The organism is Actinoallomurus sp. NPDC052308 (assembly GCF_040679195.1).
GTDB lineage: Bacteria > Actinomycetota > Actinomycetes > Streptosporangiales > Streptosporangiaceae > Actinoallomurus > Actinoallomurus liliacearum.
In genome coordinates, this window is the sequence record NZ_JBFAUM010000029.1 from 1 (window position 1) to 99,604 (window position 99,604).

The following is a 99,604-nucleotide window of genomic DNA, read 5'->3' on the forward strand; positions in this document are numbered from 1 at the left end:
AGTCCGGCCGCCCCGTTCGAGCCGGTGAGGCTCTTGACCCAGATGGCGTACACCAGCACCATCAGCGCGTCGCCGACCATGCTCGCGGTGCCGGTCGGCGCCGTCCTGCTCGCGTTCGCCGTCGGGTCCCCGTCGTCACCCTGGTGCTCATCTTCTTCACCGAACCGGCCGACCCGCTGATCGCGCCGTCCGCGCACGCCCTGCGATGAAGCGGTCCGCCCAGGCCACAAGGAACCTTCGTTGCCCATGACCGAGCGAAGCGAGGGAATCGGCAGGCACAGCACCTTGGTCATGGGCCCGACGAAGGAGGGTCCATGACCAAGCCGCCCCGCACGGCCGGGCGGCGCCCTCTCGTCGTCGCCGCGCTGGCGTGGCAGGCGCACCGCGGCGCGACGGCCGCGTCGACGCTACTCGCCGTGCTCACCGGGCTCGCGCCGGTCGCGACGGCCTGGCTCACGAAACTCGTCCTGGACGCGCTCGCCGGCGGCGGGAACCGGCACCTCCTGCCGGCGCTCGCCACCGGGCTCGCCGCGAGCGGGCTGTGCGTCATCGTGCTGCCGCACGCCGCCACCTACGCGCAGGCCCAGCTGCGCCGGGCGGTGCGCGCCCGGGTCGTCGACCGCCTGTTCGCCGCCCTCGACTCGCACGCGGGGCTGCGCCGGCTGGAGGATCCCGCCTTCCAGGACACGCTGCGGTTGGCGCACGAGTCCAGCCAGCACGCGCCGGACCGGCTGATCCTCGGCAGCCTGTCCATCGCACAGGCGATCATCACGATGTCGGGTTTCGTCGCCACCCTGCTGGTGATCAACCCGGCGCTGGTCCTGGTGATCTTCCTGGCGGCGCTGCCCGCGCTCTGGATCCAGCTCGGGCTGAGCCGGGAACGGGCCCGCACGATGTGGAAGGTCAGCCCCGCCCTGCGGCGCGAGATCTTCTACGGAGAGCTGCTGACCAGGCCGGAGGCGGCCAAGGAGGCGCGGCTGTTCGGGCTGGGCGGCTTCTTTCGCGCCCGGATGCTCGACGAGATCCGCTCGGCCAACGAGACCGAACGGCGGCTCGACCTCAAGACCCTGCGCAGCCAGGGACTACTGGCCCTGATCGGCAGCGCCGTCGCGGGCGGAGGTCTGGTGTGGGCGGTGCTGGCCGCCGCGTCGGGGGACATCACCGCCGGCGACGTGACGGTGTTCATCGCCGCGGTCGCCGGTGTCCAGGCATCGCTGACGTCCGTCATCGACCGGTGGGCGGACGCGCACAACGCCCTGCTGCTCTTCGGCCACTTCGTCGCGATCGTGGAAGCCGAACCGGACATGCCCCCGCGTCCCGGCCTGCGTCCCGTCCCGCCGCTGCGGCACGGCATCGAGCTGCGCGACGTGTGGTTCCGCTACAGCGAGGAACACCCGTGGATCCTGCGCGGCGTCGACCTGCACATCCCGCACGGTCAGAGCGTCGCCCTGGTGGGAGTGAACGGCGCGGGCAAGAGCACGCTGGTCAAACTCCTGTGCCGCCTGTACGACCCGGACAAGGGCTCGATCCACTGGGACGGCGTGGACCTCCGCGACATGGCCCCCGCCGAACTCCGCGAGCACATCGGCGCCGTCTTCCAGGACTTCATGGAGTACGACCTGACGGCGTCCGAGAACATCATGCTGGGCGACCTGAACAGCGAGGGCGACACGCAGCGGATCCGGGAGGCGGCGGAGCGGGCCGGTGTCCACGAGGCGGTGGAGGCACTGCCGTGCGGCTACGACACGATGCTCAGCAAGATCTTCGCCGGCCATGACGAGGGCGCCGGCGTCGCCCTGTCGGGCGGCCAGTGGCAGCGCCTGGCGCTGGCCCGCGCGTTCCTGCGCCAGAGCCGCGACCTGCTCCTGCTGGACGAGCCGAGTTCGGGCCTGGACGCGGACGCCGAACACGCCGTCCACACGTCCCTCCGCCGCCACCGCCAAGGCCGGACCAGCGTCCTCATCTCCCACCGCCTCGGCTCCGTCCGCGACGCCGACCTCATCGTCGTCCTGACCGAAGGCAAGATCACCGAACGCGGCTCCCACGACGCCCTGATGGCCCTGAACGGCGAATACGCCCGCCTCTTCACCCTCCAAGCCACCGGCTACGCGCCCAGCCCCTGATCACCCGGCGCCGGCCACGCTCGTACGAGCCGCGTCCGTGTCGCTCAGCGGAGCCGCGCCATCAGGGCGGAGGCCTCCCGCAGGGTCAGCGGCGCCACCTCGACACACGCCTCATCGTTGACCGCGCCGCTGACTGAGCTCTTGCGCCACTGCACCGTCACTCGAGGGCCTCCAATCGCCGTTCGATCAGGACGCGCGAGGCGTCGTCGGACGCCGCCTTCTGCCCTAGCAGGTCGAAGTCCATCCGGAACTCCTCGACCTCGTCGCACATCTCGATCAGCCGACCGCCTCGTCCTGCTCCAGCGTAGGCAATATCGCGCGAATCGATAGTGACGATCCGGAAAGGCCAGTCTTTACCGACATGAGCACCGACGGACCGTGGAAGCGCGGTACGCTCACTTTCCGAAAACTCCCCCAGATCGGCACGGTGCTCTCAAGCGGCCATCGATCCTGACCGCTCCAGCCCGATCCACACCGATCGTGATGCCGCCGAGCCGGGATCTCCTCAGCGCGTGATCGTCAGGAGCGGCAGTTCCGGCCCACCCACTGCAGGATCGTCACATAACTGGTGCCGTAGCCGGTGATATTGAAGGGGCTGTGCTCCCGGTAGCTCTTCTCCAGGCCGGTGGCCACGGTGGCGACGTCCGAGCTGATCTCGGCCGGGGCCTCGCGGCTCATCCTCTTCCAAATCGCCAACTGCTGGGAAGGCGACAAGGGGTTGTTGTCGTTGGAATCCACGGCCATGGACTTCGCGGCGTCGGCACAGAACGCCGCTACGGACGAACCGCCGGCGCCTGGGGTCGCGGAGGAGGTGGACGCCGTCGGGCTTGCCGTCGAGGCGGCGGCCGCCGTTGGGGTGCTGGTCGACGCGTCGGCGTGGGTCGGCGAGGTGGTTTTTCCCGCTGATCCCCCGCACCCGGATAGTGCCGCCATAACGCTCATGATAAGAACCGCCACTGCCGACGGCCGAATGCCCACGTTACCCCCTCCGCTTGAAGGGATCATGAAGTGTTCTGCCACACTGTTACGTGAAGCTTGACCCAGAACGGTTGCGTTGAACTCGCTTCCAGAACTCTGAGGCCGATCATTCTCCCTGTCGCGCTGATACAGAAGGCGGTTCCGGGCGTACTTTTCACTTGACCGGCGAGCCTGTTCGTAGCCCTACATGCCTGGTACGTAGGAGTGCTGCCATCAGCGAGCTGGAAGAGCCTGTTACCGCTACTGGCTCCGAACCCCTGACCCTCGCCACCTTCGTAGAAGTCCCCGGTCCCGCCTTGTACGAGCTGATCCTGACCCGGCGCCTTGGGGCCCAAAGGGGCGCCGACCCCTGCCGGCATGGTGAAATCGTACGTACCCAGCTGAGCACCGTTCGCCATCGAGGGGGCGTCGCTGCCATCGGGGTGCTGAGGCGCCCCCACTCGGCCGGCCGCTTCCGTCTCGGTCACCGTGACGGTCGGCTGCGGCTTGGATTTGTCCGCCGTGGCATGACCGGCGAAGAAGCCCGCGCCGGTCAGCGCCACCAAAGCGGCACCGATAGCGGATATCCATGCCGGACCCAGCTCGAAGAAGCGTTCTAAGGCGCTCTTCTCCGGCCTTTTGTCACTCGTGCTCATGGCTGTCCATGCCCCGTTACTCGCCCTACGCGACAGCATTCCCTGTTCGAACAGTCATGCTCCCAGCCTCACTCTGTGACCGGTAGCCCTACGGCGTATCTATTTGATTACCGGTCGAACAACTGAACCCGATTGTTATTCCGGGCCTACCCGAAATGCCGTTTAGTATGGTTACGCTGAGCTTGTATCCGGCGTCCCGAGCAGGTCGAGGCGGAATGTCGGTGGCGGTCGGTACGTTCGCGGCATGTTCCGACAGGGAGACCTTCTCATCGTGCCCGTCCCCGACGAGGCCGTTCCCGCCGAGGCGCACGCGCTGCCGCACGCGGCGCGCGACGGCCGCGGGCGTCTGGTGCTCGCGCTCGGCGAGGTGACGGGGCACGCGCACGCGATCGTCGCGCCCGGCGCGCTGCTGCGCGACCCCGACCCGATGCGCCCCGACTATCTGCACCTGCCGTCCGGAGGAAGGCTCGTGCACGAGGAGCATGCGGCGATCTCGCTGCCCAAGGGCTGGTTCCGTGTCGTCCGCCAGCGCGAGTACGTACCCGGTGCGGTGCGTCCCGTCTCCGACTGAGCACATCCGGAAGGTCTCATGAACACACTGGTGACACAGGACTGGCGGTCGGTGGCCTTCGCCACCGGTCCGGCCGATCGGGAACGCGCCGAGGCGGGGATCCGCGCGGCGTACGCCGAAGCCGGGCTGACCGGCCCGCGGCGCTTCGTGTGGGCGCCGTCGCCCGCGTTCGGCGCGGTCGCGGCCGTCCTGCTGGATGATCCGCGGCACGCGGAGACGTTGCGGCAGGGCGGGCTGGGTGACCTGGTGGATCGGGTCGGTGCCGCGCTGGACCCGGCCGATGCCGGGCGTTCGGTGCGCGACGCCGTGCGCACCCGGCCGTGGGAGGCGGCGCGGACCACGGCCCGGGCCGGGCTCAGCGCGCCGGAGTGGTCGGCGGCGTGGACGCGCACCGGTGGCGACCTCTGGCGGCAGGTCGACGGGCTGGTCGTCCGGATCCGCCGGGGACTCGGTGAGCTGGCGACCGGCGAGGCCGAGGCGCTGCTGCGGCAGGCGACCCTCGACGCCGTGCTCGGGCAGCATGACGCGCCGTGGCTGGCGCTGTTCGACGCGGTCGGCGGGCTGGAGGGTCTGGCGGGCCTGGCCGAGACGGCGCGCGCGGCCGGCTGGTGGTGGCCGTACGAAGGGCTCGTGATCGTCTGCGACCGTCCGTCGGAGCTCCATCGCGACGAGCCGGGCCGGCTGCATCGCGGCGACGGCCCCGCGCTGAGCTATCCGGACGGGTTCGCGCTGCACGCCTGGCGCGGCATGCCGATGCCCGCGGACTTCACCGGCACCCTGAACGGGCTCACGACCGAGCGGATCGCCGCGGAGGACAACGCCGAGCTGCGCCGAGTGATGCTGGAGAACTTCGGGTACGACCGCTACCTCGCGGAGACCGGCGCACGGCCGCTCCACCGCGATGAGACGGGCGTGCTCTGGCGGATCGACCTGCCCGGCGACGAGCCGGTCGTCATGGTGGAGGTCGTCAACTCGACCCCGGAGCCGGACGGCACACGCCGTACGTACCACCTGCGGGTCCCGCCGGGCACGCGCACCGCGCGGGAGGGCGTGGCCTGGACGTTCGGCCTCGCCGAGGACGACTACCAGCCGGTCAGGCAGACGTGAGCGGTGCCGCACCCGCGCGGTGCGGCGCCCACCACGGGCCGGCCGGTACCCGCTCGAGGACACCGCCGGCGAAGACGTCGTACAGGCCGAGCGGCTCGAGGTGAACGTAGCCGATGTGGCAGTCGCAGACCGCGAGCGGGCAGGGCCGGGGACGCAACGCGCCGCGGAACGAGCCGTCGTAGAGGTTGCCGAGGACCTCCGGCACGAAGTGGCAGCGTCGTACGGTCCCGTCACCGTCGACGGAGATCACGCTGTCTCCCGTCCGGCAGGGCAGCCCCCGGCTGGCGTGCGGGTGCCGGCTGTAGCCGAACAGCGGGTCGATGCCGGTCCACTCGGCGGCCTCGGCATCGGAGTAGGCGTGCCCTTCGGCGGCGTTGACCCACAGGTAGGTCTCCGGTGGCAGGTCGGCCCGCAGCCGGCGGGCGTCCGGCAGGTGTTCGGGGAGCCCGACGATGCCGACGCTGTGCCGCACCTTTCGTTCGGCGAGCTCCCGGCATCGACCGAGGAAGCGCTCGTACCGCACCTGACCGGGATGGTACGTCGCCCACAGCGCGAGCTTGGACGGGTCCGCGTCGACGGTCCAGTCCAGGCGGGCGCTGAGATTGGTCTGGATCGCGACGCGCTCCACCTGCGGCAGGTGGCTGAGCTCGGTCAGGGCCCGGCGGTACCAGGACCGGACGAGTCCCTCGCCCCAGGGCGTGAACAGGACCGAGACACCGTGGGACTGCGCCGCCACCCAGGCGGTGAAGCGTTCGAGGGCGGCACGGTCCGCGCGCAGTTGTTCCGTGGTGTCGCGCCGCTTGGCGAACGGGCAGTACGGGCAGTCGTAGTCGCAGCTCGCGAGGGGGCCGCGATACAGGATCGTCAGGTGCTCCATCAGCGCGCCTCGTAGGTGTCCATGAGCGTCCGCGCTCGCGGCGAGAACAGCGCCGGGCCGATCGCGTCGGAGTAGGCCAGGCCGTCCGGGGTGAGCCGGATGACGTCGGTCCGATCGTCGAGCCGGCCCCGGTCCGCCAGGGCCGCCAGTTCGGTGGCGAAGTCGGCGGCCGGGTCCGTGCCGAACCGGCGGCGGTAGTCCGCCCGCCGCAGACCGGACGCCTGCAACAGCGACTGGAGGAGATGACGGCGACGCCGCTCGTCGTCGTCCAGCGCGAAGCCGACGCGCGCGTCCGCGAAGTCGCGGGTCCGCACGTACTCGTCGATGATGCCGCGTACGGCGCTCGCCCCGACGGCGTACTCGAAGGAGTAGTGCAGTCCCCCGGTGTAGGACCGGGCGCCGCACCCCAGACCGACCATGCCGTCGGTCTGGCAGCAGTACGTGGTGCCGCCGTCGCTCGTTCCCGCGACCGGCCGCCGGAACATGCGCATCGACACCTGTTCGTAGCCGAGCCCGAGCAGGTGGCCGCGGCCGATCCGGTACAGCTCCAGCCGCTGGTCGTCCCAGCTCCGGCCCTGGCGGCCGAGCCCGGTGAGCGGCCGGACGTACAGCGGGTAGAGGTAGAGCTCCTCCGGTTCCCAGGACATCGCCGCGTCGAGCGAGTGGCGCCAGGATTCGGGGGTCTGGCCGTCGATGCCGTAGATCAGGTCGATGTTGAGCGTGTCGAAGCCGACGGCGCGGATGCGGTCCAGCGCCGACTCGACCTCGGCGCGCTTCTGCGGGCGTACCGCAGCGCGCGCCTCGGCGTCGACGAAGCTCTGCACCCCGATCGAGACGCGGGTGGCCCCGCGTTCGGCGAGCACCGTCAGCCGGTCGGTGGTGGCGGTCGCCGGTGACGTCTCGACGCTCAGCGGGATCTGCCCGAGATCCGCGAAACGCCCGGCGAGATCGCAGAGGCGTTCCAGCTCCGCCGCCGTCAGATAGGTGGGCGTGCCGCCGCCGAACGCGGCGGTGGCGAAGGACGCCTCCCCCAGCGCGTCGCGTACGGCGTCCGCCTGCCGTTCCAGCGCGTCCAGGTAGGCGGTCGTCAGCTCTTCCGGCGCGCCCGTACGCGTGAACAGGTTGCAGAAGCCGCAGCGCATCTCGCAGAACGGCACGTGCAGGTAGAGGAACAGCGCGTCGCGCCGCTCGGCCGCCCAGACGTCGGACAGCCGCGGGCGCGGCGTGAGCGGCCGGTAGCTCGTCTTGTGCGGGTACGCGTAGACGTATCCCTGGTACGGGCGGGTCAGGTCCGGGTCCGCGGACGTGCTCGGCGAGGTCATGACAGCAGGAACTCCGCGTATGGCACGGTCCACACGATCTCATGACCGAACCGGTGACCCGTATGGCCGTCCTCGCCGTACGCGGTCCCGTGGTCGGAGCAGATGATGACGAAGCAGGGCCGGCGCATCAGGTCGAACAGGCCCCCGATGTGCCGGTCGACGTACTCGAGCGCCGCGGCGTGGCTGGCACGCGAATCCTCCCCGCGTGCCGCGCCGGCCCGATGGAACCAGTTCGGCTGATGCAGCGCGGACACGTTGACCAGCATGAACAGCCTCCGGTCGGCCGGGAGGCCCGCGAGCACGCGTTCGGCGCAGTCGATCTGATGCTCCAGCGATCTCGGGTCGGTCACGCCGAACTCCGGCTCCCAGTGGCTCTCGGCGAACAACCCGGGCAGGGCCGAGCCGAGCGGACCCCGCTTGTTGAAGAAGCCCACGCCGCCGATGCACACCGTGTGGTAGCCGGCCTGGGCCAGCCCGGCCGGCAGATCCGCGGCGTCGAACACCCACGTACCGGACGCCGTCGTCTCGCTGCCGGCGAACCGAGCCGCGAAGGGCCGTGGGTGCGGGCCGGGCCGGGCGGGTGTCGGCAGGAACCCCGCGAGGAAGGCCGCGTGCGCCGCGTAGGTGAAGCTGCCCGGCGTGTGCCGCCGCTCCCACCCGCCGTCCGGCAGCACCGCCGCCAAGGTGGGCGTGCGTCCGGTCGCCAGCGACTCCGCCGCGACGTCGTACCGCAACGTATCGAGGGTGACCAGCAGCAGATCGTGGCTGCCCACGATGGCGTTCATGTCGCGCATGCCGGAACCCTCATGGTCAGGGCGGCGGCGACCTGAGCGGCGTAGGTGTCCAGGCCCTCGGCGGCGCCGCCCGGCAGGCCGGTCAGCCCCGGCAGCAGATCGCCGAAGGCGTTCACCTCCACCACCGCCGGACGCCACCGGCGGGCACCGATGAGCAGGTCCACACCGACCATGAGGCTGCCGGGGAAGCACGCCGCCGCCTGCGCGCAGATCTCCATCGCCCGCCGCCAGCCGGACTCGCCGAGCCGCTCCCGTACCGCGCCCAGATCCCCGCGCGCCCCGCCGAGGTGCAGGTTCGTCATCGGGTGGCGGCTGGTGCGCACGACCGCGTGCGTCGGGCGCCCCGCGACCACCACCACGCGCAGGTCGAACACGCGGCCGCCGATCGACGCCTTCGGCAGCCAGGCCTCGACGTGCAGCCCGTCCGGCGCCAGCGCGTCGACGAGCGCCGCGACCTCGCGCTCGCTCTCGTAGGAGCGGACGCTCAGCGAGTTGTACAGCACGCCGCGGGCATCGCGGGCCGCGGAGGTGACCGCCTTGATCCGCCCGGGGGCCACCTGCAGGGCGACGATCCCGGAAGCGGACGACCCGTGCGCCGGCTTGACGAACACCCGGCCCCGGCCGGCCTCCGCCATGCGAACGCGCAGCTCGTCGTAGCCGCGTACGGCCGGCAGCGCCGGCGGCACCGGCACGCCCGCCGCGGCGAGCCGCGCGTGGCAGCGGCGCTTGTCGAACATCACCGCGATCTCGCCGGCGTCGCTGAGCATTCGCGCCTGGCCGGCGGCGGCCGTGATCCGCCGGAGTCCGGCGGTGAAGGCGGTGTACCACCGCGCGTACCCGGTGACACGCTCCGGATCTCCCGGCCCGCGCAGCAGCGCGGCCGTCTCCGGGTCCTCCCCGGGGGAGTCGACGCGCAGGAACGTCCCGGGCTCGACGTGGATCCGGTTCCCGCGCAGCACGTCGCGCCAGTCGATGACGCGCGGCTCGCACAGGCCCTGGCCACGGCAGGCGGCGGCGAACAGCGCCGCCCGCCTGCCGCCCGGAACGGCGACCACGGTGAAGGCCGCCTCCCGTGTCACTCGTCGACCGCCACGTAGCGCCAGTCGTCCTGGGGCTTCTCCTGCTCGCTCAGGTCGACCTTGACGCCGGGCAGCGCCGCCCGGATTCGCTCGACCATCCGGTCGCTGAGGAAATGGTGGTGCAGGTCGAGCCGCTTCAGGTGGGTGAGCGGCTGACCGGACAGCAACGCCTCCGCGCCCTCGTCCGTCAACATGCCCATCGCCAGGCTCAGCGACTCCAGCCGGGCCACGACCGGCGCGCCCGCGACCGCCGCCGCGATCTCGTCCTGGAGCTCGCTGTCCTCCAGCCCGAGATGCCGCAGCGCCGGCAGCCGCTCTCCACTCAGGATGGGAGCGAGGTCGGCCACGGTGGCGTCGCCGCCGTAGTTCTCGACACCGAGCCAGAGATCGAGGTGTTCGAGGTTCGGCAGGTCGCTGGCGGTCACCGCCCGCACCACGGCCGCGGGCAGGCCGCCCGACTCCATCCGCAGCACGGTCAGCGCCTCGCTCCGGATCGGGTCCAGGGTGAGCCCGGTGGAGCCGCGTACCTCAAAACGCTTCAGGCCGGGGAACGCCGTGAACAGCGGCGTGATGTCGGAGTGCTCGATCCAGGAGATCTCCGCCTCCTCCATCACGATGTCCCCGAGGAACAGCGCGCGCAGCTTCGGCAGCCGGCCGGCCGCCTTGACCAGCAGGTCCACCGGGTCGACCTCGCCCGAGTCGTACGAGGCGCCCCAGTAGCCGATCACCAGGGCGGTCACCTGGGAGGCGTCGACCTCCTGCAGGAAGCGCTCGAACACCCCGTCGAAGGCGTCTCCCTCGAACCCGGTGGAGACCCGCCAGGCAGCGGAGGCCGCCGACGGGAGCGGCTCGCCCTCTTCGTCGATCGGCGGGAAATCGACGACCGGAAGGCCGTCGAATTCCGAGACATGCTCGTGTACGGACACAGCCGGAGACCCTTCTTCGTGGACGACGAGACACGTCTACCAGAACGGGAGGACAGTCCGCCCGGCCGATACGCGCGGACACCGGCGTCCCGCCGCCTCGACGGCGCTCTCCGGCCGAGCCGCGAACCAGAGGTCGGGTCTCCTCCACTGTGGAATCCGCGCCGTCGACGACGACCGAACCGTGATCTGAGATGTATTGCAACGATGCAGGGCGCCAGGCTACTGTCTTGCAACGTTGCAGTAACGCGGTCGACCAGGCGTTGAAACCAAGGTCTGCTACGCCGGAGCGGCGGACGTCCCCTCCCGGCCCGGCAGCACGGGTCGGCGAAAGGCCGCTGCGTTCTCAGGCAGCCGTATCACAAGCCCCCACACACTCCACCAAGCTCGACGAAGTCCTGAGGTGACATGGGAATGACGCAGGGTTACACGGGCGGCGGGTTCCGTAGCGGCGGTAGGCGTCCACGACGGCTGATCGGCCTGGCGGCCACCGCCGTGGCGGCGGTTCTGCTGACCGCGTGCGGCAGCGGGTCGAACACCCCGATACCGGGATCGTCCGCCGGTCAGGCATCAGGCGCCGGCTGCGCCGCGGGTGCCGTGCCGCTGACCTTCTGGGGGTGGCCGGCCGGCTACGACCTCGCGGTCAAAGAATTCAACGCGACGCATCCGGGCATCTGCGTGAAGCTGGAGAACGCCGGCGCCACGACCGCCGAGTACGTCAAGCTCAGCGATGCCCTGAAGGCGAAGAGCGGCACACCCGACGTGGCCACGATCGAGTACTTCGAGGTCCCGTCCTTCGAGATCACGAACAGTCTCGTCGATCTGTCGAAGTACGGCGTCAGCGCGACCAAGAGCGACGTGGCACCGGTGGCCTGGTCACAGGTCACCCGAGGCTCGGCGCAGTACGCGATGCCGGTCGACCTGGGCCCGATGGCCCTCTACTACAACTCCAAGGTGTTCAGCCGCCACGGCGTCTCGGTGCCGACGACATGGGCCGACTTCGCCGTCGCGGCCGACAAGCTGCACGCCGCGGACCCGAAGGCGGCGATCACCAACTTCGATCCGGAGAGCACCCAGGACGTGCTCGCGCTGATGCAGCAGTACAACGCCTTCCCGTTCACCTACGGCGGTGGGCAGAAGCTGGGCATCAACTTCACCGGACCGGCGCAGACGGCCTTCGCCGAGTACTGGCAGAAACTGATCGACAAGAAGGAGGTCACCACTGCCGCCGACTTCTCGCCGACGCAGTGGTCCAACCTCGACGGCGGCGTGAACGCGGCCCGTCTCAGCCCGGCCTGGGGGCCGGTGGGAATGCAGCTGAACGTCAAGAAGACCATCGGGGATTGGCGCGCGGCTCCGCTGCCACAGGTCACGGCCGGCCAGACCATGTCCGGGAACTGGGGAGGCTCGGCGCTGGCCGTGATCGCCGGGACCAAGCACGCCAGGGAGGCGGCGCAGTTCGTGCAGTGGTTCGGCGCCTCGCAGGACTCGTGGAAGATCCTCAGCGGCAAGGTCGCCGGCGCGTTCCCCGGTTACCTTCCGCTGCTGAACTCCACGACGTTCCAGAGCTCCACGCTGGAGATCTCCGGCGATTCCAAGCCGAACGCGGTCTTCGCCAAGGCCGCGCAGAACATGGTGAACCCGCAGTGGCCCCCGATCATGACGGCGGCGCTGACCCAGTGGACCTCCACCTTCGCCGGCGTCAGCAAGGGCACCGAGACCCTGCCGCAGGCTTTCAAGACCTATCAGCAGCAGCTGGTCAAGTACGCGAAGGACCAGGGATTCACGGTCACCGAAGGCTGAGGAATCGCCAGGTGAGGAGAAGCGGCCGAGTCCTGCGGGTGCCGTCCACGACGGCACCCGCGGGATCCCGTGGCCGGGTCGGCTCCGGACGGACAGGACGAGGATGTGAACCAGAAGACCGCCTATCGCGCACCCGCTCCGCATGAACCGGCGAATCCGGTGGTTTCCCCGCGCAGGACTCAGCCGGTCCGCAGATCACGACGGAGCCGGTGGCCCGGTGCCGTGTTCATCACACCGCACATGCTGGCGCTCGCCCTGTTCATGGTCGTTCCGACGGTCTACGCCGTCTACGACAGTCTCTACCGAACCCGGCTGATCGGCGGCACCAAATACTCCGGGCTCGCCAACTACCGCACCGTGCTCAGCTCCTCGCAGTTCTGGGACGGCGTGCAGCGAGTACTGCTGTTCGGAGTGATCCAGGTTCCGGTGACGATCGCCATCGCGTTCTTCTTCGCCGCGATCTTCGAGGCCGGCATCGTCAAGTTCGACAGATTCTTCCGCACCGTGTTCTTCATGCCGTTCGCGGTGCCAGGGGTCGTCGCGGCGATGATGTGGTCCTTCCTGCTGCTGCCCCATTTCGGCCCGTATCCTCAAATCTTGAAGGCCGTCGGGCTGGGGGACGTCGACTTCTTCTCGTCCAAACTGATCACGCCGACGATCATTCTCATCGTGATCTGGGAGTGGACGGGCTACAACATGACCATCCTCTACACGGCGTTCAAGGCGATCCCCCGGGAGATCACAGAAGCGGCCATCACGGACGGAGCGCGGCTTTCGACCATCATCCTGCGCCTGAAATTGCCGATGGTGCGCCCTGCGATCATCATGCTGCTGTTCCTGAACACGGTCGGGGCGCTTCAGCTGTTCACTGAGCCGTCCATCCTGGCCGCATTCCAGCCGCAGGCGGTCTCCTTCGGCTTCACCCCGACCCTCTTCGTGTACAACACGGCGGTGGGCAGTGGGGACTACAACCTCGGCGCGGCGGCGGCGGTCATCCTCGCGCTGATCATCGGGGCCCTCTCACTCGCCGCCTTCGCGGTGCGCCGCCGCAATGGGGAGTTCCGGTGAGTTCGCGACGGATCACGGAGACTGAAGTGGCCACCTCCAAGCGCAAAGCGCGTCGGCGCCCCGACGGAATCGCACCCCGCCTGTACGGCCTGCCGCGAGGGACCACCACACTTCTGACGCTCGTCAGCGCGGCGTTCGCGCTGTTCATCCTGGCGCCACTGGTCTGGTTGTTGATCAACTCCACCAAGACGCAGGCGAACGTGTACGTGACGCCGGGATTCTGGTTCGCCCGGCCGTTCCGGCTGTTCCAGAACCTGGCCGACCTGGGCAGGAACGTCAGCGGAGCCGGGGTCTACCTGCGATGGCTGGGTAACACCCTGCTTTACGCCGGAGTCGCCGGTCTCGGCTCGACGATTATGTCGGCGATGGCCGGCTACGGTTTCTCGCGTTTCCGGTTCCGCGGCGCCAACAGTATCTTCTACTTGGTGATGTCGACCCTTCTGGTGCCGGTCAGCGCGATCTCCCTGCCATTGTTCCTGGTGTACGCCAAGGTCGGCCTGGTGAATTCGATCTGGGGCATGATCCTGCCCAGCATGGTCTCACCGGTGGGCATCTATTTGATGCGGACCTACATCGACGCGTCGGTGCCGCGCGACCTGCTCGAGGCCGCTCGCCTCGACGGCGCCGGTGAAATACGCGTCTTCGTGCGCATCGCCCTTCCGCTGACGGTTCCCGGTCTGGTGACCGTCCTGTTGCTGACGGTCGTGACCGTTTGGAACAACTACTTCCTGCCACTGGTCATATTCAGCCGGAACAGCCTATATCCGCTGACCGTCGGCCTGTCGGCCCTGTCCCAGGGGGCCGAAACAGGAACGAAGGCCAACATGGTTCCGGTGCTCATCACCGGCGGACTGGTCACGATCCTGCCGCTCATCGTGCTGTTCCTGCTGCTGGAGAGGTATTTCCGCGGTGGCGCGCTGCAGGGGAGCATGACCGGCTGAGTCCCGCCACGCCCCGGCGGCGAATATCCGATTGAACGCCTCCACACGACGTAGATCTTGGAGAAGAAATGTCGTTGGTCCGCCCAGAATATCCCCGTCCGCATTTCGACCGCTCCCATACATGGCTGAGTCTGAACGGATCGTGGCACTTCACCACCGACCCGGCGGGGACGGCCACTCCCGAGGAGTTGTCGCATGAGGACCGCGCGTGGTCCGCGCGGATCACCGTGCCGTTCGCCTGGGAGACCGAGGCGTCGGGCCTCGGCGTCCACTGGCTGGAGTACGGGTGGTACCGGAGGACGATCACGGTCCCGGAGGAGTGGAGCGGCCGGCGGGTCGTCCTGCATTTCGGCGCCGTCCACCACTCGGCCGTCGTCTGGGTGAACGGCACGCTGGTCGGCGAGCACGAGGGCGGCTACACGCCTTTCGAGTTCGATGTCACCGACACCCTGGACGGTCTGTCCGCCACCGTTCTGGTGCGGGTGTGGGCGCCGGTGGACAAGCGAGAGATCGTCCACGGAAAACAGCGCAGTATCCCGCGTGACGACTACGACAGCTGCGCCTTCACGCCGAGCAGCGGAATCTGGCAGTCGGTGTGGCTGGAGGCGCGCCCGGCGACGTACGTCTCGGCGCTCGCGCTCACCCCGTCGGACACCCTCGATGGGATCGTGGCGGGCGTCACGGCCGCAGGCCCGTCGCTGAGCGGCGCTCGGCTCACCGTGTCCGTCGACGGGGGACGGCCGGTGACGACCGAACTCGACGACGGGTCGCCGACGGCGCGGGTGCACCTGCCGATCCAGAATCCGCGCCTGTGGAGGCCGGCCGATCCCCATCTCTACACGGTCACCGTGACACTCGAATCGGCGGACGGCACCGATCGCGTCGAGTCGCAGACCGGCCTTCGGCGGGTGACGGTCGACGGCGAGCACATCCTGCTCAACGGCGAGCGCCTGTACGTGCGAGGCGTCCTCGACCAGGGCTACTGGCCTCGTACCGGTCTGACGGCCCCGGACGACCAGGCGTTCGTCACCGACCTCGCGCTCGCCCGAGAGGCCGGGTTCAACCTGGTCCGCAAGCACCTGAAGCTGGAGGACCCGCGCTTCCTGTATCACGCCGACCGCCTCGGCATGCTGGTGTGGGCCGAGCCGGCGAGCACCGGTGTCTTCACCCCCGCGTCCGTCGCCAGGTTCGAGGCCCAGATCGAGCCGATGGTCCACCGTGATGGGAACCACCCCAGCGTCATCATCTGGGGCCTGTACAACGAGGAATGGGGCCTGGACTGGGACGTTCCCGGCGACCCGGAGAAGCAGGTGGCGGTCCGCCGCGCGTACGAGTCGCTGAAGAACCTGGACGCCTCCCGCCCCGTGGTGGACAACTCCGGCTGGTCGCATGTGGCCACCGACATCGTGGACTGGCACATCTACGACGAGACGCCGGCCGGTTGGGCGGCCAAGGTCCACGCGCTGCTGACGGACCGCAAGCCCGGCTTCCCGGTCGGCCTCGGTCCGGAGATGATCGTGGAGAAACTGCTGATGGCCGATGGCGGCCCGTCCTCCGGGCGGCCCAATCTCAACAGTGAGTTCGGCGGTGGGTGGACCAGCGTCGATCGCGGCTGGAACCTGCGCTGGCAGACCCTGGAACTGCGCCGGCACGACGACCTGTCCGGCTACGTGTGGACCGAACTGTACGACGTCGAGCACGAGATGGCGGGCGTCTACGCCTTCGACCGAAGCCGGAAGGACGGCGGCGGGAACGCCCCGGACCTCGTCAACGCCGACACCGTACTCCTGGTCGACGTCGACCCGCGCGCTCCGGGGCGGGACCTCGTGGTCGGCGGCGACCGGACGGTCGATGTCAACGTCCGGATCTCCCACCACGGGATTTCGGCGATCGAGGCGGTGGTCGTACCCGTTTGGGGCTCGGTGCTCGGCGACTGCGACGCCGCGGCCGTGTCGCGCGCCACCGACGCGATTTCCGTCGCCGATCCGGTCAAAGTGCAGCCTTTCCTGCTCAGCGCGCCTTTCCGGGTCATCGACCGATTGCCCGACGACGTACCGGCGGCTCGACTGCACCTCCTGATCGTGTCAGCGGGCGAGGTCATCGGGCGCTCCTACGTCGATGTCGGTATCGACGCTTATCTGGACTCCTCGGCCCGGGTCGCCACCTGATCCGAGAACCGTTGTCCGGCCGGGTTCCGCCTTAACGGAGATCAGGGCCGTCCGCCGGCCGTCGGGCCCCGGCGGACGGCCCACATGTGGCCACGAACCGCAGAATCCGGGTCGATGGACAGCGGTCTATGCATCGTTGCAATACGCTGGTATCCGATGTTCTCAGGTGCACAATTCTCGAAGAGAGTGCCATGACCAAAGCTCGCCTTCGAGACGTAGCCGCCCGCGCGGGAGTCTCGATTCGTACGGTATCCAACGTCGTCAACGGATATGCGCCGGTCTCGGATGAGACGCGGCTACGGGTCGAGGCGGCGGTGGCCGAACTGGGATACCGGCCGAATCTCCTCGCGCGCAATCTCAAGCGGGGCCGTACCGGGATGCTGGCGCTGGTCGTTCCCGAACTGGACGTGCCCTATTTCGCGGAACTGGCCAGAGCGGTCGTCACCGAGGCACGCCGGCATGGGTACACGGTGGTGATCGATCAGACCGATGGCGAGCCGGACCGCGAACGCGAACTCATCATGGGGGCGAGCGCCGCGCTGTTCGACGGTGTCATCCTCAGCCCGCTCGCGCTGTCCCAGGCGGATCTCGCCATGCGTGACACCACGAGTCCGCTGGTGCTGCTCGGCGAACGGATCGTGGAGAGCCCGTACGACCATGTCGCCATCGACAACGTCGCCGCCGCGCGTACGGCCACCGAGCACCTGATCGATATCGGCCGCACCCGGATCGCCGCGATGGGCGACCAGCCCTATGAGACCGGCGAGACGGCCCAACTGCGCACGCGCGGCTATCGCGAGGCTCATGCGGCCCGAGGCCGTGCTCTGGACGAATCGCTGGTCATCAGTACGCGCCGGTTCCACCGATCCGAGGGGGCGCGGGCCATGGCGACCCTGCTCGATCGCGCCGACGGACCTCCCGACGCCGTCTTCTGCTACAACGACCTGCTGGCCATCGGCGCCATACGGACTCTCCTCGCCCGCGGGTTGCGCGTCCCGGAGGACGTGGCCGTCGTCGGCTTCGACGACATCGAGGAAGGCCGCTACAGCACGCCCTCGCTCACCACCGTCTCACCGGACAAGGACCTGATCGCCCGGCTCGCCGTGGACCGGCTGATCGCACGGCTCGGCGACCGGTCGGAGGAGAAGCCCGCGGAGCTGTGGGCGCCGCACCGACTGGTCACCCGCGAGAGCACCGTGACCTGAACCGGGCGCCGCCGCGTTCGCGGCCGGAGTCCGGGGCGGTCGGATACGCTCGCGACCGGCATGAACCGACGCGAGGTGCCCCTGCTCAGGGGAGAATCGGGAAGCCGGTGAGATTCCGGCACGGGCCCGCCGCGGTGACCGGGGAGCCGCCGTCCACGCGCGTACGCGCAGCCACTGGCCGCCAGGCCGGGAAGGCGGATGGTCAGGCATCGATCCGGGAGTCCGAAGACCGGCCTCGCTCCACCGGCCACCGCCGAGGTGGCCCGACGCAGCGGGAGCCTGCCCATGAACGCCGGCATCTACGACCTGATCCACCGCCGCCGCGACGTGCGCGCCCAGTTCACGGGCACGCCGATACCAGATGAGGTCCTCCACCGGGTCCTGACCGCCGCGCACGCGGCGCCCAGCGTCGGCCTGTCCCAGCCCTGGGACTTCGTCCTCGTCAGGGATCCGGCCGTCCGGCGCGCCTTCCACGACCACGTCCAGCACGAACGCGCCGAGTTCGCGGCCACCCTCAGCGGGGCCGACGCCGACCGGTTCGCGCGGATAAAGATCGACGGTGTACTGGAGAGCAGCCTGTCGATCGTGGTCACCTACTGTCCCGAACGAGGCGGTCCGGCGGTGCTGGGCCGGCACGCCATCGCCGACGCGGGGCTGTACTCGGTCTGCCTGGCCATCCAGAACCTGTGGCTGGCCGCCACCGCCGAGGACCTCGGCGTCGGCTGGGTGTCCTTCTACCGGGAGCCGTACGTGCGTCGGCTGCTCGGCATCCCGGCCGGGATCCGGCCGGTCGCCTGGCTGTGCCTGGGACCGGTCACTCATCTGGAGACCGTGCCGGACCTCGAACGGCACGGCTGGCGCCGCCGACGCCCCCTGGAGACCGTGATCCACCACGACCGATGGTGAGCACTTCGCGCGACACCGGAGAGGACCGGGACCTCGCCGCTCAACCGTGCGAGCGGCGGCCGCTGCGGCGGGGAGGGGGCGGGGCGCCGTCCAGCAGTGAGAGGCGACGCTCCTCCCCCTCCTCCTCCACCTGGAGTACGACCCGGCGCAGCCCCTCGGCGAGGGCCCGGCACTCGGCGGCGCTCAGCCGCGAGGTGACGAACGCCTCCTCCTCGTTGAACCGGGGGAACACGCGCTCCATCAGCTCCTCGCCCTGTGGCGTGAGCATGAGCAGGACGAGGCGTCCGTCGGTCGGGTGATCGGCGCGCCGGAGCAGGCCGCGCGACTCCAGGGTCCGTGCCACGCCGGTCAGCGTCCCCTTGGAGATGCCCGCCTCCTCCGCCACGTGCCGGGTCTCCGGCTCCCCCCAGATCCAGACCACCCACAGCACGACGAACGCCGTCCAGGTCAGGCCGGACTCGCGGAGGACGGAGTTCTCCAGGTGCTGCCGGACGGCGGCCGCGGCCCGGTAGATGTTGGCCACCGCCGCCATCTGCTCGCGGTGGATACGGACGTCACCGAGCCTGGCCTCGGCCAGCTTCTCCGCTTCGGTGATGGATCGGTGGCCGGGCACGTCGCGCTCCTTCGACTGCGGCCCGCGACCGATCGGGGTCGGCGCCGCCTCGGTTGTTCGAAACCGGATTCTACGATCGTCGGCCGCGGGCCGCGCGGACGAAGGCGTCGAACAGCGCCTGCTGTACGGAGTCCTCCGCGGCGGTGTCCTCCGGGTGCCACTGCACGGCCGTGAACCAGGAACGGGAGCCGGGCCGTTCGACGGCCTCGACGGTCCCGTCCCCGGCCCGCGCGGTGACGACCAGGCCCCGGCCGAGGCGGTCGACGCGCTGGTGGTGGAAGCACGACGCCTCGACCTTCTCCGCGCCCGTCGCCCGCGCGACGAGCGACGCCGGCTCCAGCGCGACGGGATGGATGACGGAGCGGTGCTCGCGCTCGGGCCCGCCCATGTCCTGCTCGAGGGTGCCGCCGAGCGCGGTGTTGACGACCTGCAGCCCGCGGCAGATCGCCAGCAGGGGCAGCCCGGCCTCCAGGGCCTGGCGGGCGACCTCCAGGTCGAAGCCGTCCTGCTCGTCGTCCACGTCGTAGACGCTGACGTGCGTCTCCCGGTCGCCGTAGCGGTGGGGGGCCAGGTCGCCGCCGCCGGGGAGCAGGACGGCGTCGAAGCGCGTCAGGCGGTCGGCGACCTCGGCCGGGTCGGCGACACCACCGGGGGCGTGCGGGTGGACGGACGCGGGTTCTCCCCCGGCCCGCCACACCGCCTCGATCAGTTTGCGGGCGTTGACCTCGGCGGCGAAGCGCAGGGCGGAGGTCGTGGCGGAGAAACGGGCGGGGATGGCGATCAGCGGACGGGTCACAGCTGGATCCAGGTCGTCTTGAGTTCGGTGTACTTCTCCAGGGCGTGCACGGACTTGTCCCGGCCGTTGCCGGACTGCTTCACGCCGCCGAACGGGACGGTGAGGTCGCCCTCCTCGTAGCAGTTCACCCAGACCGTCCCGGCACGCAGGGCGCGGGCGACCTTGTGGGCGGTGGACAGGTCGGACGTCCACAGGCCGGCGGCCAGGCCGTACTCGGTGTCGTTGGCCAGCGCGACGGCCTCGTCGAGGTCGTCGAAGGTCAGCACGGACAGCACGGGCCCGAAGATCTCCTCGCGGGCCAGCCGTGAGCCCGGGGCGACCTGGTCGAAGACCGTGGGGCGCAGGTAGCTGCCGCCGCTCTCGGCCAGGATGGGCTCGCCGCCGGCGCGCAGTCGCGCGCCCTCGTCGAGTCCGGTACGGACGTGACCCATGACCCGCTCCAGGTGGCTCTGCCGGGCCAGGGCGCCCATCTCGGTGCCGGGATCCAGCGGATCGCCCACGCGCAGCGCGCGGGCGCGCTCCACCACGGCCTCCACGACCCGTTCGGCGACGGAGCAGTGGACCAGCAGGCGGGAGGGGGCGGTGCACATCTCGCCCTGGTTGAAGAAGATGCCCCACGCGGCGGTGGCGGCGGCCTGCTCCAGGTCCGGGGCGTCCGGCAGGATGATGTTGGGCGACTTGCCGCCCAGTTCCAGCCAGACGCGCTTGAGGTTGGAGTCGGCCGCGTACCGCAGGAAGTGACGGCCCACGGCGGTGGAGCCGGTGAAGGCGAGGACGTCCACGCCGGGGTGGAGGCCGAGCGCCCGCCCGGCGGTCGGGCCGTCGCCGGCGACGACGTTGAGCACGCCGGGCGGCAGGCCTGCCTCGGTGGCCAGGCGGCCGACCATGAGCGCGGACAGCGGGGACCATTCGGAGGGCTTGAGCACGACGGTGCAGCCGGCGGCGAGCGCCGGGGCGACCTTCCAGGAGGCCAGCGTCAGCGGGAAGTTCCACGGGACGACGGCGCCGACCACTCCGGTCGGCTCGCGGGTGACGAGGGCCAGCGCGTCCGCGGCGGTCTGCGGGACCTCGTCGGCGAGCTTGTCGGCCAGCTGCCCGTACCAGCGGAAGGTGCCGATCGCCGCGCGGAGCTCGATGGCGTGGGACTCGCCGATGGGCTTGCCCATCTCCAGGCTGATGGTGAGGGCGAGGTCGGCGCGGTGCTCTTCCAGCAGGTCGGCGAGGCGCAGCAGGGCGCGGCCGCGCTCGACGGGCGCCAGGCGGGGCCAGGGCCCGGAGTCGAAGGCACGCCGGGCCGCGGCCACCGCCGCGTCGACCTCGGCGACGCCGGCGTCGGCGACCTCGGCGAGCACCTGGCCGTCGCGGGGCGAGACCACCGCGAAAGAGGCACCTCCGCCCGCCTCGTCCCTGCCGTCGATGTGGTGCTGAGCCGGAAGGTCGAGTTCCTTGGCGCGGCGCAGTAGTTCCTCGTGCGTGGCGTGCAACGCCTGCCTCTCCTTCGTACGGTGCGGAAACGGTGGTGGGTTCGGTGCGCCGGCCGGGTGGCCGGACCGCCTGACGCGGACCCGCCACCCGGCCGGCGCGTGAGGTCAGCCGCTCGGCGCGGCGCGGCGAGCGCGGGTGAGCCGGGCGGCGACCGCGCTCAGGCCCAGGACGACGGGAACGGTGAGCTCCAGCCAGGTCGCCGTCGTGGCGCTGCCGCCGATGAGCGTGGTGAAGTTGGCGACGATGACCGCGATGGACCCGCCGATCCCCAGCGCGCCCAGGGCGGGGGCGACCAGGGTGTTCCAGAGGCGCCGGTCGAGCCGCTCGCGCCGGAAGAAGACGATCACGGAGATGGACGTCAGGAAGTAGAGCAGCATCATCGCGAGCACGGCCACGCCGCTGAACCAGGAGAAGAGGCTCAGTACCGGGTCCTTGCCGAACACCGCGAACGGCAGCACCAGGACCAGCGCGATCGCCGTCTGGACGCACCCCGCGACCCACGGGGAGTGCCGCTTGTTGATCGCGGCGAGCCCGCGGGGCAGCAGGCCGTCACGGCCGAGCGAGAACAGGTAGCGGTTGGCGGAGTTGTGGAAGGCGAGGATGCCGGCGAAGAGGGAGGTGGCGAGCAGGATCGGCAGGACGTGGTCGGCCCAGCTCCCGAGCGCCTGGGAGACGGGGTTGAAGACGAAGACGGTCGAGTCCCCGCCGGAGAGGGCCTTGCCGGCCGCGCCGGTCGCCTTGGAAGCCCCGTAGGAGGAGATGAGCATCCAGCTGACGAAGGCGAAGAAGCCGGTGATGACGGTGACGGAGAGATAGGTGGCGCGCGGGACGGTCCGGCGCGGCTCCTTGGCCTCCTCTCCGTAGATCGCGGTGGCCTCGAAGCCGAACATCGAGGCGATGGCGAACATCAGCGCCACGCCGGGCGCCCCGTGCAGGGCCGCGCCGGGCGAGAAGCTGTGCGTGACGCCGAGGCCCTCGGGTCCGCCGCCCTTGACGAGGGTGACGAGCGCGAAGACGAACAGGATGCTGGACTCCGCCAGGACGAACACCGCCAGGACCTTGGCTCCCATCTCGATGCCGGCGGTGCCGAGGGCCTGGACGACGGCCATCGTCACGACGGTCCACACCCACCAGGCGACGTGCGCGCCGGTGTACTGCTCGACCAGGCCGCTCACGGTCGCCCCGTACAGCCCGTACATGGCCGCCTGGAGGGTGCAGTAGGCGAAGAGCGCGACGCCGGCGCTCCCGGTGCCGGTGGTCCGGCCGAGTCCCTTGCCGATGTACGTGTAGAAGGCGCCGGCGTCCACCACGTGGCGGCCCATGGCAACGAAGCCCACCGAGAAGAGCAGGATGACCGCGCCGGCCACGATGTAGGCCGCCGGGGCGCCCGCGCCGTCGCCCGTCCCGACCGCGATCGGCAGGGCGCCGGCGATCCCGGTGAGCGGTGCCTGGGCGGAGAGTACGAAGAAGAGGATGCCGATGACGCCGAGGGCGTTGGGCTTGAGCGTCCCGGTGGGACGGGCTTCTCGGGCGGGGGCTGGTTCTTCGACCGTTCGACTGTCCACTGGATCACCTACTGGGCGATAGGGGGTCATTTAAGGCCAAACGAGTTGCCTGATCCTGAACCAGAACTATCCGTTTGGCAAGGGGGGTGTCGCACAGAGTTGTCCATGTGGACAGTTTCGTCAACGCCTCTGGCCTGCGTAATTGAATCTTTACCCTCGTACGGGCCCGAACGACCTCAGCGCGTCACGCGTCGAGATCGGCGGGACCGCCACCGTCGGCGCCGACGGCCTTGAGCAGCGCGTGCAGCTCCGCCAGGGCGGCGTCGGTCACCTCGGGCTCGCCGAAGACGAGCTGGTGCAGCACGAGGCCCTCCAGCGCGGCGAAGACCAGCCGGGCGAGCGGGCGGTCGGCGCCGCCGGGCAGCATGCGCGCCAGCTCCCGCTGGGTGGCGTCGAAGTACTCGTCGTACAGGGCACGGAGCTGCGGCAGCAGGTCGGGGCGCCGCCGGGATTCCAGCAACAGCTCGTACTGGAACGCCTGGGTGTCCGGGTCGGACTCCACCATCTCCGACACCCCCGCCGAGAAGTCCGTCACCTGGCCGGTGCCCGGCTCCAGCACGCTGGACGCCAGGCTGGCACGCACGGTGTGGGCCAGGGCCTCGGCGATCAGCGCCTCGCGGGAACCGAAGTGGTGCACGACCAGGCCGTGGGTGACCCCCGCCTCCTCCGCGACCGCGCGGTACGTCAGGTTGCGCAGGCCGCCGCGGGCCACCACGCGGACGGCGGCCTTGAGCAGGGCCTCGCGTCCTTCTCCGTACTGAACCCGCTTGCGCGGCCGTCGCTTCTTCGGGGCCTCGGCGGATTCGGTCATGTCCGTGACCCTACTCGCCCGCTCACCCCCGTTTGGGCGGGCGGATGCCGCGGAACTCCCAGTCGCCGCCCAGGGCGGTGGACAGGACCTCCTCGGACTCGGTGGGCTGGGCGCCCACGTCGGTACGGATCGGGGTCGGGCCGGCGACGATGTGGTTCGAGAGCCGTCCCAGGCCCTCCACCTCGACCTCCACCACGTCACCGGGCCGGACCGGGCGGGAGTTGGCCGGGGTGCCGGAGAGCAGGACGTCGCCGGGGTAGAGCGTGATGGTGCGGGCGATGTCCGCGACGAGGTAGTGCATGTCCCACTCCATCTCGTCCGTCGAACCGTCCTGCGCCAGTTCCCCGTTGACGTAGGTGCGCAGGTACTTGCCGTGGAAGTCCCAGTCGGTGACCAGGCCCGGGCCGAGCGGGCACAGCGTGTCGGAGCCCTTCACGCGCAGCATCGAACCCGCGTCGGTGTCGCGGAAGTCGTGCAGGCCGTAGTCGTTGGCCACGGTGTACCCGGCGATGTACTCCCCCGCCTCGGCCGGGGAGACGTTGCGACAGGTACGGCCGATGACGATGGCCACCTCACCCTCGTAGTTGAGCCACTTGCAACCCTCGGGGCGGACGACCGCGCCCTTGTGGGAGTTGAGCGCCGAGGTGGGCTTGTGGAAGTACGTCGGCGCCGGGCTCAGCCTCGTCTGGAACTCCTCGACGCGGCTGCGGTGGTTGAGGTGGACGGCGATGACCTTGGACGGCACCACGGGAGGCAGGTGCCGCGCCTCCTCGGTCTTGACGCGGCGGCCGTCCCCGGCGACGAGTTCGTCGCCCTCCCGGACGACCTGGACGGCGGCGCCGTCCAGGAGGATACGGCGGTACTCAGGCATCTGCGGGCTCCCGGTGCGGGTCGGTGTGGTGGTGTGGCGTGTGGCCGCCGCGCGGCGCGGTCCAGCCGCCCTCGGGGCGGTCGAACCAGAGGTGGACCTGGCCGGTGCCGATCGAGTTCTCGTACTCGCCGTACTGGCGGGCGGTCGCGGCGCAGGCGTGCTCGCCGAGCGCGCCGATCATCATCAGGTAGTGGAAGAACTTCGCCTCCGGCTTGTACCGCCAGAACTCGTCCATGGTGTCCAGGACGCGGTCGTGGCGGCCGTCCTTGAACCAGGCGATGCGCTCGTAGTCGGCCGCGCGGGCCTCGGGGGTGAAGATGTGGCGGGGGTCGCCGGCCTCGTGGTCGCGCAGCTCGCGCAGCGGCCAGAAGGTGTGCGAGAGGGCCCCGGAGGCGATGAGCAGCACCCGGCGTCCGGGCGTGGCGGCGATGCCGTCGGCCAGGGCCCGGCCCAGACGAAGGTGGTCCTCCATGTCGCCGGTCTGGCACACGCCGATGGTCACCCACCGCTTGTCCGGCAGTCCCTCGCCGAGGTACTTCCAGAGGTTGATGGTGGCGTAGTAGATCGGCAGGTACTCGTCGTCGATCGGCGTGATCCAGGTGCCGTGCTTCTCGGCGAACGAGGCCACGTTGCGGGCGAGTTCGGGGTCGCCGGGGAAGTCGTACGGCACCCGGCACATGCCACGCGGCAGTTCCTCGGAGGTGAACAGGCCGGCCCGGCGCTGCTGCGCGGTGACGACGAACTCCACGGTGGTGGCCCAGTGCGAGTCCAGGACGACGACGGTGTCGTAGTCGTCGCGCTCGAAGACCTCGCGGCGCAGTTGCCGCAGGCCGGTGACGAGCGTGATCTCCTTGCCCTCGTTCAGCTCGAGCCGGTCCGCCTCGGGGAGCACGATGGTCGGGACATGCGCGAGCAGGCCCGCCCCGACGATCTCACCCATGGTTCCTCCAGCCGTTGGGCGCGGTGACGGTGTTCTTGACGTCGCAGTAGAAGTCGAAGCTCCAATCGCCGCCCTCGCGGCCGACGCCCGACTCGCGGGAGCCGCCGAACGGCGCCTGCAGGTCGCGGACGAAGAAGCAGTTGACCCAGACCGTGCCCGCGACCAGCTGCGCGCCGACCCGCTCGGCCCGCTCCCGGTCCCCGGTGGCGACGGTCGCGGCGAGCCCGAAACGGGTGTCGTTGGCCAGCCGGACGGCCTCGTCCTCGGTGTCGAAGGTCTGCAGCACCAGGACCGGGCCGAAGACCTCCTCCTGCACGATCTCGCTGTCCTGCGCGACGTCCGTCAGCAGCGTCGGCCGGTAGTAGAGGCCGCCGAGCTCCTCGTTGGGCGTCCCGCCGATGACGGCGCGGGCGCCCGCGGTCAGCGCTCGCTGGACGAAGCCGTCGATCTTCTCGAGCTGCCGCTGGTGGATGTTGGGGCCGATGTCGGTGGCCTCGTCGCGCGGGTCGCCCTGCTGGAGCGCCGACGCCTTCGCGACGAAGCGCCGGGTGAACTCCTCCGCGACCGAGGACTCCACGAGCAGCCGGGTGCCGGAGAGGCAGACCTGCCCGGCGTTGTCGTACTGCTCGACCGCCAGGTCCACCGCCAGGTCGAGGTCGGCGTCCGCGAAGACCAGCAGCGGGGACTTGCCGCCGAGTTCGAGGCTGAGCGGGGTGAGGTTGGCGGCGGCCGCGGCGGCGATGGCCTTCGCGGTGGGGACGGAGCCGGTGAAGCTGATCCGGCGTGCGTCCGGGTGCGAGACCAGAGCGCTGCCGACCTCGCCGCCGTAGCCCTGGACGACGTTGAGGACGCCCGCGGGCAGCCCGGCCTCGGCGGCGATGTCCGCCAGCAGCGAGGCCGTGAGCGGGGACCACTCGGCCGGTTTGAGGACCACGGTGTTGCCGGCGGCGAGCGCCGGGGCGACCTTCCAGGTGGACAGCATCAGCGGCGCGTTCCACGGCGTGATGAGCACGCAGGGACCGGCCGGGTCCCACGACACGTGGTTGGTGTGGCCCCGCGTCTCGAAGTCCTCGTGCTCCAGTTGCAGCAGCCAGTCCGCGAAGAAGCGGAAGTTGTGGGCGACGCGTGGCATGACGCCACGCCGGTGCGAGCGCAGCAGCGCGCCGTTGTCGCTGGTCTCCACGATCGCCAGCTCTTCCAGCCGCTTCTCGACCCCGTCGGCGATCGCGTGGAGGAGGCGGGCCCGCTCGGCCCGCGGGGTGGCCGCCCACGCCGGGAACGCCGCCTTGGCCGCGGCCATGGCCGCGTCGGCCTCGGCCGCGCCGCCCCGGGCGATCTCGCCGAGAACAGCGCCGTCGATCGGCGAGTGGTCGGTGAAGGTCTCGGCGGAGCCGACGCGGCGGCCGCCGATCCAGTGCCGGGTGTCGATGGCGACCCCGGCGACGATGGTCCTGTCCGTCATGTTCGTCTCTCCTGTCGGGTCGTCACTCGGCGCCGGAGGTTCCGGACTCCAGCAGGCGTCCGCCGTCCCACACCACGCCGACCTGGCGGTAGTAGGCGGCGATCGGCTCGCGGATCTCCAGCCGGGCCAGTTCCTCGGTGGGCGCCTCGAACAGCTCAAGGTCCGCGTCGCCGACCCATGGCCGCCCGCCCTCGAAGGACGCGGCGCCGGACTCGATCAGCTCGTCCAGGGCCAGGCCCTTGCCCTTCTCGATCGAGGGCAGCCAGCGGTGGTGCGCCATCGGGTGGCCGTTGACGAAGCCGTTGGTCTCCGAGGGCTCCCGCAGCGTGACCACGGCCTGGGCCAGGCGCCGGTCCGCGGCGGCGAGCGTGGCGCCGAAGGTGGCGCCCTCCTCGATCCGCGGCGCCGGCCCGTACGGGTGCGGACGCGTCATGTGGATGGAGCCGAACTTCTTCGGGTAGCCCTGGTGCAGCCCGCGGGCGATCGCGAAGTCCTTGTCGACCCAGATGTAGACGCAGCGGGTGTAGGTGCGCCCCTGGTACTTGCACCGGACGACGGCGAACGCCTCCTTGTACTGCGAGCGCACCGGGTCGAGCAGTTCCTCGCCCGAGGCGGAGCAGGACTGCCAGTCGGCCCAGATGAGCGCGACCGCGCCGGGGTCCTCGTCGGCCGGCTCCAGCGGCTCGGGCAGGAGTTCGCGCACCCGCGCCGGATCGGTGCGGTACTCCACGGTGAGCAGGTCCCCGGAGTAGCGCCATGGAGGCGAGGGGATCAGTGATGACGACCCCGTCGCCGTCTTGGGGTGGAAGTAGCCGTGCACGCCGGCCATGGGAGTCTCCTTACGCGGTGAGGGCGGGCTGCTTGAGCAACCGGGCGCGGTGGCGGGCGGCGCTCATGGCGGCGGCATGGCCGCCGAGGGCGACGACGCCGACGAGCAGGCCGTCGCGGTGGTAGCCGACGAGGACGTCGCCGTCGAGGTCGCCGTCCAGCACGCGCACGTCGCCCTTGCCCAGCGCGGGTACGCCGAAGGACTGCAGGCGGAAGTCGTGCTGGTCGCTCCAGAACGTCGGCAGCGGCGCGAACGGCGCCGGGACCGGCTCGGCGCCGGTGAGGTGGGCGACGAGGGTCTTCGCCGCGTGCTTGGCCGTGTCGGTGGGGATCGACCAGTGCTCGACCCGGCGCGGCGTGCCGTCGTACCGCGCGTTGGGGAAGCGGGCCACGTCGCCGACCGCGACCACGTACGGCAGGCCGCCGACCCGCAGATGGTCATCGGTGAGCACGCCGTCGGACAGGTCCAGCCCGTTGCCGTCCAGCCATTCCGTGTTGGCGACCGAGCCGACCGACTCCACCACCACGTCGGCGGGAAGCACGGAGCCGTCACCGAGGAGGACGCCGGTGACGCGGTCCTCGCCCATGAAGCCCGCGACGGCGGTCCCCAGCGCGAACCGCACCCCGCGCGCTCGGTGGCGGTCGAGCAGCGCGCGGGCCAGGGTCTCCCCCAGCGGCCCGACCATGGGCAGCGGCAGCGGATCGACGACGGTGACCTCGGCGACGCCGAGCCCGACGGCCGTCGCGGCCACCTCGCAGCCGATGAAGCCCGCGCCGACGACCACCAGCCGCGCCCCGGGCCGGGTCAGCTCCGCGCGGAGGGCCTGCGCGTCGGCGAGGGTCCGCACGGTGTGACGTCCCGCGAGCGGGCCCGGGCAGGGCAGCCGCCTCGGACGCATCCCGGTGGCGACGACCAGCCCGTCGAACGGCAGTTCCCCGCCGTCGTCCAGGGCGACGACCCGCTCCGCCAGCCGGGCGGAGGCGACGCGCGTGCCGAGCCGCCACTCCACGTCGGCGGCGGAGGCCTTCGGGGTGAAGGCGAGGGACTCGAACGGCGCCTTCCCCGCCAGCACCTCCTTGGACAGCGGCGGGCGGTTGTACGGCATGTGCGGCTCGTCACCGACCACGGTGATCGCCCCGGTCCACCCGGCGGCGCGCAGTTGCTCGGCGGCGCGCAGACCGCCCAGCGAGGCGCCGGCGACGACGACACGTCCAGCGGCCATGTCAGTCTTCGATCCGGATCGCCTGCAGCGGACACACGTCGGCGGCCTCTTCGACCTCCTCGCGCAGGGCGTCGTCCGGCTCGCTGACGTAGGCCAGGCGCCCGTCGTCGTCGAACCGGAAGACCTCCGGGGCCGCGAAGACGCACTGGCCGTGGTCCTGGCACTTGTTCATGTCGACGACGACCTTCATGGCCGGTCCTCCTCCGAGACGAGGGCGTGGAGCGCGGAGCGGCAGGCGGCGCTCCCGCCATACCGTTTGGCTTCAAACAAAATAGGAGGGCACCTCGACCCGGTCAATACCTATCCACATGGATAATTTTGTGCGGCGAACCTCTTGCGCCGCGATGGCCGCCTCCTTACCGTTTGAGGCCAAACATCAAGCTCCCGGCGACGGGCCCGTCATGGCACGCCGTCCCACCGACTCGCCCAAGGAGACCTCGGTGAGCGCACCTGACACCTCAGACGTCCGCCCCCACCTGAACCGGCTCGCCGAAGAGGGCATCGACGTCGTCCGGGTCACCTATCCGGACCTGATCGGCACCGACCGCGCCCGCGACGTCCTCCTGCACAGCCTGCCGGCGGCCCAGGAGCACGGCCTGGCCTTCTGCCGAGCCGTCTATCACACCAGCCCGCAGGGCGATGTCGTCCCGGTCGCCGGAGGGCTGGACGCGGGCCTGCCCGACATCTGCGTACGCCCGGACCTGTCCACCCTGGCGCCTCTGCCCTGGGAACCCGGCGTCGCCTGGTGTCTCGGCGAGGCCACCGACCCCGTGACCGGAGACCCCGCCGCAGAGTCCCCCCGCGACCTGCTGCGCACGGTCCTCGCGCGCGCCGCCGAGGCCGGAGTACGCCCCGTCGTCGGCCCCGAGCTGGAGTACTTCCTCCTCGAACCGGCCCCCGACCGCCCGACCGGCTGGCGCCGCGCCCCGGAGACCGCGGGCGCCGTCTACACCGCCGGGCTGCGCGCCGACCCGAACAACCACCTGCTGCGCACCCTCCGGCGGCTGCACGACCTGGGCATCGGCGTCATCACCGGCAACCACGAGTTCGACGGCGGCCAGTACGAGATCAACCTCACCCACTCCGACGCCCTGGACGCCGCCGACCGCGCCTTCCGTTTCAAGGCGGCGGTCAAGGAACTCGCCCGGCAGGAGGGCAGGCTGGCCACCTTCATGGCCAAGCCCTTCAACGACGCGGGCGGCTCCGGCTTCCATCTTCACCTCTCCTTCGAGGACGCCGAGGGCCGCAACGCCTTCGACGACCCCTCGGGCACGCACGGGCTCTCCCCCACCGCGCGGCACGCCCTGGCCGGCGTCCTCACCCACGCCCCCGCGCTGACGGCGCTGGCCAACCCCACCGTCAACTCCTACAAGCGCTTCGGACCCGACACCCTGGCCCCCTGGCTCATCGACTGGGGCCTGGACAAGCGCAGCGCCATGGTCCGGGTGCCGCCCGAGCGCGGCTCCGGCGCCCGGCTCGAACTACGCCTCGGCGACGCCAGCGCCAACCCCTACCTGCTCATCGCCGGCGCCATCGCGGCCGCGCTCCTCGGTGTCCAGGACGGCAAGGAACCGCCGGCCCCGATCGAGGGCTACGGGTACGACACCACCAAGGCGGCCGTCCTGCCCATGGACCTCTCCACCGCGCTGGACGCCCTGGAGGCGGACACCGCCCTCACCGAGGCCCTCGGCAAGGACTTCACCACGGCCTTCCTCACGTACAAGCGCAACGAGGTCGAGCGCTTCCACCGGCACGTCACCGACTGGGAGTTCACCGAGTACGCCTACCACCTGTGATCCACCACCCGTGACGTCAAGGAGACCGAGCACCGTGACCACCTCCCCCATCCTGTCCTCCGTCGGCGAAGCCGTGCGGGAACCGATGCCGCTCGCCGATGTGGACCTTGCCGATCCGGACAACTTCCTCGACGGCGTCACCCCCTGGCGGATGTTCCACACGCTGCGCCATCAGGACCCGGTGCACTGGCAGCCCGAGCCGGAACCCAACCACGGTTTCTGGGCCGTCACCCGCCACGCCGACATCGCCCGCGTCGACCGGGACGCGGAGACCTTCACCTCCACGAAGTTCGTCAACCTCGAAGAGGTCGACGACGACCAGATCAAGAAGCGCGCCTCCATCCTGGAGCTGGACGGCGTCCGCCACCGCGCCCTGCGCAGTCTGCTCCAGCGGCAGTTCGGGGCGCGCACCATCAACGGCTACGGCGACTTCCTGCGCGGCCTGACCGCCAGGACCCTGGACGCCGCGCTGGCCAAGGGGACCTTCGACTTCGTCAAGGACGTGTCCGCGGACTTCCCCATCAACGTCCTCGCCCGGCTGCTCGACGTCCCGGAGGAGGACAACAAGCAGCTCATCGAGTGGGGCAACCGCATCATCGGCAACACCGACCCCGACTACGCCGACGTGCTCCTGGGCAGCGAGGAGAGCGAGAAGTACCGCGACCTGCCCTTCCGCTCCCCCGCGTCGCTGGAGGTCTTCGCCTACGGCCGTGAGCTGGCCCGGCAGCGCCACGGCAAGGACGGCACGGACCTGATCTCCCGGCTCGTCAACGAGACCCCGCGCGACGGCGTGCCGCTGTCCCCGCAGGACTTCGACAACTACTTCCTGCTGCTCGTCGTCGCCGGCAACGAGACGACCCGGCACACCATCAGCCACTCCATGCTGGCCCTCATCCAGCACCCCGAGCAGCTCGCCCGTCTGCAGGAGGACCCCTCGCTCATCCCCACCGCCGTCGAGGAGTTCCTGCGCTGGGCCTCCCCCGTCTACCACTTCCGCCGCACCGCCACCCGCGACGTCGAGCTCGGCGGCAAGCAGGTCAAGGAGGGCGACAAGGTCGTCATGTGGTTCGCCTCCGGCAACCGCGACGAGGAGGTCTTCGGCGACCCGTACGACTTCGACGTCGCCCGCCACCCCAACGACCACGTGACCTTCGGCAAGGGCAGCCCGCACCTCTGCCTGGGCAACCTGCTGGCCCGCACCGAGATCCGCATCATGTTCGAGGAGCTCATCCCTCGCATCGCGGGCGTCCGCCTGGCCGGCGAGGTGCCCCGGGTCCGTTCCAACTTCGTCAACGGCATCAAGCGGCTCCCCGTCGAGGTCACCCTCGCCTGACGTCGTCCCGACGGCGCCGGGCGGGTGGCTACTCAGGGGGCAGCACGTCCGCTCCGTAGCGCCGCCCGCAGAAGGCCCGGAGCCGGTCCGCGATCCGCGCGAGCACGTCGCTCGCGTGATGGTCCGGATCCCAGGCGGCGTGCAGGGTGATCCGCAACGGTCCGTGCGCGCTCTCGACGCGCAGGCCGTGCAGCCCGAACCGCGGGTCGTCGGAGACCACGGCGACCCCGCGGCCCGCCGCCGCCAGCGCCTGCGCGACCTGGGCGTTGCCGCACTCGACGACGTCGGGCGCGGGCAGGCCGTCGGCCGCCAGCGCCTCCTCCAGGATCTGACGCGGCCGCAGGGACCGGTCGAGGACCACCAGCGGCTCGCCGAGCAGTTGGTCGAGCCCCACCGACGCGCGTCCCGCCCACCGGTGGTCCGTCGGCACATAGGCCCAGACCGGCAGGACCGCCAGCGCCCGCCGTCGCCACGAGGGGTGCGGCGCCTTCGTCACGATGGCGAGGTCGGCGCCGTGGTGCAGCGCCGTCGTCCCGGTCGTCTCGATGACCGTGGGAAGCGGATCCCGCGGGCCGAACGTCGCCAGGAACGGGGCGATCACGTCGGTCAGCGTCGTCGTCGGGGTCGCGATCGTCAGGCGCACGAGCCGCCCGGCGGCGAACGCCTCCGCCGCCGACAGCGCGTCGTCCGCGCGGCGCAGCACGTCGCGCGCGACCGGCAGGAACTGGCGGCCGGCGGCGGTCAGCCCCAGCGGGCCGCCCCGGCGGTCGAACAACGTGAGCTTCAGCTCGCGCTCGAGCTGCCGGATCTGCCGCGACAGCGCGGGCTGGGTCACCCGTACGACGTCCGCGGCCGCGCTCACCGACCCCCGCTCGGCCACCGCCACGAAGTAGCGCAGCGTCCGCAGCTCCATGCCCGTGAGTATGCCTCATCGGCATGGGTTCATGAGAGAACAAGCACTGGACGGCATACGGTGCGCGCTCCGACCATGGACGCATGACGCTTTCGACCGCATTGACCCAGGTCCGTCACCTGGAGACCGAGATTCCGGGACCGCGCTCCCGTGACCTCATGGCGCGCAAGCAGGAGGCCGTCGCGCGCGGAGTCGGCACGACCATGCCGGTGTTCGCCGTACGCGCCGGCGGCGGTGTGGTCGAGGACGTCGACGGTAACGTGCTGATCGACCTCGGCTCCGGCATCGCGGTGACGACGGTCGGCGCGAGCGCCCCCCGCGTCGTCGACGCGGTGCGCGAGCAGGCCGAGGCGTTCACCCACACCTGTTTCATGGTGACCCCGTACGAGGGCTATGTCGCGGTCGCCGAGCGGCTCAACCGGCTCACCCCGGGCACCCATGAGAAACGCTCGGTGCTGTTCAACTCGGGCGCGGAGGCCGTCGAGAACGCGATCAAGATCGCCCGCGTCGCGACGGGACGCCAGGCCGTCGTGGCCTTCGACCACGCCTATCACGGCCGTACGAACCTCACGATGGCGCTCACGGCCAAGTCCATGCCGTACAAGCAGGGCTTCGGCCCCTTCGCGCCGGAGGTCTACCGCGCGCCGTTGTCCTACCCCTACCGCGACGGCCTGGACGGACCCGCCGCGGCCCGCCGCGCCATCGACGTGATCGAGAAGCAGGTCGGCACGCCCGCCGCCCTCGTGATCGAGCCGATCCAGGGCGAGGGCGGGTTCATCGTCCCAGCCCCGGGGTTCCTGCCCGCGCTGGCCGAGTGGTGCCGCGCGAACGGCGTCGTGTTCATCGCCGACGAGGTGCAGAGCGGGTTCGCCCGCACCGGCGCCTTCTTCGCGAGCGAACATGAAGGCCTCGTCCCCGACCTCGTCGTCAGCGCGAAGGGCATCGCCGGCGGCCTGCCCCTGTCTGCCGTCACCGGCCGCGCCGAGATCATGGACGCCGTGCACGCGGGCGGCCTGGGCGGCACCTACGGCGGCAACCCGCTCGCCTGCGCCGCCGCGCTCGCGGCCATCGAGACGATCGAATCCGAAGGGCTCGTCGACCGCGCGCGCAAGATCGAGATGCTGATGAAGGACCGGCTGCTCCGGCTGCGGAAGGACGATCCCCGCATCGGGGACGTACGCGGCCGGGGCGCGATGCTCGCGTTCGAGCTCGTGCGCCCCGGTGGGGACGAACCCGACCCCGAGCTCGCCCGTGCGGTCTCGGCCGCCGCCCACCGGCAGGGCGTGATCGTGCTGACCTGCGGCACCTACGGCAACGTGCTGCGCTTCCTGCCGCCCCTGTCCATCAGCGATGAGCTGCTCGAAGACGCGATCGAGGTGCTGACCCGCGCCTTCGCCGAGAGCTGAGGGAGTCCACCATGAAGGAGTTCGACGTCGAGGATCCGGCGACCGGCCGGGTCGTCGCCACGGTCGCCGACGGCGGCCCGGCCGAGGCCACCGCCGCCGTCGACGCCGCCGCCGCGGCGGCCCGGGAGTGGGCGCGCACCCCGGCACGCCGCCGCTCGGAGATCCTGCACCGCGTGTTCGACCTGATGATGCGCGACCAGGAGGAACTGGCCGGGCTCATCGTCTCGGAGAACGGCAAGTCGGCGGCCGACGCCAGAGGTGAGGTCGCCTACGCGGCCGAGTTCTTCCGGTGGTACGCCGAAGAGGCCGTGCGTCCCGCCGGCGGCTACGGTCCGTCCCCGGCGGGCGGCACCCGTACGGTGGTGACGCAGCGCCCGGTCGGCGTCGCCGCGCTCGTGACCCCCTGGAACTTCCCCGCGGCCATGGCCACCCGCAAGATCGGGCCGGCGCTGGCGGCGGGCTGCACGGTCGTCCTCAAGCCCGCCGCCGAGACGCCGCTGACCGCCCTCGCGATCGGGCGCCTGCTGTCCGAGGCCGGTGTCCCCGACGGCGTGGTCAACATCGTGACCACCACCGACGCGGCCGCGGTCGTGACGACCTGGCTTGAGGACGCCCGCGTGCGCAAGCTCTCCTTCACGGGCTCGACGCAGGTCGGGCGCGTGCTGCTGCGCCAGGCGGCCGACCGGGTGGTGAACGCCTCGATGGAGCTGGGCGGCAACGCGCCCTTCGTGGTGACCGCGAACGCAGATCTCGACGCCGCCGTCTCCGGCGCGATGATCGCGAAATTCCGCAACGGCGGGCAGGCCTGCACCGCGGCCAACCGGTTCTACGTCCATGCCGACGTGGCCGAGGAGTTCCTCGCCCGGCTCGGCGAACGGGTCGCGGCGCTGAAGGTGGGACCGTCCTCGGACCCGCGGACGGAGATCGGCCCGCTGATCAGCGCCAAAGCCGTCGACGGCGTCACGGCGCTCGTCGAGTCGGCCCTCGCCGCCGGCGCACGGATCGTGGCGCGCGCCGAGCCTCCCGCCGACGGCAAGGGCCATTTCTTCCCGCCGATGGTGCTCGCCGACGTTCCCGCCGACGCCGAGATCGTCCAGCAGGAGATCTTCGGCCCGGTCGCACCCGTGGTGACCTGGGAGGATGAGGAGGAACTGCTGCGGATGGTCAACGATTCCGAGATGGGCCTGGCCGCCTATGTCTACGCCGGCGACCTGCAGCACGCCATACGGCTCGGCGAGGCGTTCGACGCGGGCATGGTCGGCGTCAACCGCGGCCTCGTCTCCGACCCGTCCGCGCCGTTCGGCGGCGTCAAACAGAGCGGCCTCGGCCGCGAGGGCGCCCGCGACGGCCTGCAGGAGTTCACCGAGACGCAGTACCTCTCCGTCGACTGGCCCGACGCCTGACACCGGACCGCGCCGGCCACGGCCGGCGCGGTCGATCCTGCCCACGGTACGGACACCTCGACATCATCTAACAGACATCTTCGTCTGTTAGATTGACGATCGTGACACCTGACGAGATGGTGCGCTCCGGGGTCGAGCGCGCCGAGCAGGGCGATGTCGCCGAGGCGGAGAGGCTTTTCCGCGCCGCCGCCGAGGCGGGGAACGTGACCGCGATGAACCGCTACGGCGTCCTGCTGGGCAAGCGGGGAGACGACTTCGGTCTCGCGAAGGCTTTCGACCAGGCGGGGTTGAGCGGCCTCACCCGCACCGGCACGGTCGCGGGCAAGCCGTGGTACGTCCCGCGTCAGCAGGTGATCAACTTCCGCGCGGCCTCTCCCGCAGTGGACACCTGGGCGCTCGCCGCGTGCCTGTACCAGGTCACAACCGGGCACTGGCCTCGGGAGTTCCCGCGCGGCGAGGATCCCTGGCGGGTCGTCCTGGAAACGCCGGCGACCCCGATCCGCCGCCACGATCCCGGCATTCCCCGGGCGATCGCCGAGGTCATCGACCACGCGCTCCAGGAACGCCCGCTATCGGCTTCCAAACCGCCGCCGAACTGCGCGACGCCCTGAGTCGCTGTTGGGTCCGGGCGGATACATCACAGCACGCCGCGTCCCGAGGGTACGGCGTCCACCAGGTGGTTCACGACCGCGTGAGCACGTGCGGGGGCGTGCGTCCGGGGTCGGCTGCCTGCATCACTCGCGGGTGCCGACCAGCTCCACGGCACGGGCTCGCAGGGCCGCGCCGATCGGAAGCACCGTGCCGATGAGCGCGAGCAGGGTGGAGACCCATCCAACGGCCCAAGCCGCTCCTTGACCCTGCCACAGCGTGAGGGCCGACACTCGAGAGCGTCATGTTCACCATCGGAGACTTCGCCAGGCACGGACGTGTCGAGGCGAGGCTCCGATCGATCGAGAACGAGAGTTCCATGCCGCAGGAAGACGTCGTCATCAGGCAACTGCCCGCCATCCGCCTGGCCGAGCTGAGCGGAACGGCTGCAAGCTTCAGCCCCGACGACACCGGCCCGCTCATCGGCGGGCTGTTCGACGAGCTGTGCCGACGGCTCGACTCTGCCGGAATCGCTCCGACCGGCCCCCGCACCGCCTACTTCGAGACCCCTGGCGAAGGCGACTACGGGATCGTCGTGCACGCCGGCCTCCCCGTTCCCCCAGGAGTCACCGGGGGCCCGGACTTCCAGGTCGTCTCGCTGCCCCCCGTCGAGCGCGCCGCCACGATCGTGCACCGCGGCATGATCCATGGCTTCTTGAGCACCAGCCAGCAACTGGTCCGCTGGATCGACGCGCACGGCTACCGATTCGACGGGCACGCGCGGGAGGTCACACTCAACTCCTCGAAGAATCCGGACGAGTGGGTCGCCGAGCTGCAGGCGCCGGTCGTCTGCCAGGACTCCACCCTACGCAGGTGCTCCGACCTGCATCGATGACCGGCTCACAAGATCGACTCGGCCAACCAGGGATCCGCCTATTGACCGAAGCCGGTGTTTTCGCCGGTCAGGGCCGCGCGGCCGGGGATCGGGGGGAGACTCCTGCTTTAGGCCCTTAGCCAGGCATAACGCTCAGCTGACAACACGCGCGTACATCACTTTGTACGCCTAAGGCTGGGCGAACCTGGACGAGGAGGACCGCCATGCGCCACAAGGGTATTCCCAGGATCGAGACGCTGAAAGCGACCAAGCGGCTGCCCCAGCGGTACAAGGTGCGCTGGGACCGCGGCACCAAGAGCTTCACCGACACTGACAGGGCCGAGGTGTTGCGGTTCGCGACGGACCTGGTCGCCGGCGACTACAACGACCCCCCCGACCAGAGCAAGCTGTACGGCAAGAAGGCTCGCGAGGCCAAGCGCAAGGCCGCTGCCACTTCGGAGGAAGATCGCAGCTTCCGCACGGTCGCCGAACGCTACCTCGACGCACTGGATGCAACGCCCGGCTACGTGCAGCGCTTTCGCGGCCAGCTGAAGAACCACGTCTATCCCGTCATCGGCGCCATGGACATCGGGGAGATACTGGTCGAGCACGTCGAGAGTGTGGCGATCAGGTCCAAGCTCGCGCCCAGCACCCGCGCTCGTCTAGTCAGCGGGCTGATGTCACCGATCTTCGACTACGCCATCGACCGTGAATGGCGGGTGCGTGCCAACCCATGCCGGGCCGTGGCCAAACTGATCAATGCAAAGCCCGTCATGCAGCCCACGCTCGAGCTCGCCGACGCCCCGATGTACCTCGAGCACTGCTACGGCGTCTCCGAACTTGTCGGTGACTTCGCCGTCCTGCTCTACGGCACGGGGCACCGCTGGCAAGAGGGCTCCTGTCTGAAGGTCTCCTCCGTTCGCCTGCTCCTGCGGAAACTGACCATCAGGGCGGTCGAGCGGGAAGCCACATCAGGCGTTGAGGTCGCCGTCGACCGCGGCAAGTCCGACGCCAGCTTCCGCGACTCTCCCCTGCCCGCCTCCGAAGAAGATCCGCTGATCGCCATGCTGACCCGCCGTACCGAGGGCCGCAAGCCGGACGAGTGGCTGTTCCTCAGCGAGAAAGGCATCGGATCTACTACGACATTATCCACGACGGCCTCAAAGACGCGCGAGCTCTTGCTCTGGCCGAAGATGGCTATAACGTCCACATCACCCCGCACGCGCTCCGCCGCGGGTTCTCCCAAGCCGTCCAGGACCGCGGCGCGACCGCCGATCAGATGAAGCTACTCCTCGGCCACGCACGTCTGACCGGAGCCACCGCACGCTATGCGGAGGAACGTCTCACACCAGCACACATCAGAGACCTGCAACCCCTTATCGCTGACCTCACCTGGCGGCGCAGCGACGGAGAGAAAGCCGAGCGACGGTTCAAGAACCCTGACTGAGAAACGAACACCGACGCCCCGTCGCCTGCTTGACGTCTCAGCTCGACTCCGCAAGCGCTGACGCGCCGCTGACCCCGCATCCGTATAGTCCCCGATTTACATCGAATGTCGGTTTCTTTATCGGCCGGGGGTCAGGCGCGCATACGCGAAAACAACCTCTCCCTTAGCCACCCCAAGGGCATGGTCACAGTAGAAGGACCTGGAGAATAATGACAAACCCGAACCCCGATAGGGAACGCCGCACTCCACGGCGAACTGTCCGCGCCACCGAAACCAGCGAGTACGCCGCGTTCGTGCTGCGCGTTCTGAAAAGCCTCGGCGACCGGATCGCCGACGACCCGGCCATGCTCGCCCACATACCGGCCATCCAGCAGGCCGTCACAGACAACATCAACCGCGGCATCTACACAGCCAAGAACAAGGACTGGCAGCCCTACTCCCTCGCCGAGATGGGCCGGATCATGGGCTGCAGCTACCAGGCCATCCAACAACGCGTTGAACGCGGTCAGGCCGCCCACGTCAAACTCCAGGTCACGACCACCAGCGGGGCCGTAATTCGGATCGCGGACGTACGAGCCCAGCGAGCCGCCGCACTCGCTGCAGCCAACGTCAACGACGTCACCGGATCAGCGCGTGAACGCAACGTGTTGAAAGCTACCGGGACGGAGGACTCCCGCGAGCGCAGATGACCGGCGTCCTGCGTCGGCCCTATGCAGAGCCCGGATGTTGCGGTTGGGGCGGCAGGCTGAAATCGCCGCCCCAACCGACCTGCCGGAGAATCACACGCCCGCGCAGCCAAGGAGCAATCAGGCCTTCGGTACCTGACGCGCGCCTGTCAGCCGGGGACAGCACGCCCATCGGCGAGCCGTGTTTCGGCGGGTTCGCTGGCATGCTCCCGGCCGGGCCGGCTCGCTGGGTTCAGGCTTCGATGAAGACCAAGTCCTCCGGCGGGTGGGTGAGCCGTACGGTCCGCCCGCCGGTTACCTCCACCACGGTGTCGAACCCGGTGACATGGGTATCCGGGATGATGATGAGGCGGTCGCCGCGGTTGGCCAGGAAGTCGCGGAACCCATCGAGGGAGGCGTTCCCGGCGCCGAGGGTGAAGTAGTCGACGAGGCGGCGGAACAGCTTCAGCAGGATCGGCACTTGCTCGTCGAGGTCGGTGTGCGCGCGGATATACGCCGCTCAAAGCAGACGCCGGATGGCCGTAGCAAGTATCTGGCGATCGTAAAGTCCGGGCAGGGGTGGACGGGCGCGGTGGCCTACATCCATCGAGCGCGCGTCGATTTCCGCCTCCAGCATGAGGACGTCGCGGACCAGGGGCCGCGTGTCGAGCGTAAGCGGGTGGATGATCCGGCCGGAGAGTTCCATGTCGCTCTGCGCCGTCAGACGTTGCAGGACGTGGACACGGCGGTCGAACTCACTCGTCGCGCGACAGCGAAGGTGGGTTGATCCAGCCACACCGACGTAACCGACTCGGAGATCCGCTGCGAGGCGTCACCTTGCAGCGGATCGAACTTTTGTTCGATGATGCATGGTTATGGAGCTGCCGGACGTCACCAAGGGCATGTCTCCCCTGGCGGATCTTGCGCTCGTGCCCGTGCTGCCGGTGTTGCACGATTTGATTCCCGCGAGGGGGCTGCGTCCTGGCTCGGTCACGTGCGTGGAGGAGTCGGTGACGTTGGCACTCACGCTGACCGCCGGTCTTGGCGAGCAGTGGTGCGGACTCGTCGGTGTGCCGGAGGCGAACGTGAACGCCGCCGCGGCGATGGGCGGCCAAGACGGCGGTCTGGATCCGGAGCGGGTACTGCTCGTCGATAACCCCGGCCGGCGGTGGGCCGACGTGGTCGCCGCGCTGACGGACGCGTGCGCGCTGGTGCTGGTGCGGCCGCCGGAGCCGCCGCCCCCGAGAACGGCCCGACGGTTGACGACGCTGGCGCGACGGAATGGATGCGCACTCGTCGTGGACGGGCCTTGGGACGGCGCACAGCTGCGACTCCGTGTCGAGCGGTCCGGGTGGCTCGGGCTCGGGAGCGGGCATGGGCATCTGCGAGGCCGGCGCGCGTTGGTCGCCGCGTCCGGGCGCGGCGCGGCCGGGCCGGCGCCTGTGGATGTGGCTGCCAGGCCCGGATGGGATGGTTGCCGTCGCAGGCGGGGAGGCCACGCGGGTCGCAGCCGCCGCCGAGGTCGGTTGAGGCGGCGCGTTCCGGGTCGGTCAGGTCACGCTGAGCTTGGGTTGGTCTCCGTCCACGGAGTTCCGTTGGGTCTCGCTTGCGGCCTCGATCAACGCCATGAAGACGGTCTGCGTCTGCTGGGTGCGCTGCCACGCTTCTTTGACGGCGGGCGTGCCCTCGTTCGCGAGTCGATCAGCAGCGGATCCGGGAGCCAGCTTGCCGGTGAGACTACACAGAGCGTCGAGAAGGCGTCGGGCGTGCTCGAAGATCTCCCAGTAGCCGCTGTCGCTGCCGAACCCTCCGGGGTCGTGCTTCGGGTCGAGGTATCCGTTCTGGGGCAGGAAGATCGAGCGTGGGCGGACATGAAGCGACTGGCTGTGGCCTCGATAGTCCATCGACTCGGCGCTCGTCTTGAACGAGGGGTCTTGAGCAGCATGAAGGCGTTCGCGGACCCTCACTGCGCTGAACTCCCGGCGAAGGGTCCGATCGTCAGCGGTCAGCCAGGCGTCGATGTTGTCCGGGTGATGAACGAAGTCACGGATCAGATATTCGATTTCCATGACATCGCGCATCGCGTCGTGGGCGAGCGCGATGTACCCCGACAGGGTCGTTTCGGCGGCGCTCTCGAAGTCAGCGATGCATCGCCGGATAAGGAAGGTGAGCTTCGCCAGGTTCGGGTCTGAGCGGAAGGTTTCGGCCAGACCGTCGAGCCGTGTCAGCAGTTCGTCGACGCCGTGGAGGCGTTTGCCGCGGCGAAGCGCCGCTGCCTGTCGGGCGCGTCGGTTCTCGGCCGTCTGCAGGATGGCGGCCAGACGCGGTCGCTCGTCGGCCAACTGCTGGAGGGTCTCGTCGTAGGGAGGGGTGTCCGGCGTCAAAGAGCTTCCTTTCGTCTCTAATATGCTCCCGCCGTCGATGTCGCGAAGCCACCCAATTTGGATGTGGTCCGGTTGCAGTCAGGATGGTGTGGTGCTGCGGCGGGGCCGGGATGGGCTCGTAGTCCCCATGCTCTGGGGGCGGGAGCGTCCGGGTCGATCACCACCGCGTGGTGGTGGGTCTTGCCGATGTCCACACCGGCCCACACCTGCTGCAATGTCGTCTCCCTGGCTCGACCATTGGCCTGTTCCCGCAGACGACCTCGCCGGCGCATCCCTACACAGCGACGGTTCGCAATTCTCAATCAGCGGCCGGGTCGTCGCGGGGCACCGGGCGGCCAATCGTCCCGAGCCATCAGCGGCAGACGGCAGAAAGCCACACCCGGCACCCCCGGGAGCCTGAACCCTACGACGGCCCGAGCAACCCATGATCAAGGTAGGGACGGCAGAGGGGATGACCCGGCAGGCGGTGGGTGTGGCATGGCACGCCGACTCTCATGGGCAGGGCGACAACGGTCCGCCCGTGAGAGTTGGCGTGCCCGTTCTGCTGCGTTACGAGCAGCAGAGTACCTTGTATCCCGTCAAGCAGCAGGCGCCGTCGCCGCACTGGTCCCGGCGGACCTCGCGCGTTCCGGTCGGGCAGGACCCGGCACAGAACGGCGCCGTTCCGTACCAGGCGCAGCCATCCACGTTCTCCCGCGTGTTCTGGTACGGGGTGATGGTGAAGGTCGCACGAGTACCGGCCATGTTCTGAAGATCATTCATGATCACGGGCCCCCTTCCGGGGCGTCTCGGGGAGTATCCGACCCCTCATGAATATCACTCTTAGAAGTGAGATGACTACTAACGGTTGCGATTGGTCTGCGTCACCTCGACCGGGCGTCACCGGCCCAGTGCTGCGCCGGCCGAGGAGCACCGGCCGCGGGGGGGGCGGATCCAGTCTGGGCTCAGCGTTCGCGACGCGACGAGAGATCCGGCGGCGCACCGACGTGGTCGGGATCTTCCCCGACCGGGCCGCGATCATCCGGCTGGTCGGCGCGGTGCTGATGGAACAGACCGACGAATGGACCGAAGCCCGCCGCTACATGGGCCTGGAATTCCTCGCCAAAACCCGCCTGCGACTCCTGCCCGGCGGAACGCCGGACGAGAACCCGGCCACCCAAGCGATCACCGCTTAACCTGCAGAAACAGGATCACGCGAAGCCTGGCTCATACACCACCCGCGTGGACGTGACCGCACCCTAAGGCGTGGCAGGGGCTGGGGTGCGGTAACCGGGTGCGCAAGGTTGGTGCGTCAGCGTGTCGGAGTCGACGGGTCGTTGGGCTGCTTCTCGCGGGGAACCGCCGCGCCGGGCCCGAGAGCCAGGTCGCTCCGTGCGTGGTGGTGTTGGACTCGACGCAGGTCCGTGATCGTCAATGGGGTCGGGAGTCACCTCTGCCGGGTGACGTCTCCTTTGCTGCTGTGGGTGTCCGTGGGGATTCCGCGATGGAGGCCACCAGGGCGATCGCTGCAGGCGCCGTGGTCTGCGGCCTGACCTTGCGATTCGGCGAACCCGACCCCAGCGGGTAGTCCGTCTCCGGGGTCGATGGAGCCGCCGGCGGCCCCGGAGCGCTTCAACGGGAGACCTGCTGTTCCCGGCTCCCGCGGTATTGCCGCGGGAGCCGGCAGACCTCAGTTGATCGTGAGGCTGTCCGCGTTGACGCTGCCCGAGTCATTCGGCCCGACGTACAAGGTGACGGGATCATCGCCGGCCGGCAGATCCACCTGCACGGACACCGCCGCCCAAATGTCCCAGCTTCCGGTAACCGGCAGCGACACCTGGTGGTTCACGCCGCCCGCCACGAGACTGATCGTGCGGGTGACGTTCTCCAGCGGTGGCCGCCGGCCGCCCAGCGAGTTGGCATACCGGAGGGTGACGGAGTGGCTGCCGCCGGTCGGCACGTGGACGAGGACGGTGTCGGCGGCCCCGGGGTAGAGCCCTGCGACGAATCCCCGGCCGGTGTAACCGCCGTGGTCGGCGGCGAGTTGAGCGCCGCCGCTCAAGGCGCCGTCTTCGGCCTCCACCGTGCCCAGGCCGACCGGCTTCATCACCGGCAGCAGGGTGGCCGTGGTGCTGGAGTCCCGCGCCGCGACGCCGTCCCAGCTGGTGGTGGCGGTGAGTGCGCCTGCCGTGGTGGCTTGGTCCGCGGGCGGGGTCACCGTCCACTGCACCACGGTCTGGCCGCCCTTCGGGATGGAGACGGCCTTTGGATCGGGCGTGACCTGCCAGTCCGCCGGCACCTGGAGGTGACTCGTCACGTTGTGGGCGTCACTGCCGCCGTCCGAGGTCAGGGCGAGCCGCACCGTGCTCGCTGTGCCAGGGGCGACGGCCGGGGGGGCGGTGAGCACGCCGGTGACGTCTGCGGCCTCGGCGCGGGGCACGTTCAGTGACGCGATCGCCGCCGGGTCTCCGCCGCTGAACCCAAGGCGCAGGCCGGTGGTCTCGGCGGGGTCCCAGTGGACGTTGAGGTCGCCCTGCGGTGGGACTGCGCCCTGGGCGACCTGTCGCCAGCCGCCGGAGCCGTCCTGGATAGCGACGGTGTAGTCGGCCGGGCGCGTGGTGCCCCACCGTACGTGGGCGCGGCTCGTCTGGCTGCGGCCGGCCAGAGCGAGGTCGAAGGTGGAGGTAGTGCCCGTGGCGGTCCAGGTGGTGGTGTCGTTGCCGTCCACGGCTCCGGCGGGGAGCATCGCGGGCTGGGCGGAGTCGGCCGAGGCGGACTGGCAGCGGGCTAGATCATCGGTCGGGTCCTGGTCGGGGCGTGCGGTCTTCAAGGTCAGGGGTCGGCCTCGGGTGAGAGAGTGCTTGCCGTCGGGCGTGCTGATCGACACCTGGGGCCCGGAGTCGAGTGTCACCATGGTGCGCTGCGCCCCGATCGCGACGGTGAGCGTACTGGCCCGGTACCGGATGCCGTCGAGCGTGATGCCCTTCGCGAGCTGCGGGGGCAGGGTGGGAGCGAGTGCCAGAGCGTCAGGGGCCAACCGTAGACCGCCGAAGCCGTGAAAGAAGATCTGCAGGAACCCGCCCGCGCCGGTCGCGAAGGTGAAGGCCGGGCCTCCGCCGCCGCCCTGGAGTGGCATCTGTCCCTGAGTCTCTGCGAACTGGTGGTAGGGGCCCTGCAGATAGGGCTGGTAGGCGTCCTGGAAGAGGGTGTAGTCGAGGCAGCCGGGCTGCCGGACCTGAGCGGCGACGATGGATTCGACGGAGTTGGTCATCGCCGGGCCGTTCACATCCGTGACGGGCATGTAGCGGTCGAGGTCGGCGGCGGCCGATGCGGAGTCGGTGACGTAGCCGAGCGGGTAGGTGAGCATCACCGTGTCGGCCTGTTTCGTGGTCTGGTCCGTGTAGCCGGCGTACTCCGGGTGGCTGCCGTCGGGGTCGGTCGGCACGTAGATCCGGTCCGCGGTGTCGGCCCAGGTCTTGCCGGGTGTCGCGCCGACAATCCGCGCGGCCGCGATGGCGTTCTTGAGCGAGACGATCGCGCCCGCGTTGGTGGTGGCGTTGTCGTTGACGTGTTCGTGGTACTCGTCGGGGCCGGTGACGCCGTTGATGTGGTACTCGCCGTCGGCGCCCTTCTTGGCGCGGGAGGCCCAGAACTCGGCCACGTCCTTCAGGACCGGGTAGCCGTACTTCTTCAGCCAGGCCTTGTCGCCGGTGGCCTCGTAGTACTGCCACTGCGCGAGCGCGAGGTCGCTTTCCAGATGGTCCTCGAAGCCCACGCACATCGGATGGCCGAGGTCGCCGCAGTCGCCGCCTGGGCCGTTGTCCCACGCCCAGATGCCGCCGTCGTAGCCGTTGGCTGCGGCGTTCTTCTCGGCCTGGGCGCGGGTCCGGGAGCGGAACATGACGATGGACTTGGCCAGTTCCGGGTGGAGGGCGAGCAGCGAGGGGAACATCCAGGTGTCGGCGTCCCAGAAGATGTCACCGTTGTAGTCCTGGCTGGTCAGTCCGGACGGTGGGATGCTCCACGAGGAGCCGGCGCGGACGCTGGAGTACAGCGTGTAGTACGACATGTTGATGTCGGCCTGCAGATCGGTGTCACCGGCCGCCCGGATGTTGGGCTTCCAGAGCTTCGCCCAGGCGGCATCGTGCCGGGCGGTCAGCCGCGCCCAGCCCTGGCCGGCCGCGTCGGCCACCGTGTTCGCCGCGACGGTCGCCGGATCGCCAGAGTCGCCCGAGGTGGCGATACCGACGTACTTCGTGACGGTGTAGGTGTTACCCGCTTTGACGGGGATGGTCCAGCTCTCGCCGGTGGTCGCGGTGTTGTCGGCCGGCTCGGCGGCCTGCCGGGCGGCGATGGGGGTTCCCGACCCGGCGATCAGACGCTGGGTCTCCACTACGCGGGTGTCGTTACCGGGGGTACTGAGCTGGACGGTCGCGATGTCACCGCGGGTATCCACGGCACGCGAGAGGGCGTTGATGCCCTGGGCGCTTCCGCCGTCCAGCAGCGCGTTGAGTGAGAGGTCCCCGCTCCACTGCGGGGTGACGGTGAGTCGGACCTGCCCCAGGTGTTCCAGGGAGCGGTTGGCGAGCACATCCACCCGAACGTCGGTGACCTTCCCGTCTCCGGGCGTCCAGCGCATCGAGGTGGTGACGGTGGCGTGTCCGAGGTCCAGGTGCTGTTGGTAGCCACTGATCGTGTTCGAGGCGGCGCCGGCGTTCAGGTGCTGGTCGCCCACGCCGAGTTCCATGGTCGTCCAGGTGGGCAGCGAGGCCATGTACTCGACGCCGGGAACGGAGGGCGATAGACCCCTGTTGTAGAGGCCGGCCACCATCGAGGTCGTCAGGCGCTGCTTGGGCCGCTGGTCCAGTTGGTAGCCGGCGGGCCCGAGGTCGCCCTGGTAGCCCTGGCCGATGGTGGGCAGCCGCTGGCCGAGGTATCCATTGCCGACAAAAGGGGTTTTGGTGATGTCCTGAGCGCCGTAGTCGGTGTTGGTCAGTATCCATGGGTCGGAGGCGGCGGAGGCACGGGAGGTCCGAGCCGGCGGCGTGGTCGCGCCGGCAGCGGCGGCTATGCCGGACGTACCGGCCACGGCGATCAGCGCGGTGGCGACCGCCGCCGCCCTGCTGGCTCTGTGCATGGTCACAACAGGTTCTCCAGGTGGCGGGGATTAGGGGGGTGATCTCCGCGGAGGTCCGCGGGCGCAGGGACCGGGCCGATCGAGCACCGACCGACCCAGTCCTTCCCTTCCTGGTCCGCGCGGGGGCACGGCCCGTGGTGCGGTCAGGTGAGCGGGCGGTAGTGCTTGGCGACGTCCGCGGCCGTCAGCGCCCTGTTCCAGACCTGGACCTGGTCGACGCTGCCCGGCCAGAAGTCGCTGTTGCGTCCGCCGGAGAAGGCACGGCCGATGGCCAGTGGGCCATCCCCGGCGTCGCCGGTCGGTTGGCTCCACACCGTCGACTGCGCCACGCCGTCGACGTAGAGGGTGTAGGTGCCTGCGTCCGCGTCGTGCACGCCCACCACCTGGCACCAGCGGCCGGTGACCGGCGGCTGGTCGGACAGCGCGCGGCCTTCGCTGGTAGAGAAGGCGAGGCGGTTGTCGGCGGCGGAGTACTGCAGGTAGAAGCCGCTGCTGACGGCGCCGTCCTGGCTGACGGCGGTGGCGAAGGAGCCGGTGCGGTCCAGCCGCACCCACGCGCTGACGGAGAAGCTACCGGTGGTGTCCAGTACCGGCCCGCTGGTCTGTGCGTACTGACCGGAGCCGTCGAATTGCAGAGCGGTGCCGGAGATGCCGGGCACCCAGGCGGGCGAGCCGATCACGTTGGCGTCATGGGAGCCGGTGCTGTCGTGTGCGACACCGCCGGTCCCCTCGTCGAGGCTCCATGTGCCGACCGGGTCCTGCCGGCCGGGCGGGTAGGCGATCCGCAGGTTCTGCAGCCTGTGGGTCGACCGCGACGTGCCGCCCGCCGGGCGGTAGGAGGCGGTCGCGGTGAGGGCGGCCGCGCTGCCCGGTTCGGCTCCGGAGGGGGGGTGCACCGTGTAGGTCCACACGGCCGACCTGCCAGGCGGTATCGCCGCTGAGGGGTGTTCGACCGTGTCGGCGGACCAGCCGCCGGGCAGGCCGAGGCTGACGTGAGGGACGGTGAGCGGGTGGTGGGTCGTGTTGCGCACGGTGACGCTGATCGGTGTCGCCGGTTTGACGGTGACCAGGCCGCTCGCGTTGACGGGTCCCACGGTGACGTTCGCGTCAGGGCTGGAGGGCGCCCACGCCTCGAACTCGCTCACGCCGACGAAGGCGCCGGACGGGTTGGTGAACAGCAGCCGGACCTTGCTGGTGGTCAGGGCCGGGAAGGTGATGCGGTTCAAGCCGTTGCCCACCGGCCGGACCGAGTCGCGGCTCTGGTTCGGGACGTCCTGCCAGACAGTGCCGTCCCAGTATTGAAGGCGGTAGTCGGCGGCCGGTTTGACCCCTCCACCGTCGTCGTAGCCGTACCAGCGGACGTCGCCGACGGATGTGGGAGCGCCGAAGTCGACGCCGTAGTAGTCGCTGCTGTTCGGTGAGGCGTAGTTGGTCCAGCGGGTGTTCTCGGGGACCTCGTCGTACCAGACCTTGCCATCGATCGCGTTCCAGGCGTCGTCGTACTGCCAGGTGTAGGACGCGATGGGCTTGGGGTAGCCGGTGCGCAGTGGGTTGGCGGCGTCATCGACGAGGTCGTTCGGCCGGGCGACGATCGTGCCGCCGATGTGCACGGTGGTGTTGCGCAGCGCCGCGGGCTGCTGCACGAGTCGGCCGTCGAGGTAGATCCTCATCCCTGCGCCCTGCTGGTAATGGCTGCCGTCGCGGTCCCACAGCACGGTGACGTTGTGGCCGTGGTACGGCACGTTCTCCGCGGCGAAGTGATCCCAGGAGGCGGGCACGAGCGGCTGCACCTTGAGCGTGTCCCCCGACTGCGGCCGCAGGCCGATGAGTCCGGACAACACCAGGTCGTCGAAGGCAGAGTGGTTGTAGTCCTCGCTGTGGTCGTGACCGTCGTAGATCCACGAGTCGTGGTCGGGGTCGTGCGCCTCGGCCACGTACGGCTTGCCGTTCTTCGTCTGCGTCCTGGCGTACGTGGCCAGCGCCGCCGTGTAGTCGTTCTTGGTGATCGTGGTCTGAGCCGGGTAGTCGTCCAGCAGGTTCGCCAGACCTGTCAGCGTCTGCGCGGTGGCGAAAGGCCAGCTCGGGCCATCCCAGCGGCAGCAGGAGGCCGCGTCCTTCATGAAGAGTGGGCTGCGGCGCTCCGTGGTCGTCGGGCCGTAGGCGCTCGCGAAGCCCTGCGGGTCCAACAGCTGCGACCACGCGCCGCTGTCGCCGGGCTGGGCGGCGCCGAACATCCAGGGAATGTAGCCGATCTCCTCGCGCGAGCCGGACAGCTTGTGGTCGGGATTGGCGTCCCGCGCCATGGTGTAGTAGAAGCCGCGGCTCGGATCCCACAGCCACTTCTGCATCGCCGCCTTCAGTTTCGCGGCCCGCGTGGCGTACTCCCGGGCGAGCGTGTCGTCCCCGATCAGGCGTGCGACGTGGCTGATGGCCTCGGCGTCGCCGTACTGGTACGAGTTCAGCGTCGGCCGGTAGCCCGCGCCGCCGTGGTACGGGTCACTCGACTCATACGAAGAGGCGGAGAACTCCATCGCGTCCCACACCGGCACCGACCAGTACAGGCCGAGTTCCGCGTCGAACTGCTTGTCCCAGCCCCGGTATTGGCGCACCAGCGCCGGCAGCAGGGTGCGCAGCCGGGCGAAGTCCCCGGTCACCTGGGCCTGTTGGTACGCCGCCGTGGCCAGCCACACGCTGTACTCGTGCGCCCAGTCGCCGGTGTCGGCGTTGACGTCGTCGGTGGCCGGCTTGGCACCCGCGCCGGGACCGGTGAGCCAGAACCGGACGTAGTCGTCCTCATAGCTCTGGTCGCGCACCCAGCGCCCCTCGGTGATCTGGTGGCCGGCCGCCGCGTTGATCGCCTGATACGGAGCCGCGTAGCCGCAGCAGTCCAGGAACTCCGTGGAGATCCAGCCGTCCGCCGGGTCGGTGTAGCGCAGATGCTCCTTCCACACCCGCCACCGGTAGTAATAGACGCTCTGCATAGTGGCGTCCGGCAGGTCCACGAAAGGGATGTTCGCCTGGTACCAGCCCGGGTCGCTGAAGCCGGAGAGGTAGGAGGCGTCGTCCAGGAAGTGCGTCCCCGCGCCCACCGACGGGTACACCGCACCGGCCTGTGACGCACCCGCGACCGGCTCACCGGCCGCACTCGCCAGACCGGTCCCACCGCACAACGCGAGCAGCACGAACGCCGTGAGCGCGGCGAGGCGAGCGAGCAGACGACGGTCGACGGCCACTGATCCACTTCTGCCCGAAGTCACCTGACGAGGCATCGAACGAGTCCCTTCGTCGGTTCCGCGCCGTGGAGAACCAGCCGGTGCCAGGACGGCGGCATGGCGAACGTGTGATGGTGCGACATGGGGCGAACGTGCCGCTCCGCTCGGGCCGGTACGGCGAGGGCGGCGGGCAACGCCCGGGCGATGGCGATGGCGGCGGGGCCGCGTGGGCGGGCCGGCCGAGATGATCGCGGCGCGTACACGAGGGACTCCAATCTGCCCGCCCGGAGGCTCTGACGGGGAGCTCAGCATGACCAAATTTGATCGAAATTGCAATATTTCGATCGAACGAGACCGAACTAGGACCCTCTGACGTCGAACCTGCTGGACCGCTCCGTGAGTCGATGCGGTCTGGTCGACGCCGCCCGCGAGATCAACGCCGTATACGCCACCGAGTACGCGCGGTTCTTCACCCGGCGTCTTCGCCGTCGCCTCCGACGGGCTGAAGCCACGGTTCGGTGGCGCCCACGCGCCCACGAACCTGTGCGACGACGAGAACCCGCCCGGGCAACTCTCGGGACTACTGGACCGCACCATCGGCATCGAGTCCGTCGCGTTCCCTGCCGCCCGACGACGTGCGCGGCGCCGTCTCCACGACCGTGCCCACGTGCGCCGACGCCGGCAAGAACCTGTCTACCCGGAGCACCATCATCAGTTAAAGATCCAGTTCCACCATGCGCCTCCTGTGCTAGCGCGGGTCCGGTGCCTGTCGGTGGTCAACGCCACGGGATCTTCCACCTCCTTGCTGGTCACCCGGGCGGACCGCGTACACGACGGTTTTTACATTGGCGCCGACGGTCCTACAACGTCCCTGTTCGGGTCTCAACCTCGTCACCTGAGTCGAACACCAATGGTCGTTTCGAGAGGCCTGAATCTTCCTCTCTGTAACGAGCGGCAGCGGTGTGATCAATCGGCCGACTCACCAGACGCCACTGGCCGTCTTGAACCGGTGAGTGCGGGGCTCGACTGGACGCCCACCCATCCCACTATTATGTTACGTGCCAGTTTCGTTTCGTTAATCGGAGGGGGTGGACGGTGTCGGATGGGCGCAGGCCCGCGCCGGCGCGCGGCAGGCCTCGGGACGCCGCACGTGACGTCGCGATCCTTGAGGCGACGCTGCTGGTGCTGACCGAGGTCGGATACGACCAGCTGACGATCGATGCGGTCGCGGCCCGGGCCGGGGTCGGCAAGCCGACGGTCTACCGGCGCTATCCGGGCAAGGCCGCGCTGGTGGCCGCGGCGGTCGAACACCGCGCTCCGGGAACCCCCCCGGCCACCCCACCGGGCGATCTGCGTGCGGCACTGCTGGTGACCGTGCAGTGGCTGGCCGACCAGATCGCCGAGCAGGAGATCGGGCTGCTCAGCGCCCTGTTCACCGGCATGCGCAGCGACCCCGGCCTCGCCGCGGAGATGCGACGGATCCGTCGCCGGGATGAGGCGGCGATGACCGAGGAACCGTTCCGCAACGCCCTCGAAAGCGGTGAGCGGTTGGTGCCCGGCGCGGCCGAACTGTTCGCCGAGATCGCCCCGGCCGTCATCGTGCACCGGCTCGTCGTCGCCGGGCAGTCATGCGACCGCGCCTTCCTCGATCACCTCGTCGACGACATCCTCCTGCCCCTGCTACGGCGCCAGTGAACGCCGACGCACGCACCGGCGCGGGCCGAACACGTCACAGCGCAGGAAGGGAACACTCGATGACGGAGACGATCAAGATCGTGGCGGTCGAGGAGCACATCCCTCTCGACCCGGTACTGAACGCCTGGGCCGCAGCGGGCGCCGACCACACCGGCAACCTGGCGGCGATGGCCCGCCTGCAACGACCCCTGATCGACCACTACCGCGAGAACTTCTGGGCCGCGGGCAGCGGCACGGCCAGCGACCGTTACCTGCGATGGACAGCAGACATGGTCGGTGTCGAACGCATGCTCTATTCGACCGACTACCCCTACAACGCCTCACCCGCCGGAGGCCGACCGGCGAACCACTGGTGATGCCCAGCGTCCACCACCGACCCGACGCCTGAGCACACGGCCCGGCACGAAGCACCCACTTAGGAAAGAGACCTGATCATGATCGTCGTTACCGGTGCCACCGGTGCGCTCAACGGGGCCACCGCCGGCCATCTCCTCCAGCGGGTTCCCGCTGGCGACTTCGCCGTCGTCACCCGCGACGTGGCCAAAGCCGCACGGTTCGCGGACCTCGGGGTCGAGGTCCGCCAGGGGGACTACGCACGACCGGACACGTTGCCCGACGCCTTCCGCGGTGCCGACAAGCTTCTCCTGGTCTCGTCCAACGACCCGAACGCCGATGCTGTCAGCCTGCACCGCGCGGCGATCGAGGCAGCCGTCGAGGTCGGTGTCGGCCGCATCTTCTACACCAGCCACCAAGGTGCGGCGGCCGACAGCCCCATGGTGACCTCCCGCGGGCACGCCGCAACCGAGCAGGTCCTCGCCGAGTCGGGGGTCGCGTGGACGGCGCTGCGCAACGGCTTCTACGCCCACAGCCTGAAGTGGCTGGCGGGGCCGTGGCGTGAGACCGGTGTGATCACCGTTCCCGCCGACGGGCCGATCTCGTGGACCGCACGAGAGGACGCCGCGGAAGCTGCCGCCATCATCCTCACCTCGGATCGCACCTTCGACGGCCCGACGGTCCTGACCGCCGGCGCTGCGCCGACGTTCCACGACATCGCGGCCATCGCCTCGGACCTCAGCGGGAGGAAGATCGACTATGACGTCGTCGACCCGGAGGAATGGATCGCGGCGCAGGTCCAGCAGGGCAACACCGAGTTCATGGCACGCCTGCTTCTGAGCATGTACCAGGCCGCGGAGAAAGGCTACTTCTCCGGGGTCGACCCCCTGCTCGGCCAACTCCTCCCCCGCGAGCCACGAAGCGCACGGGATGCGCTGGCGCGACCGGCCGCCTGACGAGCGGGACGCACAGGAAAGGACCTGCTATGCGCGTAGTCCGGTACGACCGTTTCGGCGGTATCGAGCAGCTGTGGATCGACGAGATGCCCACCCCCGAGGCTGCATCAGGTCATGCAGTGGTGCGGGTTCAGGCGTCGTGCATCAACCCCGGCTCCTTGTCCGCACTACACGGATCGCCGTACGTACCTATCCGCGACCTGGCCGGCACGGTCACAGCCGTCGGGGCGGACGTGCACGACGTCAAGGTCGGTGACGACGTGCTCGGCTGGTCGCAAGACTGGTCGGCACACGCGGAGTTCGTCGCCGTGCCCGCAGAACAGCTGGTCGCGAAACCAGCGTTGCTGTCGTGGGACGTGGCCGGTTCTCTCTACGTCACGCCCATGGCCGGCCTGGCCGGCGTCCAGGCCGTCGAGCCCGGTGAGGGTGAGGTCGTCGTCATATCCGGTGCGTCTGGTGGGGTAGGTCTCACGGCCGCCCAGTTGGCCCGGCGCAGAGGTGCGACTGTCATCGGGATCGCCGGGCAGGCGAATGCAGGTCGGCTGCGGGAGCACGGCGTCGTCCCGGTGTCCTACGGCGGGCCCGCCGCCGACCGCGCGTACCCGCAGTTCATCGTGACCATCAGGCACCAGAACAGGTCCGCCCCGGCCCATCGCCGCCTCGGCCATGGCGCACGCCCGCGCCGACGCTCGGCGGCGAAGTGGCCGAGGCCGTGCTCACGCACCCGGCCGGCCCGGCCGCAGGCCGATTTGGAGACGGCCCGGCAGGCTCCGGCCGAGCTGTCCGACCAACCCGAATGAGCACCGGGCCGTGTCTCACTCCGGGTAGTTCCCGGCCTCCAGGTCGGCGAGCAGGCTCGGGTGGGTGGGCTGCCAGCCGAACTTCTTCCGGGTCAGCTCGCTGGAGGCCGGCTGGTCGAGGGCGTAGACGGCACCGACGGGGCCGAAGTGCTCGGCCGGCACCGACTCGGCGGGCAGGCTGAGCCGGCGGCCGATGACCCCTCGGCGAGGGTGCGCATGGGATCGCCCTCATCGGCCACCGCGTGCACCACCGTGCCCGGCTCGGCCTGTTCCAGGGCCAGTCTGAACAGCCGGACCGCATCGAGGTGGTGCACGGCCGGCCAGCGCTGGCTGCCGTCGCCCACATAACCGGACACGCCCGTGCGGCGGGCGGCCGCGATGAGCCCTGAGGCGAGTCCGTACCGGTGGCCCTTCGAGTGGACCGACCGGGGCAGACGCACGACCACCGAACGGACCCCCTTGTCGGCCAGGCCGAGGGCGTACTGGGCGGTGTGCCCGCGCCTGCCCAGGGGTGTATCGGCCATGGGGTCGCCGGTGAACGGTGAATCCTCTTCGGTCGCGAGGCGGCCGGGCACGATCGGTGTGCCGGAGGCGATGAGCAGCGCCTTGCCGGTCCCCTTCAGGGCGGCGCCGAACGTCTCGACGGCCTGGGCCTCGTCGGCGACCGACCGCCAGAGATCGGGGGAGTGGTTGAAGGCGACGTGGACGACCGCGTCGGCCTCGGCGGCTCCGGTGCGCAGGGTTTCCGGGTCGGTGAGATCGCCGCGGAGCACGTCGGCTCCCGCGGCGGTCACGGTCTGTGCCGAGGCATCGGAGCGGGCCAGGCCCAGCACCTCGTGACCGGCGGAGATCAGCTCGGGGACGAGCAGGGAGCCGATCCCGCCGCTGGCCCCGGTGACGAACACCTTCATGTCGAACCTCCGTCACCACCAGTTCAGCTGGTAACCCCCTTCACCTGCGGGCAGGAGAATCCGTGGAGCATGCCCTTCCGGGCGTAAACGTCTCCGGCGTAAACGCAGGCACGGTACGTGGGGTACACGACGCCGTAACGGGGCGTGTCGGCGGATGCGCTCGATGCGTCGGCGACGCAGAACGCCGCGGCGGCGATGCCGGTGATGACGCCTGCTTTCTCGGATGACGATGTTCTGCAAGGCTTCCTCCTGGATGACGACGCGGAAATCGCTTCGCGCGATTTGACCGGCCGGTTCGGACGGTAGTACGAGGGGCAGAGCCCAGCCCGGCGGAACGTCATCGAAGTCCCTGAAAAGGGGATTGGTTTTCGTTGTGGCTCTGCGGCGAACGCCGTCACCTTCCGTCGCGGGCGATACGCCGATCGGCGGGCCGGCCTGGACAATGGAGGCCGGTCCACGCCCGGGTCTCGGCCGGTGACGACGTCGATGACGGTGAGACCTGAAGAGGGACGTTGCAGGATTATGGGGCGCCAACGTAGAACGGACATCGACGTTCGCTCGATGGCGACACGAAGAAAAGGAATCACGAATATGCCAGTTCGCGTCAAGTCGCTGGTCGCCGCGCTTGGATCGCCCAGGCGATGCCGCGCTCGTCGAGCGGCATGATCGGCATATCCGGGTACTCCTTCAGATCGCGATGCTCTTCGGCACGGTCTGCGGCCTCCTGGCAAGGCCGCTCCGCGGTTTCGCGCCTCCGCCTCCGACCCCGCGCCCGCCACCGGACACGGTCGGCCCGGAGCGGCGTGTGCCCGGCGGTGACGCCGCACTTGCGGGCGGTCGGACGGCAGGCGGGATCGCCCGGGCACTTGCCCCCTCTCTCGGCCTCGTTCGAGCGGGTAGCCCGCCGGGGTGCCGGCTACATCGGCGGCTCGGTGCCGGCGCCCCTGGTCGCGCCGGCCTTCGACGCGGTCCGTGCCGCGTGGGCGACGGCCGGGCGCGAGGGCTCGCCCCACCTGGTCGCGCTCGCCTACTCCGCGCTGGGCGACACCGTGCAGGGCCACGCCAACGTCTGGGACTACTACCAGAGCACGGGCGATGAGGTGGCACGCCTCATCACCGACGGCATGGCCTCCGGGCCGGGACGGGTCAAGGACGCCGTGGCCGCGTTCGCCGACATCTGAGCCGACGAACTCATCCTCAACCCCGCGGTCGGGGACCCGGACGAGATCGACCGCCTCGCCGACATCGTGCTCTGACCGAGCCGGACCATGCCCGCGTCGCGGGCCCTGATGAGGAGCGAACAACGTGGACAAGCGTCAGCGGCACACCGAAGCCGGATTCACCACCGACCCGGCGCGCGCCGCCGAAGAGGAGTTCGACGTCATCGTGTGCGGCGCGGGCTCGGCGGGGTCGACGCTCGCTGGGACGCTCGCGGCCGACGAGGACCTGCGGGTGCTGCTCGTGGAGGCGGGTCCCGACGACGTCGACGCCCGGGTGTCCGATCCCGACCGGTGGTTCGAGAACCTCGGCAGCGAACGCGACTGGGGCTTCGTCACGGCGCCCGGTGCCCACGTCGACGGCCGACGGCTGCCGTACTCGATGGGCAAGGGCCTCGGCGGCGGGTCGAGCATCAACGTCGGCGTGTGGTCGCGCGGTCACCGGCGCGACTGGGACGACATGGCGGCGAGCTGCTCGGACCCGCGCTGGGACTATCGTTCGGCGCTCGGCGCCTACCGCGAGCTCGAGACCTGGCACGGCGAGCCCGACCCCGACCGGCGGGGGACCAAGGGCCCGATCCACGTCCGTCCGGCACAGCCGCTGCACCCGTTCTTCGCCTCGATGCTCGCCGGCGCCGAGTCCGCGGGCCTCGACCACTACGACGGCCCGAACGGGGAACTCGCCGAGCGGGGCACCGGCTGCGCCGTCCGGGACGAGATCGTCGAGGACGGCGTGCGGTGCTCGCCCTACCGCGCGCTGGTCGTTCCCCGGCGCCGGCAGCCCAACCTGACGGTGCTGACGGAGACCCTGGTCACCGGGGTCGTGTTCGAGGGCGGGCGGGCGGTCGGCGTCGAGGCCCTGTCGGAGGGCCGGACCGTCCGTTTCCGCGCGGCGCGTGAGGTCGTGCTCAGCCTCGGGGCGGTGCAGACGCCCGCGATCCTCATGCGGTCGGGCATCGGGCCCGCCGGGCACCTGGAGTCGCATGGGATCGGCGTCCTGGCGGACCTGCCCGGTGTGGGCGCGGGCCTCGACGACCACCTGATGTTCGGCTGCGTGTGGGAGGCCGGCGCGGCGGAGCTGCCCCCGCCGCCGCGGGCCCAGGCGGTGTGCTTCTGGGGCAGCGACGGACGCGTGGCGTCGCCCAAGTTCGTCATGTACTCCGGCGCGAGCGCGTTCATGAGCCCCGAGGCGGCGGCGCGGTACGGCATGCCGGAGTCCGCCTTCACCTTCCTGCTCGGCATGCGCCTGCGGTCGCGTGGGTCGGTGCGGCTCGCCGGCGCGGATCCAGCGAGCGCTCCGGTGATCGAGACCGGCTACTTCGACGAGCCCGAGGACCTGCGGGAGGCGGTCGAGGCGTACCGGTTCGCCCAAGAGATCGCCAACGCGCCGGCGATGCGCCCCTACCGGGGCTCCCGCGCGATCCCCGGGAACGTGTCCGACGCCGAGGTCGCCGCCTACATCCGTACGGCGGCCGGCACCTTCTGGCACCAGTGCGGGACGGCCCGGATCGGTGCGGGCGGCGACGCCGTCGTCGACTCCGAGCTTCGCGTCAGGGGGGTGGCCGGCCTGCGCGTCGCCGACGCGTCGGTGCTGCCTCGCGTGACCTCCGGGAACACCATGGCCCCGTGCGTGGTCATCGGCCATCGGGCGGCCGGTCTCATCCGCGGCTGAGTCACCGGTTCGGGATGGTGGACGGGGCGAGCAGGCCCAGATCGCGGGCGTGGGCGACGGCCCGCCCCGGCGCGGCGGTGGGTGCCGAGCTTGGCGTACAGGTTGCGCATGTGTGTCTTGACGGTGTTGCGGGAAATCGACAGCTCGCGGGCGATCTTTGGCGCGGTCAGGTTGGTGGGCAGGTAGCGCAGCACCCGGAGTTCGCTGTCGCTCAACGGCTCGGTCGGCGACGGGGACGCGCCGGATGGCGGGACGGCGGCGTCGCCGGCGAGCAGCGTGCGGATCTCGGTGACCAGGGCGGCGTGCGCGGTGTGCCGCCGGGTGTGCTGTTCCAGCAGGTCCGGGACGGGATGCAGGAGGAGCCACAACAGTGCGCCGCTGGGCTCGGCGCACTCCAGCGCCCGTTCGAGGGCGCGACCGGCGGTGTCGGTATCGCCGAGCGCCGCGGCGGCGATGGCCTGCAGCAAGAATGCCCGGACGAGCCAGGTCTCCCAGGTCGGCGGCGCGGAGGCGTCCAGGACGGGGGCGAGCGCGGCGTGGGGGTCGCCTTGGGCGAGGCGCAGGATCGCCGTGGTGATGCGGATTCCCGCGCGCTCGCGTTCGTGCTCGCCGACGTCGGTGAGGACCTGCTCGACTCGGTCTCGTCGGTCCAGCCGTGGCGTTCGGCCAGCTCGATCGCCCGCCGGGCGTGCTGTTCCGCGCCGGGCAGCGACCGGGTGGCCTCGATCGCCGCCTGGTAGGCCAGGCCGGTGAACTCCAGATAGGGCCGCCCGATCCGGCGCGCCAGCGCGATTCCCTGCTCCAGGTGTGCCGCCCGGGCGAGCGGGGCCGTCCAGCCCTGGGCGTAGCCGAGGCTGATCAGGGCCAGCGCGCGCAGGTCCTCGCCCAGGGCCGGCTGCGCCGCCTCGGGGGCCGCGGCCATCGCCTGCAGCCGCTGGGCCCCCTGCGCCTCGGCGGCGAGGTTCCCGCGCTGGCGGGACACCAGGAGCCGGGCGATCCTGAGCAGCAGCCGCGCGTGAGGCGCCCGGCCGTCCGGCACCGACGCCATTTCGCGCTCGGCCACGCTCAGGTAGCCTCGGCCCCGTCAAGCGAGCCGTGCGACAGTTCGTCCGCCGCGGTCAGCGCCGCAAGCTCGGCGTCGGCCGCACGCGCGTCGGGCGGGAATCCGGCCAGCAGCTCATGGACGATCTCGGCCTGCCCGTCCAGGTGCAGGCCGGGCCAGTGGTCGGTGAGCAGCCGGGCGGCCGTCCCCCAGTCACGGGCGGCCTGGGTGTGCCGGATGGCCTCCACCGCGTACCCGCCGGCGCAGCTCACAGATCAGCGCCTCGACCTCGGCGGCCAGCCGGGTCGGTGAGGTCTTGGGCCGCCGGGACCGATCAACCAACCCTTCGGCGCCGTCGGCCTCGAACCGCCGCACCCAGGCGTGAACCGATTGGCGAGAGGCCCGCCGTGACCGCAGCTGCCCCCGCATCGTCAAACGAGCGATCTCCAAACACCGGGCAAAAGGCCAAGTCGACCGCACCAACCACCACCATCGACATCCGCCCCGCACCCGAGTCGGACGACTGCCCAAGCCCCTTAACTTCCTGGCAATGGGATTAGGCCGACGTCGGCCCTGACCGTTTGCTACCGCCCGTGCCCGTGAGCCAGCCGTACCAGTTCCGCGGCCCGCTCGGCGATGGCGTAGACCGTGGCGTTGGTGTTGGCGGAGGTAATGGACGGCATCACGGACGCGTCGGCGACCCGCAGCCCGCTGATGCCGTGCACCCGCAGCTCGGGATCGACCACCGCCATGTCGTCGGTCCCGATCCGGCAGGTGCCCACCGGATGGAAGCAAGAGGAGACCGCTGCGGTGGCGTAGGCGCCCAGTGCCGCGTCGTCCCCGGCGTCGGGGCCGGGCCGGAGTTCCCGCGCGAGCCAGGGCTTTAGGGGACCAGTCCGCGGGATGTCCCGGGCGATCTTCAGGCCCCTGACGATGGCGTCGAGGTCCCGGGGATCGGTCAGGTAGCACGGGGCCACCACGGGAGCGGCGTCCGGGCTGGCGCTGGCCAGCCGGACCGCCCCCCGGCTGAACGGCTGCATTAGCGATGTCAGGAGGGCGAAGACCGCCTGCGGCCCGCTATCGGTGGGCGAGGGCACCGGGACGTCGGCAAATGCGATCTGCAGGTCGGGGTATCCCACATCGGGGCCGCTGCGCAGCAGGCCCAGGACCTCGACGCGGTTGTTCCTGGCCGCCGGCAGCGGCTGACCGGGCGCGTAGGCCAGGGCCACGCCCGGATGGTCCTGCAGGTTCTCACCGACGCCGGGCAGATCCGCGACCACCTCAATACCGTGCGGGCGAAGCACGCCGACTGGGCCGATCCCGGAGAGCTGCAGCAGCGCAGGCGATCCGATGGCGCCTGCGGCGAGAACAACCTCTCCTGTGCACCCGGCCCGGACTATCTCGTCGCCCGTGCCGTACTCGACGCCGACACAGCGGCTCCGGTGCACCAGGACGCGGCGGACCAACGCCCCGGTCACGACCCGAAGGTTGCCGCGGCTCTCCGCCGGGGCCAGGTACGCATCGGCGGCGCTCTGGCGGCGGCCTGCCACGATGTTCAGGTCAGGCGGGCCGAAGCCCTCTTCAAGCCCGCCGCTGATGTCATCCGCCCGGCGGTGCCCCGCTTCAACGGCCGCGTCAAGGCAGGCCTCGAACACCGGGCCGGGCGGGCTCGCCGGGGCAACGGCCAGCGGCCCCGAGGTGCCGCGGACCGCGGGGTCACGTCCAGAAGCGGTTTCGGTGCGCATGAAGGACGGCAGCAGGTCATTGAAGCCCCACCCCTTTGCGCCAGCCTCGGGCCACCGATCGTAACTGGACCGGTGACCGCGCACGAAGATCATGGTGTTGATCGCCGACGAGCCGCCCAGCACCCGGCCGCGCCGGATCGGATCGGTAGAACCCGCGGTCGGTTGGCCCGGCGGTACCCCGCCCGTGCTGGCAGGAGACTGCCACAGAGACATCCACGTCCTCGGATCGGCCGCGTTCGCGGGGGGCGCGGCCGCCCCTGCCTCCAGCAAGAGCACCGATGCCCCGGGATCCTGGGAAAGACGGGCCGCCAGCACGCACCCGGCCGTCCCGCCACCTACGATGACAAAATCAAAACTGTCCACCTCATGTCCCTCCGTCCAGGATGTGGATAGCCATTCGAAATACCGTTGAAAGGGGCCGGGTCACACACTGGGGACACGGGCGGACACGTCGTCGAGCGCGGAGCGCTGGTCAGCGGTCAGCTGCAAGCGGGTGAAGTCCATCATCGAAGCGAGCTGATCGAGCGTGCGAGCGCTGGCGATCGGGGCCGCCACGCCGGGGCGCCCGCGCAGCCAGGCAAGCGCAACGGCCGCCGGGGTAGAGCCGTGCTCGCGTGCAATACCCTCGAGAACACCGACCACGGCGAGCCCGGCCTCGCTGTAGAAGCCGTGCGCCATGTACTGGCGGATTCCGCCGGTGAGGTCGGACTCGGCTCGGTACTTGCCGGTGAGGAAGCCGCTGGCCAGGGCCTGGTAGGGCAGGACAGCGAGATTTTCGGCGGCGGCGACCGGGGCGATGTCCCGCTCGTATGGCTCGCGCTTGACCAGGTTGTACAACGGCTGCACCGCTACGGGCACGACGTAGTTCTCGCGGCGGGCAATGGTGATCCATTCCCGGATGCGCTCGCCGGTGTAGTTGGACACGCCAATCGCGCGGACCTTGCCCGCCCGGACCAGCGCGTCGAATGCTTCGGCGGTCTCCTGCAGCGGCACGTCAGGATCGTCGTAGTGGGCCCAGTACAGGTCGATATAGCCGGTCCCCAGCCGCTTCAGCGAGGCATCGGCGGCGGCCGCGACATTGGCGGCGGACAGTCCGGTGAACTCCGGGTGCCGGCTGACCTTGGTGCCGATAATGACGCGGTCGCGGTTGCCGCGGGCGGCCATCCACGCACCGATGATGGTCTCGGACTCGCCACCGCAATTGCCCGGCGCCCAGGCCGAGTAACTGTCGGAGGTGTCGATGAGGTTGCCGCCGGCATGGAGGAAGCCGTCCAGGACCTGCCAGGAGGTGGCCTCGTCACTGGTCCAGCCGAACGTGGTTCCGCCCAACGCGAGCGGGGACACGTCGATGCCAGTTCCTATGGCGGTCATTTTCGTCCTTTCGGGCGGTCAGCGGTGCAGGGACAAGGACCCCGTCGGCTCGGTTGCCTGCGGCACCATCGTCGTCAAGGCGACCAGCGGCCGACAGCCCATGGGGTGCCCATCCGCTGCCCAACCCGGTCGGCCGACAGGTGCACCCGCGGCCGGGCCGCCCGGGTGGCCGGAGCCATTCCGCCGGGGCGCGGGAGGCCGCTCACCGCCGGCACAGCAGGCGATCCGGCTGATTCGGTCAGGTAGCGTGGGGCCGTGACGATGCTTGGCGAACGGCTCCGGGACCTGCGGCGGCGCTCATTTGTCGGGCGTGACCGTGAAGTCAGGCTGTTCCGGTCCGCGCTGGCTGATTCCGGCCTTTTGTTCGTGCACGGACCGGGCGGGGTGGGCAAGAGCGCCCTGCTCGACATGTTCGCGGACGTCGCGGCGGACGCCGGCCGTTCCGCGGTTCGCGTGGATGCCCGGCATCTGCGGCTCGGTCCGGACGTCTTGCCCGCGCTCGCCGACGGCGAGGTCCTGCTCATTGATACGTACGAGTTGCTGGAGCCGCTCGATGACTGGGTCCGGGAGCGGTACCTGCCGTCATTGCCCGGCGATGCGCTGGTGGTGATCGCCGGGCGCCGGGCGCCGGGCCCCCGGTGGTACGCGGATCCCGCATGGCGAGACCTGATGCGGGAGATCGCACTGGGGAACCTGCCTTCTGCGGACGGGCGAGCGTACCTGGCCGCTCAAGGAGTGCCCGAGAAGCTGCACGACCGGCTGCTGGCCATCAGCCACGGCCATCCCCTTCTGCTGTCGATGCTGGTCGACGCGGTGGGTAAGGGCGCCGAACCGTACCGGCTGGGCGATGTTCCCTCCGTCGTCGGCGCGCTGCTCGCGCAGATCATCGACGAGGCGCCGAGCCCGCTGCACCGGGCGGCGCTCGAGCTGTGCGCGCATGCGCCCGTCACCACCGAGGACCTGCTGCGCGCGGTGCTCGGCGACGAGGCAGAAAAGTTGTTCGTGTGGCTGCGCACGCTGCCGTTCATCGACGACGGCCCGAACGGGCTGTACCCGCACGACGTGGCCCGTGACGCTCTCGACGCGGATCTGCGCTGGCGGGACGCTGCCCGCTATGCCGAGCTGCGCCGCCAGCTCTCCGTCGCGCTGCGAGCCCGGATCCTTGCCACAGCGGACGAGCGGGAGCAGATCCAGCTGCTGGCGGATGTGATCGCGGTGGACGGCTCCCGGTCCAAAGTGGCGACGTGCTCGAATCCGCCGGCGACGATGCAGGCATACGCCGACACCCTGCAGGACGGCGACCGGGCGCCGATAATCGCCATGACCACCGCGTGGCAGGGGGAAGAGCAGGCCGAACTGGCCGCCTACTGGCTGGACCGCCGTCCCGAGGCGTTCCGCGTCTTCCGCACCGCCTCAGGCGAGCCGCGCGGCTACGTTGCGTGCCTGGAGCTGACCGAAACGGACCTGGGCGCGGACCCAGGAGTGAACGCGATGTGGCGATACGCGCATGAACACGGCGCGCCCCGGACCGGGGAGCGGGTGAGAGCCTGGCGTTTCTTCCTCGACCGTGACCACGGCCAGCTCGCGTCGCCCTCGGTAACCCTGTTCGCCGCCTGCCAGACCCTCGACGCCCTGACCCACCACAACACGGCATGGACACTGGTAGGGGCGTACGCCGACCCCGCTCTGTGGGCACCCACCATGCACAACCTCGGCTTCGAGCCCGCCAAGGGCGCCGAATACACCATCGGCAGCACCCGGTACCCGGTCTTCGCACACGACTGGCGCCGCACCGATGTCGAGGAATGGCTGGAGATCCTCCACGCGCGTCAAGCCGGCGCGCTGGCCACAGCAGCCGACGGCACTGACAACACGGTGCTCTCGGAGCCGCAATTCGCCGAGGCGATCCGGTCCGCCCTGCGCGACCTGCACACGCCGAACCTCCTACAAGAAAATCCCCTGCTGCGCTCGCGGGCCGTACGGCAGAACCAGCGCGACGGGAATGCTCCCGTCGAAACCTTGCGAGAACTGCTCGAGACGGCGGTCAGCGTGCTGCCGCCCAACTTGAGGGTCCTGGCGGATCGCACGTTCCTGCACCCCGTCACCACCCAGGAACGCATCGCCGAGAGTCTCCACCTGTCATTCAACACCTACCGCCGTCATCGGGACCGGGCGGTCACCAGCATCACCGAGTGGCTGTGGGCGGGCGAGACCGGGCACCGCACGAGCACACGATGACCTTCCGGGGCCGACGACTCTATGCTCGGCATCTGGTCCTTGGTTAATTATGCGGGGATCAGCAATTCGGCGCGGGTATAGCGCTTGACGGCGTTGAGGGACAGATTCAGGCGGCGGGCGCACTCCAGGAGGCCGACCGCCCGCCTCGAGCAGGTCGTGGATCTGCTGCCAGCACTCGCGGGTGGCCTGTTCGCGGACGCCGGCGGGCCGGGGCGGATTGACCGTGGCCCAGCAGGTGCTGTGGGAACGAACCTCAGCCAGCGTCTTGTCGCAGACGTTGTTCCACAGGTGCCACCTGTCGCTGATGCGATGAAGGAGCGGGCCTCCGCTCCCGTGACGCTGTCCCCGGGCGCATGCTCGGGGTTGGAGTCACAAGCCACCACAAGCGCAGGAGGCCCCTGATGAGTTCGGGGTATGACGGTCAGCAGATCATAGGAATCGACTTGCACCGGCGGCGGAGCGTGCTGGTGCGGATGACGTCCGCCGGCGAGCGGCTCGGCAAGGCCAGGATCATCAACTCCCCGGCGGCGTTGGGTGCTGAGATCGCCAAGGCCATGAGCCCGGCCGGAACGGCGCCCGAAGCCGTGGTCGAGGCGACGTACGGCTGGTACTGGGCGGTGGATGTTCTCCAGCGCGCCGAGGCCCTGCGCCGCGCCCGGCGCTACCGGCCCACCCTCGTCGACCCCTACCGCGACCACCTGCGGGAGCGGCGCGCCGCTGACCTGCCCCACCTGCGCGGCTTCGCAGGCGGCCTCGAACTCGACCACGACGCCGTGAACGCCGGCCTCACCCTCCCGCACCACAACGGCCGAACCGAAGGCGTCAACACCCGCACGAAGAAGATCATGCGACAGATGCACGGCCGTGCCGGATTCGGGCCGCAGAACACGCCTGACCACCCGAACCACACACCGGTGAACCGGGAGGGCGGGCTTATCGGAGACGCTTGCTGACCGTACGGGCCGGGGTCTGCACCTTTCGGGAAAGGGGCCGTCCAGGAGACACAGGCCTCGTCACGGTCGGCCGCCCCAGAGCCGTCGACCCCGGAGACTGCTGTTATGCCACGGGCGCATCCGCTGGGCGCGGCGGCGTAACTGACACCCCGCCTCCGTCGACTGAGTGCGGCTCTTCGTCCTCATCGTCTTTCAAGACGAGGAAGTCGGTGAGGAAGCAGGCCACCTCACCGTCGGCGGTACGTCCGACCCAGGTCGGGTAGTACCCGTCCCCGCCGCCAGAGGAGAACATCGCAAGGAACGGCCTGCCCTCGTCATCGGTCAGCGTGCCGGCCGCGAAGTCAGTCTCCCCGGTTTCGAGAACCGTCATCAGCCGATCGTGGTAGTCATCGTCCCCGCACAGCGGCGCGATGTTCGCCGCGTCGACGAAGCCGCCGGTGCCGCCATCGACGGGGTAGCCGAAGAACTCATCGTCGCCCAGCTCGGAGACGTCCTGTCCTTCGTGCACCGCCATCTCCCAGGAGACGACGGGCTTGTCCCGGATCACCAGGCGGGCCGCCGCAATCATCTCGTGCGCGCGCAGGTATCCCCGCGCGTCGGACACGGCGAGCACGAGCACCAGCGGGTACCGGCCCGGCGGCACCCGTTGGACAAATGCGGAGTCATCAGCACCAAAGGCGAACGGCTCACCGGCGACGACCCGCCCGGACGGCAACCACAGTGAGCACTCCTGCCAGAGCCGGATGGTCGCGACGTTGCCGCCGGACAGCGTGTGACGCGCTCCGGGGACGAAGATCCGCTCGAAGTCAGGGGCGGGCAGCGGCATGAATCTCTCCTATAGAGGATGAAACTGTTACCTACGCTACCTGCGTGGCGGGACGGCCATGAGTTCGGGACTTTGGGTGCCCGAAGCCCTTCTCGCCCCCCGGCCAACGACAGCGATCGAGACGCACGCCTCCCCGTCGCTGTAGCTGCTCTCCCACCAGTCGATCTGCTCCGCCGCCGAATCCCAAAGCAGCCAATCGGCGAACTCGGCAGGCAGGTTAGGCGGCACGATCTGCGGACCGGGACGGGACTCAGGCGGCATGACCTGTTGCTGTTGCGACGCTCTTCCAGGCCGACGGCCCCCGACGTGGGAATCGGTATCAGCGGTGGTCGCGTGGAGGCGCTCCGCCGCCCAGAGGATCGTCGGGTTCGGGGTCATGGTGCCGGGCAGGTCGTCGGCGCGGGTGGCGCGCAGGCCGGGCGCGATCTGGTGTGTGAGGACCTGTTCCAAGTCCTCGCCGTGGATGACCTGGGGACCGCCGCCGGCGGGGACGTACCGCCAGTGTCCCGGCCGCCCGTTCAGGCTCGCGCGGACGGCTGTGTCCTGGTGGACGTCGTCGGTGGTGAAGAGCAGGTCATGGCCGCTCGTTCGGGCCACTTCGGCCGCGAACGCCCCGTCGACGCCGCCCATGACCAGCACGATGGGACGCTCGCCGAGATCCTCGAGAGAGCCGAGAAGGTCGGCGAATCTCGCCGCGTCGAAATGGTCGGTGACCGTATCGGTCCGCCGGGTGTCCGGGTCGTAGCGTACGGAGGTCGTCACGACGCTCGCGGACTGCGGGTCATAGGTACCCACGAAGGGGTACCAGTCGCCGTAGCGGGGCAGGGCGAAGGCCGCCCGCAACCGTCTCAGCTCCTGGCCGGCCTCCGGGCTGCCCGCCGCTGGAGCGGTGGCGGGCACGTTCGGCAGGTATCGGCCATGCGGGGTGGGGATGCCGGTGGAACCGTGCAGCATCCGTATGGCCAGCGCCGTCTCGGGATCCAGCAGGACCTCGAGTGAGTCGTCCAGGGTGTACCACAGCCGGGTCTGTCCGGCTCCGTACCGGATGTCGCGCCGTTCGTTGACCGCGTCGATCGTCAGACCGGCCAGCACGCCGACCCGGACCCGCAGGTAGTGCGTCCGTCGGCGGAACGCGACCGGCCGTACGATCCGTTCGCCGGCGGTCCCGCCGTGATCGTGGCTCTGCCCAAGAGACGCGGACGCATCGACCGGCATCACCGGGTTCCCATCGTCGGGGGCGAGTGCCGGGCCGCCGTCGGCCGACAGGCCGAACGTGCTGCCCGCGGCGTCCAACAGGTCGTTCTCGGCCATGTGCAGCGACTCGGACGTCAACTGGGCGTCGACCCACCCCAACGGCTGCGGGTCATAGAAACGGACCCGGTTGGACAGCTCGCCCCGCGCGTCGGTGGCCGGGCCGTCCTCACGTACGAGGGAAGGGAAGACCTGTCCGTCGCCGAGCGACAGGTGGAACCCGGACAGGAACTGGTGACGGCTGAGAAGCGCCGCATACGCCTCGAACGGGCCGCCGGTGGCGGCCATCAGGTTCACCACCGACGCGGGCGTGGTGGCACCGGGCGCGGTGCCGTTGAAGATGGCGATCGAGTGGTCGAACAGGGCACGCAGGGCCAGCGGATCGATTCCGCCCGGCACGACGCCACGCGAAAGGATCAGATCCCGGTCGACAGGGAACAGCGTATGCCCGGCGTTGGTCAGCACCTCCTCGGGCGTCGCCGCGGAGGCGACCCGGCGTACCCGCTCACCGGCGGGCACCGGATCCGGCGGCGGACCCGGCAGCATCGCGGCCGGGAACTGGACCCGCTCGACCACGTCGACGTGGTCGGTGACGGCGACCGGCACGGGCGTGTTCGGGTCCAGTACCAGGGCGAACCCGGAGTTTGCCAGACCGAGCGTGAGCACCTGCAGGACCTTGGACGGGTTGTACCCGCGGTAGACGGTCGCGCTGATCCGCAGTCCGCCGGTGTAGGCGTGTGTGTCGCCCAGGACGGTCAGCACGTCGCGGGTACGGAAGATCTCACCCCGCGCGCTGGTGGCCTGCTCGTAAAAGTCGCTTTCGGCGACACCTTCGAGATAGCTCCCCTCGGTCGCCCTGGAGACCGGTGGGATCCGGGTGGTACCGAAGTTGCCGCCGGCGGTGTGCGCCGACGTCACACCACGCCGGCGGGCCCTGCGCTGGGTGTTGAGGCGGTACACGGCGAAGTCGCGGCTACGAGTGTCCTCATATTCGTAGTCCCGCCCGTCCGTGGGGTCCGCGCGCAACACCAGGCTGACCTGCTCGTTCGCGCCCGGCAGCGATTCGGCTAGATGGAGGATCAGGCCCGGGCCCAGCAGCGTGTCCCGGTGACCGAGCAGCGCGTTGTGCTCCACGATCGTGTGCAGGCTGGTCGGCAGGCCCGTACGCGCCGCCGTCGGCGTCCCGTTCACGATCGTCCACCGCTGGTGCAGCAGCCGCCGGTCCACGGCGCCGAGCACGCCGCGGATCATGTCGAGCACCGGGTTGAGCCCGTCGGGCGCGTGCTGGAGCCCCGGCCATTCGAGCCGGTCGGAGGCGGAAACGAGCGGTATCAGGTCCGGCCGGAGCGTCCGCGGTACGCCGGGCGGGCGTTCGACCGGTGGCTGCGGCGCCGGGCGCAGCACCATGACGCCGCCGGCCACCAGGATCTGCATGGTGTCCTGCCGTACCGACCAGGTTCCGGCCGCGTTCGCACTCCAGCTCGTCACCGTGACGTCCCACAACATCGTGCCGCGATGCGGCCGGTAGTCCCGGTTCTCCTGGGTGATCCAGCGCCCCGACAGCACCTCGTTCGAGTCGATGTGGGTCTCGGCGACGTTGCGGAAGGTCCAGCCCCCGAACGGGCCGCCGTCCTCCCTAGTCCCGGCCCAATCACCGCTGCCGGACACCGCGTGCGAGGTGGACCGCCGGCCGGTGAAGATCACCGCGGGCTCCGAATCCAGGATGTCGGTCTCCCGCATCCGCGCTCCGCCCGCCTGACGGCGGAGGCCGTACGTCCGCCCCTGGAGGGAGATGACCGCGTGCCGGTCACCGACCGTTCCGCCGTGGACGAGGCCGGACGCCTGCACCACGGGTCCGCCCCACATCATCCGGCCGATGAGCTGGTCCTCGTTGATCGTCACATCGAGCGTGTCGGCGTAGGTGCGCTCCGCGACACCGGCCGCCTCCAGCAGCTCCGCGGCGACCCTCCACAGCTCCGCGACGCCCAGGACCTCCAGCGGCTGATCATCGGGCCGCAGCGTCTCAGGAGCCCGGAGTGCCTCGCTCCACCGCTCCGGCACCGCGGGGCCGGTGACCGGCCGCCGACGGACGACCGACCGGCCCAGATCGCCCTGCGGCGACCGCGGAATCACGGCGCCGCCCGTCAGCGGGCTGAGACCTTCGGCGACGGCATAGCGCATCAGCCCGGGAATCGCGGCGTGGCGGCGGATCGTACGCGTGGCGGGCTCCGGCCGGCCGGTGAGCACGCGCCGCGCAACGCCGAGCGCCGTGGCGGTGAGCAGGCCGCCGGAGGCCGCCTCGGGCTCGAAGGTCAGCTTCACCTCGACGTGGTACTCGGTGCCGAACATGAACACCCGGACCGGCCCCTCATAGACGAATCCCAGCGACGACCACACACCGGCACGGGCCGTCAACAGACCGGAGCGGGACCGGCCGTAGGTGTATCGACCCGTGAAATTCGTGGTGCGCAGCGCGCCGTGCAGCGGCCCCAGCCGCAGGTGGCCTCCGCCGCGGTAGGTCAGTTGGGCCGCCACCTCCTCACTCGCGCCCAGATCGCTGTAAGAGATCGGGTAATGATCGATCCGGCCCCACTCCAGCCGATCGCCGGTCCAGTCCCCGCCCTGCTCGGAACGGACCAGCACGGTCAGCCGCAACCGCCCGCCGTTGGCCTGATACAGGCGGGTGAAGGACATGCGATGGCTGATGAGCCGGCTCGTGTACGGCAACGCCGCCATCACCGAGAACCGCTGGGTCAGCGCCCGCTCCAGCCGGTGCCGCTGCCGCGCCGTCAACGGCCGGGCGAGCGTCGCCAGCCGGGCATCACCGAACGCTCCGTGGATCAGACTCATCGCCCTGGGGATCACGCGTTCGAAGCCGCCGAGCATGTCCACCACCGACGGGCCGCGGCTGCGGCCCATCAGGATCCCAGGCGGCGGCGTACGGTCGGTCAGGGGGCGCCCGTCCGCCGGAACCACCGCCCGGCCCGCGCCATCGGCCGGGTACAGGTCAAGGCCCTCGATCACCCCGGCCAGTTCCCGCTCGAACCGGTCCGCCTCCCGTTCCGGCACCTCCACGTACCCGACCAGCGCCAGCCGGACGAGCCCGGCAGCGGCGGACCGCGAGGACCGGACGTCGACGGGGAGGTTCATCTCGAGCCGGTAGACCCGCCGCTGTGACGGGTAGCCGAGGTACCGCCAGTCCCCCGCGCCCATGGACGCGGCCAGGCTCCGGTTGACCGAGCCGCCCGGACCCGCCGAGAACATCGGGCCGATCGTGATCGGCGTTCCCCGTGCGGAGAAGCCCGGAAAGGTCGGGGCGAACTGCACTCCCGAGGAGACGCCGCCGCTCATCCCGCCGGACTCACCCGACCAGAACAGGTGCCGGGCGTCCTGCTGGACGTATCCGCGGCTGACGTCGACACGCCGCAGCGACGTCAGCCGGCCCCGCAGACGGAACGCCGCCCAGTCCTCACCGTCCTCCTTCACCCGGAACTCGGCGGACAGATACCCGTGCCCCAGGACGTCCTTGCTGACGGCGAAGAGCATCGAGTCGGTGAACAGGTCCCGCACCGCGCTCGTGAAGGTCGCGTCGGCGTCGGGGAACCGCCGTGTGATCTCCTCGGCGGCCGCGTCCGGTCCACCGAGCGGGACCAGTGACTCCACGATGGTGGTGACCCGCCACAGGACGCTGTGGAACGCCCGCGTCATCTCCTCGGGCGGTTCCGCCGGCAGCTCCGCCACCATGGGCGTGTCCGGCCCCGGAGCCTCCGGCGACTCGTCCTCGGCGAAGGCGAGCAGCACGTCCACCGGCGCCGACGCGGTCTGCTGCGCGCCCTGCTCGCCGGTGAACGTGACGGACCAACGGCTGCCGATCTCCGGCTCTTCGTGGTTCGCGGGTACGTCGAAGTAGGCGTACCGGTCATGCCAGATCTGCTGAACCGTCGCCGTGACGGCACCCTCGTACGAGCCGAAGCTCCGCGAGCCCCGCCCGGTCAGGGTCGGGAGCAGGCCGAGACCCGACATCCACTTCCAGCCGGTCGCGATGCTGATCAGGCCGTCGTTGCTCGTCTCCGGCGCGATCGAGCGGTTGTCGCTGAAATCGGAGAACGTCGACGGCGTCACGATCTGCGGAAGGTCCAGCGCCTGGGACGGCCTGGCCGCGACCTGGACCGACTGCACCTCCTCCGGCCGCCGGTAAACGGCGCCGTGCGCCCCGATCAACGGGCCGAGCACCAACCGGACCGTGGCGGGCCCTCGCGAGGTGGGCACACTCAGTCCCTGCGGCGAGGCGAGCCGTCGTCCGGCCTCGACACCGCCCAACCGCTCGAACTCCGCGATGAGCCCGTCCGTCACCGCCTGCCGCAGAGCCTCCGGCACCAGCGCCGCGGCCTGCTCGGCCAGTTCCCGATCGGCCCCCAGCCAGGTCTCCCCAACCCTCGCGACACGGCCCCACTCACCCCAGGGGATCGGCTGGACGGCCTCGCCGCCCTCCAGGTGTTCGTTCCGCGCCGCCTCGAACAGCACGCGACCAGGCAGCCGCCGGGCCGGCCGACTCGGTGTTCCCGCCTCTTCGACCGCCGGGGCCTCCGGGGGCGGTGCCGCCAGCGAGCCGAGCTCGGCACGGATCTCCAGCAGTTCGTTGACGGCGGCGGCGCCGCCGGCACGCTCGACCACGGCGAACCGGCCACGGAGCGCCTCCAGTTCCTCAGGCCGACCGTACGCCGCCTCGGCCGGCGTGTTCAGACGCGCACCGATTGCATCGTCCAGGGACGCGACCGCCGCGGCATGGATCTCGGTGACGCGTGCTCGGAGGGCGGCCAGCGCCGCCCACGCGGCCTCGACCCGATCGAGCTGGTTCGGCCGCCAAGAAGCCGCCACCAGCTCGGTCAAGGCGCCGAACCGCCGCTCCACCTCGGCGCGGTGCCCATCGGCGTCCGGCCCCAGGACGGCGAGCGCGGGCCCCAGCTCCGCCACCGCCGGCATCGCCTGGTTCAGCAGCACCGCCGCGTCATCCCGCAGCGCCTCGGCCGCCGCACGCCACGCATGCCGCAACGCCTCCACCGTGACCGGACCCGCGCCGGCCACACCGGGCACGAGATCAGCCAGCGCGACCGCGTCTTCCACCGTCAATTCGGTGCCGGGCTCGATGCCGCCGAACGACTGCACCACCGCGAGCAGGTCATCGAGCCTGACCTCGTTCCCCGGAGCCCGACCGCGACGAGAGAGGACGTTGGCCGTCGCGTCCGCACGTACGGCATCGGCCAGCCTGCGGACCGTCGTAAGCTGTTCGATGGTGAAGTCCGTGCCGTGCACGTCTCGCGCGAGCCGCGCCACGGACAGCAGCTTCGGCAGGTCACCACCCTTCACGACCGCCGACCACGCGTCGGAAAGTAGGGTCTGACCCCAGTCCAGATTGACCAGCCTGGCGAAGGCGGACCAGTTCACTCCCTGGGCGCGGCCGCCCGCGGAGGCACTGTACGACGCCAGCGCGGTCAGCCGCTCCAGCGCCTCCGCGTGAGACCTGGTGAAGCGGTAGGTCGCAGGGAGCCCGAACTCTCGCCGCGCCCGCGCGTACGCACGGCTGACCGACGCACGTTCGCTGATCGCCGCCGGCGCCACGACCGGGGCGTCCCGCCACGGCACGGCTTCACGCACGGACGCCGCAGCTCGGTCCTCACTCCGCGCGCCCTCCCCTGCGGACCTCGTGGTGAACGGCTGGAAGCGACCGGAGGGTGCGAGCCGGCCGATGGGCGAGCTCTCGCGCGTGCCGGTGCCCGGTTTCAGCATCCACAGGGTCCGGTCCTCGTCCATCACCGCAGCGCCGACCTCCACGCACGCCGCGGGACCCATCGCGCTCCGGCCGGCTCTCCGCCACACGGCTACCCCGGCTGTCCGCACGTGATGACGGTTATGGTGCTGTATCTGGCCCGTCCGCGGGCTGTGGACGTTCGGCAAGCAGCACACCTCATGACATGGGAAGCTTACGTAACCTTTCCTATCGTTTTGGTCGATGACTTTTCAACCGCCGGGGCTGACTCTCAAGACCGCTTTGTCAGGACCGGTCAGTGCGCATGCCCGACGTCAGGTCAGTGGCCGGCGTAGAGCGCCTGGGCGCTGCCCCACAGGCTGCTGGCGTTGATGTGCCCGGGGTGGCGATCGAGCATGGCGTTGAAGAAGCCTTCCGGGGTCGGGTGCCGTGGCAGGAGTTCGTCGACGTCATCGAGGTAGCGACGGGTCTCGGCGATGACTCGGGCGGCGTCGTCGTCGCGTTCTTTGATCTTGTGGCCGGCCACGATCTGGCGGGGCGCGAGGGCTTCGACGACGCTGATGGCTTTTCGCCAGGCGTCGCGGCCGCCGTTGCCTGAGTCGACGAGGAACTGGTGTACGCCGTTGTAAAGAACGTCTCCGGCGACGACCACATGGAGGTCGGGTATGTGCACGACACTGGTGTCGTCGGTGTCGGAGTGGCCGACGTCGACGATGATCAGTTCGTGGTTCTCCAACTCGATCCGGTTGCCGTCAGGTGGGACGGCGGTGACGGGCGAGGCGGGGATCTGGCCGGGAAGGATCTTGTCCCAGAAGCTCTTCCGCGCGGCCAGGGCGCGGTGCATCTGCTCGATGGTCGCGGCCAGAGCGGTCACCTGAGCCCCGGGAAACCGGCCGGCCAGCATGTCCGCGGTGAACCAGTGGTCACCGTGGGCGTGGGTCGCCAGGATGTGGGTCAGCCGTTTGCCGCCGGCCTCGATCCGGTCGCCGATTCCCACCGCCTGCGCGGCTGTCAGTGGCGGGTCGATGAGGACGGCGTCGCGTTCTCCGTAGACCAGAGTGGTCGAGATGGGCGCCCAGGTACGGCCTTCACCGTTCGGCAGCCGGTCAGGCAGGGCCAAGGGGATCGACTCGGAGACGAAGACCTCGTATCCCAGAACGCCGTCGACGGTCAGCTCGTCCGTCATGCTCATCGCCGCCCCCCGAACAGCACCAGGGCCTCGTCGGCCTGGGAGCGGGTCAGCATGCGGACCGCCTGTCCGGGGACTTGCGTCGCGGCCGAGGCGGCGACGGCGACGGCGCCGACCTGGGCGGCGCTCACCCATTCCGGGTCGCTGCCATCATCGGTGAAGCGGGTCCTGACCGGTCCGAGCTGGAACGCGAAGACCCGCTTGTCCCCATCGAGTTCGGCTGCGAGGACCTGCTGCATCATCAGCAGGGCGGCCTGCTCCATGCTGACCAGCCCACTGCCGGGAATGGGGGTGAACGCGGACGCGCCCACGACGAGCGCATAGGCCCCGTCACCCTTCATCCGGGGCAGGGTGGCGCGCAGCACGGCCATGTGCGTGGTGGCCAGCCCGGTGAACGCGCCCAGCCAGTCGCTCTCCTCGATCTCCCACAGCCGCTTTCCGGCCCACCAGCCGCCGATGGGGGCCACGACGTCATCGACGCTGCCCAGCCGGTCCTCCATCGTCGCGGCCAACGCCTCGGCGCCCGCGAACGTGGTGTAGTCGTGCTCCACGAGATGCAGGTGGTCCGTCGCCGCATCGCCGAGCACGGCCCGGAACTCGTCCGCCCGCTCCTGGCTGCGGGTGGGGACCACGACATCCGCACCGGCCGCGAGGTAGGCGCGCACCACGCCCTCCCCCACCCCGCCGGTACCACCGGGAATCAGCACATGCCGCCCGGACAGGTCCGTTGCGAGAGTGCCACTGGACATGAAGACCCACTCCTCATATTGGGAACCTCAACGTTGGGTAAGTCAACGTTGACTTCCTCAACATAGCATGGATCGTTGAACCGCCCAACGGTTAGAATGAGGGTGCGATGGAACCCGAACCGACCGACACCGACGACGGAATGCAGCCTCCTGCCCGCCTACGCGCCCTGACGAGCTGGCAGGCGAGCAAGGTCTCCCTCCTCGGCGCGCGCATGACCGCACAGCACATGCCGCTCACCGCCCGGGCCGACTTCGCCGTCCTGGCGGCATTGGAGGAGTACGGGGAACTCAGCCAGGCAGACCTCGGCCGACGCCTCGGCCTCGACCGCAACGAGGTCAGCGGCATCGTCACCCGCCTCGAACGCGACCACCATCTCGACCGCCACGTCGACCCCGACAACCGGCGCCGCAACGTCGTCACGCTCACCGCCTCCGGCAAGCGGTACCTCGAGGAGATCCAGCACCACACCGACACCGTCCAGGACGAACTGCTCGCCGGCCTGACCACAGCCGAGCGCCGACAGTTGACCGCACTGCTCACCAAACTGCTCAGCAGCCACAAACCGCAACCGGCTTAAGTACCGCGACGACACTCCGTGGCGGGCACCTGGTGCAGCCGGTCCCACACCCCGGCCTCGCGCCATTCGGCCAACCGTCGCCAGCAGGTCATCCCCGACCCGAACCCCAGCTCCTGAGGCAGGAACTCCCACGCGATCCCGGCGTACAGGATGAACACGATCCCTCGGCGTTCCCGAACGGCCACCTGGCCATCCGGCGAAGGAGCGCGAGCGGACCGGCGGTCAGCGGCGCGGCCTCGAAAGTCCCGGCGATGCGGTACCAGCCGGGCGTGACGCGCAGACAGCGGTTCGGGTCGCCTCTCGGGGCTGGTCACACGCTGGCGTCGAGCAGGTCCGGCAGCCGGCTGATCAGGTCCTCGTTGCGGCGGTAGTAGGTCCACTGGCCGATCCGGGTGCTCTCGACCAGGCCGGCGCGCTGGAGGACGACCATGAACTGCGAGGCCGTCGATTGTGAGACGCCGGCCTTCTCCTGGATCTGCTTCACGCAGACGCCGGCTTCCTCGATCGAATAGGGCTGTGACTCGAAGTGGGCGGTCGGATCGCGGAGCCATCCCATGATCGCCAGACGGGTGGGGTTGGACAGTGCCTTGAACACCTCGAGCAAGGCGTCGGATCGCGTCTCGGCGGGCATGCTCACAGCCTACCTGCAAATCGCGATATTCCGATGTAGTATCGTCAGCTCATGCACATCGAGAAAACGCGATATATAGATGACGTTGAGGTGGCCGCCGGCGATCCGAGGACATCGGCCGCGGGAGGCACGCCATGACGGGCGGCTGCCGTACCGCAGAGTTGCCCGCACCGGGCGCGGACCGAGGCGAGGATCCGGTCATCGTGGTTCCGGCACCCGATCGCCGCCGGCGCCGATCGGCCACCGGTTTCTGGATCGCCACCCTCACGATCCTGCTGATCGGCGGTCAGACCGCGACACCATCGCCGGTTTATCCGCTGTACGCGCAGATGTGGCACCTCAGCGCCTTCACCACGACGGTCATGTTCGCGGCCTATGCCCTCGGGATGGTCTGCACGCTGTTGACCGCGGGTTCGGTCGCCGACCACATCGGACGCCGTCCGGTGGTGGTGATCGCAGCCACCGTCGCCATCGGTTCGCTCGTGCTGTTCGCTGTGGCCACCGGGCCACTCGAGGTGGTCTTCGCCCGGCTGCTCCAAGGTGTGGCACTCGCCCTCGACCTCACGGCGCTGGGCGCGATACTGCTCGACCTCGCTCCGTCGCGACGTCCACAGCTGGCCGCCACATTGAACGGCGCGATGCCTCCCGCCGGTCTCGCTTTCAGCGCGCTCACAAGTAGCGTCCTGGTCCAGTACGCGCCGATGCCCACGATCACCGTCTATATCGTCAACGCGGCCGCGACAGCGCTGATGACCGCGCTGTTGTTCCTCGCGCCGGAGCGGCATGCACGACGGCCAGGGCTGTTGGCCTCCCTCAGACCCTCGATCGGCATCCCGCGACAAGCGCGACCCGCTTTCGTCACCGTCTTGGGCTGTCTGCTCGCGTCCTGGGCGCTAGGCGGGCTGTACTTGAGCCTCGGCCCTTCGGTCGTGCGTAGTCTCTTCGGCCTGCACAACGCGCTCTCAGGTGGGGCAGCGATCGCCGCGGTGACCGGGACGGGGGCGCTTACCGGACTCCTTCTACAGCGGCGCACGCCGTCCCAGACCATGACGATCGGTGCCGTCGCGCTGGTCGTCGGACCGATCCTGACCATCGGTGCGGTCCTGGCCCCGGCCGCGTGGCTCTTCTACGTCAGCAGCGTGGTCGGCGGAGTGGGATTCGGGGCGGGATTCCAGGGCGGCCTCAGGCTCATCCTCGCCTCCGCACCGGGCGACCGTCGATCCGGGCTCCTCTCGAGTATCTACCTGGTCAGCTACTCGGCCGTCGCGGTCCCCGCCCTCATCGCCAGTCTCCTCGTCCCCCATCTCGGTCTCACCGCCGTGATGATCGGCTACGCGGTGCTCGTCGCGTTGTCTTCCAGCACAGCCCTCCTCGCCCAACGACTGAATGCCGGTACCGGCGGCGTCCACAACAGAAAGCAGGTAGCAGCACAATGAATCGCGACGCCCTAGGGATCATCACCACCCACGACGACGCCGACGAATCGGTACTGCGCAGCGACGAGTGCGTGCGTCACGAAGCAATCGACCCGTGTTTCGAGCTGCTGCTCGACCTTGATGGTCCGGTGCGGAAGTTGGGCACCGGTTATGGCTTCGTAGAGGGGCCGATCTGGCATCCGACTGGACGCTACCTGCTATTCTCTGATATACCCGGAGATATTCGCCGCCGATGGGACGAGTCCGGCGTGATAGAGGTCGCGCGCCCTACCCGCAATGGGAACGGGATGACGTACGACCAGAAGCTTAACCTTCTGGTATGCGAGCACGCGACCTCATCTGTTGTTCGATACGACCAAGATGGAGCCCGGTCAGAGCTCGCAACGCACTTCGAAGGCCGCGAGCTGAACAGCCCGAACGACATCGTTGTGCACTCCGACGGTTCCGTCTATTTCACCGACCCGCTCTATGGCCGAATGCCAGGATATGGGATTGAGCGTGAGTCCGAATTGGGCTTCCAGGGCGTCTATCGTCTGCCTCCGGGCGAGGGCGATCCCCAACTGCTCGTAGACCGGACGATGTTCACAGCCCCTAACGGTCTTTGCTTCTCCCCGGACGAGAAGCGGCTGTACGTCAACGACACCGACCAGGCGAACATTCGAGTTTTCGACATTCGATCAGATGGCATGCTGGAGAACGGGCGCATCTTCGCCACCGGCATATATCAAGATGATGATCTCGGAGTCCGAGATGATGATCTCGGTGTCCCCGACGGGATGAAGTGTGATCAGGGCGGGAACGTCTGGGTGACCGCTCCTGGTGGAGTGTGGGTTTTCGCGCAAGATGGGCGACTCATCGGAAAGGTTCGAATCCCAGAAAAAGTCGCCAACCTGCATTGGGGTGGACCAGGCTGGGGGACTCTCTTCCTGACCGCGTCGACCTCCCTCTACGCTATCGACACCAAAACGGGTCCACGGAAGGAACCTTTCATGCAAATGGGTGCCGAGTAAGGGCACGCTTGACCTTCAAGCGGTTTCCGAATCGCTCGCCTCAAGGCCAGACGCACTCCGCTCGGCGATGCGTCACAGGCTCTTCTTGAATGTGAGCGTTCTCATGGCGGGCGAGGGCCCGCGGTCGTGTCGTCGGGCCGGTTCACCAGGTGAAGGCGAGCGGGCCGGCGGCCTGGCCGGCGCCAGGTACCGGGCCGGCGCGCCGGACGAATCCCTTGGCCGGCACGCGGACCTCGTCGGCCAGCCAGTTGGCGGCGTCGATGAGGCGGGGCAGGTCGATTCCGGGGCGCACGCCGGCCGTTCGAGCAGCTGAACGGCGTCCTCGGTGCAGACGCCGCCACCTTGGGCGCCGGGCATGGCGGGGTGCCCTCCGCTGCCGGCCAGGGCGGTGTCGATGTGGCGGACGCCGAGGTCGAGCAGGGGCCGCAGGGCGGCCAGGCCCATGCCGCGTCTGACTAACGCCTCCGGGCTGGCCTTGAACTCCGCCGAGGCGACCTTCATCGCCCCGCAGGGCCCCTCATCTTCATCCCGAGATTTCCGTGGTCCAGGGCACTCAAGGTGTCCACCCCTTGGGGGAGGATTCGGAACGGGCAGGCGGGCAGGCGCAGCGGTGTTCGTGGGGACACCAGAATGGGGTACTGGATGGGGTGGTTGCCCAGAGAGAGAATGGCGGGGCCCGGTCGTGAGCCTTCAAAGACACGTCTTTGGTGGATGAACGCCGCTGGATCACTGTGGTGGGCAAGGAATACCAGGTTGGCCTCGCGGCGCTCGCCGGTTCGCCGGTTACGCTGCCGGATCATGCCGGCTCGCTTGCGACCGTTGAACTGTAGGCTTTTCGCCTGTTTCCGGAATTCCTTCGATCTGGTGAGGTGACCGTCGATTATGCACGATTCTGCGAATGCGGCGGACCTCCTGAACGCCACAAAGGCTTTGGATTCGGCGGGGTGGCGTACCTCACGGCACAGCATGGCCGGGGCTGGGGCGGCGTGTGTGCAGGTCGTCGGGGGGAGGCTCCATGACGATGGGTCGATCACGATGGAGGTTCCCGAGAGATCTTCTGGCGTGGCCGGGATGCCGGTGATCTTGCGGCCCGCCACCGGTTCGGGGCGTGACCGGGCACGCGGCGTCGTTGAGTCGGCGCCGGCGACGGGGATGCACGGCTGGCGGGGCGATGCCGGCGGGGTGGGGCGGTCCCGTGCCACGACGCACACCGGTGTTGCACCGGACGGGGTTGCTGTGGGTGGGGTGGATGGACGGATGTCGGGTCGGTCCGATGATGTGATCGTCGGCTTGCCTTCCGGTGGTGGCGTGCTGTCGGCGGAGCAGGTCCAGGGCGATGCGGCGGCGGTTGCGGTGCAGGCCAGGGCGGCTGATGAGGATCGGCTTGAGGATGCGGGTCCGGTGGCCGGCTGGGAGTTCGCGAGCCGGTATTGCTGGTCGGTGCTTGCCGGTTTGTCGGATCGGTGGCCCGGGGTGGCGTTGGGGGAAATGAAGGCGGCTTCGCGGTGGCCGCGTATGACCGGGTGGGCGGACCTGGTCGATGCGTTGGCAGCGGCGGGGCCCGGCACGCACGCCTATGTCCGATTTGGGCGCTTCAGTGATGTTGGTCACGCCGTCGTCTTGTACCACACCGGTGACGAGGGTCTGGTGTTGATCAACCCTGATCAGCACGAGGACACCGGGTACACCATCACGGTCGGTACCAAGCAGGTGCGTGGCTGGCTTGCTGGTGATGTCGGCGGGCGGGAGGACCTGCGACTGGCCAATGCCCACGTCTCGTTCCGGGATCCGACGGGCCGGGTGGTTCCGTTCGGCGACGCCAGGCCGGAATCGGGATCGATCGTTCAAGCCTTGATCGATCCCGTCCACCCCCACACAGGCATGCCGCGGAGGCGTAGGACCGCCGGGGAGTGGGCAGCCGAGCTCATCGTGCGCATGGAACGAGGTCCGCTGACCGCGGACGACCTGCGCAACGTTGATCCGGGGGTGCGTGGGGAGATCTTCGCGGCGATCGAGGCGCAGGCTCCCGGCACGTACGTGACATGGCGCGAGGGAAGAACCACCAAGTACGGCCGAGTGGAGCACGTACCGCACGGGAAACAGTACTGGTCGATCGTCGAGGGCGCCGACCCGGCCAATGTCGGAGACCCGGTGCTCCGGCAGGCCGCCACCCTCATACAGCGCATGGATCAAGGTCCGCTGACCGGGCGCGACCTGCACGACCTTAATCCGTGGCTGCGCGGGGTGGTTCTCGCGGCGATCGAGGCGCAGGCTCCCGGCACGTACGTGACATGGCGCGAGGGAAGAACCACCAAGTACGGCCGGGTGGAGCACGTACCGCACGGGACACGGTACTGGTCGATCGTCGAGGGCGCCGGCCCGGCCAATGTCGGAGACCCGGTGCTCCGGCAGGCCGCCACCCTCATACAGCGCATGGATCAAGGTCCGCTGACCAGGGAAGACCTGCGCGACGTTAATCCGGGGGTGCGTGGGGCGGTCTTCGCGGCGATCGAGGCGCAGGCTCCCGGCACGTACGTGACATGGCGCGAGGGAAGAACCACCAGGTACGGCCGGGTGGAGCACGTACCGCACGGGAAACAGTACTGGTCGATCGTCGAGGGTGCCGACCCGGCCAATGTCGGAGACCCGGTGCTCCGGCAGGCCGCCACCCTCATACAGCGCATGGATCAAGGCCCGCTGACCGCGAACGACTTGAGCCACATTAATCTGTGGCTGCGCGGGGTGGTCTTCGCGGCGATCGAGGCGCAGGCTCCCGGCACATACGCGACATGGCGCGAGGGAAGAACCACCATGTACGGCCGGGTGGAGCACGTACCGCACGGGACACGGTACTGGTCGATCGTCGAGGGCGCCGACCCGGCCGCCGATGCCGAAGACGCGGTGCGCCGACAGGCCGCCAACCTCATACAGCGTATGGATCAAGGCCCGCTGACCGGGCGCGACCTGAGCCACGTTAATCCGGGGATGCGTGAGGTGGTCTTCGCGGCGATCGAGGCGCAGGCTCCCGGCACGTACGTGACATGGCGTGAGGGAAGAACCACCATGTACGGCCGAGTGGAGCACGTACCGCACGGGACACGGTACTGGTCGATCGTCGATGCCGACCCGGCCAATGTCGGAGACGCGGTGCTCCAGCAGGCCGAAACCCTCATACAGCGCATGGATCAAGGCCCGCTGACCGGGCACCACCTGCGCCACCTTAATCCGGGGGTGCGTGGGGTGGTCTTCGCGGTAATCGAGGCGCAGGCTCCCGGCACGTACGTGACATGGCGCGAGGGAAGATCCACTAGGCACGGCCGGGTGGAGCACGTACCGCACGGGACACGGTACTGGTCGATCGTCGAGGGTGCCGGCCCGGCCGCCGATGCCGGAGACCCGGTGCGCCGACAGGCCGCCAACCTCATACAGCGTATGGATCAAGGCCCGCTGACCGGGCGCGACCTGCGCAACGTTGATCCGGGGATGCGTGAGGCGGTCTTCGCGGCGATCGAGGCGCAGGCTCCCGGCACATACGTGACATGGCATGAGGGAAGAACCACCAGGTACGGCCGGGTGGAGCACGTACCGCATCGGACAGAGTATCGCCCGATCGCCGGAAGGACGGTAGCGGCCGGGAACAGCCGTGAGCGATTCATCAATGATGTTGGTGCGCTGGGTTCCGATGAAGCCACGGCTTGGGCTTCCTATGCTCATGCCGACGCCGCAATCCAAGAACTGCCGGCTGAGACGTATCGGCCAGGCGGGGGTGCAGGTGACGAGACGGGTGGTTTCGAGGGGCCAGAGCTGGGCGGGCCGTTCGTTCTTCAGACGACCCTCGATCCCACAACGGCGAAACAGCGCGAGGAGCTCGATCGAGCGAATTTCGATGAAGCGATCAGGAAACGTGAAGACAAGATCCAAGATCTCGATGGCCAGATCCGTGACCTGAGCGCTGATCCGGGTGCCGATCCGGCGATCGTGGAAGGGCTCCACGGCTCTTTGCGAGATGAACAGGCGATCCTGGAGCGTCTCCTCCGAGCCCGGGACACGCTGAACCTCCCAAGCACGGTGGATCCCGGCCATGACGCTGGCGATACGGCCGTTCTGAACATCCGGCCGGCCGATGCCACCGGCAGCACGGGACACGACGGCACAGGCCACAAGCCGGCCCCCCACGTCACCTTCAATCCCGACGACCGCCACAACTGGTGGTCGAGCAGCCGTAGCGCCAGAACCTCCGCCGGAAAGCTGATCCCTGACGATGAGCAGGCCTGTGTCAGCGTCGCCGTCGTGACCCGCTGACCTGGGCACCGGTGGTGGGACCCCGCCCGCAAACCGCTGATCTTTCTCGTCACAGACAGGGGCACAGGTCCCGACACTCAACCAGATGAGGAGTGCTCTTCGAGCTGGCCACACTTTCCGTGCGCCTGTGGTCGATTCCTAAATTGCTGTCCGCCCTCGATCGATACACCGCTGCCGCGCCGGGGAGGCTGCTCGGTTGCTGGGAGACAGAGATCGGGGAAATCCTCACCCGTCTTCTCGTGCTCCGTGGCTTCGCCGACGCCGAGGAGCTCTCCGCCGAACGCGAGCGGCTGTTGCTAGCCGATGATCCGTTCGACATCGGCGAGCACCTGGTCGGCATGCGGCTGGAAACGTACCGGATGTTCGACTTCGTTCCCGACGTGGAACCAGGCGAGTACGGAAGCGTGTACGAGTTCCGCACCTACGAGCTCAAGATCGGCGGACTGGCGCCGACCATGGCCGGGTGGAAGGCCGCCGTGCCCGCCCGCACCGCCATGTACCCGCTGACCGCCGCGATGTACGGACTCGACGGCGCACCGCGAATCACCCACATCTGGCCATTCCCGGATTTCAACGCCCGTCTCGCCATCCGTAAAGAATCCTACGACACCGGCATCTGGCCGCCGCGCAACGGCCCGGAGAACATCGCACACGCCACCTCGACCATCGCTATCCTGACACCGATCTCTCCGCTGCGCTGATCCGAAGAACTGATTCGCCGTCGTCTTGAAACCATCCGGATCTTGACGCTGTCACTGAGCCTTTTTCATCGTCCAGGAGCTTCGCGGGTCTGTAGGACGTGGATGGCCTTGGCCAAGAATCCGGCGCGGTGTGGGCAGCAGCGGAGTTTCCGCGGGATGCGCCATGTCTTCAGCGACGCGTTGGCGCGCTCGCCGGGACCGCGCAGCTTGGCATGGGCGCGGTTGGCCTTCTTCTGCGGAGCCGGTTTGTTCTTCCCGCGATAGGGCGTCCAGACGTGGTCGGCGGCGCCGTGGTAGCCCTTGTCGGCCAAGACGATCAGACCGGCCCATTCCAGGGCGCGCAGGATGCCCCAGATCCGTGCGGCCCGGATGTCATGGACACTGCCGGGCAAGGCTCCCGACACCCAGACGATCTCACCAGCCGGAGTGGCGATGACCTGCAGGTTCATTCCGTGTCTGCGGTGTTTGCCCGAGTAGAACGGCCGATCCGCGGCGACTCTGTCGATCGGGATCAAGGTGCCGTCCAGCACCACGTAGGCGTGCCCGGCCCGCGCGGCCGACCGCAGTGCCGCTTGCAGCTTGGGCGCCCGGGCGGCCAGCAGTTCGACGGTCTCATTGACGTACCGCCAGGCCCTGGAGGTTGAGATGCCGAACCCGGCGGCCAGTTCGGCGAAGGTGTCGCCCTTACGCAGGTAGACCAGCACCAGCAGGGCCTGCTGGGGGCTGTTGAGCAGCCGGCCACGCGAGCGGATTCGTTTGCGGTGCCGGCGTACCAGGCCGGCGGTGTAGTTCAAGGTTCGACGCGACAACGGCAGCGCAGCACGGTAGAACAGCAACAGAAGCCCCTGGGCGGGTGGTGATCTTTGGCGAGTAATCCACCTACCAGGAGCTTCGCCACACCTGGGGCTCTACACCGGACTTGTGATCAAGCTGCGACCCGCGGCCGACCCACCGCCCGATGAAAAAGGCTCACTGACCAAGCGCCGCTCGAGCCCTTGCTTAGCGCGCCTTTTCCGACGCTCGGTGCTCGTTAACCCCCGGCACTACCAACGACCGCAGAGAGTTAAGGCTGGGGCTTCGTCCACGCTGCATGTGCGTCGGCTCGGCCGCTGATGCGTGCGCATGACGGTGAAGGCCACCGAGACCGTGCGGTTCATGTCCGCCCCGGCCTCGGCCCGCGCCACCTCCGCATGCACCTGCGCACGAGTGCCCGTACGGGGCTCCCGGAGGCTCCCGGGAGCCCCGCACGGGTTGTGCCTGCTTGTCCGGTTGCCGACTCCGCAGGCCGACGCCCTCACCCTCTTCACCCGCGGCCGCACCCCCTGACGTCGGTCCTTTCCCCGGCGTGCGGCGCTGACAAAAAAGTAAGCCCTTCCGGCGGACACGGGAAGGCGATAACTTCACGGCGGTCGGTGAATTTGCCCGCACCGCCCGCTGCCACGTACGCGCATACGTAGACGTAGACGACACGCACATCTCCACATCCGAGTGCGCGTACATATCAACATCCACCTTCGCGAATGACGGGAATCCACGATGCCGAGCCCCGAATCCGATGCCCTCCGCGCGAGTCTGCGGTCCATGGCCGACCGTATGCGGACCGATCCCGACATGGATCTGCCGGCCTTGCGCGACATGATGGACGAACTGCAGGCGCAGTCGGCCGAACCCACCGCGGTGACATACGAGGAGGCCGAGATCGTGGGTCGGCCGGCCCTGTGGTGCGATCCGCTTGACTCCGCGACCGACCGCGTCATTCTTTACCTGCACGGCGGCGCTTTCGTGGCGAACTCGAAAGACACCCACCGCAAAGTCGCCGCCCATCTCGCGAAGGCGACCGGGTGCCGGGCGCTGGTAATCGATTACCGGCTGGCTCCGGAGAACCCCTTTCCGGCCCAACTCGACGACGCAGTGGCGGCCTACCGCCGACTCCTGCGCGATGGCGTCGAGCCCGGCCATATCGCCGTCGCAGGTGATTCCGGCGGCGGAGGGCTCGCCACCACGACCGTCCTGAAACTGCGCGACGACGGCGACACGCTCCCCGCCGGGATCGTGGCGATCTCCCCCTGGTACGACATGGAGGCCAAGGGCGAGACCTTCGACACCAACGCCGCGCACGACGCCTTCACCACCCGGCGGACGACGCTCGCACTCGCCGCGATGTTCCTCGGTGAGAACGGCTCCGCCACCGATCCGCTGGCCAATCCCCTATACGCGGACGCCACCGGGCTGCCGCCCATCTACCTGACCTGCGGCGGGTACGAGGCGCTGCGGGCCGACGCGGAACGCTTCGCGAGGCTCGCCGCCGACGCGGGCGTCGACGTCACCCTCGAAGTGAGCGAGGGGATGCAGCACATCTACCCATTGATGGCGGGCCGTGCCCCCGAGGCCGACCGGACCATCGCGAACATCGCACGCTGGCTACGTCCCCAGCTAGGCTTGGACGCCGCGCCGGTCCTGAGCGCCGCGACGGGCCCGAGTGCCCAGTCGGGCCTGGGTACCGAGCGGGGCTCCAGCAGCTGAGGAAGACGGGGAACTCGCGCGTGGCCGTACCGTGTCACGACCTACCCGCGTCGTGCCGATCCCGCGCCTGCACCATGGTGCCGGTGTGGTCGTCGACCCAGTGCACGAGGGTGTGCAGCGTCACGGCCAGATCCGAGCCGAGCGCGGTAAGGCTGTAGGTGACCTGTGGCGGCACGGTGGGCGCCACGGAGCGTTCGATCAGTCCGGCGCGCACCAGGATCTTCAAGTTCTGCGACAGCATCTTCTCGCTGATGCCAGCGACCTCGGCGGTCAGCTCGGAGAACCGGCGCGGCCCGTCGGCCAGGGCGGAAAAGATCAGCACCGCCCACCGGTTCGTGACCCGGTCGAACACCGCTCGCGGACACTGCTGCTCCAGTACGTCGGCGGCCCGCGACGTCCGCGCTGCTCCCACCTGGGATTCTTCCTCCATAGGGCCCATGCCGACGCAACTCGCGGTGACCCCGCCCTATTCCTGGTGCGCCCGCGCCACCGCATCGCCAAGGACGACCCGCCCACGGCCTTCACGCCGTCGCGGCAGACGTGGGGAGGAACAGCAGGCGCTCGATCGCGGCGGGGTTGCCGCCTCCCCGGCCGCGGGCGATGGCGCGTTCGCAGGCCATCGGCCAGGGAGTGTTCGGGTCCCGGGACTATCTCTCCGAGAATTAGCGCTAAGCGTGGGTGTGTCAACTTAGAGGTTGCGCGGATTGGTGATCTTTAGGGGGCGCCGTGTGGCACGGTTGCCCCAGCGGTAGGGGGTCCAGGCTCGGCCAATCACGCTACGCTGAGTGATGCTGATGTCGGCTTTATCGGCCCTTATGGGCGATCTCGCCGGTCATCTCGCGGGCGGCGAGCACGTCACGGCTTTTCGCCGAGTCATCGATCGACAGCACCGTGCCCACACCCTCGTCAAGACACCACACCGTGACCACACCGCGCGGGCCGATATCAGGTCGACGTGTCAGCGCAGGGGCGTTCGTGGTGTGACGAACACGTTCAGCCGCCAAGGTCGCCGATGAAGTCCGTCAGCAGCGCGGCGAACTGTTGCGGTGTCTCCTGGTGCGGCGCGTGGCCGGCATGGGGGATCAACTGCACCTGTCCGCGCCACAGCGCAGGGATGGTGAGCTTGCGCAGGTAGTCAAGGTTGACCAGCTGCTCACCGGCGCCATGCAAGATGGCCAGCGGCTGGCGGAGTTCTGCGACGATCGCGACCTCGTCCGCGAACCGACTTTCGCCGACGCTGGAGCCCAGCCCTGCGCGCGCCGCGCCGTCGGTGGCCAGGATGTCGGATACGAACTCGCTGGTTGCCAGCGCCGAGCCGGGCGCGGTGAAGCTTTCGGCAACTGACCGCGCCTCGGACTCGCTGAGGCTCGCGCTGCCGATGGCGTTCATCGCCGGGTTCGGCAGGAATGCCTCCGTAAACTGCGCGGCTGACGCGACCGGCGGCGCGCCGAAGATGACAAAGCCAGCCGCGCTCTGCAACGTCGGCGCGGCCTCCAGAACGATCTGGCCGCCCATGCTCCATCCGACGACGACCGCGTCGGCGGCACCGAGCGTCCGGGCGAAGTCGGCGAGCACGGCGGCGTATCCCGGCAGCGAGTAGTCGGACTGGTCCCTGGTTGGCTCGGACTGCCCGTGGCCGGGCAGGTCCAGCGCAAGGCAGCGAAACTGCTGGCCGAAATTACCTGTCAGCACTGGGAGCCAGGTTCTGGCCGAAGACGAGTTGCCGTGGACGAAGATGACCGCACGGTCGTCTTGGCTGCCCCGGCCGCCGGGGCTCTCCAGGTAGGCAATCTGCTGCCCAGCGATGTTTACGCTCAATTGCTCCACTTGCTACCTCTTGATTCCGATGGCCGTCTCCCCGCGCTGTCCGCGCCGTTGCTAACCTAAAATCTCGCGCGGATTGGTGGGCTGTCACGGGCGTCGTGACGGCCGGCCAGCCACATCCTCGATGACCAGGCCGGACAGGCCCGAAAACACCACATCGACCAGCTGATTGACCTCAAACACACCTCAGCGTGGCAGGACGATACCCTCCGCTACCACCGAAAGTGCGACAGAGCCGTTAACACTGGGCAGACCCAGTTGTGGCCGGCGAACCGCCGTTTTCTCAGCGGAAACGCTCGTCCAGCATCTCGTACATGTCCGGAGGGAGTTCACGTTCGCCGGCCTTGATGCGGTCCAGCAGTTCACTCCATGCCTTTACGGACACATACAGCTTCGGGCCGTCGGGATCTTTACTGTCGCGGATCGCAACGACGAGTTCACCCTCTTGCGGGCTCTCCGGTACGGAAGCCATATCGTCGAACTCGCCGTCTTTGACGCCGAGGACGAAGGCCTGCCACTCATCCGGTGTGTAATACAGCGAGGTCCCCTCAGAGGTGACCGAATCTCGCAATACGACCATACGCGCAGCGGCCTTGTGCTTAACCGGCACATCCTCGCCGTCAACGAAGAGCAGTCCCAGAGTTCCGGATACCTCGTTCATGATCTCCCTTCTCACGTCCATGCTGTGATGCACCTATACGAGGGCGCAACGTCACTGTTCCAGGGCCAGCTGAACCAGCATCTTCGGGGCCGAGCGGCGTACCAGGACACCGCGGCCCGGCGGGAGCGGCCGGGCCCGCTGGTCGCCGATGACGGGGCCTTCGGAGGGGTCACCGGAGAGCACCAGGCCGTCGGTGCCGAGTTCGCTCAGCCGGCTCAGTATCGGCTCCGACATCTGGCGGCGCGTCAGCCCGGCGACCCGGCGGGCGGCCACCACGTGGAAGCCGACCTCCCGGGCCTGCGGCAGGAAGTCGACCAGAGGCGCCAGGGGCGACTGCCGGCTGGAGGACACCAGGTCGAAGTCGTCCACCACCAGGAACAGTTCGGGACCCTCCCACCAGCTGCGATCGCGCAGCTGCTCGACCGTCACGTCGGCCGGGGGCAGCCGCTCGGTGAGCTTGTCGGCGAGGGCCTGGGCGACCGCCGTGGCCGCATTGGCGTCGCCGGCGTAGGCACCAAGGTAGCCCGGAGGGACCAGGCCGAGCAGGCCGCGCCGGTAGTCGAAGATGACGAACCGCACTTCGTACGCCGTGTAGCGGGCCATCATCCCCCAGATCCACGTGCGCAGGAACTCCGTCTTGCCCGAGCCGGAGTCCCCGAACACCAGGAAGTGCGGGTCGGTGTCGGAGAGGTTCAGGTAGACCGGCCGCAGATCGTGCTCGGCGATGCCCACCGGCACACCGGGCGTCTCGTCCTCAATCGGGATCTCCATCTCGTCGACGGTCAGCCGTTCGGGCAGCATCCGGATCGCCGGCGCGGCCGCCCCCTGCCACCCATCGGTGATTTTGGTGAGCGCGTCGGCCTGGGCCTCGGCGAGTTCACCCACCGTGCCGCGGCCGTCCAGCCGGGGCAGCGCCACCTGGAACTGGGTGCCCGGCGGGGCGAGGCCACGGCCGGGCGGCACGCTGCCGAAGGCTCGGGCCACCCGGCGGTTGACCTCGGACTCCGACGGGTCGTTCAGCCGGAGTTCCAGGCGTCCGCTGATGCTGTCGCGCAGCGCGGTGCGGACGTCGCCCCAGCGGTTGGCGGTGAGTACCAGGTGGACACCGACACCGAGACCGCGGCCCGCGATGTCGTGCACGGCCTCGTCGATTCCCTCCATCTCACCGCGGGCGGCACCCCAGTTGTCGATGAGCAGGAACACGTCGGCGGTCCGCATCCGCTGCGGCAGCCCGCCGGCCGCGCGGCGCCGCCGGAACTCGGTCGCGGAGTCGATGCCCATTCCGCGGAACTGGAGTTCGCGTTCGCCGATCAGCTGGCGGACCTCGGCGAGGACCCGCCGCGCCTGCGCCAGGTCGTGCCGGCCGGCGACCCCGCTCACGTGCGGGGAGCGTTCGAACGGCAGCAGCGAGCCGCCGCCGAAGTCGAGGCAGACGAACTGCGCCTCGTCCGGGGTGTGGGTCAGCATCGCCGACAGCATCAGCGTGCGCAGCATGGTGCTCTTCCCGGACTGCGGAGCGCCGATGACCATGAGGTGGCCGGCCTGCACGAAGTCGGGAACCAGCGCCTGCTGCAGCTGCTGGAGCGGGATGTCGAGGACACCGACGGGGAACTGCAGCCGGCCGCGGGACGGCCACCACTCGGCCGTCAGACCGCGTTCAGGACGGACCGCGACCGGGCCGATCAGGTCGTCCAGCGGGAGCGCGGGGGGCAGCGGCGGCAGCCACACCTGGTGGGCGGACTGCCCGACGGTGGCCAGGCGCTCCGCGATGACCTGCATCTCGGTCGGCCCGGTGATCAGCGGGCGGGGCCGTTCCTGCTCCTGGCGGTCGTGTGGCTCGGCGTTCGGGTCGGGCGGCACCCGCAGGCCGAATGGCACCGGTCGGACGAGCGACGGCCCGGCCGGCATGTGGTCCCGGGCGGACTGGTGCGGTCCGGAGACGTGGGCGACCCGGAACCGTTCGTACACCGCGTCGGTGACCTTGAGGTAGGCCGATCCGGGGATGGGCGGCAGCTGGTAGGCGTCCGGGGTGCCGATGACGACGCGGGACTCCGCGGCGGAGAAGGTGCGCAGGCAGATGCGGTAGGACAGGTTCGCGTCCAGGCCGCGCAGCTTGCCCTCCTCCAGGCGCTGGGTGGCCAGCAGCAGGTGCATGCCCAGGGAGCGGCCGACGCGGCCGATCTGGACGAAGAGTTCGATGAACTCGGGCCGACTGGAGAGCAGTTCACCGAACTCGTCGACGATGATCAGCAGGTAGGGCAGCGGCTGCAGGGGGGTGCCGTCCGGAGCGGTCTGCCCGGCCGCGCGGCGCAGCTGGTACTCGCGGACGTTGTCGATGTTGCCGGCGTCACGCAGGATCCGCTGACGCCGCTGCTGCTCGCCCACCAGCGCGTCGCGTACCCGGTCCACCAGGGCCAGGTCGTCGATGAGGTTGGTGATCATGCCGGCCACGTGCGGCAGCTCGGTCAGGCCGGCGAAGGTCGCGCCGCCCTTGAAGTCGACCAGCACGAAGCTGAGCAGTTCCGGGGAGTGGGTGGTGGCCAGCCCGGTGACCAGGGTGCGCAGAAGCTCGCTCTTGCCGGAGCCGGTGGCGCCGACGACCAGGCCGTGCGGCCCCATGCCGCCCTGCGCGGACTCCTTGAGATCCAGCGAAAGCGCCTGCCCGTCGGCGTTGAAGCCGAGGGGCAGGCGCAGCACGGCCTCGTCCTCCACTCCGACCCAGAGCCTCTGCGGGTCGAAGGTCTCCACGTCGGCGATGCCGAGCATGCGCGGCAGCGACATCACTTGGGAGAGGATCTCCTCCTCGCCCTCCGTGGACAGCCGCAGCGGCGCCAGCTCCCGGGCGATGGACTCGCACAGGACCGGCTCCGGCCACTCGGCGAGCACGTCGGTGGGCTGCTGGGGAGGCGGAGCGCCCCGGTCGGTCGGCCGGACGTCCATGGTGAGCGCGCCGGTGCGGTTGACGCGCACTCGTACGTCGGCGCGGGTCGGCTCGTCGTTCTCTCGCTCCACCACGCACAGCACGGCGATGGCGCTGTGCGGACCGGCCGCCTGGAGGAGCTCCGCGGCCACCGGGGAGCGGGCCCAGGCGGCCCTGGGGTCGTAGCCGTCCAGGACCACCACGAGCCGGCGCCGACCGTCCGGCGCGTCCCGGCCGACGAGGCCGCGGTGGGGCGACGACTGCTCCGCGACCCGGTCCAGGACCGCTTGCAGGTGGTCGGCGACGTCGTCGAAGTCCTCGGCGACCAGGGGGACGACGCCGGCGTTCCCGGTGGCGTCCGGTTCGTGGGTGTGCGGCAGCCACTTGGCCCACTCCCAGTCGCCGTTTCCGGCGACGATGACCACGCCCACGTCGTCGGGGGCGTGCAGCACCCCGATCTGGCAGACCACGGCGCGGGCGACGCCGCGGGCCACCTCCAAGGGGCCCAGCACGCTGACCACACCACCGCGGGAAAGGTCGACCACCGCCGGCTGGCTGCCGACGGTGGACGCGGAGGCGATCAGCCGGTCGGCCGCCTCCTTGGCCCGGGAGTCGTACTCCACCGTGGGGTCGTTGCGGGCGGACAGGCGGATCGGGGTGGACAGCGGGGCCGTGCCGACGCCGACGCACACCCGCAGGAAGTCGGCGTCGGTGATCCGGCGCTCCCAGACCCGGCGGCGCCGGGCGGCGATCGCCCACAGCCGGTACGGCGACGGGTACGTCCACGCGGCGACCACCCGCTGGGCCTCCGCGACCTCCTGGGCGGTCTTTCGGACCTCGACCAGGTGGGCGAGGTAACGGTCACGGGCCCGCAGTTTGTCCTTGCGCGCGCTACCGCGCATCTGCAGGCGGATGCCCACGGTGGTGCCGATGGAGAGCACCACGAAGCAGATGCCCATCAGGATGAGCACCTTGCGGCCGCCGGACATCAGGTAGGCGGCCATGCTGATGCTCGACAGCAACGGCATCAGCATGACCAGCCAGTTGGTGGAATCCCGTCCGACGGGCTGCGGCGGCGCGGCGAGCACCACCGGTTCCGTCGGGAGCTGCGGCGGCAGGACCCGGGCAGGTCGGTGGAAGATGATCCGGGACATCAACGCTCTTCGTCAGTGACGGTGGCATGAGGGAAGCGGGGATGACCCGCATCCCGGCTCTCCCACCGTAGGAGTTCGCCGTCGGCGACGGGTAGCCCCCGTTCCCGCACCCGGGGATGCCCCCCATCGGGGACGCCGATCAGCGTGTGTCGTTCAGGCCGGGGAGGCGGGGAAGGCGGGAGCGCGGGCTGCCGGGGCGCCGGTTCGGGACCTTCGGCACCACGTTCCCGCTGTACCGGGTCGGCATCTGCTGCAGTTGGTCGATGAGGTCGGTGAGGTTGCCGGTCACCTCGTTCAGCCGCTCGGCGCGCTGGGCGGACAGGGCCTCGACGGCGTCGTCCACGGCTTCCATCACCAGGGCGGACAGCCTCTGCCGGTCGTCGGGGTCGATCACCGAGCGGTCGATGTCCAGCCCGACCAGCCTGCCCTGGCCGGAGACGGTGGCCCGGACCAGGCCGTCACCGCCGTAGCCGGTGGCCTCCATCGACTGCATCGCGGCCTGGACGTCGGCCACGTCGTAATTCATCTGCTCGGCGCGGCGGGCCAGCGCCTCGAAGTGGTTCTGGGGGGTCTCTGGCATGGGAATCGGTCTCCTTCGGTGGCCGGGCCGACCGGACGGCCGGCGATGGATCGTTCGGCGAGCACGATGACGCCGAAGCGGGCGAGCGAATGCATGTGTTCCTCGCCGGTGCGGGGCGACCCGTAGACGGATGGCCGGTCGGGCCGCCCCATCACATGACGTGTCCGAGGTGCTCTATGCCGCGCTGGGAATGAGCGGTCGGTTGAGCCTGACGACGGCGACCGAGACGCACGCCTCCACTTCTACTTTCTCTCCGTCTTCGTTGGTCATCGTGACCTTCGCGCACAGACTGGGCGACCGCCAGAGGTCGTCGGCTCGCGCGGTTCCCTCCTCCAGGACCGTGAAGTCGGCGGGGTCCCAGTCCTGCGGACTGGGCGGCAGGTCCAACAGGTCGGATAGTGGCGGTAGGCCGGGCAGGTCCTGGAGATGGGGTTTCGTGGTGGGGGTCAGGACGGCCCAGTGGCTGGATCCAGTGCCGTCCGTTCTGGCGGCGATAGTGATCGGCTTGCCGGTTCCATAAGTCTTGATTTCTCCCTCAGGCTCGAGGATGCGTACTTGGTAGCCGGTGTAAGGGGAGATCAGGTGCTTGATGATGCCGACCTCGGCGGCGGAGGTCGTCGCGGGGTCGGCGGTGAGGGTGTCGACGATGTCCTCGATGCCCGGGTTCGTCTTGCCGCTTGCCTTCCTGATCCCTTGCCAGGTCTCCTCGTCCAGCAGGTCGGGACGTCCACGGACCGCTTCGGCCAGGAATTCGCGCAGGCCGGTGTCGGTGGTGATGGGGGTGCTGCGGTCGGCCAGCAGTCTGCCTTGGGTCGCGACCCGTACGGCGCGAAGGAAGTCGCCGGTGGCGGATCCGATGCCCAGGCCGTTTTCGTGGACGGTCTTCAGCTGAGCGCCGGTCAGAGCAGCGGGCGCACCCGCCGGTTCCGGCTCGGTGGGCCAGACCTGGATGTCGGGCTCGATACCGACGAGCGGCTGGGGACGCGACCCAATCGTTGCGGCCGCTACGGGGACGAGTGCCGCCCAGCCCGCCGAGGCGTCCGAACTCGGATCGGTACGAGCCAGCACCAGCCGTGGCGCCCGCGAGTCACCATAGCCACGCACCCGCCCGTCGGTGCCCACGACCAGCAGGTACGTCCCTGTCAGGTCAGCGAGGACAGCCGGGGCCAGAACAGCGACGATCTGCTCCCAATGACCCTGTTCGCCGAACGCCTGCCGGATGTACCCGTCGGCTGAGCCATCGGCCAGATGCGTGCTGATCTGGTCGAACACCGCTCCCTGGTGGAAAACGGACAGGTCGTTGCCCAAGAACTCGGCCAGGATACGTTCTTCGAACTCCGCGACGACCATCGCGCCCATCGGCCCCACATAGGTCGAGGGCAGATGTCCCGCCTCGGTTCGGGGCAGATGTCCGGTCGCCAGCCCACGGAGTGTGGACGCGTCGCCGACCTGCTCGCCGTCGACGGTGAGCTCGCCGCCGACCGCGTCGATCAGCGCTTCGAACACCGCGTTCGGGCCCGTCCGCGATGCGCCGAACCTTACCTGGTGGTCGCGCGCCCACGTCTCCTGGGCGGCGCTGATGCCCGCCGGCGTGAGGTCACCGGCCGGTTCGGTGTTCAGGTCACCGTCCCAGCCGGTGGCCGACATGAACGGCCCGCCCAGCTGATCGGCCGCGAGCGTGAACCCGTTGATATCGACGACCAGCCCTAGCCCCGCTCTGTCCAATGACGCCTTGGCATCGTCGTTCCAGGCGATCACCCGACCGGCCGGGTCGGCGGAGCCGAACTCCACCAGCCGCTTCTCATCCGTGGTGTCGATCGCCACCCAGGACCGCGTACCGTCGAAGAACAGTGCCGCGCCCCCGAAGGAGATCGCCTCGACCAGCTCTCGCAACGACGACGAGGCCACCCACTGATCGGCCGCGATCCCCGACGGAGGCCCGCCCTGGGTGATCTGCCCGGTGGCGGCGGGCACACCCACGCCGCCGCGTTCGTCGAACAACGCCTGGAACAGCTCGACCGCCGCGCCCAGACTCAGCCCGGAAGCGACCACACCGGCACCGGTCCGTTCTCCCGCGCCCAGTGAAGCCGGATCGCCGAGCCCGGGGATCGTGCCGAGCCGCCCCACCGTTTCGCGCAGATCGTCCGGAGTCAGCGACAACACCGCGCCTTGGGCCGCATCACCGGGTGCGCGGCTGGGGGCGGACCGCGGCACCGACGCACTCGCCTGCCAGAGTTCGACCACCCTGCGCAGCCAGGACGCCACGGCCTCATCCCCACCGGCGGCCTTGGTCGCGTCGAGGGCCCGGCCCAACCTGACCAGCACCGGATCGGACAGATTCGGGCTGCCCAACGGCGACCCGCCCGCGAACCGCCCCGCCGCCGGCGGCAGTGCCACCCACCGCCGCCCCCCGGTGTCTTCGTCCGGGATCGGCGCGATGTAGACCGGCCGGCCCTTCCCGTACCGGTTGACCGCACCGTCCCGCTCGACCACCCGCACGGCCAGGCCAAGCCGGTTCACGAAGAACGGCACCACCTGCTCGGCCAGCTGTGGCCAGTACCCCGGATCAGCGGCCGACGCCGCCTTGATCGAGGCGATGATCTCCCCCAGCGCCTGACCACCATTGATCCGCGCACCGATCCGTTCACTCAGCGCCCGGGCGGCCTCGTCGTCGGCCGGATTCTCACGCTGGTAATGAAGACCCGCGTAGATCGAGTACACCACCTGCCAGAAACCCGGATGGGCGTCGGTGAACTGAGGGATCTTGTCGGCCAGCAACTGGCGCAGATCCCCCGCACTACCGACGAACACCCCGTCGGCGGTGGTGAAACCGCCGTCGGTGGCCTGCACCAGTGCCTCAAGCAAGCCGTCCGGACCGGCCGGGACCTCGACGAACCGGCGGTGATGACCCAGCGCCCATTTCTGCTGCGCCGTACTCACCCCCGCCGGCGCCCGGCCCACCGGCCCAACCGGCATGACCGGTTCGGTCGCGTCGACGATAGGGCTGATCGGGGCGGGCGTACGACGCCCGCCGGCCACATCAGCCGGACGGGTGTTCGCCCCCAGCGCCAGCGGAGGACCGACCGGCACCAGCCCCATCCACAGAATCCCGGAAGCGGCCGCGCCCCCTTCCAGCTGTGCGACGGTGACCGGCTGTCCTCCCCCGCGGGTGCGCACCCGCGACCCGTTGGCCTGCAGGATGATGACGTTCACCCCAAGATAACGGTCCACCAGCACCTGCAGCAGCGCACCGGTCAACACCCCATCAGGGCCACCCGAGACACCAGCGACGATCTGTCGCCAGGCCCGGCCATCCGCCAGGCGTTCGTAGGCCTGTGCCTCCCCCTCAGCGTCGGCGGCTCGTACGTACTGGTCCGTGATGTCCGCCCAATGCGGCGAACCCGTCACGCGGTCGGTGTCGGTCTCCATCGCCCGCGCCAGCCGCATCCGCAACTCGCGCGGACCACTCGACAGCGCTTCCACCCCTCCCGCGCGGCCGGCGGCCACCAGCGCCTCGAAGGGATCACTACTTCCGCGCGGCCCGACAAAGACCATCCCGCTCTCGGCGGCCCATTCCACCTGCTGCGGCGACAAGCCCTCCAGCACCGGACCGTCCACCGCCGCTGGTGCTCCCGTCCACCGCGGCTTCCCGTCGGGGCCGGAACCGTGGGCAAGCACCAACGTCGGGCCCGACCCGTGAGCGCGCATCCGCCCATCAGGGTGCAGCACCAGCAGGCTCTTCCCGAGGTACTGGCTGATCAATGACGGGGCGACGCTGTTCTCCAGTTCCGACCAGACTCCGGCCCCAGTGATGGCGCCGAGAATCCACTTCCACGCATTGCCGCTGTCGACCGAGTCTTCGACGTACTTGTGGAGTTCGTCCGGCGACAGGTCACGCCCGCGATCGTTCTCCCTCACCCGGGCTTTGACCGCGGACGCATACCCCTCCTTCACCCCAGGCCAGCCCAAGCCCTCTTCTGCAGAATCGTTCTGCATCCACTGGCCCAGCAGATAACGTAGCCGCGCTGGATCACGGACTACCTGGCCATCTGCGGTGACCGAACCACCGGACGCCGCGAGTACCGCCGCGTACAACGACCCGACGCCGGCGCCCAGCGCCGCAGCATCCCGTTCGCCGCCGACCGGCTCTTTCCCCTCGACGAACCCCCACGAATGCGCCCAACGCGCATGCTCCCACCCGATCCCCGCAGGAAGCCCGAAGTTCGGCCGGTCACTTCCGCGGTCCGATCCGCCGTCACCAACGCTGACCGTCTCCTCTCGCACCGGGAGCGCATTCGGCGTTTCTGTGGTTTCGGGTATCAGAGTTCTTCCAACGAATCGGCTGTACGCCCCGTCCCCGCCCTTGACCTGACCACCGCCGATGGTGGACGGGCCGGCGGCTTCTCCGGCTTCCATGACGGTTGACGTGATGCGGGAGTTGGACGTGTCGGGGACAGACGCCGCCGACAGCGGGATCGCGTCCAGATTCAGAGCTCCGACCGTCTGCACCGCCACAGGCGGCTCGATTGGGGCGACATCTGTGGCCGCGCCGGTAACGCCGGCCATGGGGTCGCTGACGCCCGCAGGGTCGGTCGGTGGCGGCACGAACCGCCTCCGCCCATCAGGGAGCGTCTGCATTACCCCCACGGCGGCTTGCAGGCATGCGCTGATGCTTTGGCTCGACTTACGCCACACGTCTCGCTCCATTTTGCTGTTCATGTTTCGGCAATCGTTACGCCGCACGGGAGTGCTCACTCGACGACCGCCACCTCGACGCAGTCCCTGCTGCGACTCTTGCTGCTCTTGTGCCAATCGAAAGTGCCCACTTCGTCAACCCCGTGATCGCCCTGTTCAGACCTTGAGAGGTCTCCGGTGGTCTGAGGGCCGACCGCCGGACCTGCGGACGGCGTCGCGGGTGCCGTCAGTCGTTCCCCGGCGGCCCGTACGGCCTGCTCCGTCCACCGCGCCTGACCGGCGGAAGTGGTGTCGTTTCGGATGGCGCGCAGGTCGTCGAGCAACTGCTCGGCTTCGGCGGCCCGCCCGCGCACGTCTTCGAGACGCCCGGTGAGCAGCGCGATCGCCGCGTCGTGGCCGTCGAGCACTCCCTGAAGCCGGTCGCGTTCGGCCTCCAGAGGCGACGTCAGGTCCCGTATCCGGGTCGGCGCGGTCGGATCCGGACCGCCGTCCAGGGCGAGGCGGACCCGCTCGGTCTCCAGGTCCTCGAGCCGGTCGGTGACGCGGGTGAGTTCGGCTCGTGCCCGGGCGCGATCCCGTTCCGCGGTGACGTGCTCGGGTTCGAGTCGGGCGACCGCCTCCTGCCATCCGGCGACGGCCTCCAGTGCCCGGTCGAACAGGCCGGGCAACGACGGACGCACCGCGGCCAGGTGCGCGCGGCGTTCGGCGATCGCCGCCGTGACCGCCTGCGCGAATGTCTGCCCGCGTTGCCAGGACGTGCGGTAGAAGCGTGCCAGGTCGACCGGGTCGAAGCCGTGGGCCACCGCGAGACGCCGGAGGTCGTCGGTCCAGAGTCCGGCTCGCGTCGCCTGGTCGGCGGTCAGGACGGCGTCATCGAAGGTCACGGGGTCGAAGGCGTAGACGCGCCCGGCCGGGTCGGCCCAGTGGCTGCGTACGGTGCCGTCGGGCTGACGAACGTCCAGCCGGATGTGCGCACCGAGCTCGTGTGCGACGTCCCGGGCGACGAACACCGGGTCCAAGGCGGACATCGCGGCCTCGGGCGGCAGCGCGGCCGGGGCGCCGGCCTTGTTGTCCCGGCGCAGCGCGTGGACCCGGTGGACCTCCGCGATGACGTCGGTGATCTCCTCCTCGACGGGGTGGAACAGACCGTCGGTCAGCCGGTTGTCGGCCCTGGTGAGCCGTTCCTCGTACTGGCCGAGCATCAGGAGAGCGCCGGGGTCGAGTTCGTAGGCCGAGCGCAGATCGGCCGTCATGGTCCGCACCGCCCACTCGAGCGTCGCTCGGTACTGCCGGGTCTGCGCCTCCGGACCGACGGTGAGCACGAGCGGGCGGTCGCCGCCGGCCTGCTCGCGGATATGGGTGACCAGGCCGTGGTGGGCGCGCGAGGCGGTGTAATCCTGGTGCGCCGCGTCGGCCAGCAGCGCGGGCAGGTCGAAGCGGGGGGCGGTGTCCAGTCCCTGCCACGCCTGTGGGTCCACCCGCCTCTGCAACACCTCTTCGGCCTGCTTCCGGTTCTCGGCCAGGTCGGCGAGCAGTTGCTGGTACTGGGCCTCGAAGATCTCCACGTACACGTCGCCGGTGACCGGGTCGCTGCGGAGCGGGTCGCCCACGTTGTGGGACTCGCGGAACAGGTGGTGCCGGGT

At 69.8% G+C, this 99,604-nt stretch carries 81 protein-coding genes, 6 pseudogenes and 1 riboswitch; of the genes and pseudogenes, 37 read left to right on the forward strand and 50 right to left on the reverse strand.

Features of this window, described 5'->3' with window-relative positions:
- Window positions 1-293: hypothetical protein (locus AB0L00_RS38265; RefSeq protein WP_364442379.1), on the reverse strand; the 293-nt coding region annotated here is incomplete at its 3' end.
- Between the two features lie 21 nt (window positions 294-314).
- Here AB0L00_RS38265 and AB0L00_RS38270 point away from each other — a divergent pair.
- Window positions 315-2,123 (forward strand): ABC transporter ATP-binding protein, encoded by a 1,809-nt coding sequence (locus AB0L00_RS38270; protein WP_364442380.1) that lies wholly within the window; start codon window positions 315-317, stop codon window positions 2,121-2,123.
- A 44-nt stretch (window positions 2,124-2,167) separates the two neighbouring features.
- Here AB0L00_RS38270 and AB0L00_RS38275 read toward each other — a convergent pair whose 3' ends face one another.
- The 3 genes from AB0L00_RS38275 to AB0L00_RS38285 form a co-directional block, all read right to left on the reverse strand.
- Window positions 2,168-2,284 carry a DUF397 domain-containing protein gene (locus AB0L00_RS38275; RefSeq protein WP_364442382.1) on the reverse strand — a complete coding sequence of 39 codons (117 nt, stop codon included), beginning with the start codon at window positions 2,282-2,284 and terminating at the stop codon, window positions 2,168-2,170.
- Window positions 2,281-2,541: a Scr1 family TA system antitoxin-like transcriptional regulator gene (locus AB0L00_RS38280; RefSeq protein ID WP_364442491.1), complete on the reverse strand. Its 261-nt coding sequence runs from the start codon at window positions 2,539-2,541 to the stop codon at window positions 2,281-2,283. The genes AB0L00_RS38275 and AB0L00_RS38280 overlap by 4 nt, the downstream gene beginning before the upstream one ends.
- A gap of 101 nt (window positions 2,542-2,642) precedes the next feature.
- On the reverse strand, window positions 2,643-2,801 hold the full coding sequence (locus tag AB0L00_RS38285) for a hypothetical protein (protein ID WP_364442384.1): 159 nt from the start codon (window positions 2,799-2,801) through the stop codon (window positions 2,643-2,645).
- Between the two features lie 64 nt (window positions 2,802-2,865).
- Here AB0L00_RS38285 and AB0L00_RS38290 point away from each other — a divergent pair, with 64 nt between their 5' ends.
- On the forward strand, window positions 2,866-3,162 hold the full coding sequence (locus AB0L00_RS38290; protein ID WP_364442385.1) for a hypothetical protein: 297 nt from the start codon (window positions 2,866-2,868) through the stop codon (window positions 3,160-3,162).
- Here AB0L00_RS38290 and AB0L00_RS38295 read toward each other — a convergent pair.
- Window positions 3,125-3,736, reverse strand: coding sequence for a hypothetical protein (locus AB0L00_RS38295; protein WP_364442387.1), 612 nt, complete (start codon window positions 3,734-3,736; stop codon window positions 3,125-3,127). The genes AB0L00_RS38290 and AB0L00_RS38295 overlap by 38 nt on opposite strands.
- Before the next feature lie 244 nt (window positions 3,737-3,980).
- Between AB0L00_RS38295 and AB0L00_RS38300 the strand changes: the two genes are divergently transcribed.
- Window positions 3,981-4,307 carry a hypothetical protein gene (locus AB0L00_RS38300; RefSeq protein ID WP_364442388.1) on the forward strand — a complete coding sequence of 109 codons (327 nt, stop codon included), beginning with the start codon at window positions 3,981-3,983 and terminating at the stop codon, window positions 4,305-4,307.
- Window positions 4,308-4,325: 18 nt separating this feature from the next.
- Entirely contained in the window at window positions 4,326-5,414 is a 1,089-nt protein-coding gene (locus AB0L00_RS38305) for a DUF6745 domain-containing protein (RefSeq protein ID WP_364442389.1), read from the forward strand.
- Here the strand turns inward: AB0L00_RS38305 and AB0L00_RS38310 are convergent.
- From AB0L00_RS38310 to AB0L00_RS38330, 5 genes are read right to left on the reverse strand one after another with little or no spacing between them, the layout of a single operon-like run.
- Window positions 5,401-6,291: an STM4011 family radical SAM protein gene (locus AB0L00_RS38310; protein WP_364442391.1), complete on the reverse strand. Its 891-nt coding sequence runs from the start codon at window positions 6,289-6,291 to the stop codon at window positions 5,401-5,403. The two genes, AB0L00_RS38305 and AB0L00_RS38310, sit on opposite strands and share 14 nt — an antisense overlap.
- Window positions 6,291-7,613 carry an STM4012 family radical SAM protein gene (locus AB0L00_RS38315; protein WP_364442393.1) on the reverse strand — a complete coding sequence of 441 codons (1,323 nt, stop codon included), beginning with the start codon at window positions 7,611-7,613 and terminating at the stop codon, window positions 6,291-6,293. Before AB0L00_RS38315 ends, AB0L00_RS38310 begins: the two co-directional genes overlap by 1 nt.
- Complete coding sequence (locus AB0L00_RS38320) at window positions 7,610-8,407, reverse strand: STM4013/SEN3800 family hydrolase (protein ID WP_364442395.1); 798 nt, start codon at window positions 8,405-8,407, stop codon at window positions 7,610-7,612. Before AB0L00_RS38320 ends, AB0L00_RS38315 begins: the two co-directional genes overlap by 4 nt.
- Window positions 8,395-9,486: an STM4014 family protein gene (locus AB0L00_RS38325; RefSeq protein WP_364442396.1), complete on the reverse strand. Its 1,092-nt coding sequence runs from the start codon at window positions 9,484-9,486 to the stop codon at window positions 8,395-8,397. Before AB0L00_RS38325 ends, AB0L00_RS38320 begins: the two co-directional genes overlap by 13 nt.
- Entirely contained in the window at window positions 9,483-10,412 is a 930-nt protein-coding gene (locus tag AB0L00_RS38330; RefSeq protein WP_364442398.1) for an STM4015 family protein, read from the reverse strand. The genes AB0L00_RS38325 and AB0L00_RS38330 overlap by 4 nt, the downstream gene beginning before the upstream one ends.
- Window positions 10,413-10,823: 411 nt before the next feature.
- Between AB0L00_RS38330 and AB0L00_RS38335 the strand changes: the two genes are divergently transcribed.
- The 6 genes from AB0L00_RS38335 to bluB all read left to right on the forward strand — a co-directional run bounded on the left by AB0L00_RS38335 (window position 10,824) and on the right by bluB (window position 18,500).
- A complete protein-coding gene (locus tag AB0L00_RS38335) occupies window positions 10,824-12,212 on the forward strand; it encodes a hypothetical protein (protein WP_364442400.1) in 1,389 nt (462 codons plus the stop codon).
- A 240-nt stretch (window positions 12,213-12,452) separates the two neighbouring features.
- On the forward strand, window positions 12,453-13,280 hold the full coding sequence (locus AB0L00_RS38340; RefSeq protein WP_364442401.1) for a sugar ABC transporter permease: 828 nt from the start codon (window positions 12,453-12,455) through the stop codon (window positions 13,278-13,280).
- A gap of 26 nt (window positions 13,281-13,306) precedes the next feature.
- Complete coding sequence (locus AB0L00_RS38345; protein ID WP_364442403.1) at window positions 13,307-14,221, forward strand: carbohydrate ABC transporter permease; 915 nt, start codon at window positions 13,307-13,309, stop codon at window positions 14,219-14,221.
- Window positions 14,222-14,289: 68 nt separating this feature from the next.
- Window positions 14,290-16,389 carry a sugar-binding domain-containing protein gene (locus AB0L00_RS38350; protein WP_364442405.1) on the forward strand — a complete coding sequence of 700 codons (2,100 nt, stop codon included), beginning with the start codon at window positions 14,290-14,292 and terminating at the stop codon, window positions 16,387-16,389.
- A gap of 191 nt (window positions 16,390-16,580) precedes the next feature.
- Window positions 16,581-17,594 carry a LacI family DNA-binding transcriptional regulator gene (locus tag AB0L00_RS38355; protein WP_364442406.1) on the forward strand — a complete coding sequence of 338 codons (1,014 nt, stop codon included), beginning with the start codon at window positions 16,581-16,583 and terminating at the stop codon, window positions 17,592-17,594.
- 56 nt (window positions 17,595-17,650) lie between these two features.
- A riboswitch (cobalamin riboswitch) is annotated at window positions 17,651-17,847 on the forward strand.
- A gap of 32 nt (window positions 17,848-17,879) precedes the next feature.
- Entirely contained in the window at window positions 17,880-18,500 is a 621-nt protein-coding gene (bluB, locus tag AB0L00_RS38360; protein WP_364442407.1) for a 5,6-dimethylbenzimidazole synthase, read from the forward strand.
- Window positions 18,501-18,540: 40 nt separating this feature from the next.
- Here the strand turns inward: bluB and AB0L00_RS38365 are convergent, their stop codons facing one another.
- The 11 genes from AB0L00_RS38365 to AB0L00_RS38415 all read right to left on the reverse strand — a co-directional run bounded on the left by AB0L00_RS38365 (window position 18,541) and on the right by AB0L00_RS38415 (window position 29,284).
- Window positions 18,541-19,113, reverse strand: coding sequence for a MarR family transcriptional regulator (locus tag AB0L00_RS38365; RefSeq protein ID WP_364442408.1), 573 nt, complete (start codon window positions 19,111-19,113; stop codon window positions 18,541-18,543).
- A 70-nt stretch (window positions 19,114-19,183) separates the two neighbouring features.
- Entirely contained in the window at window positions 19,184-19,909 is a 726-nt protein-coding gene (locus tag AB0L00_RS38370; RefSeq protein WP_364442409.1) for a gamma-glutamyl-gamma-aminobutyrate hydrolase family protein, read from the reverse strand.
- Window positions 19,906-21,393: an aldehyde dehydrogenase gene (locus AB0L00_RS38375; protein WP_364442410.1), complete on the reverse strand. Its 1,488-nt coding sequence runs from the start codon at window positions 21,391-21,393 to the stop codon at window positions 19,906-19,908. The genes AB0L00_RS38370 and AB0L00_RS38375 overlap by 4 nt, the downstream gene beginning before the upstream one ends.
- Before the next feature lie 105 nt (window positions 21,394-21,498).
- Window positions 21,499-22,959 (reverse strand): APC family permease, encoded by a 1,461-nt coding sequence (locus AB0L00_RS38380; RefSeq protein ID WP_364442412.1) that lies wholly within the window; start codon window positions 22,957-22,959, stop codon window positions 21,499-21,501.
- 184 nt (window positions 22,960-23,143) lie between these two features.
- Window positions 23,144-23,770, reverse strand: coding sequence for a TetR family transcriptional regulator (locus tag AB0L00_RS38385; RefSeq protein ID WP_364442413.1), 627 nt, complete (start codon window positions 23,768-23,770; stop codon window positions 23,144-23,146).
- Between the two features lie 22 nt (window positions 23,771-23,792).
- Window positions 23,793-24,641 (reverse strand): fumarylacetoacetate hydrolase family protein, encoded by an 849-nt coding sequence (locus AB0L00_RS38390; protein WP_364442415.1) that lies wholly within the window; start codon window positions 24,639-24,641, stop codon window positions 23,793-23,795.
- Entirely contained in the window at window positions 24,634-25,581 is a 948-nt protein-coding gene (locus tag AB0L00_RS38395; RefSeq protein ID WP_364442417.1) for a 3,4-dihydroxyphenylacetate 2,3-dioxygenase, read from the reverse strand. The genes AB0L00_RS38390 and AB0L00_RS38395 overlap by 8 nt, the downstream gene beginning before the upstream one ends.
- The gene (locus AB0L00_RS38400; protein WP_364442419.1) at window positions 25,574-27,043 is read right to left on the reverse strand and encodes an aldehyde dehydrogenase; all 1,470 of its coding nucleotides are present in this window, start codon (window positions 27,041-27,043) and stop codon (window positions 25,574-25,576) included. The genes AB0L00_RS38395 and AB0L00_RS38400 overlap by 8 nt, the downstream gene beginning before the upstream one ends.
- A gap of 22 nt (window positions 27,044-27,065) precedes the next feature.
- The gene (locus AB0L00_RS38405) at window positions 27,066-27,872 is read right to left on the reverse strand and encodes an acetoacetate decarboxylase family protein (protein ID WP_364442421.1); all 807 of its coding nucleotides are present in this window, start codon (window positions 27,870-27,872) and stop codon (window positions 27,066-27,068) included.
- A 10-nt stretch (window positions 27,873-27,882) separates the two neighbouring features.
- A complete protein-coding gene (locus AB0L00_RS38410) occupies window positions 27,883-29,094 on the reverse strand; it encodes an FAD-dependent oxidoreductase (protein ID WP_364442423.1) in 1,212 nt (403 codons plus the stop codon).
- A 1-nt stretch (window position 29,095) separates the two neighbouring features.
- Window positions 29,096-29,284, reverse strand: a complete 189-nt coding sequence (locus AB0L00_RS38415) for a ferredoxin (protein WP_364442424.1) — start codon at window positions 29,282-29,284, stop codon at window positions 29,096-29,098.
- 250 nt (window positions 29,285-29,534) lie between these two features.
- Between AB0L00_RS38415 and AB0L00_RS38420 the strand changes: the two genes are divergently transcribed.
- A complete protein-coding gene (locus AB0L00_RS38420) occupies window positions 29,535-30,890 on the forward strand; it encodes a glutamine synthetase family protein (protein ID WP_364442426.1) in 1,356 nt (451 codons plus the stop codon).
- Window positions 30,891-30,924: 34 nt separating this feature from the next.
- Window positions 30,925-32,223 carry a cytochrome P450 gene (locus AB0L00_RS38425; RefSeq protein WP_364442428.1) on the forward strand — a complete coding sequence of 433 codons (1,299 nt, stop codon included), beginning with the start codon at window positions 30,925-30,927 and terminating at the stop codon, window positions 32,221-32,223.
- 28 nt (window positions 32,224-32,251) lie between these two features.
- Here AB0L00_RS38425 and AB0L00_RS38430 read toward each other — a convergent pair whose 3' ends face one another.
- Window positions 32,252-33,136: a LysR family transcriptional regulator gene (locus tag AB0L00_RS38430; protein ID WP_364442429.1), complete on the reverse strand. Its 885-nt coding sequence runs from the start codon at window positions 33,134-33,136 to the stop codon at window positions 32,252-32,254.
- 83 nt (window positions 33,137-33,219) lie between these two features.
- Between AB0L00_RS38430 and gabT the strand changes: the two genes are divergently transcribed.
- The 3 genes from gabT to AB0L00_RS38445 all read left to right on the forward strand — a co-directional run bounded on the left by gabT (window position 33,220) and on the right by AB0L00_RS38445 (window position 36,556).
- Window positions 33,220-34,542, forward strand: coding sequence for a 4-aminobutyrate--2-oxoglutarate transaminase (gene gabT, locus AB0L00_RS38435; RefSeq protein ID WP_364442430.1), 1,323 nt, complete (start codon window positions 33,220-33,222; stop codon window positions 34,540-34,542).
- An 11-nt stretch (window positions 34,543-34,553) separates the two neighbouring features.
- The gene (locus tag AB0L00_RS38440) at window positions 34,554-35,945 is read left to right on the forward strand and encodes an NAD-dependent succinate-semialdehyde dehydrogenase (RefSeq protein WP_364442432.1); all 1,392 of its coding nucleotides are present in this window, start codon (window positions 34,554-34,556) and stop codon (window positions 35,943-35,945) included.
- Window positions 35,946-36,046: 101 nt separating this feature from the next.
- Window positions 36,047-36,556, forward strand: a complete 510-nt coding sequence (locus AB0L00_RS38445; RefSeq protein ID WP_364442433.1) for a hypothetical protein — start codon at window positions 36,047-36,049, stop codon at window positions 36,554-36,556.
- 123 nt (window positions 36,557-36,679) lie between these two features.
- Here the strand turns inward: AB0L00_RS38445 and AB0L00_RS38450 are convergent, their stop codons facing one another.
- Window positions 36,680-36,826 carry a hypothetical protein gene (locus AB0L00_RS38450; RefSeq protein WP_364442434.1) on the reverse strand — a complete coding sequence of 49 codons (147 nt, stop codon included), beginning with the start codon at window positions 36,824-36,826 and terminating at the stop codon, window positions 36,680-36,682.
- 86 nt (window positions 36,827-36,912) lie between these two features.
- Between AB0L00_RS38450 and AB0L00_RS38455 the strand changes: the two genes are divergently transcribed.
- From AB0L00_RS38455 to AB0L00_RS38465, 3 genes are all read left to right on the forward strand, one after another.
- Entirely contained in the window at window positions 36,913-37,428 is a 516-nt protein-coding gene (locus tag AB0L00_RS38455; RefSeq protein WP_364442436.1) for a GyrI-like domain-containing protein, read from the forward strand.
- A 203-nt stretch (window positions 37,429-37,631) separates the two neighbouring features.
- On the forward strand, window positions 37,632-38,690 hold the full coding sequence (locus tag AB0L00_RS38460) for a hypothetical protein (protein ID WP_364442438.1): 1,059 nt from the start codon (window positions 37,632-37,634) through the stop codon (window positions 38,688-38,690).
- A gap of 373 nt (window positions 38,691-39,063) precedes the next feature.
- The gene (locus AB0L00_RS38465) at window positions 39,064-39,543 is read left to right on the forward strand and encodes a hypothetical protein (protein WP_364442440.1); all 480 of its coding nucleotides are present in this window, start codon (window positions 39,064-39,066) and stop codon (window positions 39,541-39,543) included.
- 229 nt (window positions 39,544-39,772) lie between these two features.
- Here the strand turns inward: AB0L00_RS38465 and AB0L00_RS38470 are convergent, their stop codons facing one another.
- Window positions 39,773-40,000 carry a hypothetical protein gene (locus AB0L00_RS38470; RefSeq protein WP_364442441.1) on the reverse strand — a complete coding sequence of 76 codons (228 nt, stop codon included), beginning with the start codon at window positions 39,998-40,000 and terminating at the stop codon, window positions 39,773-39,775.
- Here AB0L00_RS38470 and AB0L00_RS38475 point away from each other — a divergent pair, their 5' ends adjacent.
- The gene (locus AB0L00_RS38475; protein WP_364442442.1) at window positions 40,001-40,306 is read left to right on the forward strand and encodes a hypothetical protein; all 306 of its coding nucleotides are present in this window, start codon (window positions 40,001-40,003) and stop codon (window positions 40,304-40,306) included.
- 763 nt (window positions 40,307-41,069) lie between these two features.
- On the opposite strand, the gene AB0L00_RS38480 is transcribed toward AB0L00_RS38475, so the two are convergent.
- Window positions 41,070-41,903: a hypothetical protein gene (locus tag AB0L00_RS38480; RefSeq protein WP_364442443.1), complete on the reverse strand. Its 834-nt coding sequence runs from the start codon at window positions 41,901-41,903 to the stop codon at window positions 41,070-41,072.
- A gap of 520 nt (window positions 41,904-42,423) precedes the next feature.
- Here AB0L00_RS38480 and AB0L00_RS38485 point away from each other — a divergent pair.
- Together AB0L00_RS38485 and AB0L00_RS38490 are read left to right on the forward strand one after the other, a co-directional pair.
- The gene (locus AB0L00_RS38485) at window positions 42,424-42,654 is read left to right on the forward strand and encodes a hypothetical protein (protein ID WP_364442444.1); all 231 of its coding nucleotides are present in this window, start codon (window positions 42,424-42,426) and stop codon (window positions 42,652-42,654) included.
- A gap of 211 nt (window positions 42,655-42,865) precedes the next feature.
- Window positions 42,866-43,078: pseudogene (locus AB0L00_RS38490) on the forward strand (transposase); the annotation flags it as partial.
- Between the two features lie 494 nt (window positions 43,079-43,572).
- Here the strand turns inward: AB0L00_RS38490 and AB0L00_RS38495 are convergent.
- Window positions 43,573-47,019 carry an NEW3 domain-containing protein gene (locus tag AB0L00_RS38495; protein WP_364442493.1) on the reverse strand — a complete coding sequence of 1,149 codons (3,447 nt, stop codon included), beginning with the start codon at window positions 47,017-47,019 and terminating at the stop codon, window positions 43,573-43,575.
- A 143-nt stretch (window positions 47,020-47,162) separates the two neighbouring features.
- On the reverse strand, window positions 47,163-50,252 hold the full coding sequence (locus AB0L00_RS38500; RefSeq protein ID WP_364442445.1) for a LamG-like jellyroll fold domain-containing protein: 3,090 nt from the start codon (window positions 50,250-50,252) through the stop codon (window positions 47,163-47,165).
- Between the two features lie 1,074 nt (window positions 50,253-51,326).
- On the opposite strand from AB0L00_RS38500, the gene AB0L00_RS38505 reads away from it, so the two are divergent.
- The 4 genes from AB0L00_RS38505 (at window position 51,327) to AB0L00_RS38520 (ending at window position 54,015) form a co-directional block, all read left to right on the forward strand.
- A complete protein-coding gene (locus tag AB0L00_RS38505; protein ID WP_364442447.1) occupies window positions 51,327-51,926 on the forward strand; it encodes a TetR/AcrR family transcriptional regulator in 600 nt (199 codons plus the stop codon).
- A 59-nt stretch (window positions 51,927-51,985) separates the two neighbouring features.
- The gene (locus AB0L00_RS38510) at window positions 51,986-52,282 is read left to right on the forward strand and encodes a hypothetical protein (protein WP_364442448.1); all 297 of its coding nucleotides are present in this window, start codon (window positions 51,986-51,988) and stop codon (window positions 52,280-52,282) included.
- Between the two features lie 78 nt (window positions 52,283-52,360).
- The gene (locus tag AB0L00_RS38515; protein ID WP_364442450.1) at window positions 52,361-53,215 is read left to right on the forward strand and encodes an NmrA family NAD(P)-binding protein; all 855 of its coding nucleotides are present in this window, start codon (window positions 52,361-52,363) and stop codon (window positions 53,213-53,215) included.
- Between the two features lie 29 nt (window positions 53,216-53,244).
- Window positions 53,245-54,015 carry a hypothetical protein gene (locus AB0L00_RS38520; RefSeq protein ID WP_364442451.1) on the forward strand — a complete coding sequence of 257 codons (771 nt, stop codon included), beginning with the start codon at window positions 53,245-53,247 and terminating at the stop codon, window positions 54,013-54,015.
- 92 nt (window positions 54,016-54,107) lie between these two features.
- Here the strand turns inward: AB0L00_RS38520 and AB0L00_RS38525 are convergent, their stop codons facing one another.
- Window positions 54,108-54,926: an NAD-dependent epimerase/dehydratase family protein gene (locus tag AB0L00_RS38525; RefSeq protein WP_364442453.1), complete on the reverse strand. Its 819-nt coding sequence runs from the start codon at window positions 54,924-54,926 to the stop codon at window positions 54,108-54,110.
- 144 nt (window positions 54,927-55,070) lie between these two features.
- On the opposite strand from AB0L00_RS38525, the gene AB0L00_RS38530 reads away from it, so the two are divergent.
- From AB0L00_RS38530 to AB0L00_RS38540, 3 genes are all read left to right on the forward strand, one after another.
- Window positions 55,071-55,232 carry a hypothetical protein gene (locus AB0L00_RS38530; protein ID WP_364442454.1) on the forward strand — a complete coding sequence of 54 codons (162 nt, stop codon included), beginning with the start codon at window positions 55,071-55,073 and terminating at the stop codon, window positions 55,230-55,232.
- Between the two features lie 560 nt (window positions 55,233-55,792).
- Window positions 55,793-56,107, forward strand: coding sequence for a hypothetical protein (locus tag AB0L00_RS38535; RefSeq protein WP_364442455.1), 315 nt, complete (start codon window positions 55,793-55,795; stop codon window positions 56,105-56,107).
- Window positions 56,108-56,231: 124 nt separating this feature from the next.
- A complete protein-coding gene (locus tag AB0L00_RS38540) occupies window positions 56,232-57,815 on the forward strand; it encodes a GMC oxidoreductase (RefSeq protein WP_364442457.1) in 1,584 nt (527 codons plus the stop codon).
- Between the two features lie 125 nt (window positions 57,816-57,940).
- Here AB0L00_RS38540 and AB0L00_RS38545 read toward each other — a convergent pair.
- From AB0L00_RS38545 to AB0L00_RS38570, 6 genes and pseudogenes are all read right to left on the reverse strand, one after another.
- Window positions 57,941-58,009: pseudogene (locus AB0L00_RS38545) on the reverse strand (hypothetical protein); the annotation flags it as partial.
- A 17-nt stretch (window positions 58,010-58,026) separates the two neighbouring features.
- On the reverse strand, window positions 58,027-58,878 hold the full coding sequence (locus AB0L00_RS38550; protein WP_364442496.1) for a hypothetical protein: 852 nt from the start codon (window positions 58,876-58,878) through the stop codon (window positions 58,027-58,029).
- Between the two features lie 2 nt (window positions 58,879-58,880).
- Window positions 58,881-59,129, reverse strand: a complete 249-nt coding sequence (locus AB0L00_RS38555; protein WP_364442498.1) for a hypothetical protein — start codon at window positions 59,127-59,129, stop codon at window positions 58,881-58,883.
- Window positions 59,116-59,259 (reverse strand): annotated as a pseudogene (locus AB0L00_RS38560) (leucine zipper domain-containing protein); the annotation flags it as partial. The gene AB0L00_RS38555 and the pseudogene AB0L00_RS38560, both read right to left, overlap by 14 nt.
- 182 nt (window positions 59,260-59,441) lie before the next feature.
- Window positions 59,442-60,965: a GMC family oxidoreductase N-terminal domain-containing protein gene (locus AB0L00_RS38565; RefSeq protein WP_364442459.1), complete on the reverse strand. Its 1,524-nt coding sequence runs from the start codon at window positions 60,963-60,965 to the stop codon at window positions 59,442-59,444.
- Between the two features lie 60 nt (window positions 60,966-61,025).
- Complete coding sequence (locus tag AB0L00_RS38570) at window positions 61,026-61,973, reverse strand: aldo/keto reductase (RefSeq protein ID WP_364442460.1); 948 nt, start codon at window positions 61,971-61,973, stop codon at window positions 61,026-61,028.
- Window positions 61,974-62,234: 261 nt separating this feature from the next.
- Between AB0L00_RS38570 and AB0L00_RS38575 the strand changes: the two genes are divergently transcribed.
- Window positions 62,235-64,211, forward strand: a complete 1,977-nt coding sequence (locus AB0L00_RS38575; protein WP_364442494.1) for an ATP-binding protein — start codon at window positions 62,235-62,237, stop codon at window positions 64,209-64,211.
- A gap of 71 nt (window positions 64,212-64,282) precedes the next feature.
- On the opposite strand, the pseudogene AB0L00_RS38580 reads toward AB0L00_RS38575, so the two are convergent.
- Window positions 64,283-64,520, reverse strand: a pseudogene (locus tag AB0L00_RS38580) (ISL3 family transposase); the annotation flags it as partial.
- Between the two features lie 395 nt (window positions 64,521-64,915).
- On the opposite strand from AB0L00_RS38580, the pseudogene AB0L00_RS38585 reads away from it, so the two are divergent.
- Window positions 64,916-65,164 (forward strand): annotated as a pseudogene (locus AB0L00_RS38585) (hypothetical protein); the annotation flags it as partial.
- A gap of 103 nt (window positions 65,165-65,267) precedes the next feature.
- Here the strand turns inward: AB0L00_RS38585 and AB0L00_RS38590 are convergent.
- The 4 genes from AB0L00_RS38590 to AB0L00_RS38605 all read right to left on the reverse strand — a co-directional run bounded on the left by AB0L00_RS38590 (window position 65,268) and on the right by AB0L00_RS38605 (window position 74,946).
- Window positions 65,268-65,990 carry a DUF4241 domain-containing protein gene (locus AB0L00_RS38590; protein ID WP_364442462.1) on the reverse strand — a complete coding sequence of 241 codons (723 nt, stop codon included), beginning with the start codon at window positions 65,988-65,990 and terminating at the stop codon, window positions 65,268-65,270.
- A gap of 36 nt (window positions 65,991-66,026) precedes the next feature.
- Window positions 66,027-73,091 (reverse strand): hypothetical protein, encoded by a 7,065-nt coding sequence (locus AB0L00_RS38595; protein WP_364442464.1) that lies wholly within the window; start codon window positions 73,089-73,091, stop codon window positions 66,027-66,029.
- A gap of 236 nt (window positions 73,092-73,327) precedes the next feature.
- Window positions 73,328-74,200: an MBL fold metallo-hydrolase gene (locus AB0L00_RS38600; RefSeq protein WP_364442465.1), complete on the reverse strand. Its 873-nt coding sequence runs from the start codon at window positions 74,198-74,200 to the stop codon at window positions 73,328-73,330.
- Window positions 74,197-74,946 (reverse strand): SDR family oxidoreductase, encoded by a 750-nt coding sequence (locus AB0L00_RS38605; protein ID WP_364442467.1) that lies wholly within the window; start codon window positions 74,944-74,946, stop codon window positions 74,197-74,199. The genes AB0L00_RS38600 and AB0L00_RS38605 overlap by 4 nt, the downstream gene beginning before the upstream one ends.
- Window positions 74,947-75,053: 107 nt before the next feature.
- Between AB0L00_RS38605 and AB0L00_RS38610 the strand changes: the two genes are divergently transcribed.
- Window positions 75,054-75,524: a MarR family transcriptional regulator gene (locus AB0L00_RS38610; protein ID WP_364442468.1), complete on the forward strand. Its 471-nt coding sequence runs from the start codon at window positions 75,054-75,056 to the stop codon at window positions 75,522-75,524.
- Between the two features lie 29 nt (window positions 75,525-75,553).
- Here the strand turns inward: AB0L00_RS38610 and AB0L00_RS38615 are convergent.
- Window positions 75,554-75,688 (reverse strand): annotated as a pseudogene (locus AB0L00_RS38615) (transposase); the annotation flags it as partial.
- Window positions 75,689-75,834: 146 nt separating this feature from the next.
- A complete protein-coding gene (locus AB0L00_RS38620) occupies window positions 75,835-76,155 on the reverse strand; it encodes a metalloregulator ArsR/SmtB family transcription factor (protein ID WP_364442469.1) in 321 nt (106 codons plus the stop codon).
- A 134-nt stretch (window positions 76,156-76,289) separates the two neighbouring features.
- On the opposite strand from AB0L00_RS38620, the gene AB0L00_RS38625 reads away from it, so the two are divergent.
- Together AB0L00_RS38625 and AB0L00_RS38630 are read left to right on the forward strand one after the other, a co-directional pair.
- On the forward strand, window positions 76,290-77,591 hold the full coding sequence (locus AB0L00_RS38625; protein ID WP_364442471.1) for an MFS transporter: 1,302 nt from the start codon (window positions 76,290-76,292) through the stop codon (window positions 77,589-77,591).
- On the forward strand, window positions 77,588-78,601 hold the full coding sequence (locus AB0L00_RS38630) for an SMP-30/gluconolactonase/LRE family protein (RefSeq protein ID WP_364442472.1): 1,014 nt from the start codon (window positions 77,588-77,590) through the stop codon (window positions 78,599-78,601). Before AB0L00_RS38625 ends, AB0L00_RS38630 begins: the two co-directional genes overlap by 4 nt.
- 142 nt (window positions 78,602-78,743) lie before the next feature.
- On the opposite strand, the gene AB0L00_RS38635 is transcribed toward AB0L00_RS38630, so the two are convergent.
- Complete coding sequence (locus tag AB0L00_RS38635; RefSeq protein WP_364442474.1) at window positions 78,744-78,893, reverse strand: hypothetical protein; 150 nt, start codon at window positions 78,891-78,893, stop codon at window positions 78,744-78,746.
- 415 nt (window positions 78,894-79,308) lie between these two features.
- On the opposite strand from AB0L00_RS38635, the gene AB0L00_RS38640 reads away from it, so the two are divergent.
- From AB0L00_RS38640 to AB0L00_RS38650, 3 genes are all read left to right on the forward strand, one after another.
- Window positions 79,309-79,431, forward strand: a complete 123-nt coding sequence (locus AB0L00_RS38640; RefSeq protein ID WP_364442475.1) for a hypothetical protein — start codon at window positions 79,309-79,311, stop codon at window positions 79,429-79,431.
- Window positions 79,432-79,636: 205 nt separating this feature from the next.
- Entirely contained in the window at window positions 79,637-82,903 is a 3,267-nt protein-coding gene (locus AB0L00_RS38645; protein WP_364442476.1) for a hypothetical protein, read from the forward strand.
- A 92-nt stretch (window positions 82,904-82,995) separates the two neighbouring features.
- Complete coding sequence (locus AB0L00_RS38650) at window positions 82,996-83,604, forward strand: NIPSNAP family protein (RefSeq protein ID WP_364442477.1); 609 nt, start codon at window positions 82,996-82,998, stop codon at window positions 83,602-83,604.
- Between the two features lie 65 nt (window positions 83,605-83,669).
- On the opposite strand, the gene AB0L00_RS38655 is transcribed toward AB0L00_RS38650, so the two are convergent.
- Window positions 83,670-84,440, reverse strand: coding sequence for a transposase family protein (locus tag AB0L00_RS38655; RefSeq protein WP_364442478.1), 771 nt, complete (start codon window positions 84,438-84,440; stop codon window positions 83,670-83,672).
- 745 nt (window positions 84,441-85,185) lie between these two features.
- Between AB0L00_RS38655 and AB0L00_RS38660 the strand changes: the two genes are divergently transcribed.
- A complete protein-coding gene (locus AB0L00_RS38660; protein WP_364442480.1) occupies window positions 85,186-86,127 on the forward strand; it encodes an alpha/beta hydrolase in 942 nt (313 codons plus the stop codon).
- A gap of 34 nt (window positions 86,128-86,161) precedes the next feature.
- Here the strand turns inward: AB0L00_RS38660 and AB0L00_RS38665 are convergent, their stop codons facing one another.
- The 7 genes from AB0L00_RS38665 to AB0L00_RS38695 form a co-directional block, all read right to left on the reverse strand.
- Window positions 86,162-86,539, reverse strand: a complete 378-nt coding sequence (locus AB0L00_RS38665) for a helix-turn-helix domain-containing protein (protein ID WP_364442482.1) — start codon at window positions 86,537-86,539, stop codon at window positions 86,162-86,164.
- Between the two features lie 581 nt (window positions 86,540-87,120).
- Entirely contained in the window at window positions 87,121-87,954 is an 834-nt protein-coding gene (locus AB0L00_RS38670) for an alpha/beta hydrolase (RefSeq protein WP_364442484.1), read from the reverse strand.
- Window positions 87,955-88,234: 280 nt separating this feature from the next.
- Window positions 88,235-88,612: a DUF397 domain-containing protein gene (locus AB0L00_RS38675; protein ID WP_364442485.1), complete on the reverse strand. Its 378-nt coding sequence runs from the start codon at window positions 88,610-88,612 to the stop codon at window positions 88,235-88,237.
- Window positions 88,613-88,663: 51 nt separating this feature from the next.
- Window positions 88,664-92,686 (reverse strand): type VII secretion protein EccCa, encoded by a 4,023-nt coding sequence (gene eccCa, locus AB0L00_RS38680; protein ID WP_364442486.1) that lies wholly within the window; start codon window positions 92,684-92,686, stop codon window positions 88,664-88,666.
- A gap of 139 nt (window positions 92,687-92,825) precedes the next feature.
- A complete protein-coding gene (locus tag AB0L00_RS38685) occupies window positions 92,826-93,266 on the reverse strand; it encodes a YbaB/EbfC family nucleoid-associated protein (protein ID WP_364442487.1) in 441 nt (146 codons plus the stop codon).
- A gap of 174 nt (window positions 93,267-93,440) precedes the next feature.
- Window positions 93,441-97,985, reverse strand: coding sequence for a hypothetical protein (locus AB0L00_RS38690; RefSeq protein WP_364442488.1), 4,545 nt, complete (start codon window positions 97,983-97,985; stop codon window positions 93,441-93,443).
- A gap of 32 nt (window positions 97,986-98,017) precedes the next feature.
- The coding region (locus AB0L00_RS38695; protein ID WP_364442489.1) for a hypothetical protein at window positions 98,018-99,604 on the reverse strand (1,587 nt) is incomplete at its 5' end.

Coding starts and splice junctions, on each gene's coding strand:
- AB0L00_RS38355 (WP_364442406.1), top strand. CDS start 16,581: ATGACCAAAGCTCGCCTTCGAGACGTAGCCGCCCGCGCGGGAGTCTCG.
- AB0L00_RS38340 (WP_364442401.1), top strand. CDS start 12,453: ATGCTGGCGCTCGCCCTGTTCATGGTCGTTCCGACGGTCTACGCCGTC.
- AB0L00_RS38315 (WP_364442393.1), bottom strand. CDS start 7,613: ATGACCTCGCCGAGCACGTCCGCGGACCCGGACCTGACCCGCCCGTAC.
- AB0L00_RS38440 (WP_364442432.1), top strand. CDS start 34,554: ATGAAGGAGTTCGACGTCGAGGATCCGGCGACCGGCCGGGTCGTCGCC.
- AB0L00_RS38430 (WP_364442429.1), bottom strand. CDS start 33,136: ATGGAGCTGCGGACGCTGCGCTACTTCGTGGCGGTGGCCGAGCGGGGG.
- AB0L00_RS38600 (WP_364442465.1), bottom strand. CDS start 74,200: ATGAGCATGACGGACGAGCTGACCGTCGACGGCGTTCTGGGATACGAG.
- AB0L00_RS38335 (WP_364442400.1), top strand. CDS start 10,824: ATGACGCAGGGTTACACGGGCGGCGGGTTCCGTAGCGGCGGTAGGCGT.
- AB0L00_RS38590 (WP_364442462.1), bottom strand. CDS start 65,990: ATGCCGCTGCCCGCCCCTGACTTCGAGCGGATCTTCGTCCCCGGAGCG.
- AB0L00_RS38415 (WP_364442424.1), bottom strand. CDS start 29,284: ATGAAGGTCGTCGTCGACATGAACAAGTGCCAGGACCACGGCCAGTGC.
- AB0L00_RS38460 (WP_364442438.1), top strand. CDS start 37,632: ATGCGCCACAAGGGTATTCCCAGGATCGAGACGCTGAAAGCGACCAAG.
- AB0L00_RS38405 (WP_364442421.1), bottom strand. CDS start 27,872: ATGGCCGGCGTGCACGGCTACTTCCACCCCAAGACGGCGACGGGGTCG.
- AB0L00_RS38295 (WP_364442387.1), bottom strand. CDS start 3,736: ATGAGCACGAGTGACAAAAGGCCGGAGAAGAGCGCCTTAGAACGCTTC.
- AB0L00_RS38290 (WP_364442385.1), top strand. CDS start 2,866: ATGGACTTCGCGGCGTCGGCACAGAACGCCGCTACGGACGAACCGCCG.
- AB0L00_RS38570 (WP_364442460.1), bottom strand. CDS start 61,973: ATGACCGCCATAGGAACTGGCATCGACGTGTCCCCGCTCGCGTTGGGC.
- AB0L00_RS38510 (WP_364442448.1), top strand. CDS start 51,986: ATGACGGAGACGATCAAGATCGTGGCGGTCGAGGAGCACATCCCTCTC.
- AB0L00_RS38610 (WP_364442468.1), top strand. CDS start 75,054: ATGGAACCCGAACCGACCGACACCGACGACGGAATGCAGCCTCCTGCC.
- AB0L00_RS38270 (WP_364442380.1), top strand. CDS start 315: ATGACCAAGCCGCCCCGCACGGCCGGGCGGCGCCCTCTCGTCGTCGCC.
- AB0L00_RS38690 (WP_364442488.1), bottom strand. CDS start 97,985: ATGAACAGCAAAATGGAGCGAGACGTGTGGCGTAAGTCGAGCCAAAGC.
- AB0L00_RS38385 (WP_364442413.1), bottom strand. CDS start 23,770: ATGACCGAATCCGCCGAGGCCCCGAAGAAGCGACGGCCGCGCAAGCGG.
- AB0L00_RS38310 (WP_364442391.1), bottom strand. CDS start 6,291: ATGGAGCACCTGACGATCCTGTATCGCGGCCCCCTCGCGAGCTGCGAC.
- AB0L00_RS38595 (WP_364442464.1), bottom strand. CDS start 73,091: ATGGGTCCCGCGGCGTGCGTGGAGGTCGGCGCTGCGGTGATGGACGAG.
- AB0L00_RS38285 (WP_364442384.1), bottom strand. CDS start 2,801: ATGAGCCGCGAGGCCCCGGCCGAGATCAGCTCGGACGTCGCCACCGTG.
- AB0L00_RS38320 (WP_364442395.1), bottom strand. CDS start 8,407: ATGCGCGACATGAACGCCATCGTGGGCAGCCACGATCTGCTGCTGGTC.
- gabT (WP_364442430.1), top strand. CDS start 33,220: ATGACGCTTTCGACCGCATTGACCCAGGTCCGTCACCTGGAGACCGAG.
- AB0L00_RS38660 (WP_364442480.1), top strand. CDS start 85,186: ATGGCCGACCGTATGCGGACCGATCCCGACATGGATCTGCCGGCCTTG.
- AB0L00_RS38620 (WP_364442469.1), bottom strand. CDS start 76,155: ATGCCCGCCGAGACGCGATCCGACGCCTTGCTCGAGGTGTTCAAGGCA.
- AB0L00_RS38390 (WP_364442415.1), bottom strand. CDS start 24,641: ATGCCTGAGTACCGCCGTATCCTCCTGGACGGCGCCGCCGTCCAGGTC.
- AB0L00_RS38630 (WP_364442472.1), top strand. CDS start 77,588: ATGAATCGCGACGCCCTAGGGATCATCACCACCCACGACGACGCCGAC.
- AB0L00_RS38350 (WP_364442405.1), top strand. CDS start 14,290: ATGTCGTTGGTCCGCCCAGAATATCCCCGTCCGCATTTCGACCGCTCC.
- AB0L00_RS38605 (WP_364442467.1), bottom strand. CDS start 74,946: ATGTCCAGTGGCACTCTCGCAACGGACCTGTCCGGGCGGCATGTGCTG.
- AB0L00_RS38685 (WP_364442487.1), bottom strand. CDS start 93,266: ATGCCAGAGACCCCCCAGAACCACTTCGAGGCGCTGGCCCGCCGCGCC.
- AB0L00_RS38675 (WP_364442485.1), bottom strand. CDS start 88,612: ATGAACGAGGTATCCGGAACTCTGGGACTGCTCTTCGTTGACGGCGAG.
- bluB (WP_364442407.1), top strand. CDS start 17,880: ATGAACGCCGGCATCTACGACCTGATCCACCGCCGCCGCGACGTGCGC.
- eccCa (WP_364442486.1), bottom strand. CDS start 92,686: ATGTCCCGGATCATCTTCCACCGACCTGCCCGGGTCCTGCCGCCGCAG.
- AB0L00_RS38645 (WP_364442476.1), top strand. CDS start 79,637: ATGGAGGTTCCCGAGAGATCTTCTGGCGTGGCCGGGATGCCGGTGATC.
- AB0L00_RS38455 (WP_364442436.1), top strand. CDS start 36,913: ATGCCGCAGGAAGACGTCGTCATCAGGCAACTGCCCGCCATCCGCCTG.
- AB0L00_RS38625 (WP_364442471.1), top strand. CDS start 76,290: ATGACGGGCGGCTGCCGTACCGCAGAGTTGCCCGCACCGGGCGCGGAC.
- AB0L00_RS38410 (WP_364442423.1), bottom strand. CDS start 29,094: ATGGCCGCTGGACGTGTCGTCGTCGCCGGCGCCTCGCTGGGCGGTCTG.
- AB0L00_RS38300 (WP_364442388.1), top strand. CDS start 3,981: ATGTTCCGACAGGGAGACCTTCTCATCGTGCCCGTCCCCGACGAGGCC.
- AB0L00_RS38575 (WP_364442494.1), top strand. CDS start 62,235: ATGCTTGGCGAACGGCTCCGGGACCTGCGGCGGCGCTCATTTGTCGGG.
- AB0L00_RS38395 (WP_364442417.1), bottom strand. CDS start 25,581: ATGGGTGAGATCGTCGGGGCGGGCCTGCTCGCGCATGTCCCGACCATC.
- AB0L00_RS38515 (WP_364442450.1), top strand. CDS start 52,361: ATGATCGTCGTTACCGGTGCCACCGGTGCGCTCAACGGGGCCACCGCC.
- AB0L00_RS38525 (WP_364442453.1), bottom strand. CDS start 54,926: ATGAAGGTGTTCGTCACCGGGGCCAGCGGCGGGATCGGCTCCCTGCTC.
- AB0L00_RS38465 (WP_364442440.1), top strand. CDS start 39,064: ATGACAAACCCGAACCCCGATAGGGAACGCCGCACTCCACGGCGAACT.
- AB0L00_RS38495 (WP_364442493.1), bottom strand. CDS start 47,019: ATGCACAGAGCCAGCAGGGCGGCGGCGGTCGCCACCGCGCTGATCGCC.
- AB0L00_RS38520 (WP_364442451.1), top strand. CDS start 53,245: ATGCGCGTAGTCCGGTACGACCGTTTCGGCGGTATCGAGCAGCTGTGG.
- AB0L00_RS38305 (WP_364442389.1), top strand. CDS start 4,326: ATGAACACACTGGTGACACAGGACTGGCGGTCGGTGGCCTTCGCCACC.
- AB0L00_RS38400 (WP_364442419.1), bottom strand. CDS start 27,043: ATGACGGACAGGACCATCGTCGCCGGGGTCGCCATCGACACCCGGCAC.